110 protein-coding genes, 1 other RNA gene and 2 other annotated features (1 of these 113 running past the window's edge) are annotated in these 115,343 nt (G+C 33.4%); of the genes, 95 read left to right on the top strand and 16 right to left on the bottom strand.

The window, feature by feature from the left end; all coding sequences use genetic code 11:
- The 12 genes from ACODH8_RS04780 to ACODH8_RS04725 form a co-directional block, all read left to right on the top strand.
- A protein-coding gene (locus ACODH8_RS04780; protein WP_332464592.1) for a choloylglycine hydrolase family protein crosses the window boundary here: on the top strand, nt 1-286 show its 3' portion. The gene continues 701 nt to the left of window position 1, outside the view; the window shows 286 of its 987 coding nt (coding positions 702-987); the start codon falls outside the window, past its left edge; its stop codon occupies nt 284-286.
- A gap of 118 nt (nt 287-404) precedes the next feature.
- Nucleotides 405-2,354 (top strand): S9 family peptidase, encoded by a 1,950-nt coding sequence (locus ACODH8_RS04775; RefSeq protein WP_332525803.1) that lies wholly within the window; start codon nt 405-407, stop codon nt 2,352-2,354.
- Nucleotides 2,355-2,591: 237 nt separating this feature from the next.
- Complete coding sequence (locus tag ACODH8_RS04770) at nt 2,592-3,323, top strand: amino acid ABC transporter ATP-binding protein (RefSeq protein WP_332464594.1); 732 nt, start codon at nt 2,592-2,594, stop codon at nt 3,321-3,323.
- Nucleotides 3,324-3,344: 21 nt separating this feature from the next.
- Nucleotides 3,345-4,148, top strand: coding sequence for a transporter substrate-binding domain-containing protein (locus ACODH8_RS04765; RefSeq protein WP_332464595.1), 804 nt, complete (start codon nt 3,345-3,347; stop codon nt 4,146-4,148).
- A gap of 14 nt (nt 4,149-4,162) precedes the next feature.
- A complete protein-coding gene (locus ACODH8_RS04760) occupies nt 4,163-4,807 on the top strand; it encodes an amino acid ABC transporter permease (RefSeq protein WP_332464596.1) in 645 nt (214 codons plus the stop codon).
- A 17-nt stretch (nt 4,808-4,824) separates the two neighbouring features.
- Entirely contained in the window at nt 4,825-5,472 is a 648-nt protein-coding gene (locus tag ACODH8_RS04755) for an amino acid ABC transporter permease (RefSeq protein ID WP_332464597.1), read from the top strand.
- 235 nt (nt 5,473-5,707) lie between these two features.
- Nucleotides 5,708-6,439, top strand: a complete 732-nt coding sequence (locus tag ACODH8_RS04750; protein ID WP_332464598.1) for an amino acid ABC transporter ATP-binding protein — start codon at nt 5,708-5,710, stop codon at nt 6,437-6,439.
- Nucleotides 6,440-6,454: 15 nt separating this feature from the next.
- Nucleotides 6,455-7,261 (top strand): transporter substrate-binding domain-containing protein, encoded by an 807-nt coding sequence (locus ACODH8_RS04745; protein WP_332464599.1) that lies wholly within the window; start codon nt 6,455-6,457, stop codon nt 7,259-7,261.
- Nucleotides 7,262-7,275: 14 nt separating this feature from the next.
- Complete coding sequence (locus ACODH8_RS04740; protein ID WP_332464600.1) at nt 7,276-7,920, top strand: amino acid ABC transporter permease; 645 nt, start codon at nt 7,276-7,278, stop codon at nt 7,918-7,920.
- A 15-nt stretch (nt 7,921-7,935) separates the two neighbouring features.
- The gene (locus tag ACODH8_RS04735; protein ID WP_332464601.1) at nt 7,936-8,589 is read left to right on the top strand and encodes an amino acid ABC transporter permease; all 654 of its coding nucleotides are present in this window, start codon (nt 7,936-7,938) and stop codon (nt 8,587-8,589) included.
- A 95-nt stretch (nt 8,590-8,684) separates the two neighbouring features.
- Entirely contained in the window at nt 8,685-9,659 is a 975-nt protein-coding gene (locus tag ACODH8_RS04730) for a biotin--[acetyl-CoA-carboxylase] ligase (RefSeq protein ID WP_332464602.1), read from the top strand.
- 79 nt (nt 9,660-9,738) lie between these two features.
- The gene (locus ACODH8_RS04725; RefSeq protein ID WP_332464603.1) at nt 9,739-10,275 is read left to right on the top strand and encodes a biotin transporter BioY; all 537 of its coding nucleotides are present in this window, start codon (nt 9,739-9,741) and stop codon (nt 10,273-10,275) included.
- A 50-nt stretch (nt 10,276-10,325) separates the two neighbouring features.
- On the opposite strand, the gene ACODH8_RS04720 is transcribed toward ACODH8_RS04725, so the two are convergent.
- Nucleotides 10,326-10,982: a carbonic anhydrase family protein gene (locus ACODH8_RS04720; protein WP_332464604.1), complete on the bottom strand. Its 657-nt coding sequence runs from the start codon at nt 10,980-10,982 to the stop codon at nt 10,326-10,328.
- A 180-nt stretch (nt 10,983-11,162) separates the two neighbouring features.
- Nucleotides 11,163-11,404: a binding site (T-box leader), on the top strand.
- Between the two features lie 45 nt (nt 11,405-11,449).
- Nucleotides 11,450-11,690 (top strand) — a binding site (T-box leader).
- A gap of 59 nt (nt 11,691-11,749) precedes the next feature.
- Here ACODH8_RS04720 and ACODH8_RS04715 point away from each other — a divergent pair.
- From ACODH8_RS04715 to ACODH8_RS04700, 4 genes are all read left to right on the top strand, one after another.
- Nucleotides 11,750-12,823: a methionine ABC transporter ATP-binding protein gene (locus ACODH8_RS04715; protein ID WP_332464605.1), complete on the top strand. Its 1,074-nt coding sequence runs from the start codon at nt 11,750-11,752 to the stop codon at nt 12,821-12,823.
- On the top strand, nt 12,823-13,503 hold the full coding sequence (locus tag ACODH8_RS04710; protein WP_332464606.1) for a methionine ABC transporter permease: 681 nt from the start codon (nt 12,823-12,825) through the stop codon (nt 13,501-13,503). Before ACODH8_RS04715 ends, ACODH8_RS04710 begins: the two co-directional genes overlap by 1 nt.
- A gap of 15 nt (nt 13,504-13,518) precedes the next feature.
- Nucleotides 13,519-14,358, top strand: coding sequence for a MetQ/NlpA family ABC transporter substrate-binding protein (locus ACODH8_RS04705; protein WP_332464607.1), 840 nt, complete (start codon nt 13,519-13,521; stop codon nt 14,356-14,358).
- Between the two features lie 129 nt (nt 14,359-14,487).
- Nucleotides 14,488-15,114, top strand: a complete 627-nt coding sequence (locus ACODH8_RS04700) for an FtsX-like permease family protein (RefSeq protein WP_332464608.1) — start codon at nt 14,488-14,490, stop codon at nt 15,112-15,114.
- 40 nt (nt 15,115-15,154) lie between these two features.
- Here ACODH8_RS04700 and glmL read toward each other — a convergent pair whose 3' ends face one another.
- A complete protein-coding gene (gene glmL / locus ACODH8_RS04695; protein ID WP_332464609.1) occupies nt 15,155-16,546 on the bottom strand; it encodes a methylaspartate mutase accessory protein GlmL in 1,392 nt (463 codons plus the stop codon).
- Between the two features lie 667 nt (nt 16,547-17,213).
- Between glmL and ftcD the strand changes: the two genes are divergently transcribed.
- From ftcD to ACODH8_RS04645, 10 genes are all read left to right on the top strand, one after another.
- Nucleotides 17,214-18,113, top strand: coding sequence for a glutamate formimidoyltransferase (gene ftcD / locus ACODH8_RS04690; RefSeq protein WP_332464610.1), 900 nt, complete (start codon nt 17,214-17,216; stop codon nt 18,111-18,113).
- 15 nt (nt 18,114-18,128) lie between these two features.
- Nucleotides 18,129-18,755: a cyclodeaminase/cyclohydrolase family protein gene (locus ACODH8_RS04685; protein WP_332464611.1), complete on the top strand. Its 627-nt coding sequence runs from the start codon at nt 18,129-18,131 to the stop codon at nt 18,753-18,755.
- 44 nt (nt 18,756-18,799) lie between these two features.
- Entirely contained in the window at nt 18,800-20,476 is a 1,677-nt protein-coding gene (locus ACODH8_RS04680) for a formate--tetrahydrofolate ligase (protein ID WP_332464612.1), read from the top strand.
- Between the two features lie 3 nt (nt 20,477-20,479).
- Nucleotides 20,480-21,061, top strand: a complete 582-nt coding sequence (locus tag ACODH8_RS04675; RefSeq protein ID WP_332464613.1) for a HutD family protein — start codon at nt 20,480-20,482, stop codon at nt 21,059-21,061.
- Between the two features lie 202 nt (nt 21,062-21,263).
- The gene (locus ACODH8_RS04670; RefSeq protein WP_332464614.1) at nt 21,264-22,604 is read left to right on the top strand and encodes an APC family permease; all 1,341 of its coding nucleotides are present in this window, start codon (nt 21,264-21,266) and stop codon (nt 22,602-22,604) included.
- A 120-nt stretch (nt 22,605-22,724) separates the two neighbouring features.
- Entirely contained in the window at nt 22,725-24,278 is a 1,554-nt protein-coding gene (gene hutH, locus ACODH8_RS04665) for a histidine ammonia-lyase (RefSeq protein WP_332464615.1), read from the top strand.
- Nucleotides 24,279-24,377: 99 nt separating this feature from the next.
- On the top strand, nt 24,378-25,676 hold the full coding sequence (gene hisS / locus ACODH8_RS04660) for a histidine--tRNA ligase (protein ID WP_332464616.1): 1,299 nt from the start codon (nt 24,378-24,380) through the stop codon (nt 25,674-25,676).
- A gap of 35 nt (nt 25,677-25,711) precedes the next feature.
- Nucleotides 25,712-26,584 carry a YitT family protein gene (locus ACODH8_RS04655; protein WP_332464807.1) on the top strand — a complete coding sequence of 291 codons (873 nt, stop codon included), beginning with the start codon at nt 25,712-25,714 and terminating at the stop codon, nt 26,582-26,584.
- Nucleotides 26,585-26,683: 99 nt separating this feature from the next.
- Entirely contained in the window at nt 26,684-27,046 is a 363-nt protein-coding gene (locus ACODH8_RS04650) for a GNAT family N-acetyltransferase (protein ID WP_332464808.1), read from the top strand.
- A gap of 111 nt (nt 27,047-27,157) precedes the next feature.
- The gene (locus ACODH8_RS04645; RefSeq protein WP_332464617.1) at nt 27,158-28,045 is read left to right on the top strand and encodes a diacylglycerol/lipid kinase family protein; all 888 of its coding nucleotides are present in this window, start codon (nt 27,158-27,160) and stop codon (nt 28,043-28,045) included.
- Between the two features lie 27 nt (nt 28,046-28,072).
- Here the strand turns inward: ACODH8_RS04645 and hutI are convergent, their stop codons facing one another.
- Nucleotides 28,073-29,338 carry an imidazolonepropionase gene (gene hutI, locus ACODH8_RS04640; RefSeq protein ID WP_332464618.1) on the bottom strand — a complete coding sequence of 422 codons (1,266 nt, stop codon included), beginning with the start codon at nt 29,336-29,338 and terminating at the stop codon, nt 28,073-28,075.
- 275 nt (nt 29,339-29,613) lie between these two features.
- Between hutI and ACODH8_RS04635 the strand changes: the two genes are divergently transcribed.
- The 33 genes from ACODH8_RS04635 to ACODH8_RS04475 all read left to right on the top strand — a co-directional run bounded on the left by ACODH8_RS04635 (nt 29,614) and on the right by ACODH8_RS04475 (nt 62,003).
- Complete coding sequence (locus ACODH8_RS04635; RefSeq protein WP_332464619.1) at nt 29,614-31,638, top strand: urocanate hydratase; 2,025 nt, start codon at nt 29,614-29,616, stop codon at nt 31,636-31,638.
- A gap of 197 nt (nt 31,639-31,835) precedes the next feature.
- Nucleotides 31,836-34,868 (top strand): AAA family ATPase, encoded by a 3,033-nt coding sequence (locus tag ACODH8_RS04630; protein WP_332464620.1) that lies wholly within the window; start codon nt 31,836-31,838, stop codon nt 34,866-34,868.
- Between the two features lie 114 nt (nt 34,869-34,982).
- Nucleotides 34,983-35,957 (top strand): alpha/beta hydrolase, encoded by a 975-nt coding sequence (locus ACODH8_RS04625; RefSeq protein WP_332464621.1) that lies wholly within the window; start codon nt 34,983-34,985, stop codon nt 35,955-35,957.
- Entirely contained in the window at nt 35,957-36,319 is a 363-nt protein-coding gene (locus tag ACODH8_RS04620) for an EamA family transporter (RefSeq protein ID WP_332464622.1), read from the top strand. Before ACODH8_RS04625 ends, ACODH8_RS04620 begins: the two co-directional genes overlap by 1 nt.
- Nucleotides 36,312-36,659 (top strand): EamA family transporter, encoded by a 348-nt coding sequence (locus ACODH8_RS04615; protein WP_420517579.1) that lies wholly within the window; start codon nt 36,312-36,314, stop codon nt 36,657-36,659. The genes ACODH8_RS04620 and ACODH8_RS04615 overlap by 8 nt, the downstream gene beginning before the upstream one ends.
- Nucleotides 36,660-36,763: 104 nt before the next feature.
- Nucleotides 36,764-38,164, top strand: coding sequence for a gluconokinase (locus ACODH8_RS04610; RefSeq protein WP_332464624.1), 1,401 nt, complete (start codon nt 36,764-36,766; stop codon nt 38,162-38,164).
- 84 nt (nt 38,165-38,248) lie between these two features.
- Nucleotides 38,249-38,731, top strand: coding sequence for a 5-(carboxyamino)imidazole ribonucleotide mutase (gene purE / locus ACODH8_RS04605; RefSeq protein WP_332464625.1), 483 nt, complete (start codon nt 38,249-38,251; stop codon nt 38,729-38,731).
- Nucleotides 38,724-39,845 carry a 5-(carboxyamino)imidazole ribonucleotide synthase gene (gene purK, locus ACODH8_RS04600; protein ID WP_332464626.1) on the top strand — a complete coding sequence of 374 codons (1,122 nt, stop codon included), beginning with the start codon at nt 38,724-38,726 and terminating at the stop codon, nt 39,843-39,845. Before purE ends, purK begins: the two co-directional genes overlap by 8 nt.
- Before the next feature lie 13 nt (nt 39,846-39,858).
- Nucleotides 39,859-41,151 carry an adenylosuccinate lyase gene (gene purB, locus ACODH8_RS04595; RefSeq protein ID WP_332464627.1) on the top strand — a complete coding sequence of 431 codons (1,293 nt, stop codon included), beginning with the start codon at nt 39,859-39,861 and terminating at the stop codon, nt 41,149-41,151.
- Between the two features lie 35 nt (nt 41,152-41,186).
- Entirely contained in the window at nt 41,187-41,636 is a 450-nt protein-coding gene (locus ACODH8_RS04590; protein WP_332464628.1) for a YehR family protein, read from the top strand.
- An 81-nt stretch (nt 41,637-41,717) separates the two neighbouring features.
- The gene (locus tag ACODH8_RS04585; RefSeq protein WP_332464629.1) at nt 41,718-42,563 is read left to right on the top strand and encodes a PhzF family phenazine biosynthesis protein; all 846 of its coding nucleotides are present in this window, start codon (nt 41,718-41,720) and stop codon (nt 42,561-42,563) included.
- A 154-nt stretch (nt 42,564-42,717) separates the two neighbouring features.
- Nucleotides 42,718-44,877 carry an amidase family protein gene (locus ACODH8_RS04580; RefSeq protein ID WP_332464630.1) on the top strand — a complete coding sequence of 720 codons (2,160 nt, stop codon included), beginning with the start codon at nt 42,718-42,720 and terminating at the stop codon, nt 44,875-44,877.
- 216 nt (nt 44,878-45,093) lie between these two features.
- Entirely contained in the window at nt 45,094-45,807 is a 714-nt protein-coding gene (gene purC / locus ACODH8_RS04575) for a phosphoribosylaminoimidazolesuccinocarboxamide synthase (protein WP_332464631.1), read from the top strand.
- Nucleotides 45,808-45,809: 2 nt separating this feature from the next.
- A complete protein-coding gene (purS, locus tag ACODH8_RS04570) occupies nt 45,810-46,061 on the top strand; it encodes a phosphoribosylformylglycinamidine synthase subunit PurS (protein ID WP_332464632.1) in 252 nt (83 codons plus the stop codon).
- A 2-nt stretch (nt 46,062-46,063) separates the two neighbouring features.
- Nucleotides 46,064-46,744, top strand: coding sequence for a phosphoribosylformylglycinamidine synthase subunit PurQ (gene purQ / locus ACODH8_RS04565; protein ID WP_332464633.1), 681 nt, complete (start codon nt 46,064-46,066; stop codon nt 46,742-46,744).
- Nucleotides 46,744-48,966 (top strand): phosphoribosylformylglycinamidine synthase subunit PurL, encoded by a 2,223-nt coding sequence (gene purL, locus ACODH8_RS04560; RefSeq protein WP_332464634.1) that lies wholly within the window; start codon nt 46,744-46,746, stop codon nt 48,964-48,966. The genes purQ and purL overlap by 1 nt, the downstream gene beginning before the upstream one ends.
- Nucleotides 48,951-50,375, top strand: coding sequence for an amidophosphoribosyltransferase (gene purF, locus ACODH8_RS04555; protein WP_332464635.1), 1,425 nt, complete (start codon nt 48,951-48,953; stop codon nt 50,373-50,375). The genes purL and purF overlap by 16 nt, the downstream gene beginning before the upstream one ends.
- Before the next feature lie 2 nt (nt 50,376-50,377).
- A complete protein-coding gene (gene purM / locus ACODH8_RS04550) occupies nt 50,378-51,424 on the top strand; it encodes a phosphoribosylformylglycinamidine cyclo-ligase (protein WP_332464636.1) in 1,047 nt (348 codons plus the stop codon).
- On the top strand, nt 51,421-51,996 hold the full coding sequence (gene purN / locus ACODH8_RS04545) for a phosphoribosylglycinamide formyltransferase (protein ID WP_332464637.1): 576 nt from the start codon (nt 51,421-51,423) through the stop codon (nt 51,994-51,996). Before purM ends, purN begins: the two co-directional genes overlap by 4 nt.
- A complete protein-coding gene (purH, locus tag ACODH8_RS04540) occupies nt 51,993-53,534 on the top strand; it encodes a bifunctional phosphoribosylaminoimidazolecarboxamide formyltransferase/IMP cyclohydrolase (protein WP_332464638.1) in 1,542 nt (513 codons plus the stop codon). The genes purN and purH overlap by 4 nt, the downstream gene beginning before the upstream one ends.
- 12 nt (nt 53,535-53,546) lie before the next feature.
- On the top strand, nt 53,547-54,806 hold the full coding sequence (gene purD, locus ACODH8_RS04535; RefSeq protein ID WP_420517576.1) for a phosphoribosylamine--glycine ligase: 1,260 nt from the start codon (nt 53,547-53,549) through the stop codon (nt 54,804-54,806).
- A gap of 155 nt (nt 54,807-54,961) precedes the next feature.
- Entirely contained in the window at nt 54,962-55,525 is a 564-nt protein-coding gene (locus ACODH8_RS04530; protein ID WP_420517575.1) for a YqeG family HAD IIIA-type phosphatase, read from the top strand.
- Between the two features lie 10 nt (nt 55,526-55,535).
- Nucleotides 55,536-56,645, top strand: a complete 1,110-nt coding sequence (yqeH, locus tag ACODH8_RS04525) for a ribosome biogenesis GTPase YqeH (protein ID WP_332464809.1) — start codon at nt 55,536-55,538, stop codon at nt 56,643-56,645.
- A 24-nt stretch (nt 56,646-56,669) separates the two neighbouring features.
- Nucleotides 56,670-56,981 (top strand): ribosome assembly RNA-binding protein YhbY, encoded by a 312-nt coding sequence (gene yhbY, locus ACODH8_RS04520; RefSeq protein WP_332464641.1) that lies wholly within the window; start codon nt 56,670-56,672, stop codon nt 56,979-56,981.
- Between the two features lie 16 nt (nt 56,982-56,997).
- Nucleotides 56,998-57,648, top strand: coding sequence for a nicotinate-nucleotide adenylyltransferase (locus ACODH8_RS04515; protein ID WP_332464642.1), 651 nt, complete (start codon nt 56,998-57,000; stop codon nt 57,646-57,648).
- A complete protein-coding gene (gene yqeK, locus ACODH8_RS04510) occupies nt 57,638-58,225 on the top strand; it encodes a bis(5'-nucleosyl)-tetraphosphatase (symmetrical) YqeK (protein WP_420517585.1) in 588 nt (195 codons plus the stop codon). Before ACODH8_RS04515 ends, yqeK begins: the two co-directional genes overlap by 11 nt.
- A 6-nt stretch (nt 58,226-58,231) precedes the next feature.
- The gene (gene rsfS / locus ACODH8_RS04505; RefSeq protein ID WP_420505017.1) at nt 58,232-58,591 is read left to right on the top strand and encodes a ribosome silencing factor; all 360 of its coding nucleotides are present in this window, start codon (nt 58,232-58,234) and stop codon (nt 58,589-58,591) included.
- A 2-nt stretch (nt 58,592-58,593) separates the two neighbouring features.
- Complete coding sequence (locus tag ACODH8_RS04500; protein WP_420517573.1) at nt 58,594-59,328, top strand: class I SAM-dependent DNA methyltransferase; 735 nt, start codon at nt 58,594-58,596, stop codon at nt 59,326-59,328.
- A 55-nt stretch (nt 59,329-59,383) separates the two neighbouring features.
- Nucleotides 59,384-60,568: a nucleotidyltransferase gene (locus tag ACODH8_RS04495; RefSeq protein WP_420517571.1), complete on the top strand. Its 1,185-nt coding sequence runs from the start codon at nt 59,384-59,386 to the stop codon at nt 60,566-60,568.
- Nucleotides 60,565-60,894, top strand: coding sequence for a DsrE family protein (locus ACODH8_RS04490; protein WP_332464646.1), 330 nt, complete (start codon nt 60,565-60,567; stop codon nt 60,892-60,894). The genes ACODH8_RS04495 and ACODH8_RS04490 overlap by 4 nt, the downstream gene beginning before the upstream one ends.
- 106 nt (nt 60,895-61,000) lie before the next feature.
- Nucleotides 61,001-61,231, top strand: coding sequence for a DUF3955 domain-containing protein (locus tag ACODH8_RS04485; protein ID WP_332464647.1), 231 nt, complete (start codon nt 61,001-61,003; stop codon nt 61,229-61,231).
- A gap of 78 nt (nt 61,232-61,309) precedes the next feature.
- Entirely contained in the window at nt 61,310-61,774 is a 465-nt protein-coding gene (locus ACODH8_RS04480; RefSeq protein WP_420517569.1) for a DUF2975 domain-containing protein, read from the top strand.
- Nucleotides 61,775-61,787: 13 nt separating this feature from the next.
- Nucleotides 61,788-62,003 (top strand): helix-turn-helix transcriptional regulator, encoded by a 216-nt coding sequence (locus ACODH8_RS04475; RefSeq protein WP_332464649.1) that lies wholly within the window; start codon nt 61,788-61,790, stop codon nt 62,001-62,003.
- A gap of 18 nt (nt 62,004-62,021) precedes the next feature.
- Here ACODH8_RS04475 and fni read toward each other — a convergent pair whose 3' ends face one another.
- From fni to mvk, 4 genes are read right to left on the bottom strand one after another with little or no spacing between them, the layout of a single operon-like run.
- A complete protein-coding gene (fni, locus tag ACODH8_RS04470; protein ID WP_420517567.1) occupies nt 62,022-63,068 on the bottom strand; it encodes a type 2 isopentenyl-diphosphate Delta-isomerase in 1,047 nt (348 codons plus the stop codon).
- 2 nt (nt 63,069-63,070) lie between these two features.
- On the bottom strand, nt 63,071-64,177 hold the full coding sequence (locus ACODH8_RS04465; RefSeq protein WP_420517566.1) for a phosphomevalonate kinase: 1,107 nt from the start codon (nt 64,175-64,177) through the stop codon (nt 63,071-63,073).
- A 14-nt stretch (nt 64,178-64,191) separates the two neighbouring features.
- Nucleotides 64,192-65,190, bottom strand: coding sequence for a diphosphomevalonate decarboxylase (mvaD, locus tag ACODH8_RS04460; protein ID WP_420517564.1), 999 nt, complete (start codon nt 65,188-65,190; stop codon nt 64,192-64,194).
- 1 nt (nt 65,191) lies between these two features.
- Complete coding sequence (gene mvk, locus ACODH8_RS04455) at nt 65,192-66,136, bottom strand: mevalonate kinase (RefSeq protein ID WP_420517562.1); 945 nt, start codon at nt 66,134-66,136, stop codon at nt 65,192-65,194.
- A 308-nt stretch (nt 66,137-66,444) separates the two neighbouring features.
- Here mvk and ACODH8_RS04450 point away from each other — a divergent pair, with 308 nt between their 5' ends.
- On the top strand, nt 66,445-67,464 hold the full coding sequence (locus ACODH8_RS04450; RefSeq protein ID WP_332464654.1) for a branched-chain amino acid aminotransferase: 1,020 nt from the start codon (nt 66,445-66,447) through the stop codon (nt 67,462-67,464).
- A gap of 35 nt (nt 67,465-67,499) precedes the next feature.
- On the opposite strand, the gene ACODH8_RS04445 is transcribed toward ACODH8_RS04450, so the two are convergent.
- Nucleotides 67,500-68,243 (bottom strand): peptidylprolyl isomerase, encoded by a 744-nt coding sequence (locus tag ACODH8_RS04445; protein ID WP_332464655.1) that lies wholly within the window; start codon nt 68,241-68,243, stop codon nt 67,500-67,502.
- A 156-nt stretch (nt 68,244-68,399) separates the two neighbouring features.
- Between ACODH8_RS04445 and ACODH8_RS04440 the strand changes: the two genes are divergently transcribed.
- The 11 genes from ACODH8_RS04440 (at nt 68,400) to ACODH8_RS04390 (ending at nt 79,515) form a co-directional block, all read left to right on the top strand.
- A complete protein-coding gene (locus tag ACODH8_RS04440) occupies nt 68,400-69,491 on the top strand; it encodes a DUF871 domain-containing protein (RefSeq protein WP_332464656.1) in 1,092 nt (363 codons plus the stop codon).
- Between the two features lie 118 nt (nt 69,492-69,609).
- Nucleotides 69,610-70,584 (top strand): DUF4003 family protein, encoded by a 975-nt coding sequence (locus ACODH8_RS04435; RefSeq protein ID WP_332464657.1) that lies wholly within the window; start codon nt 69,610-69,612, stop codon nt 70,582-70,584.
- 103 nt (nt 70,585-70,687) lie between these two features.
- A complete protein-coding gene (gene obgE, locus ACODH8_RS04430) occupies nt 70,688-72,001 on the top strand; it encodes a GTPase ObgE (protein ID WP_332464658.1) in 1,314 nt (437 codons plus the stop codon).
- Between the two features lie 155 nt (nt 72,002-72,156).
- Nucleotides 72,157-72,942, top strand: coding sequence for a metal ABC transporter ATP-binding protein (locus tag ACODH8_RS04425; RefSeq protein WP_420504758.1), 786 nt, complete (start codon nt 72,157-72,159; stop codon nt 72,940-72,942).
- Nucleotides 72,942-73,799, top strand: a complete 858-nt coding sequence (locus tag ACODH8_RS04420; protein WP_332464659.1) for a metal ABC transporter permease — start codon at nt 72,942-72,944, stop codon at nt 73,797-73,799. The genes ACODH8_RS04425 and ACODH8_RS04420 overlap by 1 nt, the downstream gene beginning before the upstream one ends.
- Nucleotides 73,786-74,745, top strand: coding sequence for a metal ABC transporter substrate-binding protein (locus ACODH8_RS04415; protein WP_332464660.1), 960 nt, complete (start codon nt 73,786-73,788; stop codon nt 74,743-74,745). Before ACODH8_RS04420 ends, ACODH8_RS04415 begins: the two co-directional genes overlap by 14 nt.
- 694 nt (nt 74,746-75,439) lie before the next feature.
- Nucleotides 75,440-75,679 (top strand): hypothetical protein, encoded by a 240-nt coding sequence (locus tag ACODH8_RS04410; RefSeq protein ID WP_332464661.1) that lies wholly within the window; start codon nt 75,440-75,442, stop codon nt 75,677-75,679.
- A 406-nt stretch (nt 75,680-76,085) separates the two neighbouring features.
- On the top strand, nt 76,086-77,030 hold the full coding sequence (gene rnz / locus ACODH8_RS04405) for a ribonuclease Z (RefSeq protein WP_332464662.1): 945 nt from the start codon (nt 76,086-76,088) through the stop codon (nt 77,028-77,030).
- Entirely contained in the window at nt 77,030-77,833 is an 804-nt protein-coding gene (locus tag ACODH8_RS04400) for an SDR family oxidoreductase (protein ID WP_332464663.1), read from the top strand. Before rnz ends, ACODH8_RS04400 begins: the two co-directional genes overlap by 1 nt.
- Before the next feature lie 10 nt (nt 77,834-77,843).
- Entirely contained in the window at nt 77,844-78,263 is a 420-nt protein-coding gene (locus ACODH8_RS04395) for a LapA family protein (protein ID WP_332464664.1), read from the top strand.
- A 67-nt stretch (nt 78,264-78,330) separates the two neighbouring features.
- A complete protein-coding gene (locus ACODH8_RS04390; RefSeq protein WP_332464665.1) occupies nt 78,331-79,515 on the top strand; it encodes an FtsW/RodA/SpoVE family cell cycle protein in 1,185 nt (394 codons plus the stop codon).
- 37 nt (nt 79,516-79,552) lie between these two features.
- Here the strand turns inward: ACODH8_RS04390 and ACODH8_RS04385 are convergent, their stop codons facing one another.
- On the bottom strand, nt 79,553-80,206 hold the full coding sequence (locus tag ACODH8_RS04385; RefSeq protein ID WP_332464666.1) for a metal-dependent transcriptional regulator: 654 nt from the start codon (nt 80,204-80,206) through the stop codon (nt 79,553-79,555).
- 150 nt (nt 80,207-80,356) lie between these two features.
- Here ACODH8_RS04385 and ACODH8_RS04380 point away from each other — a divergent pair, with 150 nt between their 5' ends.
- From ACODH8_RS04380 to nifJ, 4 genes are all read left to right on the top strand, one after another.
- A complete protein-coding gene (locus ACODH8_RS04380; protein ID WP_332464667.1) occupies nt 80,357-80,710 on the top strand; it encodes an arsenate reductase family protein in 354 nt (117 codons plus the stop codon).
- Nucleotides 80,711-80,720: 10 nt separating this feature from the next.
- The gene (locus ACODH8_RS04375; RefSeq protein ID WP_332464668.1) at nt 80,721-81,005 is read left to right on the top strand and encodes a glycine cleavage system protein H; all 285 of its coding nucleotides are present in this window, start codon (nt 80,721-80,723) and stop codon (nt 81,003-81,005) included.
- Nucleotides 81,006-81,233: 228 nt separating this feature from the next.
- Nucleotides 81,234-81,680, top strand: a complete 447-nt coding sequence (locus ACODH8_RS04370; RefSeq protein ID WP_332464669.1) for a flavodoxin — start codon at nt 81,234-81,236, stop codon at nt 81,678-81,680.
- Between the two features lie 79 nt (nt 81,681-81,759).
- Complete coding sequence (gene nifJ / locus ACODH8_RS04365) at nt 81,760-85,293, top strand: pyruvate:ferredoxin (flavodoxin) oxidoreductase (RefSeq protein WP_332464670.1); 3,534 nt, start codon at nt 81,760-81,762, stop codon at nt 85,291-85,293.
- 55 nt (nt 85,294-85,348) lie between these two features.
- Here nifJ and ACODH8_RS04360 read toward each other — a convergent pair whose 3' ends face one another.
- Together ACODH8_RS04360 and ACODH8_RS04355 are read right to left on the bottom strand one after the other, a co-directional pair.
- Complete coding sequence (locus ACODH8_RS04360) at nt 85,349-86,551, bottom strand: GGDEF domain-containing protein (protein ID WP_332464671.1); 1,203 nt, start codon at nt 86,549-86,551, stop codon at nt 85,349-85,351.
- A gap of 3 nt (nt 86,552-86,554) precedes the next feature.
- Entirely contained in the window at nt 86,555-88,057 is a 1,503-nt protein-coding gene (locus ACODH8_RS04355) for a helix-turn-helix domain-containing protein (RefSeq protein WP_332464672.1), read from the bottom strand.
- Between the two features lie 273 nt (nt 88,058-88,330).
- Here ACODH8_RS04355 and ACODH8_RS04350 point away from each other — a divergent pair, with 273 nt between their 5' ends.
- On the top strand, nt 88,331-89,026 hold the full coding sequence (locus ACODH8_RS04350) for a zinc metallopeptidase (protein WP_332464812.1): 696 nt from the start codon (nt 88,331-88,333) through the stop codon (nt 89,024-89,026).
- On the opposite strand, the gene ACODH8_RS04345 is transcribed toward ACODH8_RS04350, so the two are convergent.
- A complete protein-coding gene (locus ACODH8_RS04345; protein ID WP_332464673.1) occupies nt 89,023-89,871 on the bottom strand; it encodes a helix-turn-helix domain-containing protein in 849 nt (282 codons plus the stop codon). The genes ACODH8_RS04350 and ACODH8_RS04345 overlap by 4 nt on opposite strands.
- A 114-nt stretch (nt 89,872-89,985) precedes the next feature.
- On the opposite strand from ACODH8_RS04345, the gene tadA reads away from it, so the two are divergent.
- Nucleotides 89,986-90,489: a tRNA adenosine(34) deaminase TadA gene (gene tadA / locus ACODH8_RS04340; RefSeq protein ID WP_332464674.1), complete on the top strand. Its 504-nt coding sequence runs from the start codon at nt 89,986-89,988 to the stop codon at nt 90,487-90,489.
- A gap of 40 nt (nt 90,490-90,529) precedes the next feature.
- An RNA gene (gene ffs, locus ACODH8_RS04335) (signal recognition particle sRNA small type) lies at nt 90,530-90,614 on the top strand.
- Nucleotides 90,615-90,720: 106 nt separating this feature from the next.
- On the opposite strand, the gene ACODH8_RS04330 is transcribed toward ffs, so the two are convergent.
- Nucleotides 90,721-91,365: a deoxynucleoside kinase gene (locus tag ACODH8_RS04330; protein WP_332464675.1), complete on the bottom strand. Its 645-nt coding sequence runs from the start codon at nt 91,363-91,365 to the stop codon at nt 90,721-90,723.
- 126 nt (nt 91,366-91,491) lie between these two features.
- Here ACODH8_RS04330 and ACODH8_RS04325 point away from each other — a divergent pair, with 126 nt between their 5' ends.
- Complete coding sequence (locus tag ACODH8_RS04325; RefSeq protein WP_332464676.1) at nt 91,492-92,013, top strand: cupin domain-containing protein; 522 nt, start codon at nt 91,492-91,494, stop codon at nt 92,011-92,013.
- A 65-nt stretch (nt 92,014-92,078) separates the two neighbouring features.
- Here ACODH8_RS04325 and ACODH8_RS04320 read toward each other — a convergent pair whose 3' ends face one another.
- Nucleotides 92,079-92,993 carry a DUF5692 family protein gene (locus tag ACODH8_RS04320; RefSeq protein WP_332464677.1) on the bottom strand — a complete coding sequence of 305 codons (915 nt, stop codon included), beginning with the start codon at nt 92,991-92,993 and terminating at the stop codon, nt 92,079-92,081.
- A 126-nt stretch (nt 92,994-93,119) separates the two neighbouring features.
- Nucleotides 93,120-93,665, bottom strand: a complete 546-nt coding sequence (locus ACODH8_RS04315) for a TetR/AcrR family transcriptional regulator C-terminal domain-containing protein (RefSeq protein ID WP_332464678.1) — start codon at nt 93,663-93,665, stop codon at nt 93,120-93,122.
- A gap of 83 nt (nt 93,666-93,748) precedes the next feature.
- Between ACODH8_RS04315 and ACODH8_RS04310 the strand changes: the two genes are divergently transcribed.
- From ACODH8_RS04310 to ACODH8_RS04260, 11 genes are all read left to right on the top strand, one after another.
- Nucleotides 93,749-94,777, top strand: coding sequence for a LacI family DNA-binding transcriptional regulator (locus tag ACODH8_RS04310; protein ID WP_332464679.1), 1,029 nt, complete (start codon nt 93,749-93,751; stop codon nt 94,775-94,777).
- 137 nt (nt 94,778-94,914) lie between these two features.
- Nucleotides 94,915-96,537, top strand: coding sequence for an alpha-glucosidase (locus ACODH8_RS04305; protein ID WP_332464680.1), 1,623 nt, complete (start codon nt 94,915-94,917; stop codon nt 96,535-96,537).
- A 189-nt stretch (nt 96,538-96,726) separates the two neighbouring features.
- Entirely contained in the window at nt 96,727-97,929 is a 1,203-nt protein-coding gene (locus ACODH8_RS04300) for an acyl-CoA dehydrogenase family protein (RefSeq protein WP_332464681.1), read from the top strand.
- A gap of 125 nt (nt 97,930-98,054) precedes the next feature.
- Nucleotides 98,055-98,957, top strand: a complete 903-nt coding sequence (locus tag ACODH8_RS04295; protein WP_332464813.1) for a LysR family transcriptional regulator — start codon at nt 98,055-98,057, stop codon at nt 98,955-98,957.
- A 208-nt stretch (nt 98,958-99,165) separates the two neighbouring features.
- A complete protein-coding gene (locus ACODH8_RS04290; protein WP_332464682.1) occupies nt 99,166-100,347 on the top strand; it encodes an acetyl-CoA C-acetyltransferase in 1,182 nt (393 codons plus the stop codon).
- A gap of 21 nt (nt 100,348-100,368) precedes the next feature.
- A complete protein-coding gene (locus ACODH8_RS04285) occupies nt 100,369-101,496 on the top strand; it encodes an acyl-CoA dehydrogenase family protein (RefSeq protein WP_332464683.1) in 1,128 nt (375 codons plus the stop codon).
- A 2-nt stretch (nt 101,497-101,498) separates the two neighbouring features.
- Entirely contained in the window at nt 101,499-102,356 is an 858-nt protein-coding gene (locus tag ACODH8_RS04280) for a 3-hydroxybutyryl-CoA dehydrogenase (protein WP_332464684.1), read from the top strand.
- Between the two features lie 24 nt (nt 102,357-102,380).
- Nucleotides 102,381-103,163: an enoyl-CoA hydratase-related protein gene (locus tag ACODH8_RS04275; RefSeq protein WP_332464685.1), complete on the top strand. Its 783-nt coding sequence runs from the start codon at nt 102,381-102,383 to the stop codon at nt 103,161-103,163.
- Nucleotides 103,164-103,218: 55 nt separating this feature from the next.
- Nucleotides 103,219-104,505 carry an acetyl-CoA hydrolase/transferase family protein gene (locus tag ACODH8_RS04270; protein ID WP_332464686.1) on the top strand — a complete coding sequence of 429 codons (1,287 nt, stop codon included), beginning with the start codon at nt 103,219-103,221 and terminating at the stop codon, nt 104,503-104,505.
- Nucleotides 104,506-104,526: 21 nt separating this feature from the next.
- Complete coding sequence (locus tag ACODH8_RS04265) at nt 104,527-105,396, top strand: YtnP family quorum-quenching lactonase (protein ID WP_332464687.1); 870 nt, start codon at nt 104,527-104,529, stop codon at nt 105,394-105,396.
- Nucleotides 105,397-105,409: 13 nt separating this feature from the next.
- On the top strand, nt 105,410-106,072 hold the full coding sequence (locus ACODH8_RS04260) for an MIP/aquaporin family protein (RefSeq protein WP_332464688.1): 663 nt from the start codon (nt 105,410-105,412) through the stop codon (nt 106,070-106,072).
- 17 nt (nt 106,073-106,089) lie between these two features.
- On the opposite strand, the gene ACODH8_RS04255 is transcribed toward ACODH8_RS04260, so the two are convergent.
- A complete protein-coding gene (locus tag ACODH8_RS04255; protein ID WP_332464689.1) occupies nt 106,090-106,698 on the bottom strand; it encodes a bifunctional hydroxymethylpyrimidine kinase/phosphomethylpyrimidine kinase in 609 nt (202 codons plus the stop codon).
- Between the two features lie 256 nt (nt 106,699-106,954).
- On the opposite strand from ACODH8_RS04255, the gene mgtA reads away from it, so the two are divergent.
- The 5 genes from mgtA (at nt 106,955) to lpdA (ending at nt 115,178) form a co-directional block, all read left to right on the top strand.
- Nucleotides 106,955-109,561, top strand: coding sequence for a magnesium-translocating P-type ATPase (gene mgtA, locus ACODH8_RS04250; protein ID WP_332464690.1), 2,607 nt, complete (start codon nt 106,955-106,957; stop codon nt 109,559-109,561).
- A gap of 472 nt (nt 109,562-110,033) precedes the next feature.
- On the top strand, nt 110,034-111,146 hold the full coding sequence (gene pdhA, locus ACODH8_RS04245) for a pyruvate dehydrogenase (acetyl-transferring) E1 component subunit alpha (RefSeq protein ID WP_332464691.1): 1,113 nt from the start codon (nt 110,034-110,036) through the stop codon (nt 111,144-111,146).
- A 3-nt stretch (nt 111,147-111,149) separates the two neighbouring features.
- Nucleotides 111,150-112,127 (top strand): alpha-ketoacid dehydrogenase subunit beta, encoded by a 978-nt coding sequence (locus ACODH8_RS04240; RefSeq protein WP_332464692.1) that lies wholly within the window; start codon nt 111,150-111,152, stop codon nt 112,125-112,127.
- Nucleotides 112,128-112,169: 42 nt separating this feature from the next.
- Nucleotides 112,170-113,759, top strand: a complete 1,590-nt coding sequence (locus ACODH8_RS04235) for a dihydrolipoyllysine-residue acetyltransferase (protein ID WP_332464693.1) — start codon at nt 112,170-112,172, stop codon at nt 113,757-113,759.
- 12 nt (nt 113,760-113,771) lie between these two features.
- On the top strand, nt 113,772-115,178 hold the full coding sequence (gene lpdA / locus ACODH8_RS04230) for a dihydrolipoyl dehydrogenase (protein WP_332464694.1): 1,407 nt from the start codon (nt 113,772-113,774) through the stop codon (nt 115,176-115,178).
- The last annotated feature ends 165 nt before the right edge of the window (nt 115,179-115,343 follow it).

The following is a 115,343-nucleotide window of genomic DNA, read 5'->3' as shown; positions in this document are numbered from 1 at the left end:
GAATCATTATTGTGAGAAAGTAAGTACACAAGAAGAAAGTATTAATGTGATATCAAGAATGCTATCAGCTGTTTATATTCCAAAAGGAGTTAAAATAAAAAGTAATGGCGCTATTGATTATACTCAATTTACAAGTTTTATGGATTTAGAACGAGGGTCTTATGTTATTAATTACTATGAAAATAATCGTTTTTTACAAATAGATTTAGACGAGTTGGCACATACAAATGAACCAAAAATATTTGAGATGATAAATGATATGATTATTGAAAAACCAATGATTTAGAAAAAGTATTAAATATTATACTGTTTTGATGACAGTTGATATTTAATACTTTTTTATAACAGACAATAGTCGCTTTTTTAGAGCATCTTCGATACAATGATAGATAACAAAAAATGAGGTGATTTATTTGGAAAAGATAACAAAGGAAAGTTTATTTGATTTAAAGAGTGTTGCTCAGCCTGTTCAATGTGACGAGGAAATTTTTTATATTGAAAATAGCATAAATAAAGAAGAAAATCGTTACGAATCTTATATTTATTCGTATCATTTAAAAACAGGTGAAAAGAAGAGATGGGGAAATGATAGTCATTCAGTAAGTGGACTAAGTATTTCACCTAATAAGAAGTATCTAAGTTTTTTAGCAGCTGATTCTAAAAAGAAACAACAAATTATGTTGATGCCAATTCAAGGTGGACGCGCCTTTAATCTAACGGATGAAAAAGAAGGGGTAACCTCTTTTATTTGGAATGAGACTGGAGCAAGTGTTTATTATCAAACAAGTCAGTTACCTGAGGAAGAAGAAAAATCTGATTTTCCTCAATCTAAATCATGGAGTAAATTAAGCTACAAACTTGACGGGGCAGGATTACTACCTGAAAACAAACAATATCAATTAAAAAAAATAGATGTTGCTTTTGAATCAAACAGTCATACTATACTAGAAAAAGACTACAGTTTTAGTTTAAAACATGTAGCTAAAGATGAATCATTTATGTTAATTGAAGAAGATTTAGATTCTGAAGATGAATGGAGATATGGCTCTACGGTTTATTATTATGATTTAAAAGATAAACATAGCTATTCTCTAACAAAAGAGATAGCTGAAGGAAGTTTTTCTTTTGGTGCTATCAAGAATGACAACTTATGTTTGTTAGTGGGAAATGATTTTACTCATGGTTTTGTCACTCAAGATAAAATTTATTTATATGATATTAAGAAAGCGACTTTAACATGTTTAACTGAAAATGAAGATTTACAGGTTGGCGATGCTTTAATAAGTGACTTTCAACAAAAAAATAAAGGTGTATCTATTGAGTGGCTTGATGATGAAAGTTTTATTTTTCCAGTAACAGAGCATGGGAAAATCGTTTTATATCAAGGAACTATTCAAGGTGAAGTCAAAGAGCTTTACAATGAAAGATTACATCTAACAGATGGTGTATTAATAGATGACGATTCGATGATTGTCACCTATTCTACATTAACTAATCCAAGTAGTTTAGGTCTTTTGAATTTAACAACTAAAAAGATAGAGGAATTATATAATCCTAATGGAACGGTACTCTCTAAAATTGAATTAAGTAAACCAGAAATGTTTTGGTTTAAAGGAGCTCGTGATTGGAATATACAAGGATGGTATATGCCACCAGTAGAATCAAAAGAAAATCATAAAGCTATTTTATATATTCATGGTGGGCCACAAGTAGCGTACGGAGAAAGTTTTTTCCATGAGATGCAAGTTTATACAGCAAATGGCTACGGTGTTATCTTACTAAACCCTCGTGGTGGACAAGGATATGGTCAAGAATTTGTAAAATCAATTTTAGGAGATTACGGGAATGAGGATTATGAAGATCTCATGTTAGGTCTCGATTACTGTCTAACAGAATATCCTGAAATTGATAAAAATCAAGTATACGTAGCAGGTGGTAGCTATGGTGGCTTCATGACGAATTGGATTGTTGGACATACTAATCGATTTAAAGCTGCAGTAACCCAACGTTCAATATCTAACTGGTTAAGCTTTTATGGAACAAGTGATATTGGTCCTTTCTTTGTTAAATACCAATTAGAAAGTGATTTGTCTGATGTTGAAAAATTATGGAAAATGTCTCCTTTATCTCACGTTCATAAGGCTAAAACACCTTTGTTAGTCCTTCACGGAGAAGAAGATTTAAGATGTCCTCAAGAACAAGGGGAACAAATGTATACAGCAATGAAGAAAAATGAGATTCCAACTAAAATGGTGGTTTATCCTGAATCAAGCCATGGACTTTCTAGACAAGGCTTACCTAATTTGAGAATGGATAGAATCCAACAAATTATTAATTGGTTTGAAGAATATTAATTTAAAAAAGAAGTTAGCGTTTAGCTAGCTTCTTTTTTTATGGTAGTAATTTAATATCAATCTATTAGTACGTTTTATAGTATTAAATGATACGTGTTATTGATTATATATGATGTGTCATATATAATTGATTTAATTTATTGATTGCATTATTTTTTTCGTTAAAAATGAAAAGGGTTTCTTTTAGTGGCATGAAGTAAATAAAATTGATTGTAGTTTAATGAAGGAGTAGACGTAATGATAAAGTTTAACAATGTAGATAAGTACTATGGCACGTTCCACGCGTTAAAAAAAATAAATCTAACAATTGAAAAAGGTGAAGTAGTGGTTGTAATTGGTCCATCTGGATCAGGAAAAAGTACGATGTTAAGATGTATTAATGCTATTGAGGAAATTACTACTGGTGATTTATTTGTTGGAGAAACAAATATTCATGATAAAGAAACTAATTTAACAGATGTTAGAAAAAATCTAGGAATGGTTTTTCAACATTTTAATTTGTATCCAAATATGACTGTATTAGAAAATGTGACGTTGGCGCCGCTTAAAGTATTAAAACAAGATAAAGAGACAGCCAATCAATATGCTGAAAAACTGTTAGATAGAGTAGGTATGATAAGTAAAAAAGATGAATATCCAGGACAACTTTCTGGAGGGCAACAACAACGAGTTGCGATTGCAAGAAGTTTAGCCATGAAACCAGATGTGATGTTATTTGATGAACCGACTTCAGCCCTTGATCCAGAGATGGTGGGCGAAGTGTTAGATGTTATGAAATATCTTGCTAAGGAATCGGGGATGACGATGGTAGTTGTTACCCATGAAATGGGATTTGCTAGGGAAGTAGCAGATCGAGTTATTTTTATGGCAGATGGTGAAATTCTTGAAGACCGAGAATCGGAAGCTTTCTTTGAAAATCCTCAAGATGAACGAGCTAAATTATTTTTAAGTAAAATTATTAATCAATAAAACTATGAGGAGAGCAAGTTGATGAAAGGAATCGCTAATAGAAAGTCATTGTTTATAGCAATATGTATCGGATTATTTATTTTGACAGGCTGTGGTACAAGTAAATTATCCAATCAAGACACACTTGAGCGTGTTGAAAAACAAGAAAAAATAGTCTGGGGAGTAAGATATGATACTAAGCTTTTCGGATTGATGGATATTGAAACTCGTGAAGTAGTTGGTTTTGATATTGATATAGCTGAAGCATTAACAAAAGAGATTTTAGGTGAAAATGGACAAGCTGAATTTGTCGAAGTTGTTCCCAAAACCAGGATACCACTATTAAAGAATGGGAATGTAGATGGTATTATCGCAACAATGACTATTACAGAAGAAAGAAAAGAACAAGTTGATTTCACGCAAACGTATTTTGATGCGGGTCAATCTTTACTAGTTAAAAAAGGTAGTGACATAACTGGTATAGAAGATTTAAACGGTAAAACAGTATTAGCTGTCAAAGGATCAACTTCAGCTATCAATATTCGAGAGCATGCGCCAAAGGCTAATATTTTGGAATTAGAAAACTATGCGGAAACTTTTACAGCATTAAAATCAGGTCAAGGAGATGCGATGACGACTGATAATAGTATTCTTTATGGTATTGCTTCAGAGAATCCAGATTATGAATTAGTTGGAGATAGGTTTACTGAAGAACCATATGGTATTGCAGTAGATAAAAATCAAGAGAGATTTTTAGTAGAATTAGACAAAGCATTAAATGAATTACGTAAAAATGGTACATACGATGAAATTTATGAAAAATGGTTTGGAAAAACCTCACTTTAGTTGGGAGAGAGAAAATGTTAAGTATTTGGCAAAGTTATCAATCAGATATTTTAATGGGGTTAAAAATAACCCTAATTGCTAGTATAACTGCTTTACTATTTAGTTTATTAATAGGAACTGTTATGGCTATTTTACAAGTATCTAAAACCAAGTGGATTAGTAGTATTGGCAATATTTATGTCAATTTATTTAGAAATTTACCACTTTTAATTGTTGTTATGTTCTTTTTTGTTGTGATGCCTTTGTACGGATTTCAATTAGACGGGATACAAGCTGGAACAATAGGTCTAACTTTGTACACATCAGCTTTTATTGCGGATACAGTTCGTGCGGGGATTCAAGGAATTCCAAAAGGTCAAATGGAGGCAGGTATTTCAACAGGATTAAGTTATCTTCAAGTGATGTGGCTAATTATTTTACCACAAGCCTTTAAAATAGTGATTCCTCCACTAGGGAATCAATTTATTAATTTAGTTAAAAATTCATCTGTTTTAGCTATGGTAACAGGAGCGGATTTAATGTATCAAGCGGATTTAATTTCAAGTTCCACATTTAATACGATTGGAACATACACCTTAATTGGTTTAATCTATTTACTTCTTACGTTACCTTTATCTTATTTGATGAAGTATTTAGAAAATAGGCTTATCAAAGCTTAGGAAAGGAGTTATTTTTAATGGCGCAAGCATTTACGTGGGCGAATTTAAGATTTATTTTTGATGGTTTGTTGGTCACTTTGGAAGTAGCAGTCGTTTCTATTATTTTAAGTTTTTTAATTGGAAGTATTCTTGGAACGATTCGTTATTTAAAAATACCCATTTTATCAATGGTTATCGGTCTGATTATTGATATAATCAGAAATTTACCTTTATTGTTAATCATTTTCTTTACCTATTTTGCTTTACCACAAATAGGCATTCAATTTAGTATTTTTTGGTCAGCAGTTGTAGCCTTAACATTCTTTGAATCAGCCCTTATTTCAGAAATTGTCAGGGGTGGTTTGTTAGCAGTTCCAAAGGGACAATTAGAAGCGGGAATATCAACAGGTCTAACAACAATTCAAACAGTCTATTATATTATTTTACCTCAGGGATTGAAGTTGATGGTACCTCCTTTAGTTAGTCAATTTGTTTCATTAATTAGGGATACCTCATTAGCCGTTATTATTTCGTTACCTGAGTTAACACATAATACTAAAATTATTTATGCACAACATCCTAATACAGTATTGCCGATGTTTTTCATTATGGCATTTTGTTATTTTATTATCTGTTATGGTTTATCACTTTATGCCAAACGTTTTGAATTAGCTTATGTGAGTTAAATTAAAGAACCTAGAAGAGATTCTGAATATCTCTTCTAGGTTCTTTTTTATTTTAATTAATATGATGAAAAAAGTAATCGTTTTTTCTGTGAATACAGTTAATATTTCATGAAAATTTCACTTATTCATGGCACTATTCTTTACAAAATGATAAAAAAACAGCTATAATATAAAAATTATGATAAGAAAATTATAATTTTAATCGTTTTATCATTTTTAGAAGGAGGAGAAATGTATGATTACATTTAAAAATGTGGATAAGTATTATGGCTCATTTCATGCCTTAAAGAATATTAATTTAACCATAAAAAAAGGAGAAGTAGTAGTTGCTATTGGCCCTTCAGGATCAGGAAAGAGTACTATGTTACGCTGTATAAATGCTTTAGAAGAGATAACAACGGGGGATTTATTTGTGGATGGAGTGAACATTCATGATAAAAACACTAATCTAAATGAGGTTAGAAAAAACTTAGGGATGGTATTCCAACATTTCAATCTGTATCCTAATATGACTGTTTTAGAGAATGTTATTTTAGCACCAGTAAAAGTTTTAAAAGAAGATAAGGAAAGTGCTGTAAAAAAAGCAGAACAACTACTAGATAAAGTTGGTATGCTGCATAAAAAAGATGAATACCCTTCTCAATTATCAGGCGGTCAACAACAACGAATAGCTATTGCTAGAAGTTTGGCTATGGAACCAGATGTAATGTTATTTGACGAACCAACTTCGGCTCTTGATCCAGAAATGGTTGGTGAAGTATTAGACGTTATGAAGTCATTAGCCAAAGAATCGGGTATGACCATGATTGTTGTGACTCATGAAATGGGATTTGCAAGAGAAGTAGCTGATCGAGTGGTATTTATGGCAGATGGTCAAATTTTAGAAGATCGTGAATCTGAAAGCTTTTTCGATAATCCCCAAGATGAAAGAGCGAAACAATTCTTGAGTAAAATTATTAATCAATAGAATGGGGAGATTAACATGAGAAACAAAATTTTCAAAAAAAGATACCTTGTTTTATTTTTATTAAGTATCCTTTTCTTAACAGGTTGTCAGTCAAATGACTTAGCTAGTCAAAATACGTTAGATAAAGTAAATACTGCCAATAAAATTGTTTGGGGAGTAAAATACGATACTAAGCTTTTTGGTTTAATGAATATTGAAAATCGAGAAGTTGAGGGGTTTGATATTGATATTGCTAAAGCTTTAACTAAAGAAATTTTAGGTGAGGACGGAAAAGCAGAATTTGTTGAAGTGACTTCAAAAACAAGGATACCTCTTTTAAAGAACGGTAATATTGATGCGATTATTGCAACCATGACCATTAGTGAAGAGAGAAAAAAACAAGTTGATTTTTCAGATGTTTATTTTGATGCGGGTCAATCCTTACTTGTAAATAAAAAAAGTGAAATCAAAAGTATTGAAGATCTAACTAATAAAACGACGGTTCTAGCTGTTAAAGGATCAACGTCAGCTGAAAATATCAGACAGCATGCTCCAGAAGCAAAAGTCTTAGAGCTAGAGAATTATGCAGAAGCTTTTACAGCCCTTCAATCAGGACAGGGGGATGCTATGACTACTGATAATAGTATCCTTTTAGGAATGGCTTCTGAAAATCCAAACTATGTGTTAGCAGGGGATAAGTTCACAGATGAACCTTATGGCATTGCTTTGAATAAAGAACAACAGGATTTTCAGCAGGCAATTAATGAAGGAATCAAAACTTTAAAATCTAAAGGAATTTATTCAGATATTTATAAAAAATGGTTTAATGAGGAACCAAAGTAGGGGAGGATTAGTAAATGATAAGTATTTGGGAGAACTATCATAGTGATATCTTATCAGGCTTACAAATCACTTTAATTGCCAGTTTTACAGCTTTAATTTTTAGTCTTTTAATTGGAACTTTTATGGCTATTTTTCAAGTATCAAAAACTAAGTGGTTAAAACGTTTAGGTAACATTTATGTTAATTTATTTAGAAATTTACCGTTGTTAATTGTTGTGATGTTTTTATTTGTTGTCATGCCGTTATATGGTATTAAAATGGGTGGACTGACAGCTGGGACTATTGGTTTAACATTGTATACATCTGCCTTTATTGCAGATACTGTTCGAGCAGGAATTGAGGGAATTCCTAAGGGACAGTTAGAAGCAGGATTAGCATCTGGTTTAACTTATTCACAAGTTATGAGATTAATCGTTTTACCACAAGCTTTTAAAATAGTGATTCCTCCTTTAGGGAATCAATTTATTAATCTAGTTAAAAATTCTTCTATTCTTGCGATGGTAACAGGAGCAGATTTAATGTATCAAGGAGATTTGGTTGCCAGTGCAACATTTAATACGATTGGGACTTATACATTGGTAGGGTTGATTTATTTGATGTTGACGTTACCTTTATCGTACTTGATGAAATATTTAGAAGTAAAACTAGCTAAGGCGTAGAAAGGAGTAGTTAAGATGGCAATTCAACAAGCTTTTACATTTAGCAACTTGCGATTTATCTTTGATGGTCTTTTAGTTACTCTTGAAGTAGCAGTTGTTTCTATTATATTAAGTTTTTTAATTGGAAGTATTTTAGGGGTGTTACGTTATTTAAAATTACCTATAATTTCTTTTGTTGTTGGTTTAGTGGTAGATATTATAAGAAATTTACCGTTATTATTAATTATTTTCTTTACCTATTTTGCTTTACCACAAATAGGTATTCAGTTTAATATTTTTTGGTCAGCGGTGATTGCTTTAACTATTTTTGAATCAGCTATGTTATCAGAAATTATTCGTGGTGGGTTATTAGCTGTACCAAAAGGACAATTGGAAGCTGGAATGTCGACTGGGCTAACGCGTGGTCAAACAATATTTTATATTGTGTTACCACAAGGATTAAAACTAATGGTACCACCTTTAGTGAGTCAATTTGTTTCATTAATTCGTGATACATCTTTAGCTGTTATTATTTCATTACCAGAACTGACACACAATACTAAAATTATTTATGCTCAATACCCAAGTACTGTATTGCCAATGTTTTTCATCATGGCATTTTGCTATTTTATTATATGTTATTCATTGTCTTATTTTGCTAAACGGTTTGAAGTAAATTATTCTAAATAATAAAATCAAAGAGACAGGAGATGATTTTTAATCATCTTCTTTTTTGTTCATGTTATAATAATGACAATTATTGAGGGTGAAATGAGGAATAATAAATGACAACGAAAGAAAAAGTGTTAGCTTTTTTAGAAGAAAATAGAGGGACTCACATTTCAGGAGCAAAAATAGCAGAAGTTTTAAATGTATCGAGAAATACAGTTTGGAAGAGTATTAAACAACTTGAAAAAGAAGGCTATGACATAGATGCTGTTACTAATAAAGGATATAGCTTAGCTCAAGACAGTAATCAGATGTCTGAAGTGGGAATCAGAAGTATTTTAAATAAGGGATTTCAAGAAGCTCCTATTTACTTTTATGACACCATTGATTCAACTAATAAAAAAGCCAAAGAGTTAGCTATTGAAGGAGCTAGTCATGGAACATTAGTAATAGCTAATGAGCAATCAGCAGGAAAAGGAAGATACGGGCGGAGCTTCGAGTCTCCAAAAGATTCAGGAATTTATATGAGTCTTATTTTGAGACCAGAGAAATTAAGTTATACTCATCCAACATTAATCACTTCATATGCTGCAGTAGTTGTGTCTGAAGTAGTGAAAGAATTAACCGGTAAGGTAATTGAAATCAAGTGGGTTAATGATCTGTTTTATCAAAATAAAAAAGTATGTGGTATTTTAACGGAAGCAGTAACGGATTTTGAAAGTGGCACAATGGAATGGATTGTTTTAGGTATAGGACTAAATCTTTTATCTGGTGTGTTCTCAGATGAAATTGCCATAAAGGCAGGCGGTATTTTTGAGGGAAATGATATAGAACTCAATAGAAATGAGCTAGTAGCTAATTTGTATCAGTCATTATTAACAGAGCATTTAGAAAAAGATGAGTTAGAGATGATGGCATTATACAAAGAAAAATCTTTAGTATTAAATAAAGAAGTCTTACTACAACAAGGAAATACTGAGTTTAGAGCCTTTATTAAAGATATAGATGCCACAGGACAATTGATTATTGAACGAACACCAGGAAAGGAAGAAATCTTTAATTCTGGTGAAATAAGAATAGTATTAAATTAATTGTCACCTTTATTTTAAAATAAGTTGACAATTAACTCTTTTCTTTTTATACTGTAAAAAGAGAAGGGGGTTTTTTTTAGTGAATCAATTAACAGTAAAACAAATAAGTAGAATTGGGCTGTTTACAGCTTTAACCATTATATTGTCGCAAATAAGTATTCCAATGCCTTATGGGGTGCCTATGACTTTACAAACCTTTATTATCCCGTTAGTAGCTGTATTATTAGGAAAAAAAGAAGGTACTTTTGTTGCTTTAATTTATATTTTATTAGGCCTAATAGGAATACCTGTATTTGCAGGATTTTCAGGTGGTGCTAGTATCTTTTTTGGACCAACTGGAGGCTTTATTTTATCATTTCCACTTATGGCTTATTTATCAGGAATTGGTAGTGAAAAAGAAAGTAAATCTCAAGTGTTACTATGGTTATTAATGGGAGCAGTTGTTAATTATGTGGTAGGAATGTTTTATTTTTCTTATGTGACATCTAGTTCTTTGATGGTGGCATTTACGGCTTGTGTGTTACCATTTATTCCAACAGCGCTAATAAAAATAGGTTTAATTTTTATCGTTTCAGAAAAATTAAAGCCAATGGTCTATAAAAAAATTCATGCTTAATAAAAAAGATGCTAACCATATGGTCAGCATCTTTTTATATACAAATGATTTTAATTAAATGTTTTTTTCAATACTTGTCTACCGTTTATTTCTTGAACTTCACGGTAGTTATCTTTATGAATTGTTCTAAGTCTGTTTAATTGTTTTTGAGATAAAGTCATTGGTTCAATTAACACATACCATTCAACATTTTCAGTTAAAGGTGGTGTTGTTAATGAGCCTAGATAGTGATAATAATCTAATTTTTTAGGAACTAAAGAAAGTAGATTAATTCTATTATCAAAATCAGTTAAATTCATATGATCGAGTAATTCATCAAGTGTTTTATTTTCAGCTCCAATTTCAAATAGAACAGCAATTACAGCTATTTTACCATTATCAGATTGATGGACAAGATGAAGTTCTAAAGGAAAACTTTTGCCGTCAATTGTATGTTCACCATGAGAGTGAAAATGAAATTGTTGAAAATCAAAGTTACGGCTATTAATCGATGCGACACCTTTTAAATAACCTTGGAGACAATAGCCAGTATTAACAACAGTATCAATTTTCTTACGGTAGCGTAGAATTAGTTCACCGTCATCATTCATAGGTTTAGTATCACTATTAACAATATTTATAGGAGATTGAAATTGATGACTTGGACAAGTCCATTCGTGTTTTTCATCATAATGCCAATCAACTGGATCAAATTTAATTTTTTTCAATTTTTACAACTCCTTATTGATGCATAAGTTGTTTTAAATTCTACTAAAAAATGAAAAAAGGCACAAATAAAAAGCCCTGTTGAGTAAAAATAGTCTAAAAAACAGATAATAAAAAAAATATATGATAAATTGGTTGACTTTTTAATTTTAATCGGTTAAATTATTAATCAATACAACAAGTTATATCCGTTGAAGAGAAAAGTAAAAATAAAAAGTAGCGTAGAGAGATTTCGGTTGGTGAAAGAAGTCGTACAATTTATTTTGAAAAATGGTCTTGGAGGATTATCGTCGATAGGTAGGCGATTAACGGTCAGCTTAACCGGTATCATAAGCACTGATAACTCTTAGATTATTAGGAGAGTCAGAAGAGGGAAACATTATGTTTCTAAACAAAGGTGGTACCACGATTATTCGTCCTTTATTAGTCCAAAGATTAGGCTAGTAAGAGGGCTTTTTTTATTATATTTTTTTATGCAATGATTAAGTAAGTAAAATCATGAATTCATTTAAAAGAGAGCTTCGGTAGGTGAAAAGAAGTAGTGAAGACAGATTTGAAAATGGCTTAAGAGCATTTTTTATTCGAGTTCAGCTGAATAAGAGTAAAACGGCAGCATCCGTTATCTTGCTAGAGTATGATAGTACTTGAAGAGTAGTTATATGTGAGTATAACTAAAACTGAGGTGGTAACGCGTTAAAAACGTCCTCAAAAGCATTGCTTAGCAGTGTTTTTGAGGGCGTTTTTTTTATTATTAAAGGAGTGAGGAAAAATGATTGAATTAGATAATATTAATGTGATTTTTAAACAAGGAAAAAAAGAAATAGTAGCAGTGGATAATGTCTCATTAACCATTAATCAAGGTGAGATTTATGGAATTGTTGGTTATTCTGGTGCTGGTAAGAGTACTTTAGTAAGAGTGATAAATTTACTTCAAGAGCCAACAAAAGGGACAGTCAAGATTAAAGAAACATCTCTAACAGAATTAAATCCAAAGCAACTAAGAGAAGAAAGAAAAAAAATAGGTATGATTTTTCAACATTTCAACTTGATGAATCAAAGAACCATTTATGATAATGTTGCTTTCTCATTAAAGTATAGTGGCTTAAGTAAAGAAGAGAAACATAAGAAAGTGATAGAGCTTCTTGAGTTAGTAGGTTTAAAAGATAAGGTAAAAGCTTATCCTAGTCAATTATCAGGAGGACAGAAACAAAGAGTAGCCATTGCAAGAGCCTTAGTAAATGACCCAGATATCTTATTGTGTGATGAAGCAACAAGTGCCTTGGATCCTAAAACAACAGGTCAAATTTTAGAGCTATTAAGAGAGTTAAATGAAAAACTTGGATTAACTATCGTCTTAATTACTCATGAAATGCAAGTTGTTAAAAACATATGTCATAGAGTAGCTGTGATGGAGAACGGACAAGTGATTGAAGAAAAGTCAACAGTAGCACTTTTTAGTCAGCCAGAAAAAACATTAACAAAAGATTTCATTCGAACAGCCACTCATATTGACAGAGCACTTGAAACGATATTATCTCATCCAATACTTTCTAATTTAGAAAAAAATGAAGAACTAATCGAATTTTCTTATCTAGGGAATCAAACAGCAGAACCAATCATTGCTGAACTATTCAGTAAATATCAAGTGAAAACGAATATCTTATATGGAAATGTCGAGATTATTCAAGATGTACCGATTGGACATTTAGTTGTGACCTTAAGTGGTATAAAAACACAACGAGAACAAGCTTTAAGCTATTTAAAAGCCAAAGATATTAAAGTAAATCGTATCAAAACGAGTCACTTAGAAGAAGTATCAACTAAGAAAGGAAGTGTTGGTTAATGAAAGATTTAGCTCAAAGTTGGTTACCAAATGCCTCACAAATTCCAGATGAGTTTTTAACAGCCTTGCTGCAAACTATTTACATGGTTATTTGGACAACACTTATAGCAGGAATACTGGGTATTTTGTTAGGATTAATATTAATTGTGATAGGGCCTAAAGGATTTAAAAGTAATCCAATTGTTTATGGCATATTAGATAAAGTAATTAATACCGTTCGTTCGATTCCTTTTATTATTTTGTTAACACTGTTGGGTGTTTTGACAAGATTTTTAGTAGGAACAACAATTGGTGAAAAAGCGGCTTTAGTTCCTTTAATTATTGGTGTAATACCTTTCTACGCTAGACAAATTGAAAATGCTTTACTAGAAGTAGATCCAGGAGTCATCGAAGCAGCAGAGTCAATGGGAACTTCTCCAATAGGCATTTTATTTAGAGTTTACTTAGTAGAAGGCTTACCAGGAATTGTTCGAGTATCAGCTGTTACGGTGATAAATATCATTGGATTTACTGCTATGGCAGGAGCAGTTGGTGCTGGTGGATTAGGAAATTTAGCCGTAACAAGAGGTTATAATCGTTTCCAAACAGACGTCACAGTGGTTGCAACTTTATTAATTTTAGCCCTTGTCTTCTTTAGTCAGTGGGTTAGTAATCTTATTATCAAAAAAATTAGTCATTAAAAAGGAGAAATTATCATGAAAAAAATTATTAAATACAGCGTTTTATTATTAGCTTTAACAGGAATTGTTGCAGGATGTTCTAAGGGCGAAGCAAAGGATAAAGCAGCGGAAAATAAAACAGTTAAACTAGGTGTTATTGGAGATGACACAGATGTGTGGGATGATGTTCAAAGTCGTCTGAAAAAAGAAGGCATAAAATTAGAATATGTGAAGTTTAGTGATTATAATCAACCAAACAGTGCTTTAGCAGATGGTTCAATTGATTTAAATGCCTTTCAACATCAGTTTTTCTTAGATAATTACAACGAAGAGCATGGCACTGATTTAGTTTCGATAGGAAATACAGTTAATGCACCAATGGCAATTTTCTCAGAAAAACTGAAAGATGTAAAAGACATTAAAAAGGGTGGCGAAGTTGCTATTCCAAATGATGTGACAAATGGCGGACGTGCGTTGTTATTGTTACAAACAGCTGGTTTAATTAAGATTGATGAAAAAGCTGGATTAACGCCAACAGTTTCTGATATTACAGAGAATGCAAAAGAGTTAAAAATAACTGAATTAGATGCTTCTCAAACAGCAAGGGCTTTACAAGATGTTGATTTATCAGTTATTAACAGTGGAGTAGCAGTAGATGCTGGTTTTGATCCGAAGAAAGATTCTATCTTCCAAGAGCCAGTGGATGAAAATTCAAAACCATATGTGAATATTATTGTTTCGAGAAAAGAAGACGAGAACAATGAAGTTTATCAAAAAGTAGTAGATGCTTATCAAACGGATGAAACGAAAAAAGTAATTGATGAGACATCCAAAAATACTAGTTTCCCAGCATGGGATACATTCGGTCGAAAATAAGAAAAACAATGAATTAAGACTTAGTCTTGATTCATTGTTTTTTATTTGTGACTAAATACAGCTTGTATACACAAAAAACAAACAAGTGTTATAATATTGATAAGCGAAGTTTTATGAGGAAGTGAAGGAATGACAAAATCATATTATCTAATACAAGATAGTTTCCGACAATTGATCCGAACAAAAGGCATATTTTTAACCTTTATTTTATCTAGTTTAGTGTCAATCATTGGCTTTTTTTGCTATTTTTTATTCTTATTTTTTAACCACATTCACTTAGGTATGGTAGCTGATTTAGAAAAAGAGACAGATTTTATCGCTGTTCAAATGGGAATGGCACCTGTCATGGCTATGTTAGTCTTTAAAATAGGTGCGTTGATACTCTCGCTACTTATATTTCTATTACTTATTCTATATATAAAAAAAAGCTTCAAGCAGTTTTTATTTTCTCAACAAGAGCAAGTCAAAATCAGACATTTATTAGGAGAATCTACTCGGTATTTAAATGGATTAAGCATCATTCAAATGGAACTCTTTTTATTTTTAACTTTATTTATTGGTTGTGGCCTAAGTAACCAAATTTTTAAATATTCTGTGATAGAAACACTTAAAATAGGAGTGGATTCAGAAAATATTAATAGTTTTCAAATAGATTTTATTTCGTTAGCCACAGTTTTCATAGTATTGTTATGTTTCTTATTCCTATCGAGTTATCATTCACTAAATAAGAGTTATGAAAGAATATTAATTGAATAAAAAAACGAGGATATCTTTTCATAAGAATCCTCGTTTTTCATTAATTTAGTGGAATTAAGTATTTTTTTAACATTCTTAATGCTGTATCAGGGAAAATATCAGCTAATAATCCCATAGCTGATAAAATATAAGTCTTATCTAAATAAAAAGTTGGACTTATTGGTTTTAGGAAAGCATCATTTGTTGTTCTAAGACAAGATTCAAGCATTCTAGTAGGGTTCGTACTATTAATTAAGATACCTCCTGTGGCAACAACATGTTTGAACTGCCCTAAATCTTTACCTGATTGGTAATACAAAACACGAGTTGGTGTAGGTTCTCGTCTATAACTGCCAGCATGTCTGTTAAACGAGGTTTCAATGGCCAATTTTCCCATGACTTCATCAAATAAAATATCCTCATCATTTATTGCCACCATATCTGGGTGGTTCATACGGAATGTGCATTTTTGGGCGACATCCCCAATAGTTAATTCAGGAACAAAGTTTAAAAAACGTTCTGGTGAAACAGCCTCTAGTAAACTAAGAGCTGAGTAACGCATCCCTAAGTCTCCTTCAACCGTTCGTTTTAAAAATGGTTCTTGTAGACCCTCAGTTCGAATCGTAGAATCTATTGGTTTCCCTTCACCCACAGAATGCAAATCAGTTGTGGCACCTCCAATATCCACCACAATTAAATCATCAATACCTTTATTTTTGTCTGTACCTGTAGCTAGAAGATTAGCTGCTTGTAAAACGGCTGTAGGAGTGGGCATAAGAATATCACCAATCTCTTTTTCTACATGGGACATACCTTTAGCTTCAACAATTTTCTCCATAAAAATGCGTCTTAATATCTCCCTAGTTGGAATAGGATTAAGGACATTAATTTGTGGCATGACGTTTTCTGTTAAATAATAAGGAAGTGAACTTTGTTTCAGTATTCCTTCAACTTCATCATAAGCCTCCTCATTTCCAGCCACAACGATAGGAATTGGCATCTCAAGAGTAGCTAGTTGAGAGATATCATTTATCAAACCAATTTTATTTCCACCATTGGTTCCTCCACTAACTAAAATAATATCAGGATTTAATTGTTTAATTTCTTCTATATCATTGTCTTTTAAACCGTAGCTAAAAACTTTTAGGATTCTAGTACCAGCTCCAAGAGCAACTCTTTTAGCTGCTTCAGCGGTTAAAGTTTTTGAAAGGCCTACTGCCACCATCTTAAAGCCGCCTTTTGCTGAAGAGCAAGCGAGTTGGTAATCCCAGGTGACAGATTCTTTTTTTAAGCTTTGTAGTAAGTCTTGTTGAGCCTGATGGAAACCTTCCATCATATTAGTTGTCACAGTTGTTTTACTTTTTGATGTACCTAAAACAATTTCTGAATCTAAATCAACAGCTGTTAATTTAGTGTAAGTACTACCAAAATCAATGAGTAAACACGTTTTCATATAGAACACTCCTTTTATATATTAAATAACTGAAAATTAAGAAAATCATAAGTGTAAAGGACTAAGTGAAAAAATTAATTAATTTAATTGTTGTTATTTTATTTTTTATTTATCTTATTTCTTCCGTCAAAAACTCGTCTAAAAGTTTAGAATAGTGTCTAAATATATAAAATAGATGATTTTTATTAATATTATTTTTTTAGTGGACTAGAAGGATATTTCGTATTATTAGATATCTTGGATATAGATTTCTATAATTGCTTAATAAGAAAAGGCAATAATATAGTAGGTAACTTACTGTATTATATATAAGTAAAAGAACCAAGAGTCAAAAAAGGGTCAAAAAGTTTTATTCAAAAGTTATCTTTTTTTTATTAGTAAAAAAACAACCTAAAAAAGCGTTTACAATTAAATTTAATTGATAAAAAATCTAGAGTCAAAACCTTGTAATTTAAGGGTTTTGAGTGGTTGACACCTATTAGAGTGGGTGTTATTCTTTGGGTGTCAATGAAAGCGTTATATTTTTTAGGTAGGTTCAACGATAACAGAAACAAGGGGGTACATGAAGAAATAAATTTATTTATTTTATTCAAGTATAAGGTATAGTTAAATTAGTAAATAAAAAACTATTTACTATTGAACGTAAAATAGAAAGGATGTTGTCTCAATGGCAAAAATTATTGAATGTGTTCCAAATTTTAGTGAAGGTCAAAATGAAGCAGTTATTAATGGATTAGTTTCAGTTGCTAAAAGCGTAGGAGGCGTAACACTTTTAGATCATTCTTCAGATGCAAGTCACAACCGTAGTGTATTTACTTTAGTAGGAGATGAAGAAGGAATCCAAGAAGTTGCTTTCCAATTAGTGAAATACGCAAGTGAAAATATTGATATGACAAAACATCACGGAGAACATCCTAGAATGGGTGCAACTGACGTTGTTCCATTTATTCCTATAAAAGACTCATCAGTTGAAGAGTGTGTAGAGATTTCTAAAAATGTTGCTAAACGAATCAACGATGAATTAAATATACCAATCTTCTTATATGAAGATTCAGCATCAGTACCAGGCCGTAAAAACTTAGCAAGAGTTCGTAAAGGACAATTTGAAGGTATGCCTGAAAAATTACAAGAAGAAGAATGGGCACCAGATTATGGTGAAAGAAAAATTCACCCAACTGCTGGAATTACTGCTGTTGGAGCAAGAATGCCACTAGTTGCTTTTAACGTAAACTTAGATACAGATGATATTACAATTGCGAATAAAATCGCTAAAATTATCCGCGCTTCAGGTGGTGGATTTAAATATGCTAAAGGTATTGGCGTTATGTTAGAAGATAGAAACATCGCTCAAGTATCAATGAATATGGTTAACTTTGAAGGAACACCTTTATATCGTACATTTGAAACAATTCGTTTTGAAGCAAAACGCTATGGTGTCAATATTATCGGTAGTGAAATCATTGGTTTAACACCAGCTAAAGCTTTAATTGATTGTGCTGAGTACTACTTACAAGTAGAAGATTTTGACTACGGTAAACAAGTATTAGAAAACCATTTATTAGGATAAGGAGAGAATAAACTTATGCAATTAGTAGATTTAACTGTAAAAGACTTTGTAGAAGTATTAGGATCAGATGCTCCAGCTCCAGGTGGTGGTTCAGCGGCAGCTTTAGCAGCATCAATGGGAATTTCATTAACTAAAATGGTTTGTGAATTAACAATTGGTAAAAAGAAATATGCTGAATTTGAAGATGAAATCAAATTAGTTTTTGATGAATCAAAAGCATTACAAAAACATTTATTAGAAGCAATTGACAAAGATACAGAAGCATTTAATGCTGTCTCAGCAGTCTTTGATATGCCAAAAGAAACAGATGATGAAAAAGCAGCAAGAAGAGTTGCAATGCAAACAGCTTTACAAGGAGCTGCAGAGTCACCATTTTATATGATGAAATTAATGGTTAATGCTTTAGAAATTACGAAAAAAGCAATTGGTAAATCAAATACCAATGCAGCAAGTGATTTAGGCGTTGCAGCATTAAACTTAAAAGCTGGTCTTCAAGGAGCTTGGTTGAATGTTTTAATTAATTTATCAAGTATTAAAGATGCAGAATTTGTTGCTCAACACCGTGAAGAAGGAGAAAAACTTCTTGCAATGGGAAGTGAGCTTGCAGACGAGATTTATGTAGAGATTTTGAAAGTGGTTTAATAAAAAAGATTTTTTTCTAAAACAGAAAGGATGAACGTTTACCTATGTCACATTTATCAGATATCGAAATTGCTAATCAAGTTGAAATGAAACCTATTAAAGAAGTGGTGAAACCTTTAGGAATTGAGGAAGACCAACTGACTTTATATGGAAATTATAAAGCTAAATTAAGTGCTCATGAATTAGAAGCATTAAAAGATAAAGAAGATGGTAAGTTAATTCTTGTAACTGCCATTACACCAACTCCAGCAGGAGAAGGGAAAACAACAACTTCAGTAGGACTTGCTGATGGATTCAGTAAGTTAGGCAAGAAAGCAATGATTGCTTTAAGAGAACCTTCTTTAGGACCAGTATTTGGTGTTAAAGGTGGAGCCGCTGGTGGAGGACACGCACAAGTAGTTCCAATGGAAGATATTAACTTACATTTTACAGGTGACTTCCATGCGATTGGAGCAGCTAACAACTTACTTGCAGCGTTAATTGACAACCATATCCATCACGGTAATGCTTTAGGAATTGATAGCCGTAACATTACATGGAAACGTGTAGTGGATATGAATGACCGTCAATTACGTCATATTGTAAATGGTCTTCAAGGTCGCGTAAACGGTGTACCTCGTGAAGATGGTTATGATATTACTGTAGCATCTGAAATTATGGCTGTTCTTTGTTTAGCTAATGATCCAGATGATTTAAAAGTAAAATTAAAACGTATGATTATTGGTTACACATTTGATGGTCAACCAGTAACTGCTGGAGATTTAAAAGCAGAAGGAGCTTTAGCTGCTTTACTAAAAGACGCGATTCATCCAAACTTAGTTCAAACATTAGAGCATACACCAGCTATTATTCATGGTGGCCCATTTGCGAATATTGCTCATGGATGTAACAGTGTTATTGCAACAAAACTTGCTTTAAAATATGCAGATTATGCCATTACTGAAGCTGGATTTGGAGCAGACTTAGGTGCTGAGAAATTTATTGATATTAAATGTCGCTTAGGTAACTTAAAACCTGATGCAGTTGTATTAGTAGCAACAATCCGTGCGTTAAAAATGCATGGTGGCGTTCCTAAAAAAGAATTAGAACCAGAAAACGTTGAAGCTGTTATTGCTGGACTAACTAACTTAGATAAACATATTCAAAATATTCAAGATGTTTATGGTATGCCAGTTGTTGTAGCAATTAACAAATTCCCATTAGATACTGATGCAGAACTTGTAGCAGTTGAAGAAGCGTGTAAAGAACGTGGCGTAGATGTTGTTCTTTCTGACGTTTGGGCAAATGGTGGAGCAGGTGGAACTGATTTAGCTGAAAAAGTAATGGAATTAGCTGAACGTCCAAATGACTTTAAATTTGTTTATGATTTAGAAGATAGCATTGAAGAAAAATTAAACAAAATCGTTCAAAAAGTTTATGGTGGTAAAGGAGTAGAAATCGTTCCTGCTGCTCGTAAACAATTACAAAAATTAGAAGAATTAGGCTTTGGTAATATGCCAATCTGTATGGCTAAAACACAATACTCATTCTCTGATGATCAAACATTAGTTGGAGCACCAAAAGACTTTACTGTTACAATTCGTAACTTAAAAGTTTCTGCTGGAGCTGGATTTATTGTTGCTTTAACAGGGGCTGTTATGACAATGCCAGGTTTACCAAAATCTCCTGCATCTGAAAGAATTGATATTGATTCTGAAGGAAACATCACAGGATTATTCTAAAAAATGAAAATTACAATAATCTCACAAATAGATTATAAAACCTCAAACTGGAGTGGAGGAGAAACAACAGAAGTGTTTCTCTTCCCACCAAATGGGGATTATGCTTTAAAGAAGTTTGACTACCGAATCTCAACAGCTGTAGTTAATCTTTCTGAAAGTGATTTTACTCCTTTACCAGGATTCAATCGCTTGATTATGTCTTTGGATAACCCATTAGAATTACATCATGACAATGGTGAGAGTGTTAGTGAAGTAAGATTAAAACCTTTTGAAGTTCATTCATTTAGTGGCAGTGACAAAACTAAAAGTTTTGGTAAATGCCAAGATTTTAATCTAATCTATTCTGACAAGTTACAAGGAGAAATGAGTATAAAAAATAATAGAACGCACGCTAACATAAATGCTGGAGTGACGTATATTTATTATGCGCTAAAACAGGTGGTTGTTGAATTGTTAGGTCAATCATATCAACTGAATAAAGGCGAAAGCTTAATCGTATCAGAAATTGAAAAAAAAGAATCTATTTTGATAGATTCTGATTATGAAGGTGTAGAGCCTTCAGTCATCGAAGTAAGTGTTCATTGACAAATGATGGAGTAGGAGAAAATCAAAATTTGCCAACATATTCGTGACTAAACTTGAAATAGACCGCAAGCGAACCGTCCGTTTCGTCAGAAAACTGATTTGGATAGGAAGTCTTTTTGATAATCTCTTCTTTATAAAAAGGAAAATTGATGCATAAAAGAACCAAAGTTACGTGATCTGACAGATCAGAAAGGGGATTTACATGAGTTCAACACAAGAAAATGTAAATGTTACTAACCAGGAAGCGGAAAATGCAAAGTTTAGTTTGGGTGGAGCAACGTTATATGGTATTAATGCTGTTGTAGGATCGGGAATCTTTTTACTTCCAGCTACAATTTATAAGGATTTAGGACCTGCTTCTCTTTTAGCGATGGTATTTGATGCGGTATTAGTTTTATTACTTGCTGTTTGTTTTGCAGAGGTGTCATGTTATTTTGATAAAAATGGTGGGGCTTTCCAGTATTCTAAATCAGCATTTGGTGATTTTGTAGGATTTATTGTTGGGTTATTAGGATGGTTTGTAACCATTATTGCTTGGTCAGCTATGGCTGCAGGTTTTGCTAAACTTTTGATTATGGCGTTCCCAAGTTTAGAAGGTATGAATACATTTATTAGTATTGCTCTTGTAACGTTATTATCTATTATTAATAGTACAGGGTTAAAATCATCTAAAATCTTTACAATTACTGTAACAATTGCTAAGTTAATTCCAATATTTGCCTTTGTATGTGTGTCAATATTCTTTATCAAAGGTGGATTTGATAATGGTAACTTCACTCCATTCTTACAATTAAAAGAAGGTATGTCTTTACCTAAAGCTTTAGGTTCAACATCAATGACAATCTTCTATGCATTTATTGGTTTTGAAGCTTTACCTGTTGTAGCTGGTGAAATTCGTGATGCTAAGAAAAATATGCCTCGTGCGATTTTAGGATCAATTAGTGTAGTATCAATTCTTTACTTCATGATTATTGCAGGTACAATTGCTATGTTAGGAGTAGGTATTTTAGAAAGTGGCGCACCAGTACAAGATGCCTTTGGACAAATGGTTGGGCCTTGGGGTAAATGGATTATCTCAGTGGGAGCTTTAATCTCAATTTTAGGACTTAATGTGGGTGACTCTATGATGATTCCTCGTTACGGAGCTTCAATTGCAGATGAAGGATTATTACCAAAATTTGTTTCTAAGAAAAATTCTAAAGATGCACCATATGTTGCGATTATCATTTCATGTGTTTTAACAAGTTTATTATTACTTTCAGGAAGTTTTGAACAATTAGCAGAACTAAGTGTTGTGTTCCGTTTCATTCAATATATTCCAACAGCTTTAGCTGTTATCTTCTTACGTAAGAAAAATCCAGATGCTAAAACAGCATTTAGATTACCATTTGGCCCAGTTATTCCAGCTCTTGCAATTATTGTTAGTGTTTGGATGTTAGCAATGGGAGCAGACGCTAAGAGTTTAATCGCTGGTGGTGTAGGTATTCTTGTCGCAGCTATTTTCTACTTTGTTTTAAATGGAAGTAATAGAAAAATAAGTTAATCAATAAAATTTGACATTTTTTAGATAACTTTGGTTATAATATAACACATAAGAAGCAATAAATTAAAAGTAATCAGATGGCTCTAGAGATACTAGAACCCCATAGGAGGAAAATTAATAATGACTGAAACAATTATTTTAAACGGTAAAGATTTAACTTTAGAACAAGTAGTAGAAGTATCACGCTTTGGAACAAAAGTTGAATTATCTAAAGAAGCAATTGAAGCGGTTAATGCTTCACGTAAAATTATTGATGACATTGTTGAAAGTAAACGTACAGTTTACGGTGTTAACACTGGATTTGGTTCTTTAGTAAAAGTAAGTATTCCACAAGAAGAAACACGTCAATTACAAGAAAACTTAATTCGTACTCACTCAAGTGGTTTTGGAGATCCGTTAAAAGAAGATGAAGTTCGTGCGATTATGTTAATTCGTGTTAACTCATTACTTAAAGGCTATTCAGGTATTCGTTTGAGTACAATTGAATCATTAATGGGTATGTTAAATAACGGTGTTGTTCCTCATATTCCAGAAAAAGGATCATTGGGAGCATCAGGAGACTTAGCACCATTATCTCATATGGTATTACCAATGCTAGGATTAGGTCGTGCTTACTTTAATGGCGAATTAATGACTGGTAAAGAAGCAATGGAAAAAGCTGGGCAACCAATTATCCACTTAGAAGCAAAAGAAGGATTAGCTTTAATTAACGGTACAACTGTATTAACAGCTATTGGTGCTTTAGCAACATATGATTCAATCGAGCTATTAAAACTTGCTGATATTGCAGGAGCTTTATCATTAGAAGTACATAATGGTATTGTTAATGCCTTTGACGAAGAATTACATATTATCCGTCCTCACAGTGGACAACTTGCAACAGCTAAAAATGTGAGAACATTAATCGAAGGAAGTACATTAACAACACAAGCAAATGCAGAACGCGTTCAAGATGCTTATTCATTACGTTGTATGCCTCAAATTCATGGTGCAAGTAAAGATGCAATTGCTTACGTGAAAGAAAAAGTTGAAATTGAAATTAACTCAGTAACAGATAACCCAATTATCACTCGTAGTGGAGCTGTTATCTCAGGTGGTAACTTCCACGGTGAACCAATGGCACAACCATTTGATTACTTAGGAATCGGTGCAGCTGAAATTGGAAATGTTTCAGAACGTCGTGTAGAACGTTTAGTAAACACTAATTTAAGTGGTTTACCATCATTCTTAGTTAAACATCCAGGAGTTAACTCTGGTTTCATGATTACTCAATACGCAGCAGCTTCATTAGCATCAGAAAATAAAATTTTAGCTCATCCAGCTAGTGTGGACTCAATTACATCTTGTGAAAACCAAGAAGATTTTGTAAGTATGGGAACTACAGCAGCTCGTACAGCTAGAGATATTTTAATTAACTCTCGCCGTATTGTGGCAACAGAAATGATGGCAGCTTGTCAAGCTATTGATTTTGTTTCAGATCGTGGAGTAATGGGTAAAGGAACGCAAGTGGCTTATGATACATTTAGAAAATATGTTAACTTTATTGATTACGATAAAGACATTGAAATCTATGATGAATTAGAAAAAGCAACTGAAGTTATTACAAGTGGTGTTTTACTTAAAGCAGTAGAAGAAGTAGTAGATTTAGAAATTGAATTTGATTTTTCTAAATAAATAGAAGAATAATAGATAAAAAAGGGAGTTGCTCTTGTATGGACTCTCTTTTTTTTGTACTATTGATATAATGAAAAAGTAGAGGAAGTGGTTTATAAAATGGGCTATCAAAAACCAAAAGGCACCATGGATATATTACCTGGTGAAGTAGAAAAATGGCAATACGTTGAAAGTGTTGCAAGAAATGTATTTAAAAAATATGACTTACACGAAGTTAGAACACCAATGTTTGAACATTTAGAAGTGATTATTCGCGGTGTGGGTGACACAACTGACATCGTAACAAAAGAAATGTATGATTTTGAAGATAAAGGTGGACGTCATATTACGTTACGCCCTGAAGGAACAGCTCCTTTAGTTAGATCATATGTTGAAAACAAACTATTTGGACCAGAACATCAAAATCCATTTAAAGTATTTTACATTGGCCCAATGTTCCGTTATGAACGTCCTCAAGCAGGTCGTTTACGTCAATTCCACCAAATCGGTGTTGAAATTCTTGGTAGCAGTAATCCAGCAGTTGACGTTGAAGGAATTTTGTCAGCTTTAGACTTTTATAAAGAACTAGGTGTAGAGCACACAAAACTAGTGATTAACTCTTTAGGAACAAGAGAATGTCGTATGAAGTACCGTCAAGCTTTAATTGATTATTTAGAACCTAAATTTGATGAGTTAAGTAAAGATTCACAACGTCGTTTACATGATAATCCATTACGTGTTTTAGATAGTAAAGATGAAAAAGACAAAGTAATTGTGGAAAATGCACCTTCAATTTTAGATTATTTAGATGAGTATTCTACTAATTTCTTTAATGAAGTAAAAGTTTTATTAGATGGATTAGGTGTTGCATACGAAATTGATCACCGTATGGTACGTGGTTTGGATTACTATAACCACACAGTATTTGAGATTATGAGTAATGCACCAGGGTTTAATGGGTCAATTACAACTATTTGTGCAGGTGGACGTTATGATGGACTTGTGAAAGAGTTTAATGGACCAGAAACACATGATGCTGCATTTGGTTACGCATTAGGTTTAGAGCGTGCCATTATTACAATGGAAGCAGAAGGTGTTGAAATTCCAACTGCAACTGATGTAGATGTCTATGTTGTTGGTTTAGGGGAAGGCACTAATATGGAAAGCTTGAAATTAGTTCAGGCTGCTAGAAATGCAGGATTTGTTAGTGAGCGTGATTATTTAAACCGTAAAGCAAAAGCTCAGTTTAAATCAGCTAATAAAATGAATGCTAAAGTGGTACTAACAATTGGTGAAGATGAAATTTCTAATAATATTGTTCGTGTCAAAGACATGGACAAGGGTGAAGAGGTAGAAATTTCATTAACAGAAATCTATACTGATTTTAGTCAAATAGTTGGAAATATTATCAAAGGCTAAACAAATAAAAAGGAGTTTTTATCGTGCATCCGCAACTGAAAGAACAAGAAGGTACTTTTGCAGAATACACACATAAACTAACAGTAGTCTTCTTATATGCTTTACTGTATGCTGTTGCTTTGAATTTCTTTTGGCGGCCAGCTAATATTTATACGGGTGGTATTACAGGTTTTTCTCAAATTGTAACGACATTGTTTGAAAAAACAATAGGAATTGAACCGTCTATTTCAGTGATTTATTATTTACTGAACATCCCTTTTCTAGTGTATGGTTGGTTTAAAATGAACAAAAAGCTTGTTGTGTTTACCTTAATAAGTGTTACATTTGCTACAGCTGCTATAGAGTTAGTTCCTCGCGTGGTATTAACAGAAGACCCAATCATATGTGCTCTCTTTGGAGGAGCCATAGGAGGAAGTGCTTTAGGGTTAGCTTTAAAAAATGGCATAGCAACAGGTGGATTGGATATTGGTATTATTGCCATTCGTAGAAAAACTGGAAAAAGTATAGGCTCAATCTCAGTGATTATTAACACACTAATTGTGATTGCAGCTGGCTTTCTTTTTGGATTTCCTTACGCTTTTTATAGTGTGATTTCTATTTTTGTTAGTGGTAAAGTAACAGATTTTGTTTATACAAAGCAGCAAAAAATGCAAGTCTTAATTATCACTAGAAATCCAGATAAAGTAATAAAAGCATTGAAAAAGCGTTTGTTAAGAGGGATTACAGTGTTAAATGATGAAGCAGAAGGCGCGTATGATCATGCAAAAAAATCTGTCTTATTAACAGTTATCACTAGATATGAAATGCAGTTATTAGAAGAAGCTATTGAGGAAGCTGATCCATCTAGTTTTGTCAGTATTTCTGAAAATGTTCATACCATTGGTAAGTTTGATGACTTTGGCTTGTAGTCGAAAATTAAGGAGCTTATAATGCCAAAAATTAAAAAATATTTATTTCATGATTTAACAAAACGTGAATTGGAAGAATTAGTATTACTTTACAACTGAATTAGACAAGAGACATCCACATGGCTTGATAAAGAGGAAGTAACGATAGAATCTTTTAGTGATCAAGTCGAGGTTGAAACAATTTATATAGCATATAAAGACGAAAATATGATCGGATTTTTAACTTTTTATGTACCTGATAATTTTATTCATTTGTTTTTTGTTGATGCCACAATACAAGGTAGTGGTATTGGGAGTAAGTTACTGACAGAAATTTTTTCTGATTTTGATGGTGAAGAAATCAGTTTAAAATGTTTAATTCACAATCAATCAGCTATTTCTTTTTATGAACATAAAGGTTTTAACATCATTGAAACACATAATTTAGGCAAAAATGAAGGATACCATTTAATGAAAAAATAAGATTGGCATAAGCCAATCTTATTTTTTTATATTAGTAATAGAGAGATACAGCAAGATTCTCATATTTTTGTTACACTTAATTTAAAAGAGAGTTAGAAATGAGGTCTACTTATGAAGTACTATGGTGTATTTTTTAATCCAAATGCAGGAAATGGAAAATCAGAAGAGACAGCTAACCAATTAAAAGAAGAATTAATAAAGCGTCAGATTGAAGTTGAATTTTTAACAGCTCCTAGTGAAGAGCAAGGAATTGAGCGAATCATATCATCCATTGATAGATTAGATGCTTTAGTTGCTATTGGCGGCGACGGGACTTTAAATTGTGTAGGAACAGCTTTTATTAGAAAAGGAAAAAGTATTCCTTTTGGAGTTATACCTGGTGGAACCATTAATAATTTTGCTAAAAGATGGGATATTCCTCTTAACATAGAAGAAGCTATTGAAGTTATATCAGTTGGTGAGACAAGAAAAGTTAGTATTGGTAAATGTGATAACCGTGCAATTATAAGCTCATTTACCTTTGGACGATTAGCTGATATATCGAATGATGTTAGACAAAGTGAAAAACAAAAATATGGTTTAGTTGTTTATCCTTATCAAGCTTTAAAACATATTGGTAAAAATAAGTCTTATTTGATTCGTTACAAAACTGATAGAGAAGTAAAAGAATTAAAAACATGGATAACCTTAGTGACAACAACATCTTATGTTGGAGGTCTCCCTTATACAATTCATGATGCCAATGCTTTTCATGTGAGTATTTTAAATAATATGTCTATATCTAAAATGATGACTTATTTAAGATATGCTTTTACGGGAGAATTAAAGAAGGGAAAAGCTGTAACATATATAGAAACAGAAAAACTAGAAATTATTAATATGGATCGAGAATTAGACATTCAATCAAGAATAGATGGGGACAAAGGACCGAGTCTACCTCTAACTTTAGAGTGGAAAAAAGATTTTTTAGACTTAATGATACCAGTAAAAAAAGGCTAATCCAATAAAGGATTAGCCTTTTTTTAGTTAGATGAGTTGTTGTTTTTTGACAACTACCTCACCTTTTTTATAGACATCTTCAACTAAGTTTGTAGCAAAGAAATAAAGTGGATAATCTACATTTGGAGCATCCCATATAGCTATATCAGCTTGTTTGCCTTCTTTAAAACTACCGATTGTATCTCCTAATCCAACTGAATAGGCTGCGTTAATTGTTACAGCATTAAAGACTTGGATAGGTGTTAATTTCATTTTAAAACAACCTAATTGCATAATGAATTGTAGATTTGATGTTGGACAACTACCAGGGTTGTTGTCAGTAGATAACGTAATAGCCATGCCAGCTTCTAGCATTTTTTTAGCTGGAGCGTAAGTATCTGCCATTAAACTAAAAGTTGTTCCTGGTAATAAATTACCAATCACGTTGTTTTCACTCATTTTTTTAATGCCTTCGTCTGTGGCAGCCATTAAATGCTCTGCACTAACTGAATGTAATTCAGCAGCCACATCGACTCCACCAATTGAATCAATCTCATCAGCATGAATTCGTAATTTGAATCCCATTTCTTTAGCTGCTGATAAAAGTCTATGTGATTGTTTAGCAGTAAATACGCCTGTCTCACAGAAGATATCACAAAACTCAGCTAAATTTTCTTCTTTTACTCTTGGTAGCATTTCAGCGATGATTAACTCGATGAAAGCATCTCCATCGCCGTTAAATTCAGGTGGAATAGCATGAGCAGCCATAAAGGTTGAAACTAAATCAACTGAATGAGTATTGTTTAATTTTTTGACAACTTCTAATTGACGTTTTTCAGTTTCCCAATCTAATCCGTAACCACTTTTAGCTTCAACAGTTGTAACACCATGTGCTAACATTTGATTTAACAAACGTTTAGATTTGTCATAAAGAGTGTCAAAAGAAGACTCACGAGTAGAGCGAACTGTACTTAAAATACCGCCGCCTTCTTTTAAAATATCTAAATAGCTAACACCGTTTAATTTTTTAGCAAATTCATTTTCACGACTTCCACCGTATACTAAGTGCGTATGGCAATCGATTAAGCCAGGGGAAGCTAATTTTCCAGTATAATCAATTAGTTTAGTGTGCTCACCAATAAGTTCTTTATCAGGCTCACCTTGACCGATTTTGGTAATAAGACCATCTTTAATGGCGATAAACCCGTGTTCAATAATAGTTGCTTCGTTCATTTCAGAACCTTTTAAAGCACGCCCTAAATCGTTAGGACAAAAGATTTGACTGAAGTTAATTAAAATTTTATCTGAGACCATGTTTCTTTTCCTCCTTTGATTGACACTATCAGTATAACAATATTTATTCGTAATTACTTTACTCTTTGCCCATCTAATTATAGTCAAATTTAAGAAAACGTTTTTTTGACGTTTTTATTTTAAAAAAAAATAACATTTAACTTGCAGATAGACTCTAAATTGACTAAAGTAATTTATAGTGAGTGCATAACCTAAAGGAACGATAACTTCTAAGGAAGAATCGTAATGTATCATATTTTGTTGACTTTTTTGAAAACTATTAAGGAGGAAGTAAAATGATCAGTAACCAAACTATTAGTGAGGCAATGACAATTAAACTACCAGAAGTCTTACCAGATATGCCTGTATTCCAAGAGGGAATTAGACGGGCTCCAGATAGAGGATTTAGACTATCAGAATCACAAACAAAATTGGCTTTAAAAAATGCTTTAAGATATGTACCAGAAAAATTCCATGACCAAGTTATTCCAGAATTTTTAGAAGAATTAAGAACTCGTGGACGTATTTACGGTTATCGTTGGTATCCAAAAACTCGTGTTTATGGAAAACCAATTGATGAGTATAAAGGTAAATGTGTTGCAGCTAAAGCAATGCAAGTAATGATTGATAATAACTTAGACTTTGATATTGCTTTATATCCATATGAATTAGTAACTTACGGAGAAACAGGTCAAGTTTGTTCTAACTGGATGCAATATCAATTAATTATGCGCTATTTAGAAGAGATGACTGATGAGCAAACATTAGTTGTTGAATCAGGACATCCATTAGGCTTATTTGCTTCTAAAAAAGATGCACCTCGCGTTATCATTACAAACGGTTTATTAATTGGTGAGTATGACAATATTCATGATTGGGAAATCGGAGAACAAATGGGTGTTACTAACTACGGTCAAATGACTGCTGGTGGTTGGATGTATATTGGACCTCAAGGGATTGTTCATGGAACATTTAATACATTATTAAATGCGGGACGTCTAAAATTAGGTATTGCAGATGATGGAGATTTAAGAGGTAAATTATTCATTACATCAGGACTTGGTGGAATGAGTGGTGCTCAAGGTAAAGCTGGTGAGATTGCAAAAGCTGTGGCAATTGTAGCTGAAGTGGACCGTTCTCGTATTGATACTCGTTTAGAACAAGGATGGATTTCTCACGTAACTGAAACACCAGAAGCAACAATGACATTGGCTAAAGAATATATGGACAAAGAAGAAACAACGTCTATTGCTTACCATGGTAATATTGTAGATTTACTTGAATACATTAATGAAAATGACATTCATGTCCATTTATTATCTGACCAAACATCTTGTCATAATGTCTACGAAGGTGGCTACTGTCCAGCAGGTATTTCATTTGAAGAGAGAACTCGTTTACTAGGTGAAGACCAAGAAACATTCCACAAGTTAATCGACGAAACTCTTAGACGCCACTTTGAAGTAATCAAAGCTTTAACAGCTAAAGGAACTTACTTCTTTGACTATGGTAACTCATTTATGAAAGCAATTTACGACACTGGTATTAAAGAGATTTCTAAAAACGGTGTAGATGATAAAGATGGATTTATTTGGCCATCATATGTAGAAGATATCATGGGACCTATGTTATTTGACTATGGTTATGGACCATTCCGTTGGGCATGTTTAAGTCGTAAACATGAAGATTTAATGGCAACTGACAAAGCGGCAATGGAAGTAATTGACCCAACACGTCGTTACCAAGACCGCGATAACTATAACTGGATTCGTGATGCAGAAGAAAACAAATTAGTTGTTGGTACTGAAGCACGTATTCTTTATCAAGATGCTATGGGTCGAGTGAACATTGCTCTTAAATTTAACGAAATGGTAAGAAACGGTGAAATTGGACCTGTTATGATTGGTCGTGACCATCATGACGTATCAGGAACTGACTCTCCATTCCGTGAAACTTCAAACATCAAAGATGGAAGTAATATTACTGCTGACATGGCTACACAATGTTATGCTGGTAACGCTGCTCGTGGTATGAGTTTAGTAGCTCTTCATAATGGTGGTGGTGTTGGTATTGGTAAATCTATCAATGGTGGATTTGGTTTAGTTCTTGATGGAAGTGAAATTACAGACGAAATCATTAAATCAGCTATCTCATGGGATACTATGGGTGGAGTTGCTCGTCGTAGTTGGGCTCGTAACGAGAACGCTATTACAACTTCAATTGAGTATAATGAAATGCGTAAAGGTAGTGACCATATCACAATTCCATACATCGCTGATGAAACCAAAGTTGATGAAGCAGTAAGTAGTTTGTTTAAATAAAAAATGATCTGAACTTCCTATCCAAATCATTTATATTTTTGTTAACTTAGGAGGTAAAGCAAAAGCTTTGCTTCCTAAGTTTTTATCTGTTTATCAAGGGTTATTAGAACGATTGTTTATTTTTACACAATTATTAGTTATAATTATGTAAAGGCTTTATTTTTTTAGATTTAAAGAGAAATAAGGAGGGATTATAGGTGTCTGATGTAATAGAATGTCGCTTGTTTGGAAATCCTGAGATTAGACTAAACGGTGAGTTAGTTTTGTTTTCATTCTCAAAAATTGACGCACTTATTTATTATTTACTAGTTACTAAATCTGCAAGTCGTGATGAGGCAGCAGGTTTATTTTGGCCAGATAAGAATGAGCAGAATGCGAAAAAAAATTTAAGAAATGCCATTTATCAATGTAATAAATTATTAGGTCTTGAATTAATTAAATCACCTAATAAAGCCTTACTTGTTTTAAATGATGAGATTAACATAACAGTAGATGTAGAACAATTTATGGGAAATCCGAAAGAGCACTTACCACTATATAAAGATTCTTTTTTAAAAGGCTTTTTTTTAAAAGACTGTGAGAGCTTTGAATTTTGGATTATTAAAATGCGGAGTTTTTACGAGAAGATTTTTTTACAAGAGTGTTTTAAGAAAATTGAATCTGATATCGAAGAAGGGCATTTTGATAATGTGGAAAAGAATATCCAACGACTGATTAATATTGATGAATTTGACGAGTCGAACTATCAACTATTAATGCGTTTTTATCAAATGAACCACCGAGATGAAAAAGTTGTTGAAACCTATTATGACCTATCTAATCTTTTAAAAATGGAGCTTGGAATAACGCCAAACAGACAAAGTAAAGATATTTATGAAGTTTCTTTAGAAAGATTAAATGAGGAACAGAATAAGGGGCGTCAACGATTCAATTCCTTTTATTTTGGTCGATATGAAGAGTTAAAACAAATTGAAAGTAGTATCAACAATTTCAAAAATAATTTAGAATTTCAATCTATATTAATAAGTGGTGAAGCTGGAATTGGGAAAAGTGCTTTAGCCAATGTTGTTCTAGATAATATATCGGATCAATTTACCTTAATTGAAACCCAGTGTTATCAGGTAGAAGAAAAGTATGATTTTAGACCATGGAAAAAAGTGATTTCAGATTTATCTTATCTGATTAAAAATGAAGAACTAATAGATATTTCTACTTGGAAAGAAGTAATGACCTTATTTTTCCCGAATCTAGAAGATCATTTACACAAAGGAAAAAGCTTTGATTTAGCAGAAAATATTCCTTTAAGCCGATTATCAGAAATTATTAGTGAATCATTAAACTTGTTAAGCAATTCTAAGAAATTAATTTTAGTTTTTGAGGATATTCAGTGGATGGATCAGCTAAGTTTAGATTTGTTGTCTAGTGTCATGTTAAATGTGACATCTAATTGCATGTTCTTATTAACAAGTAGAAATGAGAAGAAGCGTACTTTGGATCAATTTACAAATAGTTTAAACCAGTGTCAATTACTGACAAATATTCATTTAAAGCCATTTACATTAAATGAAACACAAGGGTTTATTGATAAAAAAATGCCAAATCATTCTATTACAAATCAAGGAATAAACAATGTTTTCCAACATACAGAAGGTAATTTATTTTTCTTACAAGAATACATATCTCTCTTACAAAGTAATGCTAATTTAAATACCATGACAGTCAAAATGAAAGACGCTCTAAAGAATCGTTTTTTATATTTAACAGAAGCAGAGCAAGATGTGGTTAATCTGGTTTCTTATTTTTATGATTATGCCCTAAATAATGATTTAGTAGCTATCTTAAACATAGATGAAATAGAGTTAGTTGATATCTTAGAGTCTTTAGTAGGAAAAAATATTCTTAAAGAAATCACTATTGAAGGGGAACTTGGATCGACGTTTACTCATGTTAAGTTAAGAGAATTCATTTACATGAATCAATCAACTGGAAAAAAACGATTAAATCATAATCGTATTGCTGATTATTTAGAAGAAAATATTGATAGTTATCCACTTGATTATTTATTGTATGATAATATTTCATATCATTATAAAAAAGGACGTCAGGAATTAAAATCTTTAACGTATAAGTTACTCTACTTAGAAAAACATCTCGGGTTTTACCATGAGCTTTATCCTGTAGAAGTAAGAAGAGAAGTACCAAGGGAAGAAAGTTTAGCTTTTAATCAGGAAAATGTTTTAAGAGATTTTCAAGTGATTGGTGAAGATTTTAATCAACTAGAAGATAAATATCAGGGAGATGAATCTTATCAAGATTTGTATTGTCAGTATTTGTATCTTGAGGGTCGTTTCTTGATAAAATATGGAAACTACGAAAAAGGCGTACGTAATATTGAAAAAGTGATTAGCTTAGCAAAAGAGAATGAGCAAAGCCTTTATTTGTTATCAGGCTATAAACAAATGATTTATTACTACATTCAAATTGATGAGCCTAAGAAAATGAGTGAATACATTGAATTAGCCTTAGACTTATCTATTAAAGAGAATAATCATCAATCAATAGGAATTCTTTTAAGGTTAAAAGGCCTTTATGCAATGATGAGTGGTGATAACGTGTTAGCTGAAAAATTACTAAAAGAGTCAATTAATACCTTTATGCTAACAGATGCAATAGCTAAAAAATACGCCATTAATATTGCAGCGGCTAATAATTATTTAGGGGAAATTAAATTTAACGACTCGCATTTCGAAGAAGCTTTTTTATATTTTAAAGAAGCAGTTGATTTATGTTCTCATAAAAAATCACTTTCTAGTTTATCAGTTTTCTATACGAATGCAGGAGCGGCCCTTTATGCTCAAGGAGAATTTGACTTAGCAGAGGAATACTTATTGAATTCTTTAGCTATCTACAAAGAATTAAATACTTACTGGAAACGCCCTCGTTTAGATGCTTATTTAGCTTTAGTTTATATTGAAAAAAATGATATTAATAAAGTAAAACATTTCTTAGATAAGGGACAAGAGTTTACCGAAAGTATGAAAAATGAAAGAGATATCGGGATTGTTGCTTTCTCTAAAGCATTAACAATGGAAAAAATGGGGGAGAATATCAAAGGAACCGAATTCTGGAAAGGGACAATTGACTTGTCTTTAAACGAATACAAGAATATAGCCAAAGGTCATTTGAACCAGTATCAAGATGCTTATGAGCTACAATTATTAGAAAAATAAAGTTGAAAAAGAGATTACTTAATTAGAAAGTAATCTCTTTTTTTAATATAATTCAGCTAACTTTTAAGAATAATGGTACACTTTAACTATAAAATAAATGAAAGGATTGATTATGTGTTATATATTATTTTAGCCATTATTTTAGTTATTCTAATCGCTCTATGTGCTTATGCAGGTAGCTTCTTTATTAATGCTGCCTTGTTTAAAAATTCAACGTGGTATGTCAATAAAGGACATAAAATGTTAAATCCTGATAATTTCAATAAAGAGCGCACTATTTATACTGATATTGAGGACAAACAAAATGAAGTAGGACATCAGTTTTGGGATAATGAACTGACTTCAGAAATCACAGCGGAGTTTAAAAATGAAACTGTGATTGCTAGAGAGTTCATGAAACATCCAGAGTCTAATAAATGGATTTTAGCTGTTCATGGCTATCGCTCTTCAGGCAAGCGTGATATGAATTTTCCAACCTTGAAATTTTCAGAAGCTGGTTTTAATGTGCTAGTTCCTGATTTAAGAGCTCACGGTAAAAGTACTGGGGAAGAAATTGGCATGGGATGGTTGGAAAAAGAGGATGTAAAATTCTGGATTGACCAACTACTGTCTAAACATCCAAATGCTGAAATTATTCTGTTTGGTGGTTCTATGGGAGCGGCAACTATTATGATGGCTAGTGGAGATAAATTACCTTCACAAGTGAAGTTATTGATAGCAGATTGTGGGTATTCATCAGTCTATGGAGAATTTTCAGATATGCTGAAATCAGCCCTAAAATTACCACCAACGCCAATTTTATTTTTTGCTGATTTATTCTGTAAAAAAAGAATGGGATTTTCGTTAAAGGACGCATCATGTGTGAATCAGTTAGCTAAAAATGAACGACCTATATTATTTATTCATGGAACAAAAGATAAGTTTGTTCCCTATGAAGCTATGGCGGTGAATCTTGCAGCAACTAAAGGTGTTTCTGATAGTTTATTAATCGAAAATGCGCCCCATCTATCTTCTTGGATTTATGAGGAAGATAATTATTTTAATAAAGTCTTCGATTTTATTGATACTCATTTAGAGGAGGGAAATTAATGGAAACGAAAAAAAATATGAAGCTTGCTATGACACTTATTATAGCAGCTGCAACAATGAGTAGTTTAGGCCAGCTAGCTTGGAAAATTGGAGCAGATGCTACAAGTAATAGTATGGCTTATTTCCTTTATTTCTTAGGATTTATTGGAGCAGGTCTAGGGATGGTTATTTTAATGATTGCTTTTAGATACGGTGAAGTATCTATTTTACAACCAATGATGAGTATTGGCTTTGCTTTATCCATATTCTTTGGAGCTATCTTCTTAAATGAACCTATTACAGTAACAAAAGTTTTAGGAACCTTATTTATTATTGCTGGTTCTGCTTTATTAGGTTATGAAGGAGGTAAAGATAATGTCTGATTTAGTGATTATTGTTATTACCTTACTTGTAACTACACTATCTGGTAGTTTTGGTGCCTTAGGTTTAAAACAAGGGATGAACGAGTTAACAGAGTTGACGGTCGTTAAAGCGATAACTAATAAATGGCTTTTATTAGGAAGTTTTTTATATATTGTTAGTGCTGTTACTAATATTGTTTTATTTAAATATCTAGATTATTCAATTGCCTTTCCAATGACGTCCTTAACTTATGTTTGGACAGTATTTATTTCATATTTTACATTCAAAGAAAAAATTACACCGTTAAAAATTGTATCAATTGTTTTAATCATGATAGGTGTTGTTATTATTAGTCGATAGTTATTCTATAAAGAGTTTGCTAAATTTTCAGCAAACTCTTTTTTGTATGCTCAGGGGTTAGAGAAATGCTAAAATAAGGTACTAACTTAAAAAGGATGAAATGTATGTATCAATTAGCAATTGATGTTGGAACAACACAAATCAAGTTTGATTTGTTTTATCATAGTGATTTAATTAAAAGTAAAAAAATACCGGTGATAACTTATTACGAGAACGATGGGAAAGTTTATCAACATCCAAATGAGATTATTGAAAAGGTACAAGAAGGGATTCTCTTTTTTACAAGTTCACAAGAAAAGATAGAAAGTATTTTACTAAGTACTGCTATGCACAGTGTGATGCCAGTCTTTGACAATCAAGACTCTGAAGAGATGTATATTTGGTTAGATCAAAGAGCTAGTAAATGGGTGAAAAAATTTAAAAAAGACACAGAAAAAGCACGTGAATTTTATTTGAAAACAGGCACACCAATTCATGAAATGTCTCCTTTTGCTAAAATTGCTTCTTTTAAAAAAGAAGTTTGGTTTTCAAGTGTTTCTAAATGGTTTGGTATTAAAGAGTGGTTAATGATGTACCTAACGAAAAAAGAAGTTGTTGACTATTCTGTGGCTTCAGCAACCGGTCTGTTTAATAGTGAATCTAAGTCATGGGATGAGGAGATCCTTTCTTATTTATCGTTATCAACCAATCAATTAGCTAAATTAGTCGATACGGATTGGAGTACACCGATTGATAATAAAGTAGCTGAAAAGTTAGGGTTATCAACAAATACTCAAGTGTTCATTGGAGCAAGTGATGGATGTTTAGCTAGTTTAGCTAGTTATGTGGCAAATGGAACGACAAATAGTTTGACCATTGGAACGAGTGGTGCTGTTCGAAAATTATCGAAAAATCGTCAACTTGATGATAAGGGACAAAGTTTTTGTTATTACGTTAACAAAGAATATTGGGTAATTGGTGGTGCAACTAATAATGGTGGCAAGGTATTAGAATGGGCAAGTGAGATGTTTTATGAAAAGAGTTCAATTTATGACCAACTAGACCACATTTTAGAAAAATCTCCAATTGGAAGTCGTGGCGTACTTTTTTTACCTTATATTTCAGGAGAAAGAGCTCCTTTATGGACAAGTGAAGTGACTGGTGAATTTTTAGGTTTAAGGCTTGGTCATACAAAAGAAGATATGTTAAGAAGTGTGATAGAAGGTATCCTGTTAAATGCAAAATGGATTTCTAACATTATTGAGTTAGACGACAGAAGTGTTTCATTAAGTGGTGGCTTTTTTAGTAATCAGTCTTTAGTAGAGTTAACAGCAGATGTTATTGGCAGAAAATGTTTTATCTCACCTTACGCAGAACCTTCATTTGGATTGATTGCTTTAATAAGCAAAGGTACCACACTACGAAATACAGAAATTCAACCAGTTTTCTATAATCAAGAAAATAAAGAAAGATATGAATCTTATTATCAAAAGTTCATTTCTGAAGTTAAAAACGAACGTTTATAATTATTAAGAGTTTAAAATTCGTTTTATTGTTGACCCCATATTTTTTACTTGTTAGAATAAAGAAAAAGAGAGGGGCTTAATGTAATGGACGTGTCTGTAATTATGGGAAGTATTTCTGATTGGAAAACAATGAAAGAAGCATGTATTATTTTAGATGAATTTAATATTTCATATGAAAAAAAAATAGTATCGGCACATCGAACACCTGAGTTAATGTTCGCTTTTTCTGAAGAAGCAAGAGAAAGAGGCATTAAAGTTATTATTGCAGGAGCAGGTGGGGCTGCTCACTTACCAGGTATGGTTGCTTCAAAGACGACTTTACCAGTGATAGGTGTTCCAGTACAATCAAAAGCTTTAAATGGGATGGATTCATTATTATCGATTGTTCAAATGCCAGGTGGCATTCCAGTCGCAACAACAGCGATTGGAACAGCAGGCGCTAAAAATGCAGGATTGTTAGCAGCCCAAATTTTATCAATTGCTGATAAAAGGCTTGAAAGCGAGCTAATGGACTACCGTGAAAAAATGAAACAAAGCGTGTTAGAAAGTGAGGCCAACTTTGATTAATCTAATTAAACCAGGAGAAACTATTGGCATTGTTGGTGGTGGACAGCTTGGTCAAATGATGGCTTTAAGTGCAAAAGAAATGGGCTTCAAAGTTGGCGTTTTGGATCCTGTTAGTGATTGTCCAGCAGCTCAAGTAGCTGATTGGTCGATAGTAGCTGATTACGAAGATACATCAGCTTTAAAAGAACTAAATAAATGTGTGTCCGTTGTGACATACGAATTTGAAAATATTAATGCTGAAGCTTTGAAAAATAGTGTCCCATTACATAAGCTACCACAAGGAATCAAGTTATTAGAAATTAGTCAGCACCGAAAACATGAAAAAGAATTTCTAAGTGAAATAGGAGTTCCTATAGCTCCCTTTTTTATCGTTACTAATACAGATGAGTTGTTAGAAGGATTAAATCAATTATCTTATCCGGCTGTGTTAAAAACGTGTCAAGGTGGCTACGACGGAAAAGGCCAAATTGTATTAAAATCTGAAGAAGATGTCACAGAAGCCATATCCTTATTGACGAACCAAGTTTGCGTGTTAGAGTCATGGATATCTTTTGATATGGAGATTTCTGTGATTGTCTCAGGTAATGCACAAGGTGATTATCAAGTTTTTCCAATTCCTGAAAATATCCACAAAAATAATGTTTTATTTCAATCTATTGCTCCAAGTCGGAAAAATAAAGAAATAAATGGAGAAGCAGAAAAATTAGCTTTAAAAATTGCCAAAGAATTGAGTATTCAAGGTGTTGTGACAATTGAGATGTTTGTGACTAAAGAAGGTGAGATATTAGTCAATGAAATCGCTCCAAGACCTCATAACTCTGGTCACTTTTCTATTGAAGCATGTAATATAAGCCAATTTGATGCCCATATAAGAGGAATTTGTAACTGGGGATTACCAAAAATCTATCTACAACAGCCCGTAATTATGTTAAATTTATTAGGTGAAGAAATGCTGAGGTCCCAAGATTATCTACAAGAAAAATCTGATTGGGCATTTCATTATTATGGTAAGAGTGAAGTTAAAGAGGGACGTAAAATGGGTCACATTACGATATTAACAAGTGATATTGATAAAACTTTACAAGAAGTAGAAGCAACTAAAATTTGGGAATAGAGAGGGATTTACAATGTTAGAACGTTATACACGAGAAGAAATGGGCAGTATTTGGACGGATCAAAATCGTTATCAAGCATGGTTGGAAGTTGAAATTTTAGCTGACGAGGCTTGGGCTGAGTTAGGTGAAATTCCTAAAGAAGATGCGGCTAAAATTCGCGCTAATGCTAGTTTTGATATTGAAAGAATCTTAGAAATTGAAGCAGAAACAAGACATGATGTAGTAGCTTTTACAAGAGCCGTTTCAGAAAGTTTAGGAGACGAACGTAAATGGGTTCATTATGGCTTAACAAGTACTGATGTTGTTGATACAGCTTATGGTTATTTATTAAAACAAGCCAATGATATTTTAAGAAAAGACTTGAACAACTTTAAAGATATTTTAGCTGAAAAAGCCAAAGAACATAAAAATACAGTAATGATGGGAAGAACACACGGAGTACACGCAGAACCTACAACATTTGGTTTAAAATTAGCATTATGGTACTCAGAGATGTTAAGAAATATTGAGCGTTTTGAACACGCAGCTCGCGGTGTTGAAGCTGGTAAAGTTAGTGGAGCAGTTGGTACTTTTGCTAACACACCACCATTTGTTGAAGCTTTTGTTTGTGAAAAATTAGGGATTCGTGCCCAAGATATATCAACACAAGTTTTACCTCGTGATTTACATGCTGAATACTTATCTTCTATTGCTTTAATTGCAACAAGTATTGAAAAATTTGCAACAGAAATTAGAGGTTTACAGAAGTCTGAAACACGTGAAGTAGAAGAATTTTTTGCAAAAGGTCAAAAAGGTTCATCAGCAATGCCACATAAGCGAAATCCAATAGGTTCAGAAAATATGGCAGGATTAGCTCGTGTGATTCGTGGACATATGTTAACAGCATACGAAAATGTTCCTTTATGGCATGAACGTGATATCTCACATTCATCAGCTGAAAGAATTATTATTCCAGATGCAACGATTCTTTTAAACTATATGTTAAATCGTTTTGGAAATATTGTTAAAAATCTAACAGTTTTTCCTGAAAACATGAAACGTAATATGGATGCGACATTTGGTTTAATCTATAGTCAACGCGTTTTATTAAAACTAATTGATAAAGGGATGTCTCGTGAGGAAGCTTATGATTTGGTTCAACCTAAAACAGCTTATTCATGGGATAATCAAGTACAATTTAGACCACTTCTTGAAGAAGATGAAAAAATTACATCAGTATTAACACCAGAAGATATTGCTGATGCATTTGATTACAACTACCATATTAAGCAAGTTGATACAATTTTTGAGCGAGTTGGGTTATAATCAACTTTGTGAAAAAAGATATGGGGAGATTTGACATGAAAAAGTTATGGAAATTAATGTTATTAGTTGGTTTTATCGTTACATTAGGAGCTTGTAGTAAGGAAGAAACAACGACTTTTGAATTGGAGATTCAAAAGGGGATTACTGCAGAGTTAACTTATTATCATAAAGGTGATAAAGTATTTAAACAAACGGCTCATAATGAAGTTGATTTTAAAACAGTCGGTATTGAAGACAAGAAGATGGCTGAAGAAATGTATAGTCCTATTGCAAAAGAATATGAGGGTATTAAAGGGATTGAACATAGTCTTAAATTTACTGACAAAAATATGACTGAAATATTAACGATTGATTACGAAAAACTAGATTTTGATGCTGCTAAAAATGTTCCAGGTATTATGCTTGAAGGCAACGGAAAAAATGGAGTTAGTCTGAAAGCTAGTAAAGAATTATTAGAGTCTCAAGGTTTTAAAGAGAAAAAATAAAAGAATAAAGAAAGCAATCATTTTTTGACTGATTAGAGTTAGAAATTAGTTGCTTTCTTTTTTTATAAAGGAAGTGTCTTAATGATAGTGAAAGTTCATGTAGCAAGTGCTTTTAGTAAAAATAATGCAGGTGGTAATAAGGCAGGAGTTGTTTTTATGACAGAGCCTTTAACAAATAAAAATAAAAAAGAAATTGCTAAAGAGTTGGGTTACGCTGAGACTGCTTTTGTTACGTCTTCAGAAATAGCTGATTATAAAATTGAATACTTTACACCGAAAGAAGAAGTTGATTTGTGTGGACATGCCACAATTGCCACTTTTTCAGTCCTTATGCATTTAGGGCAATTAGCAAAAGAAGAGTATACGATTGAAACTAAAAGTGGTGTGTTAAATATTGAGATTAACGATGAGATGATTTTTATGGAGCAAACAGCACCGACTTTTTATGAGGTGTTATCTAAGGAAGAGTTAACGGAATGTTTTGAGATAGACACTATTAAAGATGACTATCCAATTCAAATTGTTTCAACAGGATTAAAAGACATTTTGATTCCTATTAAATCAGAACAACGCCTAAATGAATTAGAACCTGATTTTGATAAGATTAAAGAATTAAGTGCTGAGTATCAAGTTATAGGAACTCATTTATATGCAATTGAAGATGAACGTATCATTTGTCGTAATTTTGCTCCCCTTTATGATATTAACGAAGAAGCAGCAACAGGGACTTCAAATGGAGCGTTAGCTTGTTACTTATTTGAAAAGCATTCGATTCATAAAGAATTGTATGTTTTTGAGCAAGGAGCATCTTTAAATTCTCTTTCTGAAATACTCGTTAAGTTAAAACAGAATGAGCAACAAAAAATATCTCATGTTTATGTAGGTGGTAAAGGGTATTACTGTGAGGAAAAAAACTTAGATTTGTAAAAAATCAGAATTAGAAAACAATATTGTATTCAAAGGATGCTGCTATATCAATATTTTTAAATAAATTACTAAATTCTATAAGCTCATAAATTCAGTAAAATAACACTTTTTATTCTTTTTCGTTACACTATAAAAGATTGAAAGGAGTAGTGTCATGAAAAAGTTTAGAATGAAAAAAATTGTGTTATCTGTGGCTTTATTTGGTTTATTCTTAGTACCAGGAATCAGCTTTGGAGAAGAGTTATCCTTTAATTATTCAGAATTATCAGCTAAAGAATTAGCAGATAAAGTCAGAAATAAAGAGGTTACTAGTGAAGAACTTGTTAAAGAAGCTTTAAAAGAAGTGAAAACAAAAAATGGGCCATTAAACGCTGTGATTGGTTTAAGAGAAGAAGAGGCTTTGTTAGAAGCGTCTCAAATAGAAGATACCGGACAACCATTTTTAGGAGTACCAATTTTAGTAAAAGGTCTTGGTCATACAGTGAAGGGCATGCCCAATTCAAATGGGTTTCCTTTTGCTAAAGACCAATTAGCAGGGTCTAATGGTAGTTTTGTTAAAGCTCTTCAATCAGCAGGTTTTATTGTTATTGGTCAAACTAATTTTCCTGAAATGGGTTGGCGTAATATTACAGATTCTGCTCTTTACGGACCCACAGGAAGTCCGTGGAATCCAGGGTATCAAGCAGGTGGTTCATCTGGTGGAGCAGGAGCAAGTGTGGCTTCAGGAATGAATCCGATTGCTTCTGGAAGTGATGCGGGAGGCTCTATTAGAATACCGGCTTCATGGAATGGTGTTGTGGGATTAAAGCCATCTAGAGGAGTGTTAAAAGCCAACAGTACCTCAGCAAAAGGACAAGTTGTTCATTTTGCTAATACTAAAACAATTGAAGATACGTCTCTTTTATTTGAGGCTTTAAGAAATGAGAAAGTTGGGATGGGAAATAAGTCTCTATCAAAGAATATGAAAATAGCTTATTCTACGAAATCTCCAGTTGGAACACCAGTAACAGCAGATGCTGAAGCTGCTGTACAAGAAGCAGTAACTTTTTTAAAGGAACAAGGATTTCAAGTAGAAGAAGCAGAACCTGAAATCGATGGTATTAAGTTAATGGAAAATTATTACACCATTGCTGCAGGTTCAGCTGGAGTAGCTGAATACTTAGGTAATCAAATCTTAAAAAGACCAATTACCATTGATGATGTAGATATTCTGACTTGGGCGCTGTATCAAACAGGAAAAGTAACTTCTAAAGATGAAGTAGATGAAGCTTGGGCGTTTAGTCAAAAAGCAGCAGAACAAATGGCTGCTTTCCATGAGACGTATCCCATTTATTTAACACCAACAACAGCTTCAACTGCTCCTAAAGTAGGAGACCCGTTAATTACACCAGAGAATTTAGAAAAAATGAAAAAAATCGATACATTTGAAGCACTAGATAGAAAAAAATTAATTTATGATCAGTGGTTAGACGCGTTGACATATACCCCTTACACTCAATTAGCCAATCTAACAGGAGAACCGGCTTTAAGTTTACCTACGTATACGTCACAACAAGGATTACCATTAGGGATTCAATTAAATGCTTCATTTGGTGAGGATCGCTTATTATTACAAATGGGAGTACTGTTTGAAGAAAATAATCAATTTGAATTATTAAAAGGCATCTCCAAAGGCGATTCAGAGAAACCAACTGAAAGTAGTGAACCAGAAGAATCAAGCGAATCAACAAGCAGCAGTGACTCAGAAATATCAAGTGAATCATCAAGTAGTAGTGACTCAGAAACATCAAGTGAATCATCAAGTAGTAGTGAACCAGAAGAATCAAGCGAATCGACAAGTAGTAGTGACTCAGAAACATCAAGTGAGTCAACAAGCAGTAGTGACACAGAAGTATCAAGTGAATCAACAAGTAGTAGTGAACCAGAATCATCAAGTGAGTCAACAAGCAGTAGTGATTCAGAAACATCAAGTGAGTCAACAAGTAATAGTGATTCGGAAACATCAAGTGAATCAACAAGCAGTAGTGAACCAGCAGCATCAAGTGACTCAACAAGTAATAGTGACTCAGAAACATTAAAAGATTCATCAAGCTCAAGTGATAAGGCAACGACTATGAATTCAGAGGATAAAAATAAAGGGTCAAAAAATAACGGAAATACCTCTAATTCAAGCAATAGTCCTAAAAAATATGAACCAGTTACTAACTACTTACCTAAAACGGGAGAAAGTTATTCTGTCAAAATTGTTTTATTAGGTGCAGGTATTCTTATTATATGGATTTTTATCATAAAAGTTAGAAAAAGAACTTCGTAAGAAGTTCTTTTTTTGTTCGTATTATTATGGCATTTACATGTCACTTTATGTGTAGTATGTAATTTAAAAGTTAAACACGAACTATAAATGATAAAGTTGTTATAAAAGTTAATAAAAAATTGACTATCAACATTATCGTTGTTAAACTGAAAATGAACTAACGAACATATTTTTGTTTTTAACTAAAAAAGATCACTAATAGGAGATGAAAAAAGAATGAGTTCAACTGTTTTATATCAAGGTAAAGCTAAAAACGTACATTCTACAGAAAAAGTTAATGAACTAAGATTAGAATACCTAGATCAAGCAACAGCTTTAAATGGCAAGAAAAAAGATGAGGTAATAGGAAAAGGTTGTTTAAACAACCAGATTACATCTTATATTTTTTCTTATTTATCAAAAAGAGGTGTAGCTCATCACTGGCTAAAACAATTGTCTAAAAATGAGCAACTAGTTAAAAAAGTAGAGATAATTCCATTAGAAGTCGTTCTTAGAAATATAGCAACAGGTAGTTTTGTTAAACGTTTAGGTGTAGAAGAAGGAAAGATTCTTCCTTTTCCTATTATTGAATTTTATTACAAAGACGATGCTTTAGATGATCCTTTTATCAATGAAGCCCATATCAAATTTTTAAAGATAGCTTCTGAAGAAGAAGTTGCTTTTTTGAAAGAAGAAGCCTTAAAAATCAACACTTTATTACAAGAATTATTTACCGAGATAGGCATTACATTAGTTGATTTCAAATTAGAGTTCGGAAAAGATGAAACAGGTCATATTATTTTATCAGATGAGATTACACCAGACACATGTCGTTTATGGGACAAAGAAACAGGTGAGTCATTGGATAAAGATATTTACCGTAAAGATTTAGGTGAAATTGTTCCTGTTTATGAAGAAATATTAAAAAGATTACAAGAAAGAGGAGAGTAAAAATGTTTAAAGTCAGAGTATATGTTGGTTATAAGGAATCAGTATTAGATCCACAGGCAGAAGTGATTCAAGGTGCTATCAATCGTTTAGGTCATGGTATTGTGTCAGATGTTAAAATCGGCAAGTTCTTTGATTTTAATGTAGAAGCGACTCAAGAAGAAGAAGCGATTAAAATAGCTGAAAAAATAGCAGACCAATTATTAGCTAATGTGAACATGGAAAGTTTTCAGGTTGAAGTAATGGAGGCTAACTAAAAATGAAATTTGGTGTGATTGTTTTTCCTGGTTCAAACTGTGATATAGATTTATATACAGCTATAAAAGATGTGATTCAAGAAGAGGTCGACTATATTCCTCATACAGCTAATGATTTATCGGAATATGATGCTATTTTAATTCCTGGTGGATTTTCTTATGGAGATTATTTAAGATGTGGAGCGATTGCTCGTTTTTCAACAGTCATGGAAGCTGTTATTGATTTTGCAAATGAAGGAAAACCTGTTTTTGGAACATGTAATGGATTCCAAATTTTAACAGAAGCTGGTCTACTTCCAGGTGTCTTATTAAAAAATGATTCATTGAAATTTGTTTGTAAAACACAAGAAGTGAAGGTTGCAAGTAATCAAAGTTTATTCACATCTCTTTATGAAGAGAATGAAGTATTAAAATTACCAATAGCGCACGGTGAAGGTAATTATTATTGTGATGAGGAAACGTTAAAAGAATTAAAAGCGAATAATCAAATTGTTTTTACTTATGAGTCAACTAATCCTAATGGTAGCTTAGAAAATATTGCTGGCATTACTAATAAACAGGGAAATATTTTAGGTATGATGCCACATCCAGAACGCGCGATGGAAGACTTATTAGGTAGTGATTCAGGGAAAAAATTATTTGAATCAGTGGTTGCTTATTTAAGAAAGGTAAGGAAAGACTAATGACATTCATTCATGAGATAACACCAGAAGAAGTTAAAGAGAAACGTATTTATGCTGAATGGGGATTAACAGATGAGGAGTATCGCTTAATTAGTGAGGATATTCTAGGTCGCTTACCTAACTACACAGAAACTGGTTTATTTTCTGTTATGTGGAGTGAGCACTGCTCTTATAAAAATAGTAAATCGGTTTTAAGAAAATTCCCTACAAGTGGCGCGCAAGTATTACAAGGGCCTGGAGAAGGTGCTGGGATTGTTGATATTGGAGATAATTTAGCCGTTGTATTTAAAGCAGAAAGCCACAATCATCCTTCAGCTGTTGAACCTTATGAAGGAGCAGCTACTGGTGTCGGTGGAATTATTCGAGACATTTTCAGTATGGGTGCTCGTCCAATTGCTATGTTAAACTCTCTTCGTTTTGGGGAACTAACAACTGATCGAACTAAGTTTTTATTAGAGCAAGTTGTTGCTGGTATTGGTGGATACGGTAACTGTATTGGTATTCCTACTGTTGGTGGTGAAATTGGTTTTGACCCTTGTTATGAAGGGAATCCTTTAGTAAATGCTATGTGTGTTGGTTTAATTGAACATAAAGATATTCAAAAAGGCCAAGCAAAAGGTGTGGGTAATACCATTATGTATGTGGGCGCTAAAACAGGTCGTGATGGTATCCACGGAGCTACATTCGCTTCAGAGGAATTCACTGAGGGCGAGGAACAACAACGTTCAGCCGTTCAAGTAGGAGATCCTTTCATGGAGAAGTTATTAATGGAGGCTTGTCTTGATTTAATTTTAAATCATTCCGACATTTTAGTTGGAATTCAAGATATGGGAGCAGCTGGTTTAGTGTCTTCAAGTTCAGAAATGGCTTCAAAAGCAGGTTCTGGTTTAGAGCTTTACTTAGATGATGTTCCCCAAAGAGAAACAAATATGACTCCATATGAGATGATGTTGTCTGAATCTCAAGAAAGAATGTTGTTATGTATCAAAAAAGGTTCTGAAGAGCAAGTCGTTGAATTGTTCAAATCATACGGGTTAGAAGCAGTAAATATCGGTATTGTAACAGACGATAAGCATTACCGATTATTCCATAAAGGGATTCAAGTAGCTGATTTACCTGTTGATGCTTTAGCAGAGGATGCTCCAGAATACCAAAAAGAAATGGCTGAACCAGCTCGTATTGCTGCGTTTAAACAGTTAGAAAATTTTGTACCAACTGTAGAGGATGCTTCAGAGACGCTAGTTAAATTATTACAACAACCTCAAATCGCTTCTAAGAAAACCATCTTTGAAACCTATGATTCTCAAGTTAGAACGAATACAGTAGTTGGTCCAGGAAGTGATGCGGCAGTTTTAAGAGTCCGTGGAACGAATAAAGGATTAGCGATGACAACTGACTGTAATAGTCGTTATTTATACTTGAATCCTGAAATTGGTGGCAAAATGGCAGTTGCTGAAGCTGCGAGAAATATCGTTGCAAGTGGTGGTAAACCGTTAGCCTTAACAGATTGTTTAAACTATGGTTCACCTGATAAACCTGAAGGATTCTGGGAATTAAGTACGTCTGCAGATGGTATTGCTGCAGCTTGTAAAGTATTAGATACGCCAGTTATCTCAGGTAATGTTTCTTTATACAATGAAACGAATGGCCAATCTGTTTACCCAACACCAGTTATTGGGATGGTTGGTTTAGTAGACGATATTACTCATGTGACAACTCAAGACTTTAAAGAAGCTGACCAATTAGTTTATGTCTTAGGTGATACACGAGAAGATTTTAATGGATCAGAAATCCAAAAAATGTTGACTGGTAAAATTGAAGGTGTGTTAAACGATTTTGATTTAGCAGTCGAAAAAGATAACCAACAAGTATTACTAGAGAGTATTCAGAAAGAGTTAGTAGCAAGTGCTCATGACTGCTCAGAAGGTGGACTAGGCGTTGCATTAATCGAATCTTGTTTTAAAAATAAGCTAGGGTTTAAGGGTGCGTTTTTACAGGAAGCAAATTATTTATTTGCAGAAACGCCTTCTCGTTTTGTTGTTTCAATCAATAAAGCAAACCAAGCTGAATTTGAAGAGTTGATGGGAGAAAGAGTTGCTTTACTTGGTGAAACATCAAGTGAAACAACATTTGAATTAGCATGTAAAGACCAAACAATCCAAGTTGACGTATTAAATGCCAAACAATTATGGGAGGAAGCTATTCCATGTCTTATGAAGTAAGAGGATTAAATGAAGAATGTGGTATTTTCGGAATTTGGGGACATCAAGAAGCAGCCAAAGTAACTTACTTTGGCTTGCATTCTTTACAGCATCGAGGTCAAGAAGGAGCAGGAATTGTATCTAACGATAATGGTGAATTAAAAGGCTATCGTGATTTAGGTTTATTAGCTGAAGTTTTTGACAAACCTGAATACTTAGAAGAATTAACTGGAGAAGCAGCAATCGGACACGTTAGATATGGGACATCTGGATCAGGTGGTATTAATAATATCCAACCTTTCTTGTTTAAATTTTATGATGGCAATTTTGCTTTAGCTCATAATGGTAACTTAGTGAATGCTCAAAGTTTAAGGCGTGAAGTAGAAGAAACGGGTGGGATTTTCCATTCAAATTCAGACACTGAGATATTAATGCACTTGATTAGAAAGAGTGAAGCACCGACCTTTAAAGAACGACTAAAGGAAGCGTTAAACCAAGTAAAAGGTGGTTTTGCGTATCTTTTACTAACGGAAGACGCGATGTATGCTACTTTAGATCCTAATGCTTTTCGCCCTCTTGCAATTGGTCAAATGAAAAGTGGTTCTTATGTTGTTGCTAGCGAAACATGCGCACTAGATGCGATAGGTGCTGAGTTCGTTAGAGATGTTGAACCTGGTGAGTTGATTACTATTTCTGATAAAGGAATGGAGATTGATACCTATACAACAGAAACCCAATATGCTATTTGTGCCATGGAATACATTTATTTTGCTAGACCTGATTCTAATATTAAAGGAGTGAATGTTCACTCTGCTAGAAAAAGCATGGGAAAAAACTTAGCTAAAGAATGTCCAGTTGAAGCTGATATGGTGATTGGTGTTCCTAATTCGTCTCTTTCAGCAGCAAGCGGTTATGCTGAAGTGAGCGGTATCCCCTATGAAATGGGGTTAATTAAAAATCAGTATGTCGGTCGTACATTTATTCAGCCTACTCAAGAATTACGAGAAGAAGGCGTTCGTATGAAGCTTTCTGCCGTTCGAGGTGTTGTTGAAGGTCAAAAAATTATTTTAGTGGATGATAGTATTGTACGAGGAACAACGATTAGACGAATTGTGAAGTTGTTAAAAAAAGCCGGAGCTAAAGAAGTTCACGTTAGAATATCGGCTCCCCCATTAAAATACCCTTGTTTTTACGGCATTGATATTGAATCTAAGAAAGAGTTGATTGCAGCTAATATGACTGTTCCTGAAATGAAGGAAGATATTGGGGCTGATTCTTTAGAGTTTTTAAGTGAAGAAGGATTAATTGACGCAGTGGGATTAAAGTTAGATGCGCCTTATACAGGTCTTTGTATGGCGTACTTTAATGGCGATTACCCAACTAAATTATACGATTATGAACCAAATTTATTAGTTGAGCAAGGAGTGTAATCATGGAAAATGCATACAAACAAGCTGGAGTGGACGTTGAGGCAGGATACGAAGTAGTAGAACGCATTAAAAAACACGCTAAACGAACAGAACGTATGGGAGTTATGGGTGCTTTAGGTGGTTTTGGAGGTTGTTTTGATTTAAGCGGATTTGATATTAAAGAACCTGTTTTAGTATCAGGAACTGATGGTGTGGGGACTAAATTACTTCTAGCCATTGAAGCAGATAAACATGATACCATTGGAATCGATTGTGTGGCAATGTGTGTGAATGATATATTAGCGCAAGGCGCAACGCCGTTATACTTTTTAGATTATTTAGCAACTGGAAAAAATAAACCAGAACAAATCGAGCAAATTGTTAAAGGTGTGGCAGAAGGTTGTGTTCAAGGTAATATGGCTTTAATCGGCGGGGAAACAGCTGAAATGCCAGGTATGTATGCTGAAAATGATTATGATTTAGCAGGTTTTTCAGTTGGAATAGCTGAGAAAAAAGAGTTATTGACTCCAGAAAAAGTAAAAGCTGGTGATATTTTAATTGGTTTACCTTCAAGTGGTATCCATTCGAATGGCTTTTCTTTAGTCAGAAAAATCTTTTTTAAAGATAATGATTTTTCTCTTGAAACGATTTTTGAAGAATTAGATGGAAAAAGATTGGGAGATGTACTCCTGGAACCAACACGTATCTATGTATCAAGCATGGAACCATTAATTCAAAAAGGATTAGTCAATGGTATCTCTCACGTAACAGGTGGTGGATTTGTTGAGAATTTACCTCGTATGTTAACGGATGAGTTAGCTGTTGAAGTTAAGCTAGGTTCATGGGAAATCCCTTCAATTTTTTCGTTAATGGAAAAGTTAGGAAAATTATCTCATATGGAAATGTATGAGGTATTCAATATGGGAATAGGTATGGTAATGGCTGTATCACCAACTAAAGTAGACCAAGTAAAAGAGATATTAACGGCTAATAATGAAGTTTATTACGAAATTGGTCACGTTTCTGTGAAGCAGGAAGAAGAGATTAGTTTTACACAGGTATCAAAATGAGAGTAGCTATTTTTGCCTCAGGAAGTGGCTCTAATTTCCAAGCTTTATGCGACAGCTTTAAAAATAAGGAAATACCAGGAGAATTAGTTTGTTTATTTTGTGATCAACCTAATGCCTTTGTGATTAAACGGGCGGAGGTAGAAAGTGTTCCTTACTTTGTTTTACCTAAAAAGAAAACAGAAAGTAAGTCAGATTATGAACAACAAATTATTCACTTATTAAGAGAAGCACGAATAGATTTAATTGTCCTAGCTGGGTACATGAAGATTTTAGGGGCGGATTTATTAGAAGCATTTCCTAATCGGATTATTAATCTTCACCCGTCACTATTACCGAAGTTTCCAGGAGCACACGGTATAGAAGACGCATTTCATTCGGAAGATACTGAAACAGGCATTACGATCCATCTAGTGGACCAAGGTGTGGACACGGGACCGATTATTTTTCAAAAAAAATTATCTAAGCTTTCAGGAGAAACTTTAGATGAATTAACGAATAGAATACATAAGTTAGAGCATGAGTTTTACCCTAAAACAATTGCCGATTTTATAAGGGAGAATGTAGTAGAATGACAACAAAACGAGCACTGATTAGCGTATCTGATAAAACAGGCGTTGTAGAATTTTCAAAAGAGTTAGCTTCTTTAGGATATGAGATTATTTCAACAGGAGGAACACAAAAAGCTTTAGACGAAGCAGGTGTTGCCACATTAAATATTGAGGATGTCACTCATTTTCCAGAAATGTTAGATGGCCGTGTTAAAACCCTTCATCCAATGATTCATGGTGGATTACTTGGTAAAAGACAAGTCAAAGAACATGTTGAAACTATGGAAAAACATCACATTAAGCCCATTGATTTAGTATGTGTGAATTTATATCCTTTTAAAGAGACTTTAGAAAAAGAGGGAGTTTCAGAAGAAGAAATTATTGAAAACATTGATATTGGTGGACCAAGTATGTTGAGAAGTGCTAGTAAGAACTTTGAAAGTGTGACTGTAGTTGTCGAAGCTAGTGATTATACAAAAATTTTAGATGAGATAAAAGAATCTGGTAATACCTCTTTAGATACTAGAAAATCATTAGCAGCAAAAGCTTTTAGACATACAGCAAGTTATGATACGTTGATTGCAGATTATTTAACAACGTCGATTGGTTTAGAGACACCAGAAAACTTAAGTTTAACATTTGAATTAAAACAAACGCTTCGTTACGGAGAAAATAGTCATCAACAGGCAAGTTTTTATACAGATAAACAAGCTAAACCTTATGCTATTTCATCAGCTAAACAGCTCCATGGGAAAGAATTATCTTTTAATAACATTAAAGACGCAGATGCTTGTTTAAGAATTATTCAAGAATTTGAAGAACCAGCAGCAGTAGCAGTCAAGCATATGAACCCTTGTGGTATTGGACTAGGCAAAACGATTTTTGAAGCCTTCACTAATGCTTATGATAGTGATCCAGTTTCTATTTTTGGTGGTATTATCGCTCTTAATCGAGAAGTTGATTTAGAGACAGCTGAAAAATTAAGTGATATTTTCTTAGAAATTATTATTGCGCCAAGTTTTTCTGATGAAGCATTTAATCTATTATCACAAAAGAAAAATATTCGTTTATTAACGTTAAATATGACAGATATGTCAGTACTACCCAAAAAAGAATATACCTCTGTTTTAGGTGGTCTATTAGTCCAAGATTACGACAATTTAAAAGAACCAGTTGAAGCCTTTGAAGTGGTGACAAAAAGACAACCAACTCAGGAAGAATGGGATGCATTAGTATTTGCTTATAAAGCAGTGAAGCATGTTAAAAGTAATGCGATTGTTGTGACGAATAATCATCAAACATTGGGTGTTGGAGCAGGTCAAATGAACCGTGTTGGATCAGTCCAAATTGCTATTGATCAAGCCAAAGAAAGATTAGACGGAGCAGTTCTTGGTAGTGATGCATTCTTCCCAATGTCAGATAGCGTTGAAGTTATTGGTGAAGCAGGGATTAAAGCGATTATCCAACCTGGTGGTAGTATTAAAGACCAAGAATCAATTGATATGGCAGATAAGTACGGGATTGCAATGGTATTTACTAAAGTTAGACATTTTAAACACTAAAAGGAGTTTATCATGAAGCGAAAAATCTTAGTTATTGGTAGTGGTGGAAGAGAACATGCCTTATGTAAAAAGCTATTGGAAAGTCCTAAAGTAGAAGAGGTATTTTGCGCTAAAGGAAATGCGGGAATGACTCTTGATGGCATACAAGTGGTGGCAATTGATGAGGATAATCATGAAGAACTAATAGCATTTGCTAAAAAAGAAGCTATCTCATGGGTTTTAGTTGGTCCAGAAGTTCCATTGATGAACGGGATTGTAGATGATTTTGAAGCAGCAGGTATTAAAGCCTTTGGGCCTAAAAAATCAGCAGCTATGATTGAAGGCTCTAAAGAATTTGCAAAAGAATTAATGAGTGAGTTTCAGATTCCAACTGCTAAGTATCAAAGTTTTTCAGATAGTCAGTTAGCTTTTGCCTATGTTGAAAAGCAACATTTACCAATCGTGATTAAAGCCGATGGCCTAGCAGCAGGTAAAGGTGTTGTTATTGCTGAAACTTTATCAGAAGCAAAAGAAGCCCTAAAAGAGATGTTAGATGATAATTTATTTCAAAATGAAACACCTAAAGTGGTTATTGAGGAGTTTTTAGTGGGACGAGAATTTTCTTTGCTTTCTTTTGTAGGTCAATCAGGCATCTATCCAATGGTGGCTGCTAAAGATCACAAAGCAATCTTTGATGGGGATAAAGGTCCTAACACAGGTGGTATGGGAGCCTATAGTCCAGTCGATTATGTGACTGAAGAAGTTGAGTCTATTGTTTTTGAGGACATTATTAAGCCTACTGTTGCAGGAATGGCTGCTAAGGGAACGCCTTTTACAGGGATTTTATATACAGGCTTAATTTTAACGGATGAAGGTCCGAAGGTAATTGAATACAATGCTCGATTCGGAGACCCTGAGACTCAAGTGCTGTTAGAACGTCTTGATTCAGATTTCTCAGAAGTGATTGAAAGTTTATTAATGAATGATACTCCTGAGATTAAATGGAAACAAGATGGAGTAACTTTAGGTGTAGTTGTCGCAGCTAAAGGTTATCCAAGCGAGTATGAAAAGAATGTTTTAATTCCTGAGTTAACAACAGATGATGAGACGAAAGTATTTTACTCTGGCGTTACTAAAAAGGAAGACGAACTAATTTCTTCAGGAGGTCGTGTTTTCTTAGTGGCTCAAAGTGCAACGACTAAAGAAGATGCTCATGAAAATGTGTATTCTTGGTTAGAAAATCAAGGTTTAGAAAATTTTTATTACCGAAAAGATATTGGTAAAACAGTATAAAGGAAAGAGAGGATGACTTTTAGGGTTATCTTCTCTTTTACTTTTAGTTTTTTGTTAAAGTGAAAGGACTTGTAACTCACCTATATTTTTACATCTTTTTTGATGAATTATTAATAAAAATAGCGTATAATAGGGAAAAGTATGGGAGACGAAGGATGTCTCCTATTTTTTATGAAAGGAAGTCCAGTATGTTTTTAAAATATAAACCAACATGGATGATTGAAGCTATTTATGACATTACTCCTGAGCAGTTAAAAGCTCATGGTATAGAAGCAGTATTGACAGATTTAGATAATACCTTAATCGCTTGGAATAATCCTGACGGCACACCGGAGTTACTTGCTTGGATTGAAACCATGAAAGAAGCTAATATTCCAGTGATTGTTGTTTCAAACAATAAAGCCTCTCGCATTGATAGAGCTGTTAAACATCTAGGTCTTGAATATGTTTCTCGTGCAATGAAACCATTCCAAAAAGGCTTTAATGAAGTTGAACGTAAGTACAATTTCCCTAAAGAAAAATTAATTATGGTTGGCGATCAATTAATGACTGACATTAAGGGTGCTAATAATGCAGGGATTAGAAATGTTTTAGTAAAACCAATTGTTGAGACGGATGCTTGGAATACAAAATTTAATCGTGCTAGAGAAAAAAGAATAAAAAAACATTTATACAAAAATCATCCTGATATGAAATGGAGGAAATCACTTAATGACTGAGTTAAATGAAATGAATGAAGAAATTCGCTGTATTGGTTGTGGATCGGTGATTCAAACAACTGATAAAGAAGCAATGGGTTACACGCCAAATTCAGCTTTAGAAAAAGGTCTAGAAAGTGGAGATGTTTATTGTCAACGCTGTTTTAGATTAAGACATTACAACGATATTCAAGATGTAGCCATGACAGATAAAGAGTTCTTAGCTCTATTAAATAGCATTGGTGACACAGATGCTTTAATCGTTAACGTAGTTGATATCTTTGACTTTAACGGCAGCTTAATCCCAGGGTTACACCGATTTGTAGGAGATAATCCAGTTCTTTTAGTTGGTAACAAAGTAGATATTTTACCAAAATCACTTAAGAAGCCAAAAATGATTCAGTGGATGAAAGAAAGAGCTCATGAAGTAGGTCTTAGACCAGTTGATGTGACTTTAACAAGTGCTAAAAGTAAAAATGATATTGAATCTTTACTTGATTTAATTGAAGAGTACCGTGAGGGTCGCGATGTTTATGTAGTAGGTGTGACTAATGTTGGAAAATCAACTTTAATTAACGCTATTATTAATAATGCTGCTGGGGTAAAAGATTTAATTACAACGTCTCAATTCCCAGGAACAACATTAGATAAAATTGAAATTCCTTTAGATGACGGACAATTTTTAATTGATACACCAGGAATTATCCATCGTCATCAAATGGCTCATTATTTAGGTAAAAAAGATTTAATGTTAGTATCGCCTAAAAAAGAAATCAAACCTAAAGTCTACCAATTAAATGAAGGACAAACACTTTTCTTAGGTGGATTAGCTCGTTTTGATTTTATTCGTGGATCTAAACAAGGATTTATTTCATATGTGTCAAATGATTTAATGATTCATAGAACTAAGCTTGAAACAGCAACAGAATTTTACGCAAAACACGCTGGTGGACTATTACAACCACCACGTGAAAATGAATTAGATGAATTTCCAGAGTTAGTTCGTTTTGAGTTCTCTGTTAAAGAAAAAACAGATTTAGTATTTGCTGGTCTTGGTTGGATTACGATTCCAGAAGCTGCGGTTGTAGCTGGCTGGGCACCAAAAGGCGTAGATGTAATTATGAGAAAGTCACTTATTTAAAGTAGATAAAGAAGAGGGAAAAACATGACATTAAGAGGAAAACAAAAAAGCTTTTTAAGAAGCGAAGCACATCATTTATCTCCAGTTGTACAAATTGGAAAAAATGGTATTAGTGAAACATTATTAGATCAAGTAGATGATTTACTTGAAAGAAGAGAGTTAATAAAAGTCACTTTATTACAAAATACAGATGAAGAAGCTAGTGAAGTAGCAGAAGTATTTGAAACAACACTACATTGCCATGTGGTTCAAATTATTGGTCGTATTTTAGTTGTATACCGTTCATCATCAAAAGAAAAATATCAAAACATTTCAAATAAAGTTCGTTCAATGTAAGAAGAGAAGGTGCCTTATGAAAAATAAAATCAGTCTACTAGAGGAAATAGAAACAAGTCTTTTGGAAAAGCAATCAAACAGAAGACGAGTGGGTATTTTAGGTGGGGGATTTAATCCTATTCATATGGGACATTTAATTATTGCCGAGCAAGTGAGGGCTCAGTTAGATTTAGATGAATTTTATCTGATGCCTTCGTTTATTTCACCTCATGTGGATAAAAAAGAAACGATAGATTCAACCCATCGTGTGGAAATGTTAAAATTAGCAACTGCTGATAACCCTCATTTAAGTATTGAGTTATCAGAAATAGTGAGAGAAGGTAAAAGTTACACCATTGACACAATGAAGAGATTAATAGAGCTTCATCCAGAAACGGATTATTATTTTATCATTGGTGGAGATATGGTTGAGTATCTACCAAAATGGTATAAAATCAATGAATTAATGGAAATGGTTCAATTTGTGGGTGTTAATCGACCAGGTTCAGCCAAAGAATCACCTTATCCACTTATTTGGGTAGACGTTCCATTAATGGAAATCAGCTCTAGTATGATTCGAAAAAAAATAAAAGCGAATTGTTCTGTTAAATACTTTTTACCTGAAAATGTGTTAGAATATATTCATAAAAAAGGATTGTATCGAGATGACAATACCCGTGAGTTATAGTAAAAAATTTATTAATTACTCAAGAGAAGAACTCATCAATAAAGTTTCTTCAAAAATGAGTCAGAAACGATTTCAACATGTGTTACGAGTGGAAGCAAAAGCTTGTTATTTAGCTGATTTATATCATGTAGATAAAGAGCAAGCTAGTATTGCTGCCTTAACTCATGACTACGCTAAAGAACGATCTGATGAAGAAATGATTTCTTTGATTCATCAGGAGAATTTTGATGAAGAGTTACTTGAGTATGGTAATGCCATTTGGCATGGGATAGTAGGCGCTTTTTTAGTTAATAAAGAGCTAGAAGTAGCCGATATATCTATTTTAGAAGCTATTGAACTACATACAACAGGAGCTAAGAACATGAGTGAATTAGCTAAAGTGATTTATGTAGCGGATTATATTGAAGATGGTCGAGACTTTCCTGTGGTTAATGAAGCTCGCAAGATAGCAGATCACAATTTGGAAGAAGCCGTCGCTTTTGAAACGAAACAAACTTTATTATATTTAATAAACAAAGGTTTTAAAGTATACCCAAAAACAATTGAAACATACAATGCTTGGGTTGCTAACAATTAGGAGGTAATTATTATTAACAGTCAAGAATTATTAGAGTTAGTTGTTAAAGCAGCTGATTCAAAACGCGCAGAGGATATCGTCGCTTTAGACGTAACAAATGTCTCACTTTTAGCAGATTATTTTGTTATTTGTCACGGGAATAGTGATAAACAAGTATCAGCTATTGCTAATGAAGTAGTAGAAGAATCACATAAAAACAATGTGGAAGTTAAACGTATTGAAGGTAAAGAATCAGCACGTTGGATTTTAATTGATCTAGGTGATGTGATTGTTCACGTCTTCCATGGTGAAGAAAGAGAATTCTATAATTTAGAAAAATTATGGTCTGATGCACCACTTGTAAACATTACAAGCATGGTTGATTAATCATGGCAACTTATGAAACATTTGCTAAAATTTATGACGAGGTAATGGATGAGAATCTATATCTTGATTGGTTAGAATTTACTTGTCGTCATTTAAAAAAGAATCAGCAAGAGTTACTAGAATTAGCTTGTGGAACTGGAATTTTATCGGTTGAGCTAGCTAATTTAGGTTTTAATGTAACAGGTTTAGATTTATCAGAAGATATGATTAAGTTAGCTAATAAACGAACTTCATCAGATGATCAAGGGTTACAATTTGTGACAGGAGATATGTTAAATTTAACTGAAAAAAATAAATATGATGCTGTGACTTGTTATTCTGACTCGATTTGTTACATGAGTGATGAGAAGCAAGTGGGACAAGTATTTAAAGGTGTTTACGAGTCATTAAAAGAATCAGGAACATTTATTTTTGATGTTCATTCAACGTACCAAATGGAAGTTGGTTTTTCTGAATACAGTTACCACTATCAAACGGATGAATTTGCCTTTTTATGGGAAAGCTATCCTGGAGAAGAAGATTTTAGTATTGAACATTTTTTAACATTTTTTGTAGCTGATAAAACAGGAAAATTTGAGCGTTTTGATGAGTTACATGAAGAAAGAACTTATTCGATTGACATATATAAGTCTTTATTAGATAAAGCTGGTTTTAGTTCAGTAAAAGTATTTGCTGATTTTGAAGATGCTGAGCCTAATGAAGAGTCAAATCGTTGGTTTTTTGTTTGCCAAAAATAATAATGAAAGCTAGCTAGCAAATATTGCTTAGTTAGCTTTTTTAGGAGGTGAAGGGATGAAAAGTTGTGGGGTTATTGTGGAATACAATCCATTTCATAATGGTCATAAATATCATTTAGAAGAAGCACGTAGGATAACAGGAGCAGACGTTATAGTAGCGGTGATGAGTGGTAATTTTTTACAACGAGGAGAACCAGCAATTATTGATAAATGGGAAAGGGCGCAAGCAGCTTTAACTAATGGAGCTGATTTAGTAGTGGAGTTGCCTGTAGCATATGCCGTTCAATCAGCAGATTATTTTACTCGTGGTGGTGTGAAGATGCTACAAGAGTTAGGCGTTGATGCCTTGTGTTTTGGAACGGATATCCAGGAAGAAGTTGACTATGAAGCCTTTGGTAAATTTAATCAAGAACATAGAGAGTTGATTGATAGAACTTATCACGAGCTAAAAAATAATGGTCAAAGTTATCCGCAGCAAATGACAGAAGTTTATCGCAAACTGCTACCTAATTGGACACTCGATTTTTCTTCACCTAACCATATTTTAGGAATGGGTTATGCCAAAGAAAATGCTAAGTATGATAAGCCAATGAAAATCTATCCCATTAAAAGAATGGGTAATCAGTATCATGATGAGAAGATTGCAGCAGATAGCTTTGCTAGTGCGACAGCTATTCGAAAAGAAACTCTGTCAGGAAGATTAGAAACACTTAATCAAGTGATACCTAAAGAAACCTTTGATAAGTTAGATTCTGAAGAACTAATCTCTTGGGAACAAGCATGGCCACTCCTTCGTTATCAACTGATAACAACACCTATCGAAGAACTAAAGCAAATCTATCAAATGGTAGAAGGTTTAGAATATAGACTAAAAGAAGTAGTATCGAAAGTTGATACATTTGGAGAATTTGTGGAAGGAGTTAAAAGTAAAAGATATACTTGGACAAGAATTCAAAGACTATGTGTTTATGTATTGCTACAAATAAAACAAGAAGAAGTAGAAAAGGTTTGGGCAAATTCTTTTTTACGAATTTTAGGATTTAATGAATGTGGTCGTTTATTTTTAAAACAACAAAAAAAAGAAACAACTATTCCACTCATTACGAATATTAATAAAAAGAATGAAACCTTGTTATCTTTAGATATTAAAGCAGGTCAAGTATATCAACTACTAACGTCAACCAATAAACATCAAGATTATTTTAAATCCCCACTATATATAAAGGAGAGAACACAATGAAAGTAATTTTACATATTAACGAATTAGAGAAATGGCCAACTATTTTAAGTAATGCTACTAATCTACTAAATGATGGTAAAAACGCGATCACTGAAATTGAACTATTAGCTAATGGGAATGCCGTAAAAGGCTACCAGGAGATTAAATTTGGTATTTCAATGCATGAGTTAGTTGAAAAAGGTGTTAAATTAAGCTGTTGTAAACATGCTATGGAAAAGTTTGAAATCGTAGAAAAAGAATTGCCACCTTTTGTTCATGTTGTGCCTTCTGGAGTTCTTAGACTAGTGGAAGTCCAACAAGAAGGATATGCTTATATCAAAGTTTAAATTTTCTTTAAATCAACATATTTTTATCGTAAAACGATAAAAATATGTTGATTTGCGTTATTAGTGATGCTATATTAAATTCATCAAAAGAAAAGAGGAATTTAATATGACACAAACAAAAAATAAATCAATTTTAATGAGTTTAAGTATGGTTTTACTATTATTAGGGCTAGCTTGTTTTATCGTGAAAGGTTTTACACCAGAGTATGTAGATGCTCAAGGTCTACTTCATGAACCATACTTTTTCTTAATCCCAATTGGTTTTGGTAATATTTTTTTAGGATTAATATTAGGAACAATAGGCTTTATCAAAAGAATGGCTATGGTAAGAAGATAAGAAAAGTGAGGTTGACTCGAAGGAGTGAACCTCGTTTTTTTATGGTATAATCAAGTATCATTTTAAAGGAGTTTTATTATGTCAGTAAAAAAAATGAATTTTTTATTTAAATTAATTATCCTGTTATTAGGGATTAGTGGCTTTAGTTTGTTATTAATATTAGGCCCTAAAATTGGCTCATTCTTAAATGATGGACAAAATGGTAATATCATTCAACTATTATTATGGATAACGGCAGTACCAGTGTTGTTTATTTTATTTAGTTTATGGCGTATCAGTTCAGATTTATTGAATGAGACGATCTTTTCAATAAAAAATAGCCAACGTTTGATAAAAATAGCTTATTCTGGTGTAGTAGAAAGTATTATTTACGGAGTAGCTTTAATGATTGGGCTTTTTAACTATCAAGGGAATTATCCTTACTTTTTTATCTGCGTTATTTTTTTCTTTTTAGGTTTAATTATTGCAGTGATTGCTTCTTTATTAGCCTATATTTTTAGACTAGCAGGGCAGTTAAAAAATGAAAATGATTTAACCATATAAAGGGGTGGGATGAATGCCGATTAGAGTCAATTTAGATGTGATGTTAGCTAAGAGAAAAATGTCTGTCACCGAATTGTCAGAGCATGTAGGAATAACGATGGCAAATCTCTCTATCTTAAAAAATGAAAAAGCCAAAGCGATTAAATTTTCAACACTTGAAAAGATTTGTGAGGCATTAGATTGTCAGCCAGGCGATATTTTAGAGTATGAAAAAGAGGTTAACCAGTAAATTAGGTTAACCTCTTTTTTATTGATGCTTAAAATTGATATGTCTTTCACAGCACCAATGCTTTAATTCAGGTGACAGAACAATTGAAGCTTTTTCAACATCTGTTATCTTTTTAGCTCCAACTAAAGTCATCAAAGCTGTTAGCTCACTTTTCCATTGATTAACAGTATGAATCGTTTGCTCATTCCCAGTGGTTAACACTCGGTGTAAAAATTCACCTGATAAGCCAATCGCTTTAGCACCTAATCCAAATGCTGCTAACATATGAAGAGGGTTTTTAATGCCACCTGAAGCGATAAAATCTGCTTGTTTCCGGTAGAAGTGAGCTTCTAATAAAGACTCAGCTGTTGTTTGTCCCCAGTTTAGTAAGTAATCATATTCTTTTTCTTCCCGGCGTTCATTTTCAATATGAATAAAATTAGTCCCACCACGGCCACTAACATCAATAATGGTGACACCAATATCAATTAGTTGTTGGATGGTTTCTTTAGACATACCAAAACCGACTTCTTTTACGATGACAGGGACATCAATATGCTTAACAATTTCTTCAATATTATTTAGCCAACCAGTAAAATCTCTATCACCTTCAGGCATAACAACTTCCTGAGGTGTATTTAAATGAATTTGTATGGCATCGGCTTCTAACATATCGACTGCCTTTTTAGCATTTTCTAATGAATGGTGAGCCCCTAAGTTAGACATAATTAGGCCATTAGGATTTTCTTTTCTAACAATTTTAAAACTTTCTGAAAGAGAAGGGTCTTTAATGGCAGCGCTGACTGATCCGACTGCCATTGCTAAACCTGTTTCTTTAGCAATAATGCTTAAATTTTTGTTAATGACATGAGCTTTATCACTACCACCAGTCATAGCGTTTATGAAGAAAGGATAGTCTAATGAAAGACTACCCAAATTAGTATTTAAGTTAACATCAGTTGTTTTCATTTCAGAAAAAGATTGATGAACAAATCGAACTTGCTCCAATCCATTTGTAGACTGAGGTTTATATTGCATTTCAGCATAATGAATATGCTGATCCTTACGATTCCAGTTATCGGTCATGTTTAATCCTCCCAAATAATTGGTTCATAATTAGTTTGTGTTTCTTTATAGACTTGTAGTGGTAAATCAATAATTCCTTTTTCACGCCAAGAAGTAATCATTGGTAAAATCTCATCTTGTTGATTAAAAAGAACAATTCCACAATCACCACCGCCAGCACCAGAAGACTTAGCTGCTCCGTTAAATTCTTCTGCAATTGCACACAAATCTTTTAATGAGTCAGTTTCAATATTAACACGACTTTTTTTGGCTAAAGATTGCAGGAGATGACGATTGATTCTGATTCCCTGTTGAATTTTTTCAATGTTATTTTCGTGGAAGGCTTCAATAATCCACATCACACATTTATAACTATCCTCTAAAAATTGTTTAAAGAAACCGTTCATTTCATTTTGTTCATCATTTAACTGATCCACAAGGGATGTGGTCGAAGCAGGAGAGCCAGTCCAACCAATCAATAAACGTAGATCAGCAGGGGCTTTTAAAGGCTCGATTCTTAATTTTGGCCACTCTTTATTGACTAAATTAGAGACAGCTTCTTTGTTATTAAGTTGATCAATCACCCATTCTTTTTCAAAACAAGAATAAGCAATCCATCCACCATAAGAACTGGCTGCTAAATCACCTAATGAGCCGTTACTATTTAAAGACAAATGGGTAATTGCTGCTAATTTATAAAGTAATTCTGAGGTGTAGTTAATCTCATAGAGAGAAAGAATCGCTTTAATCGTTGCAATTGTAACAGCACCACTTGAGCCAAGTCCGTATTTACGACCATCTTTATTATCAAGTTCACTTTCAATAGTTAAATCAAAATATTTTAAATCATAGTTTAACTCTTGTAAGTATTGTTCAACAAGAGTCACAGATTTAGTGATGTATGAGAAAGGATTTTCACGTTCATCCATATAAAATTTGCCGTTTTTTCTAGTCCATGGAATAGAAATACCATTAGAGTAACTAGAACAGATACTTCCTTGTTTATCGGCTTCTTTTAAAGTAACAGTAATAAATTGATCCAGAGCAACAATTAAAGCAGGATGTCCAGGTTCTAAGACAGCATACTCACCTGCGATATATAGTTTTCCTGGAGCACTAGCTTTTATCAACAATAATCTCTCCTTTAGTAATTCCACTGGGAATCACTTAATACTTTAATACCTGCCCCAACTTTTGTGGGGATAATTTGTTCAGGTTTAAATTGATTTAGTAATTTTTCTTCTATTTGTTTCATGTCTGATTGACGACATAATACTTTCACGTTTGGTCCAGCGTCCATTGTAACATAGCATGGAATCCCTGTCTCACGTATCTCTTTAACAGCTTGAATGGCTTTAACACTATCTGGTTCCCAATAAGAAATTGGTGGAAAAGCACCTAACATAGTAGCGTGCATTTTCATTCCATTAGATTCTGTGAGTTCTCCTAATGTGATAAAGTCTTTTTCTTTTATGGCATCTTTCATTTTTGTAAGGTCAGATGTAGCAGTTTCGACCCATGAAGAATAAAAGGGGGATGTTTCAATAGTTTGTTTCATGCCAACACGGCTGGATAATTTTTTTTGTCCTGTATTAACAGCAATAACAATCATTCCTATATCCCAAGTCGCATCATCTACTGGGATAGCATAACTTGATTCAGAGATATCATCTTCTCCCATATGCCATTCGACTAAACCACCATAAATACTTCGAGTGGCACTGCCACTACCTTGTCTAGCAAAAGTAGAGAGCGTTTTTAAATCTAAATTTAAGCCAGTAGCTTCATTCATCGCTCCAGCAAGAGCTGAAAAAGCTGATGCTGATGAAGCAAGTCCTGCAGCTGTAGGAACATGATTATAACTCTTAACAAGACACTTTGTCTCAATGTTTGCTGCTGTTCTAAATAAATTTAAGAAATTCGTAATCTTTAAAGTTTCTTTGTCACCTTGTAAGACATCATCTAGGTAAAAAATATCTGATGATAAAGTGTCATCTAGGGTTACTGATGTATCCGTATAAAAAGCATCTAAAGTTAGTGAGAGACTGCTATTCATTGGTAAAAAAAGGTCTTCATTTCTTTTTCCCCAGTATTTGATTAAGGCAATATTGGTATGCGCTCGGCATCTTCCAATAGGCTTCATATTAATTACCTCGCATTTCGTATATCCATGTTTTTTTAGCGCCAGCATCTAAAAGAGCTTGGCTGATTGTACTAGCAATCTCCGGGGTCTCAGCTAAGGCAATCATACAACCACCACGGCCACCACCAGTTAATTTAGCTCCTAGAGCATGATTTGTTAAAGCTGTTTGAACTAAGTTATTAAGTTCAGGACTAGAGACATCAAGTTCTGATAAAAGTTGATGAACTGCTGTCATGTTTTTACCTAATTCAATCCCTTTATTGTTTTCTAAATAGAAACGGCCTGTTTTAGCAAGTTCTCCTAGTTGGCTGATTTTCTTTTTGACTATCTCACCATTTTTTTGAGTTAATTGAAAAGCGATGCTTTCAACAGCTTCTTTTGTTTGACCTGTCACTCCAGTGTCACCAACTACTAAATAACTATCTAAGTTCATATCAAGTAGTTGAAAATCTTGTCCTTTAATAAAATAACAAGGTTTAGGACTACTTGTCATTAAGGCATCAAGACCACTTGGGTTACCGTGAGCAATCTTTTCAGAAATGTCCACAATTTTAAGCAACTCAGCTTTATCTAAAGGTTGATCAAAATAATTAAAAAGAGCACGAGTTGTCGCAACTGAAACAGCTGCACTAGAGCCCATTCCACGCTCAGCTGGAATGTGACTATCTATTTCAATATGTAAGGGTGTGTTTAGTTGATTTAATTTAGTTAAACAAACTCTAATCGTTTCTTTTAAGCTTTCAAGTAATTCAGGCATATCATCAAGTAAGCCATGATAAAAATCACAATCAATTCGTGTGTTGTGATTAGATTCAGTTACAGTTGTTGTAACTTTGGCTGCAGGAAAAGGGATTGCGATTGAGGGTTCACCATAAACGACGGAATGTTCTCCAAGTAAGATGATTTTCCCGTGTGATTCGCCTATTCCTTTTTTTGGAAGATTCATTTTAAACCTCCTGATAAGTGGTATCTATTTATATTTTTGACTTCTAACTGATTAATTTTAACATAAGTTAATGAATTACAACATAGTATTAAAGCAGAAGTAATCCAAGTGTAATTTAGCTAAAAAATTTGATAAAACAACACTTAGTATAATAACTAAAAATAGCGTAAGATAATAGTAAATATCAGGATTATTTAAGAAATCTTATAGTGTTTTGATGTTTTCATTATGATGATTAAAAATAAATGAGAATATCAAGAAAAGTTGTGATAGAATAATGAAAAGAATAATAAAAGGTGGTTGACGAAATGGTAGACATAAAGTGGGATGAGTTAGGTTTTTCTTATATAAAAACACCCTATAGATATCTTTCTTATTGGAAAGATGGGCAGTGGGATGAAGGTGTAATGACAGAGGATAATCAATTGCATATTAGCGAAGGCTCTGCTGCTCTTCATTATGGACAACAATGTTTTGAAGGATTAAAAGCGTATCGTTGTAAAGATGGCTCGATTAATTTATTTCGGGTGGATCAAAATGCTAAAAGAATCAATACAAGTACAGCTCGTTTAATGATGCCTGAAATTCCAGAAGATAAATTTATTGAAGCAGTTAAACAAGTTGTTTTAGCAAACCATGAGTATGTGCCGCCATATGGTTCAGGTGGGACACTTTATTTAAGACCACTAGTAATTGGAGTAGGAGATGCTATTGGTGTGGCGCCAGCGTCTGAATATATTTTCACAGTATTTTGTATGCCAGTAGGACCTTATTTTAAAGGTGGTATGAAACCAACTAACTTCGTTGTGAGTGATTATGACCGTGCGGCACCAGCTGGAACAGGAGCTGTTAAAGTAGGAGGTAATTACGCCTCTAGCTTATTACCTGGCTCAAAAGCGAAAGAACGTTCTTTTTCTGATTGTATCTATTTAGACCCACAAACTCATACTAAAATTGAAGAAGTAGGTTCTGCTAATTTCTTTGGTATTACAAAAGATAATCAGTTTATCACACCTATTTCTCCATCAATTTTACCAAGTATTACTAAATACTCTTTATTGTACTTAGCTAAAGAAAGATTAGGCTTAGAAGCAATTGAAGGAGACGTTCGTTTAGATGAGCTGGACAAGTTTAGTGAAGCTGGAGCATGTGGAACAGCCGCTGTGATTTCGCCAATTGGTGGCATTCAAAATGGTGAGGACTTCCATGTCTTTTATTCTGAAACAGAAGTAGGTCCTGTGACGAAAAAACTTTATGAAGAACTAACAGGAATTCAGTTTGGTGACGTTGAAGCACCAGAAAATTGGATAATTAATTTGAGTATATAAAAAATAGGCTGCCCATAAAAGGGTCAGCCTGTTTTTTATTTTTTAGCTTCTTGTAAAATGTTAATTTTTTCAATTTTAATGTCTTTTTTAGGTTTATCGCCTTCTACTGTTTCAGCTTTAGCGATTTTGTCAACAACATCCATACCTTCAATGACTTGTCCAAAGACAGTGTGCTTACCATCTAAGTGAGGTGTTCCACCAGCAGCGTAAGCGTCAATGATTTTTTTAGGGACATCTTCAGCTAATAAGCCATCTGACATATCATCTTCGTTTTGTACGATAAAGAACTGACTACCATTTGTGCCAGGTCCAGCATTAGCCATAGATAAAGCACCACGGATATTATAAAGTTGGTTTGAGATTTCATCTTCAAAAGAATCGCCCCAAATACTTTCGCCACCCATTCCAGTGCCATCTGGGTCGCCACCTTGAATCATAAAGTTACTAATAACACGGTGGAAGATAACGCCATCATAATAACCGTCTTTAGCGTGAGTTAAGAAGTTTTCAACTGTTTTTGGCGCTTGTTCTGGGAAAAGCTTGATTTTAATAGAACCTTCAGTTGTTACCATTTCTACAAGGGCTTCATTTTCAGCTACTTCAGGGTTTAATTGAGGTAACTCAAGTGAGTTAATATCAACTTTAGTTTCTGAAGAACTTTGTTCAGTTTTAGTTGATTCTTTTGTTTTTGAACCTGTACTAGAGTTACCACAAGCTCCTAATAAAAAGAGTGACATTAAAAGTGAAGCAGATGCAAATAATAATTTTGTTTGTTTCATTTGTTTTGTCCTTTCCGTTATGGGGATTGAATTTCCATTTAATAGTAACAAAAATAACATCAACTGCCAACTATGTTTATCATGGAATGGTCTATACAATTACACTCTATAATGTTATAATGATTGCGTATTCTAAAATTTTAGGAGGTTTCATTGATGGGAAAATTAGGTGTTTCAATTTATCCAGAGCGTTCTACATTTGAAAAGGATAAAGAGTATTTAGATTTAGCGCATAAGTATGGTTTTAAACGTGTGTTTACTAGCTTACTGCAAATTGACGATGACAAAGATAAAGTCATTGCAGAGTTTAAAAAAGTAGTTGATTATGCGAATGAATTGGGATTTGAAGTAATGGTGGATATTAACCCAGCTTTATTTGACCAGTTAGAAATTTCTTATGATGACTTATCATTTTTCCATGAATTAGGAGCAGATGGTATTCGTTTAGATATTGGTTTTACTGGTGCTGAAGAAGCTAAAATGACAAGAAACCCATATGGCATTAAAGTGGAAATCAACATGAGTGGTGGTACTAAATATGTTGATAACATTATGAGTTATTCACCGAATACTAATAATTTATTAGGTTCTCATAACTTTTATCCACACCGTTATTCAGCTTTAGGTTACGAGCATTTTGTTGAGTGTTCTAATCAGTTTAGACAATATAACATCAATACAATGGCTTTTGTTAATTCACATGATGCCACTTTTGGTCCTTGGCCAACACAAGATGGTTTATGTACGTTAGAGGAGCATAGAGATTTAGAAATTGCGACTCAAGTAAAACATTTCGTTTTAACTGGATTAATTGATGATATTACAATTGGAAATGCCTACGCTTCAGAAGCAGAGTTAAAAGCAATGTCAGAAAGCTTCTTTGCTGATAATCCTAAAATTAAAGTAGATGTACTTGATACGATTACTGATGATGAACGTGTTGTTTTATTTGAAAACTTACACCGTTACCGTGGTGACCGTTCTATCTATATGCTACGCTCAACAATGACTCGTATTAAATATAAAGATTTACCTTTCCCAGCGACTAACACACCAGATATGGTTAAAGGTGATGTATTAGTTGATAACGTTGGCTATGGTCAATATAAAGGTGAAATGCAAATCGCCCTAAAAGAAATGAAAAATGATGGCCGAGTAAACGTTGTGGCACGTATTGCTGAAGATGAGATGTTCTTATTGGATTTCTTAAAACCGTGGTCAAATTTTGAATTAATTGAAAATAAATAATTATGGTAAGAGAGTTTGGCATAAGGCGATTAACTTATGTTAAGCTCTCTTTTTTGTTTATCTTTTGCCAAAATTAAGCTATTATGGACTTGGTAGATAGATGAAAGGAAGCATATTAATGGATCAAAAAGAGATCGTTGATCTTTTAGAAAAAAATTATAAATTAATCAGTATGTCAAATGCTAAATGGTTAGATAAACGAGTTAAGTATTTATTAGCTCGTATATTTACTGGTTCAGGTCAATTGTTGCAGGTAGAAGATTTTGATTGGTTAGATACTGCTCTTTTACATAAGTCGGGAATATTTTCGAGTTTAACAAGAATAACAAGACACACAATGACTGGTTTAATGTTAGCGAATCAAAAAAATTCAGTAGAAGGCATTGAAGAACTCTTTTTTAATAAAAAAATATTAAAAGACAACGGATTTAAGTCATCAAGTTCAACTTATTTTGCAGCGTATCAATTGTTTCTTTCAGATAGTCATAGACGGGAAGACATTGCTAAACGAGCACAAGGTATTTATCAAGGGATTAAAAGTAGTCATCCAATCATAACAACAACAACAGACTACAGCTCGATGATATCACTGGCTCAATCAGCTCAATTAGATGAATTGACTGAGTTAGAAATTTGCCAACTAGTTGATTATTATTTTGAGTGCTTACAAGAGTTGGGATTAAAGAATAAAAATAGTTGTTTAGTTTCAGCAACACTGATTACGTTGATGACAGGTAAAATAGAACAAGAATTTTTGACTAAGTTATCAGAAGTGATGCTGTATTTAGAAGGAAATAACTTAAAAGTAAAAACAGTTCATTTTGTTCCGTTGATTTCATTGACTTATTTATTGAAAGAAACAGAAGAATCTAATTTAGATGAACTACTTTTATTTATTCAGCAAATAACGAAACAGATTTCTTTACTATTTGAATCAGATTATAAGGAAGCTTTAGCGATTAGTTTATATGTTGAAAATAAATCCAAACGTTTAACGACGGGAAATTTATCCGCGTTATCGGTTTCTCTAAACCAAATAATTGTTCAAGAGCATGCCATGCTTGCCACAAATGCAGTTGTATTATTAAGTTAATAGTTATTAAAAATTTCTATATTATATAGAAAGAAATTGGACAAACGAGTGGCTAACAGATACAATAATGAAGAGATTTTTTAGAAAATGAGGAGGACAAGAAATGTCCATGTTTTTAGATCAGGTAACAATCAATGTTAAAGCTGGAAAAGGCGGAGACGGAATGGTTGCCTTTAGACGTGAAAAATATGTTCCAGATGGTGGTCCAGCTGGTGGAGATGGTGGAAAAGGTGGAAGTGTTATTCTTAGAGTTGATGAAGGTTTAAGAACCTTGATGGACTTTAGATTTAACCGTCACTTTAAAGCAACTCCAGGTGAAAATGGAATGAGTAAAAGTATGCACGGCCGTGGTGCTGAGGATTTGATTGTAAAAGTCCCAGCAGGAACGACTGTCCGCGACAAAGAATCAGGAGCTTTATTAGGTGATTTATTAACTCATGGTCAAGAGTTAGAAGTTGCAAAAGGTGGTCGTGGTGGCCGTGGAAATAACCGTTTTGCAACACCAAGAAACCCAGCGCCAGAAGTAGCTGAAAATGGTGAACCAGGAATAGAAAGAGAAATTGAGTTAGAACTTAAAGTTTTAGCTGATGTTGGATTAGTAGGTTTCCCTTCAGTAGGAAAATCAACGATTCTTTCTATTGTATCAAAGGCTCGTCCAAAAATTGGCGCTTATCACTTTACTACTTTAGTTCCTAACTTAGGAATGGTAGCAACTGGAGATGGTCGTAGTTTTGTTATGGCTGATTTACCAGGATTAATTGAGGGAGCATCAGAAGGTGTTGGGTTAGGAACACAGTTCTTACGTCACATTGAGCGAACTCGTGTTATCTTACATGTTATTGATATGAGTGGTATGGAAGGTAGAGATCCTTTTGAAGATTATTTATTAATCAATAAAGAACTAGAATCTCATAATATGAGACTTTTAGAAAGACCACAAATTATTGTGGCTAATAAAATGGATATGCCAGATGCAGAAGAAAATTTAGTTGAGTTTAGAAAACAAATCGAAGCTTTAAAAGAAGATGAGTACAGTGATGGTATTCAAATCTTCCCGATTTCCGGTGTATCACGTTTTGGTATTGAACCATTACTAAATGCGACAGCCGATTTAGTAGATGTAACACCAGAATTCCCAATGTATCAAGATGAAGAGATTGAAGAAGTTGTTCAATATCAATTCGTCGCTGATGAACCAGACTTTAGAGTTACTCGTGATGATGATGCCACTTGGGTACTTTACGGAGCTAAGTTAGAAAAATTATTCATTATGACTAATTTTGACCGTGAAGAAAGTGTCATGAAATTTGCTCGTCAATTAAGAGGTATGGGTGTGGATGAAACACTTCGAGAAATGGGAGCAAAAGACGGAGACTTAGTAAGAATTAAAGAATTTGTCTTTGAATTTGTAGATTAATAGATTGAAAAAGTTGTTTGAGATAACTCTCAAACAACTTTTTTTACTTTTCCCTTGTGATAATTATTATCATTTGTTATACTCTAGTTAAGAAGTTTAGGGTTACCTAAAAATATAATTAATTTAACCAAAAGGGAAGGAGCGTTATCAATATGATGAATGCTGCGACAGCATCAATAGTGATGCACGATGATTTAACTAAAAAGCCTGTTAATGTTTCTAACATGACAGTGGCTTATCAACATAAAAAAGCAATAGAAAATGTGAGTGTTTCAATTCAACCTGGGAAAATAACAGGAATAATTGGACCAAATGGAGCTGGAAAATCTACTTTTCTAAAAGCTGTAATAGGTTTAATTAAAACAGAAACTGGAAAAGTTAGTGTTGGAGACCAAAGCTTAGATACAATTAGAAAAAGAATAGCTTATGTAGAACAACGAAGTGCCATTGATTTAACATTTCCAATTAAAGTAGATGAAACAGTGCTACTAGGAACATTTCCGAAGTTAGGATTATTTAGACGACCAAAAAAAGCTCAAAAAGAAAAAGTGTTGGAGTGTCTAAAACAAGTGAAAATGGAAGATTTTGCTAAACGTCAAATTGGCAATCTATCTGGAGGACAACTTCAACGTGTCTTTATTGCTAGAGCGCTAGCGCAAGAAGCTGATATCATTTTCTTAGATGAACCTTTTGTAGGAATCGATATGGTGAGTGAGAAGTTAATCGTTGATTTGTTGAAGAAATTAAGAGACGAAGGTAAAACGATTGTTATTGTGCATCATGATTTACATAAAACAAGAGAGTACTTTGATAATTTGATTATCTTAAACAAAACATTAATTGCTGAAGGCAGTGTCAACCAAACCTTTACGACAGAAAATATTCAAGCTGCATATGGGGAATCTATGGGCGAGATTATTATTAAAGGAGTGAATGACTAATGATTCAAAATTTTATTAGTGGATTAATGGAGTATCAGTTTTTACAAAATGCTTTAATAACTTCAATTATTGTGGGGATTGTTTCAGGAATAATCGGAAGTTTTATTATTTTACGTGGTATGTCATTAATGGGAGATGCCATTTCTCATGCTGTTCTTCCAGGGGTTGCTATCAGTTATATGATGGGAATGAATTTTATGATTGGTGCATCTATTTTTGGGATGGCTGCAGCTGGGTTAATAGGATTTGTTACTCAAAAAAGTAAAATAAAAAATGATACATCAATTGGGATTGTTTTTAGCTCGTTCTTTGCATTAGGAATTATTCTAGTTTCTTTTGCAGAAAGTTCAACTGACTTAAATCATATTCTTTTTGGTAATGTTTTAGCCGTTAGACCAAGTGATATGTATACGACATTAGGTGTGGCTATTGCTGTTATTATTTTTGTAGCCTTGTTTTATAAAGAATTATTAGTAAGTTCTTTTGACCCAGTAATGGCTCAAGCATATGGCTTAAAGGTTCAAGTGATTCATTACGCTTTAATGTTTTTCTTAACTTTAGTAGCTGTCTCTTCACTTCAAACAGTAGGAACAGTTTTAGTTATTGCGATGTTAATTACACCAGCTGCCACAGCATATTTATTAACAGATAAATTATCTGTCATGATTGTCGTAGCTAGTCTTTTAGGAGCAATTAGTGCGGTAGTGGGCTTATTCTTTAGTTACTCATATAATTTAGCTTCTGGAGCAACAATCGTTTTAACATCAGCAGTATTCTTTATTTTTGCTTTCATTTTTTCACCAAAACAAGGAATCGTATTTAAAAAGAAAGAGGTATTAGTCGTTGAAGAAAATTAAATTATTAGCAGTCGGATTAGTAGCAACTTTAGGAGTGATAGCTTTAACAGCATGTAGCTCAGCTGAATCTAAAAAAGAATCAGCAAATAAGAATCAAAATGAAGAACAATTATTAAAAGTAGTAACTACCAATTCAATCTTAGAAAATATGGTTGAGGAAGTAGGTAAAGATAAGGTGAGCGTTCATAGTATTGTACCTCGTGGAAAAGATCCTCATGAACATGAGCCATTACCAGAAGATATTGCAAAAGCAACAGATGCAGATGTAATTTTCTTTAATGGATTAAACCTTGAAACTGGTGGAGATGGTTGGTTTGTAAAATTAATGACAACTTCTAAAAAAGAAGAAGGTAAAAATTACTTTGTTGTTAGTGAAGGTGTAGAACCAATGTATCTAACTGGTGAAGGACAAGAATCTGAACAAGATCCTCATGCTTGGTTGTCTTTAGCTAATGGTGTTAAGTATGTAGAGAACATCACTAAAATATTAGTTGAAAAAGACCCTGAGAACAAAGATTTTTATGAAGAAAACTCAAAAGCTTATATTGCTGAATTAACAGAATTACATGAATCAAGTATTGATAAATTCAATGACGTACCAAAAGAGAAAAAATTATTAGTAACCAGTGAAGGTGCTTTTAAATACTTCTCAAAAGCTTACGGATTAGAGGCTGCTTATATTTGGGAAATCAACACTCATGACCAAGGAACGCCTGAACAAATGAAAAGCGTCTTATCAAAAATTAAAGAAACAAAAGTTCCATCATTATTTGTTGAACAAAGTGTAGATGCTCGTAGTATGGAAGCTGTATCTAGAGAATGTAAATTACCAATCTATGAAACCATTTTTACTGATTCATTAGCTAAAAAAGGTGAAACTGGAGATACATATTTATCAATGATGGAATGGAATTTAGATAAAATCCATGAAGGTTTAATGAAATAAGATAGACAACAAAAAAGTTCTAATAATCTTAGAGCGACCTCAAAAGATTAGATTAAAAATCTTTTGAGGTCGCTATTGTTAGGATAAAAAACAGTTCTTTTTTACAGAAGATAGCTTTAATATTTCTAGATTTTTAATTATGATATTTTTAATCAAGTAACTAGAGTTAGAGATACTGAAGAAATTTACATTAGTAACTGGAGAAAGTTATAAATAAAAAATTTTTTAGCGTTTTTCATTTAAAAATGATTTAATTAAAACGATGCACATTTATGATGAAAAAAAATTACAATGTTCATGTAGAAAGAGGCTCTAATAATCTTGAAGTAAGGTGAGATTTTAAAAGTTATACCAATATCTATAGCCTTTAGAATCGACTTTAGTGCTCTAAATATTTTATAAGTCTATTAGGTACATTTTTCCTTAAAAATCGAAAGAGTTAACAATGGTTACTCTACATATTAAAGGTTAGAAATGAAAAATAATACGAACCAATTCTCTTAAAAGTAAACCTACAAAGACCCCAGTAATTCCGATTATCCAATTCTTCTTATTTTTCATAAATCTCACTCCTTATTTTTTCTTAATTATACCATGATAATATTTTAGTGATTTACATAATGTGGCATTATACCAAGTTAAAAATTAAGTGATATAATGTATTCAACAATTAAGTTTAGAGGAGGAATATATTATGATTTCAAAGAATAAAAGACTAGTAACTGGTACAATTTCAGAGATTTATACTAACGTTCCTGAAACAAAACAGAGTTTAAACAACGCTAAAACAGCTACTGTTAAGTATGAAGTAGATAATAAAATCTATTTTTCTGAAAATCGAATTAATGTATCAATGAATAGTAAAATCGGAGATAGCATTGAAATCTATTACGAAGTAACCAAACCATCAAAAATTCATAAAAAAATTCTATAATTAGTTATTTAACACGTCAGTTAACATAATCTGATGTTATACCTAACAGTACCCACACCAAGGGTTTAAAGGTCTATTTTGTGATTTGAAATAGATATAGGTGTATTTAACATTAAATTTAAGAGAGCAGATAAGCCTATAACGTTCATTTTATAGTGACAAATGAATGTTAATATTTTAAATCTAATCAAGAATGATGATGAATTTGAAAAAAGAAAAATTAGGATATGTATAAATAAAAATGAACAAAAAGTTGAGAATGAATATTTCTCAACTTTTTTTCTATTTTATTTTTATTAATGCTAAAAGCTTGATACAATAGGGAAGAATATTAATAGTTATTTAAGAGAAAATTCGTCAATGATTAATATCATGAAAGTAAAATATAAAGAAAAGTAGGAACAATATGGAACTTCAATTTTTAGGAACAGGTGCAGGAGTACCTTCAAAACAAAGAAACGTCACAAGTATTGCGTTAAAGTTATTAGATGAAAGAAATGAAGTTTGGTTGTTTGATTGTGGTGAAGGAACCCAACAACAAATTTTGGAAACAACAATCAGACCTAGAAAAATAGAAAAAATATTTATTACACATTTACATGGTGATCATATCTTTGGTTTACCGGGATTAATTAGTAGCCGTGCTTTTCAAGGCGGGGAGACACCGCTAGAGATTTATGGACCAAAAGGAATCAAAAGCTTTATTTTAACAAGTTTAAAAGTATCTGATTCTCATTTGAAATACCCTTTGGTGATTAAAGAAATAGAAGAAAGTGGTTTATTGTTTGAAGATAAAGGTTTTAAAGTTTACTGTGAAGAATTAGACCACCGTATTAAATGTTTTGGTTACCGGATGGAGGAACCTGATTTTCAAGGTGAGTTACAAGTTGAGAAGTTAAAAGAATTAAATATTCCAGCAGGACCAATTTATAAAAAAATAAAAAATGGTGAGATTGTCACTTTAACAGATGGTCGTGTGATTGATGGCAAAGATTTTATTGGTGAATCACGAGATGGAAGAATTGTTACTATTTTAGGTGATACCAGATTCCATCAAAATAGTATTAAATTAAGTATGAATGCTGATGTGGTAGTCCATGAAAGTACTTTTAGTGCTGAAGAGGCGAAGATGGCCAAAAACTATTACCACAGTACTTCTGCTCAAGCTGCTACAGTAGCTAAAAAAGCAAATGCGAAACAGTTACTAATGACTCATATTAGTGCGAGATATTTAGGAAAAGCAGTCTATGATTTAGAAAGAGAAGCTCAAAATATCTTTTTAAACACAAAAGTGGTTAAAGATTTTGACATTATTGAGATACCTTTAAAAAGAGCAGGAGAGGAAGAATAGTGAAAAAACTATTTACTGATTTAAGAGGTAAAACGGTCTTAATTACCGGTGCTTCAAGTGGATTAGGACAAGAAATTGCTTATGAAGCATCCAAAAAAAGAGCACGTGTTATATTATGTGCTCGACGAGAAGACGACTTGATAAACACGTTAGCTACATGCGAGAGCTACTCTAAACAAAAAGGAGCTTATTATCCTTTAGATATTTCAGATTACGACCAGGTGGAAGACGTGAGTGAAAAAATTCTAACAGAGTTTAGAGAGATTGATGTCTTAGTTAACTGCGCTGGTTTTGGTATGTTTCAGTTATTCTTAGATAGTTCATTTGAAGAAACAGAAAAAATGTTTTCTGTTAATGTGTTAGGACTGATTTATTTAACTCAAAAAATAGGACTACAAATGGCTAAACAACATCATGGTCATATTGTTAATATTGCCTCTCAAGCTGGAAAAATGGCAACCCCTAAATCAAGTATTTATGCAGCTACTAAATTTGCTGTGATTGGTTTTTCGAATGCCCTTCGCTTAGAGATGAAACCTTTAGGTGTATCTGTTACTACTGTTAATCCAGGACCTATTAAAACGCCTTTCTTTGACATTGCTGATCCTAGTGGAAGTTATGTCGAATCGATTGGTTCTTTAGCAATAGAACCTCAGAAGTTAGCAAAAAAAATCGTTAAGTCTTTTGGAACGTATAAAAGAGAAATCAATAGTCCAATGCTAATGGAAGTGGCTAATAAAGGTTATCAGTTATTTCCTCATCTAGGAGATTACTTAGCAACTAACGTATTTGATAAAAAATAGGAGTGATACTATGAAAAATACAACTAGAATGTTTATCGTTTTAATTTTATCTTTTATTGTTGTTTTATTTTCAGTGATTAATGCTCAACCAATTGAAGTTAATTTTATTTTTACACAAGTCTCATTACCTTTAGCAGTCGTGTTAATAGGGGCTATTTTAGTAGGAGCTTTAATTGTTTTTATTGTGATGGCCAGTAATATTTGGCAAAAGAAAAAACAAATAAAAGAGTTGAACCAAAAATTATACAATCAACAACAAGAAGATGATTCAATAAATTCATCTGAAGTGGCTCAATTAAAAGAAGAGCTACGAGAAAAGAATCTAGAATTATCTGACTTAAAACATCGTTTAGTGAATGATATGATGTCTGATGATACCTTACAAGTTTCTAATTGGTCAGATTATTTAGAAGAAGAGAATCAAAAGTAGAGAATTATTGAAATAATAGTATAATGTAAGTTATATTAATAAAAACACATGAGAAAAGAGAGGAAACATGGAAAGAATTAAAAAGCAACAAATGAAACAAATTGACTATGGTATTTTACTTCCTGTCTTTTTATTGTCAGTTATTGGCATGATGTCCTTATATGTAGCACTTGATAAAGATGTTAGTACGAAAGTCATGATATCTCAATTAGTGCAGCAAGGTTTATGGTATATCTTAGGTGGCGTGGCAATTTTTGTGGTTATGCAGTTTAAACCTAAATTGTTATGGAAATTAACACCCTTTGGTTATTTGTTAGGTTTAGGTGTTATGACAGCATTGCTCTTTTATTATGATGCAACTCTTGCAGCAAGAACGGGATCCAAAAACTGGTTTAGATTTGGGAGTTTGACCTTTCAACCAGCTGAGCTGATGAAGATAGCTTATATCTTAATACTAGCTTTTGTTGTAACTAAACATAATCTCAAAAATAAAAATAGAACCTTACAAACAGATGGCATATTAATTTTGAAAATGTTCTTAGTGACATTACCGGTAGGCGTTTTGTTAAAATTACAAAATGACTTTGGAACAATGTTAGTATTTATTGCTATTTTAGGCGGCGTTTTTATTATGTCAGGTATTTCGTGGAAAATTATTTTACCCACTGTGGCTGCAGCTTTAGTTTTGGCAGCAGGAGTTATTTTCCTAGTGACAACAGATGGAGGACGTGAGTTTCTTTCAAAAGTAGGTGTGGAAAGTTATCAATTTGCTCGTATTGATTCATGGTTAGATCCGTTCCATGATGCTACAGGAAATTCTTATCAGCAAGCTCAAGCATTAAAAGCTATAGGCTCTGGTGGTGTTGCCGGTAAAGGATTTAATGTGTCAGATGTTTATGTACCTGTTAGAGAATCGGATATGATTTTTTCAGTTATAGCTGAAAATTTTGGTTTTATTGGTAGTACGTTTGTCATTTTCCTTTATTTTATTTTGATTTACCGTATGATTCGTGTTTGTTTTGATACAAATAATGAATTCTTATCATACATTGCAACAGGAGTGATTATGATGATTTTGTTCCATGTATTTGAAAATATTGGAGCGAATATTGGTTTATTACCATTAACTGGGATTCCGCTACCTTTTATTAGTCAGGGTGGTTCAGCTTTAATGGGGAACATGATAGGTGTTGGTTTGGTTATGTCTATGAGATACCAATATCAACCAGAAGGAATGGAAGAGTACTATTAAAAAAAGTCGGTAAGAGATTAATCTCTTATCGACTTTTTTAGTATGAAAAAATAATTTGTGCTTGTTTAAAGCTAATATGATGAGTGTCAGTTTTATCATTTATAGTGAAAAGAATTAACTCATTGAATTCATCTACTTCTGTAATATTGATCGTATCCCCAATCGTTAATCCGATAGAGCTCATGTAATTTAGAATGCTAGTATCATCCATAACACGACGGATAACAACTTCTTCATCTTTATTAAAAGAAGTAATAGGTTTAATAGCTTTTTCAATAAAACTTTCTTCAGTTGGAATGATTCCTCCGTGAGGACAAGTTTCAGGGCTACCTAGAAATTCAAACAACCTAGAGAAAAAAACTGGGTCTTTCACGTGTTCTAATTCTTCTGATAGATTGTGTAAGTCATGAAGTGAATAGCCAAGCTTATCAAAAAGAAAAGTCTCAACGATACGATGATTTCGAATAATCCCAACGGTTTTTGTAAGGCCTTCTTCAGTAAGTTTAACGCCAGTATAAGGTTTGTAGTTAATTAAGCCATCATTTTGTAACTTCTCAACCATCTCAGTTACTGAAGCAGGAGAAACACCTAAGCTATTTGCTAATGTTTTATTGGAAACAAATTCATGGATTCCATTATTTTCATAGACGGCCTTTAAATAGTCTTCTTTGTTGCTTGATGATTTTTTCATTGATTTCCTCCTACTAATTATCAAGGAAAAAAATTCCTCTTAACCTATCTAGTTTACCACATTTTTTCTAATTTATAAAAAAATATGACGACTGACTTTTTAAAGGTATGTTATACTAGAAAAAGCATAAATGAAAGCGAGGGAAAACAAATGACAACTTTTTATTGGTACCCAAAATGTTCAACCTGTAAAAAAGCAAAGATTTGGTTGGATGAAAATAACATCGATTATAAGATGATTGATATGATTGAAGAACCACCTTCTAAAGACTTATTAATTCATTGGATGGAAAATAATGATTATCCAATTCGTCGTTTCTTTAATACAAGTGGTATTCGTTACCGCGAACAAGGATTAAAAAATCTTGTTGGCGATTTCTCCCAAGAAGAAGCTAGTGAACGATTAACTGTTGATGGTATGTTAATTAAACGTCCTATCATGGTTGTTGGAGATAAAGTGTTATTAGGTTTTAAAGAAGCAGAATATGAAGGACTTTTGTTATAGGAGGTAAGTAATGTCTGAAGAGAATTTATGGGTTAAAGAAGAAAATGGTGAAATCATCGTAGGACTAACTGAGGTAGCCCAAGATGATTTAGGAAGTATTAGTTTTGCTATGCTACCTAAAGTAGGGACTGTTGTAGCTAAAGGTGATAGCGTTGTAGAATTGGAAGCTGAAAAAGCAGTTGTTGAATATGAAACACCAGTTGCCGGGACAATCATAGCTATCAATGAAGATGGTCAAAAAGATACAAGCATTTTAGATGCACCAGGTGCTTGGTTATTTAAAGTTAAAGCATAATAAATAGAAATCAAAGAGGTTACCTAGATGGTAGCCTCTTTTTTGGATTTAAGAGGTAAAATAATGCCCTATTAACTATTACTACGAATAAATATTAATTAAATAACTTTAATAATTTTTTCACATTTTTATTAAAGTAGTTCAACTTATCACAGTTTTATGTTAGAATTTACTTATAATAATTTGTGAAAAAAATATAAAAGATGACAATAGATTAGGAGATTTAATATGGCATTGGCAAAAATCGTTTATGCAAGTATGACTGGTAATACAGAAGAAATATCTGAAATCATTGAAGAAAAATTAGAAGACGAGGGATTTGACGTAGAACGTGAAGAATGTTCAGATGTCGATTCAGATTTTTTTGAAGATGCAGATGTTTGTATTGTAGCAACTTACACATATGGAGATGGAGAATTACCTTTTGAGTTTGAAGATTTCTTTACAGATTTAAAGGATGAAGACTTATCTGATAAAAAATTTGGCGTAGTCGGCTCAGGTGATAAAGAATACGGGGAGTACTACTGTCAATCAGCTAGAGATTTCATTGAGCAATTTAAGTTAACTGGTGCAACAGAAGGAGCTAACTTGGTTTGTATTGAAAATAATGCAGAAGATGAAGATATTGATTTATTACAAACTTTTGTTGAAGAGTTAAAAGCAAGCGTAGAATAAGAGTGTTTCTCAAAAAAACAATCGATTGCTTTCGGTTGTTTTTTATTTAGTCAAAATAAAAAAGATATGAGGAATAAATATGAGTAAACAATATGTCACAATGGACGGAAATACTGCTGCAGCCTATATATCATATGCCTTCAGTGAAGTAACAGCTGTATTTCCTATTACCCCCAGTTCAACAATGGCTGAAGTGGTTGAAGAATGGTCAAGTAAAAATAGAAAAAACATGTTTGGAGAGCCCTTAAAAGTTATTAACATGCAATCAGAAGCAGGGGCTGCTGGAGCAGTTCATGGTTCCCTTAAATCAGGCGCTTTGACGACGACTTATACAGCGTCGCAAGGATTGCTATTAATGATTCCAAATATGTATAAAATAGCTGGTGAATTATTACCTACTGTTTTTCATGTGGCTTCAAGAGCTGTTACAACAAATGCCTTAAGTATTTTTGGTGATCACGGAGACGTCATGGCAGCCAGACAAACAGGATTTTGTATGCTGGCTGAAAGTTCAGTTCAAGAGGTTATGGATTTATCAGCAGTCGCTCATTTAGCAAGTTTAAAAGCAAGTTTACCTTTTATGAACTTTTTTGATGGCTTTAGAACGAGTCATGAACTACAAAAGATTGAAGTTATCCCCTATGAAACATTGGGAAAATTAGTTCCTCATGAAGAGTTAGAAGCCTTTAGAAAAAGAAGTATGAATCCAAATCGACCAACTGTTTCAGGAACAGCTCAAAATCCAGATATTCATTTCCAACAAAGGGAAACGATCAATAGCTATTATGATAAAGTACCAGAGATAGTTAAGCATTATATGGATGAAATAAATGACATTCGTGGAACAGAGTATGATTTAACTAATTATTACGGGGCAAGTGACGCAACAGAAGTCATTATTTCAATGGGATCGGTTTCACCTACTATCAAACAAACAGTAGATTACTTAAATAAACAAGGACGTAAAGTTGGGCATATTAATATTCATTTGTATCGCCCGTTTCCAGTGAAAAATTTATTGGAGAAACTACCAACAACTGTTGAAAAAATTGCCGTTCTTGATAGAACAAAAGAACCAGGAGCCAATGGTGAACCTTTATTATTAGACGTTCAAAGTGCCCTTTATAGCCATCCAAATCGTCCAATCGTGATTGGTGGTCGTTACGGTTTAGGCTCTAAAGATGTTCCACCTAACCAAATAAAAGCTATTTTTGATCATTTACAGTTACCTATATCAGAATTAAAAGAAAGATTTACTGTGGGAATTGTTGATGATGTGACTCATTTATCTTTACCTGTAGGAGAAGTTCTTGATTTAACAGATTCAGATACTTTTCAAGCTAAATTCTGGGGATTTGGTTCTGATGGAACGGTAGGTGCTAATAAACAAGCCATCAAGATTATTGGGAATCATACAGATATGTATGCGCAGGCTTATTTTTCATATGATTCTAAAAAATCAGGTGGCTTAACTAATTCTCATTTACGATTTGGAAACCATCCGATTACGTCGACTTACCTAATTGAAGAAGCAGACTTTATTGGTTGTCATAATGCCTCTTATATTCATCAATATGATTTATTAAAAGGAATCAAAGAAGAAGGTATCTTTTTATTAAACACATCTTGGAATGAAGAAAGAGTTCTAAGATTACTTCCTAAACATTTGAAAAAAGAAATTGCTGAAAAGAAAATTAATTTTTACATAGTTAATGCAATGGATATCGCTCAAAAGGTTGGCTTAGGGCGACGAATTAATACGGTCATGTCAACGGCCTTTTTTGAACTAACTAAGTTACTAGATAGAGAAACTTTTGTGACGTATCTAAAAGAAGAAGTTTTAGAAGCTTACGGTAAAAAATCATCAGAGATTGTTAAAAGAAATCATCAAGCAATTGATGCTACTTTTGATCAATTAACGAAAATAAACGTGCCCGAATCATGGCTTGATATTGATATTAAACCAAAAGAAATAGACGCTTCAAAACCTAAATATGTTAGAGAAATATTAGAGCCTATCAATCGTCAAGAAGGAGATAGCTTAACAGTTAAAGATTTAGTTGAGAATCAAATGACTGATGGAACAGTACCTCTAGGCACGACAGCTTATGAAAAACGTGGAATTGCCCTTGAAGTACCAGAGTGGCAAATGGATGCGTGTACCATGTGTAATGAATGTGCCTTTGTTTGTCCTCATGCCGCAATTCGTCCTTTCTTAGCTAGTGAAGAAGAGATGGGAGAAGCACCAGAAGGTTTTATTGTAAGAGAGATGAAAGGTGCAGATGGATTGATGTACCGCATTCAGGTTTCTTTAGAGGATTGTACAGGCTGTGGGTTATGTGTGGATGTTTGTCCGGCGAAAGAAAAAGCATTGATTATGAAGCCATATGAAGAGCAAAAAGAAGAAGCACTTAATTGGGCCTTTGCTATGACTTTAAAACAAAAAGCTAATCCAATTAAGAAAAAAGAAAGTATTAAAGGTTCTCAATTTGAAAAACCATTACTAGAATTCTCAGGTGCTTGTTCAGGTTGCGGGGAAACACCTTATATTAAATTATTAACACAATTGTACGGAGACAGAATGTTAATTGCTAATGCGACAGGTTGTGCCTCTATCTGGGGAGCTTCATCTCCTTCAACGCCTTATACAACGAATGAAGAAGGACAGGGACCTGCTTGGAGTAATTCTTTATTTGAAGATAATGCCGAATTTGGTTTTGGTATGTATTTAGCTAATAAAACCAAACGAGAGCATTTAGGCCATTTATTAGAGGAAGCAATAGATAAAGGGATTGGCAGTGATATCTTACAAGAGATGATGGTTAACTGGCTTGAAACGAAAGAACAAGGTGAAGGTTCAAGACAAAGATCAACTAAATTAATCAGTCAATTACAAGATGAAAAAGAAACTAGTCCGTTATTTGAAGCTATCTTAAAAGAAAAAGACCTACTAGTTAAGCCAAGTCAATGGATTATTGGTGGAGATGGTTGGGCTTACGACATTGGTTTTGGCGGAATAGACCATGTCTTGTCAAGTGGAGAGGATGTTAACATCTTCGTTATGGATAATGAAGTTTACTCTAATACTGGTGGCCAAACGTCAAAAGCAACTCCAAGTGCCGCCATAGCTAAATTCTCTTCAAATGGTAAGAGAACAGCTAAAAAGGATTTAGGATTAATTGCTATGACATATGGTAATGTTTATGTGGCTCAGGTTGCTTTAAATGCGAATCCAATGCAAACCATTAAAGCTTTAGATGAAGCAGAAAAATTCCCTGGACCGTCATTAATTATTGGGTATGTGCCATGTATTAATCATGGTATTAAGGGTGGAATGAGTCAAGCTGTACAAGTAACGAAAGAAGCTGTAGAGTCAGGTTATTGGCCATTGTATCGTTATGACCCAAGATTGATTGAAAAAAACAAAGAACCGCTTAGAATGGATTACAAAAAATCTGATTTCGATCGTTTACCAGAATTTTTCAAAAATCAAACACGTTTTTCAGCATTAGAAAACATCATGGAAGCTGAACAGGCAAGTGGTTTACTTGAAAAATCAGCGGATGAAGCAATCGAAAAAGCGCAGATGTATAAACAGTTATCAGGTAAATAAAACATCGTTAATCTTACTCCTTAGTTTTCTCAATACGAGAACTAGGGAGTAATGACTAACGATGTTTTTTTATCATTTGAATGTGAACATTTTTTTGAACCACTTGATTTTTTCCGCTTGCCTTTGCTTCGTAAAGTGCTTGGTCAGCTAACTGGAAAAGGTCTTGGACATTTTCCGTGTGATACGGTTTACTACTTAAAGATGAAGGTGTGAAATCAATTAATCCAACAGATAAGCTTAAGTAAGATATTAATTTTTCAGGCACATCTAAAGCTTCTAAATCAGTAAACAGTTGTTTGAAAAATTTGGTGGAGTCATAAACTTCATGTTTAAATACAATGGCAAACTCATCTCCGCCAATTCGACACACCCTGATTCGTGATTCAGGATCTAACTCTCCTCTTAATTGGAGAGCCGTTTGTTTTAAGATTTCATCTCCAACTAAATGGCCAAAGGTATCATTAATTAGTTTAAAATTATCTAAATCAATAATCGCAAGAGAAAAAGCACGACCATCATAGATAGCCTCATTGTAAGCTAAATCCAAGAAAAAATAAAAAGATTCTTTGTTGTAAAGACCAGTTAAACTATCAAAAACAGAAGACGTTCGGTAAACGTGAATCCCTTCTGAGATAATGATGGCTCTATGAATTAACCAACCTGTAAATAGGAAAAATAGTGAGAAAATGGAGAAATTGGTTAAAACTTCAAGTAATATATTAAAATTGAAATGAGGATAAAAAACGATAAAAACAAAAATACTTCTAATCATTAAAGTTAAGGTTAGACACAGGATGATGGCTTTTTTAGGATTAATTTTATTTTTATTAATGACAATACTAACAATTAAGATAAAAAAAGTAATCAATATGTTATGAATAAACTCCGAAGAAGTCGCATCAACAAAGGTATATTGAATGCATTTAGCCGTTACTAAGGTAATCGCTGTGAATGTTCCAATTAGTGGCGAACCATAAAAAACAGAAAAATAAACAGGTAAGTACCTAACATCTACAGGACGATGCTCAGCAACTGGAATACCATGATTAGAAATAACAAAAGCCATGATACCAACAAATATACCAGAAATTATTTGTGCTGGTTTTGACATAACTAAATTGTTAGAAATAATAAAAAAATCAGTATCAAGGTCATCATTTTTTAAAGAAGCTTTTAGTGAATAAAAATAAAGACCAAGAATCACTGAAATAATAATCGCCAAATTAATAATAAATGCATCTATTGTTGGGAATATCATGTGTTATTCCATAACTCGTAAATCTTCAAGAGATTTAGGATCAATTTTATTTAGGCTATTAATTGCTTTTCTTAAAATCCCCCAATCACCACTAGAAGGAATATCATCAATAACAACTAATTTATTTTCTGGTAAGCAATCTGAATTGAAATTTGTAACCAGTAAATCATATTCATTTATATTTGCAGGTTTTTCTTCGTCTAATAAAACAATCGAACCTTGATAATGTTCAATTGTTGCTTTTGAACCAAAATTACTGCGAATCATTTTAGCTAAGAACTCAGCATGTTCTCTACCAATATCACTTAATACAAAGATTTGAGCCTTCTCTTTTTTTTCTTTTAAGATGGAAGGTAGGTCACTCCATTTAATCATTAACCAATAAAGAATCACGTTATGATAAGTACTTTCCCAAGGGAAACCAGTTCTTTTTTCCATTAATTTTAATGAATGTTCAATGACTTCATTTAGAACAGGATAGTCTTTTTTGATAGCTGTTCCGTTATAAAAATAACTATCATAAATGATATGATTTCTAAAAGGATAGATTCGGTGATATAAATAGAGTTGTTTCATTGTTCCCTCAATTTTGTGTGAAATATCATTACTTAAAGTAATATCAAAGAAATCTCTTAGTGTTTTAATAAATTGATGAATTTCTTTTGTGACTAAAAGTTGTTCATCTTTAGAAGCCCAATTACTTTGATGTAGAAAGATTGTATAAATTAAATCGTTAATCATTTTATCGTTAACAGTCATTTTGTATTGAATGGCGATTTTTTCAAGGTCATTTTTTTGTTTAGTTAAATTCTCGCGGATTCGTTCTAGTTGTTCATTTTGTAAGTCATTCTCGACGTAAAAGCCTTGACTTTGTCTAATCATACTGACGTTAAAAATATAATTCATGTGGATGAGCTGGTTATCGTCTAGCTCAAAATCAAAGTTTTTAGCTAATTGTCTTACAAAAAAAACAGAATCCTTCTTATTGACTGGAAAAGGCCATTCAGTAGCGTTGTAAGCTTCTCTAAAAAAGCTCGTGTAGAAGCAGCGGACAAAAAATTCATTCGTCCCTATAATACGACATGGTTTTTTCTCTAAAATAAGTCCGTATTTACTTAATGATTCTGACATGGCATTTGTAATGCGATACAGAGATGATTCACTAATAAATAGTTGCTCGCCCCACTTTTCAATGCTTAAAGTGGTATCAAAAAACATAGATTCGAGTAAACGAAATGCTTCTGATGTTTTTAAAACATAACGATAGACGATTTCTACATGGCTACTAGGCTGTGTTCTTAACCTGACGCCATTTTTTTTAGATGTCTCAATTAATAAATGGGGGTACCAATTATCTTTAAGGTAGCTAACATCGTTATTTATGGTTCTTAAAGATGCGTTATTTTCTTGAGCTAAATCATTAGAGCTAATCCAATCAGCTTTTTCATTTAAATGCTCTAAGATTTTTAGGCGTCTTTGAGTGGGTGTATCAAGTAATTCTCTCAAACTATAAACCTCCTTTTTTTCATATAAATGGTAACTATTCGGCACATATAAAAACACTGACCGATAATGTTCAAATATCCTCACTTATTAAGATACATCATTTAGTCTAATAAATCTACCGAATAAAACAACAACTTTTGTTTTAATGTGAAAATAAAACAATAAAGATGCGTTACTTGAAAATTCATAAAAGATTCAAAATAAAAAAGGCAAATCTTCCTAATATTTTGTTACACTAAAGACAAATGATTATAAGGAGGAATAGATATGTTTATGCCATACATGTTTTTTGATAAAACATATATACTAGTGATTATTGGTATTATTATATCAGGCTGGGCATCTAGCTATATTAATAGTACCTATAGAAAATACGAAAAAGTGAGAAATGAGAAGGGGTTAAGCGCTTCTGATGTAGCTAGATTAATTTTAAAAGATGCTGATATTCGTGATGTTGGTGTCACGCAGATTTCAGGAGATTTAACAGATAATTATAACAGCCATACTAAGATGGTTAGTTTATCTGAAAGAGTGTCAGAATCTAGGTCTGTGTCTGCCATTGGAGTAGCAGCTCATGAATGTGGTCATGCGATCCAAGATAAAGAAGGGTATGCTCCTTTAAAATTAAGAGCTGGGTTAGTACCTGTTGTTAATTTTGGAGCAAAACTATCCATTCCATTAATTCTAATTGGTGCTATCTTTTTTAGTGGTTCACCATTACTTGTTAATATTGGGATTTGGTGTTTTGGATTAACGTTTTTATTCCAAGTAGTGACCTTACCAGTTGAATTTAATGCTTCTAGAAGAGCACTAGCTGTTTTACAAGAAAACCAAGCGCTAAATGATGAAGAGTTAGTGATGGCAAGAAAAGTACTAACAGCAGCAGCTTTAACTTACGTAGCTGCCGCGATAGCTTCTTTACTACAATTAGTTCGTTTAGTTATTTTATTTGGAAATCGAAGAGATTAATGAATGAGTAAATAACAAAGAGTTAATTCTTTCATGTTTTTGAGAGATAAACCAAAACGTTCATAGAATTTATCCAAGCGATATTGCAAGGTATTTCGATGAATGTAAAGTTCTTTTGATGTTGAGGTTAAGTTTCCCTGTTTTAGCCAAAGGGTTTTAATGATTTGCTTAATCTCCTCATCTAAGTTTAAAGATTCTTTTAGAGACTGCATAACAGGGCTGGCGATAATTTTGTCTTTTGTTAGATAGTCTAAAGCAATATCTTGAAAGGAGAATACTTTTCTTTTTTCTTGATAATAGCTAATAAAAAGAGAAGATTCTTCTTCGAAAAAGGCTGTAAAATTATGAGATGATTCATTAAAAGAACCAATATAAGCATTTGCTTGAATTAGAAAATCGTTTTCGAGAGTTAGAAGCATTCCTTCTAGCTCTTCTTTTTGCGAAATAATAGCTGTTTTTTCTTCAATGACTAATGCTGTTAGTTCATCAATAAAAAAATAGTCTTCCACATGATTAAATAATTTAGATAAATGGGTCAACCACTCTTTAGAGTGTATTGACTTTTTTTTAAGTTTTAACTGAATCACACGATACGACCGATCTGATGAGGGTAATGGTTTATTTTGAAATAAATAATGGTACCAAAGGTGATGATCTAAAAAATGTTTATCATCAGAATCAGGATACAATGTTTTTAATAATTCTATTTCGGAGTTACCAAGCTCTTCTAAAGGAATACAGAACCATTCAGTTTCTAAGGGTAAGTTTAGATAAGAATCATCTGAAATAGGATTGTTTTGAAAATTTCCTTTAGGATATATTGTAAGGAGTTGTTGTTTATTCATAAAATTAGTCCTCTCTAGTATAAAGGTACCTTTATTTTATCATAAGTCTGCCGATATGGAATGACTTATGATAAGATATAAAGAAAAGATGAGAAGAAGAATAAGAGGAAATAAATGAAAAAAGAAAGAACTATTTTAACACAGGAAGAAAAAGAATTTTTTATGAAGGAAGCCTTACTAGAAGCTAAAAAAGCGCAAATTATGGGAGAAGTCCCTATTGGAGCAATTATCGTTTTAAATGGTGAAATAATTGGAAGAGGGCATAACGTTCGGGAATATTCTCAAGATGCCACAACACATGCTGAAATGATTGCGATTCGAGAGGCTAATAGAAAAGTAGATAGTTGGCGCCTTGAAGAAGCCCAGCTATTCGTCACCTTAGAACCTTGTCCAATGTGCTGTGGTGGCATTATGTTATCAAGAGTAGCTGAAGTCTATTACGGAGCTATGGATCCTAAGGGTGGAACAGCAGGTAGTTTAATGAATTTACTACAGGATAATCGCTTTAATCATGTATGTGAGTTGGAAACAGGTATCTTAGAAGAAGAGTGCTCAAGTATTTTAACGGAGTTCTTTAGGGAAATTAGAAGAAAACAAAAACAAGCAAAAAAAGGCTAGCATTTTGTTATTGAATGAAGTATAATAAATATTGCCGCAAGGCTAGGACAATGACGGGCGCACGAAGCGTGTCAGATCTGGAAGGAAGCAGCACTAAGAGCGTGCCGTCATGTGTCTGAATTGATAATGAGTTATTAAAAGGCCTAGAGCCTTATTTTTTTGTCTAAAAATAGAATAAAACATCTAGCATGGAAATGTTTGAAGCATTCTAAGCTAGATGTTTTTTTATACCTAATTTCTGATTTTTGTTAATTCTTTAACAACTTCTGCTACAACTAATTTAGCTGCATTCGGGTCCTCAATAAAATCAAATTTATCTCCATCGATTTGCATTTTAGGACTTTCACTATAATCTTCGTACCATTTTTCATAACGTTGGTTTAATTCTTTGTAATAATCGTACAAAGTTGGGTCGTAACTTAATTGTTCAAAAGGACGATTTCTTTTTTCAATTCTTTTTAGCATTGTTTCAAAAGAAACCTTAATATGAACTAATAAATCAGGATGCTTTTTATTTGCTGCAAAAGGCAATTCTTCCATCATATTAGCTAATAATTCATCATAAACCGCTACTTCCTGTTTAGTAGCTCGTCCTAAATCAGCATTTAAATGAAAAAGTAGTGAATCTTCGTAAATCGAACGATCTAATACGTTGTCATCATGAACTAAAGCTTCCTTGATACTCTTAAATCGTTTGTTTAAAAAATATATTTGTGACAGAAAAGCATACTTTTCTGGGTCCTCATAAAATAAAGGTAATATCTCATTATTATCCACGCTTTCATAAAATACATCGCTGCCTAATTCTTCAGCAATCATCTTTGAAAGACTTGTTTTTCCTGCACCTATTGTGCCAGCTAATACAATCACGCTCATATCCTCCTTAGACTCCTTAACTATATATAGTGTTAAAATAATTCTTAAGTTATAATAATACACAATATGTAGTTATTCAAGTGTGAAAACAAAAGTTGTTATAAAAAATAAATTTTAGTATAATGAATGCAGTTATTTAAGGAGGTAGACGAGTTGAAAACAAAAGAACAATGGATTAATGAACTGAATTTAGAAGCTCATCCAGAAGGTGGCTTTTATTTAAGAACAGAAGAATCAAAAGAGACAATGACTAGGAACAATAAAACAAGAAAATTATATACAAGCATTTATTTTGTTTTAACAGAAGAAAGTCCATCTCATTTTCATCAGTTAACAGCAGATGAAATTTGGTATTATCATGATGGTGAGCCTTTAACGGTTCATTGTATTTATGAAGATGGTTCTTATGAAGCCGTGAAGATTGGAAAAAACACAGAACAAGGAGAAAGATTACATTTTAATGTACCTGCAGGAACTATTTTTGGTTCAACTGTAGATAATGATTACTCTTTAGTAAGCTGTGTGGTAGTACCTGGATTTGAATTTACAGACTTTAAATTATTTTCTCAAGGAGAACTATTAAAAGATTTCCCTCAACACGAAGATATTATCAAAAGACTTGCTTTTGAATCGATTGATACGATTTAGCTATTCCATTTTGGAATAACAGAAAAGGACCAGAGCATGATACTATCACGTTCTGATCCTTTTCTTTAATTGTTTTGTTTAACTTCTTCAAATGATTTAAGACCAGCATAAACCTCGTCTTTAAGAACATTTTTCTTCTGCGTTTTAATACGGTAAATATGGTAAATGAAGACTGCTACGTTAATAGCTAAAGCTAAGAAGCTTAATGTGAATAAAGCTGTACTACTGTGAGAGCTTTGAACAGCAAATTTAGATTCACCAACGAAGGCTGGGAATGTCATTGTAAACATCATCCAGAAAGCTAAAGTTTGCGCTCTATGTTGTAACCAAGCTCCTTTTTTAATAAAGAAGGCAGGGATTGTACAAGACATTAATAAACCAAGACCTGCATAGAATGAATGGTCAGATACACAGTTGTATACGTAAGCAAAATTCCAAACGTCATAAGCGATAATCCAGAACCACATTTGGTCAGCCCAGACCATATCTTTTTGTTTGTCTTTACTAATTTGGATTCCCATCCAACCAGAAATAGTTAAGATATTTAGAATACCGGCAACACCGTTCATAATGTTCCAAACGCCACCGTTCATATACACGCCATCAACCATGCCATGTAATGAATAAACTTGGAAATCACGAATAACAGCTTCTAAAATATTAAGAGCTAAAATGAAGGCTGGAAAAGCCATCATCCATTTTTTATCTTGAGCTCCTTTGATAAATCTTAAAGCTAAGAAACCTAAACATCCAGCAAGAGCTGAATAAACTTTCACCCAGTGGAACCATGTTCCTGTACTACTTCCAGCACCTGCTGTTGTAGGCCAGATGAAGATTGTTAAAAATACTGGTAAAACTGTAAATAAAATAAGTGCAACCCATTTGTTTGCGCGAGCTAGTTCATTCATTAACATTAAACCACCTACAACAACAAACCACATGACTACGGAATACCAAGGCATGCTTTCAAAGAAAAACATAATAAAACCTCCTATAAATTGTATGAATGTTACTTCTTTATCATACGAATTTTATAGAAAAAGCATATGAACAAAAATGAAAAAATGCCCAAAAATTGGACAAAAATTAACTTTTGTCCAAAGGTTTTAGTGGTTTTTAATGATTAATTCAATAGTTCCTTTAGTGACACTTTCAATTCTATCGATTAATTCCGTTTTTGGTTCCTCTAATCTAGTGGTTAACCAATGAATGACTTGGGCTACAATTGCTCGACCATAAAAATCAGCGATTTCATTTTTTAGAGTCGTATCAAGAACTGTTTCATCATAAGATTGATCCATTATCGAGATAAGCATATGATAGGTAATGTTGTATAAAAAAATCTCTAATCGGTCTCGGTTAAGAGAATGAAAGGTATTAAGACAGAACTTGCGATTTTCTTCTGTATAGTTTAAAACACTTAGTAAGCCGTCTCGCCAAGTATTTAAGTCTTCATATGACTCTAATCCTTTAACAATTTCATTATCAAACGTCCATTCTAAAAGTTCATTTATATCAGAAAAATGATAATAAAAGGTATTTCTAGAAACACCTGCTTCATTTGTTACGTCATTTATGGTGATTTTTTCAAATGGAATAGTGGTCATTAATTCTTTTAAGGCTTGAGAGAGTGCTTTTTTAGTTAAATTCATCATTTAGCCTCCTATTATTAGTCATCCTCTATTATAATATAAAAGAAGAAGAAACAAAGTAAAATAAAAGAAAGGAGAAAAGTATGGCAACCATTAAAGATATCGCAAAATATACAGGGGTAAGTCCAACTACCGTATCAAATGTGATTCATGGACGAGATGAGAAGGTTTCTCCTGAGACAAAGGACAAAGTAAATAAGGCATTAAAAGAATTAAATTATACAGCTAACATGGGAGGCAGATTATTAGCCAAACATGGGTCTAAAATAATAGGAATGATTATTCAAGATACAGAAGCTGAACAAGAAGAATTTTATGATAATCCTTATTACGGAGAACTAGTCCAAGCAGTTGAATCTCAAGTTAAAAAGCACGGCTACTTTATGATGTTTCATCGTGTGGCTGATTTTGAAGAAGGGGCGAGACTCGCTCAAATGTGGCATTTAGAAAGTCTGATTGTATCAGGAGCTTCTAGTTCTGATGTTTCTAAGTGGGAAGAAAGTGTCAATGTTCCCATTGTTTTTGTTGATAATTACGGATCAGAAAAAGAGCTACCTAAACTAAATGTAGGAATTGAAGACACTAAGGGAGCTTATGAGCTGACGGAATATTTACTGAATAAAAATCATCAAACTATCTTGTTTTTAGCCAAGGGTGAGAATAGTAAAAGTTGGGTAGGTGCTGATTATCAAAGAGCTCAAGGGGTAAAACAAGCTATGGCAAATAGAGGCTTAACACCTGTGTTTCTCGGGATGCCGACAACTTATAAAAACTATCAACCATTTGTTTATCAAGAATTAATACCGAAATTGGCTGATGTAACAGCCATTTTTTGTGCGTCAGATTTACTTGCAGTTCAGATCATATCTGAACTCTATCAAAAGGGAATCAAAGTGCCAGAAGACATCTCAATTGTTAGTTTTGATGGAACACTCCTAACAAAATACGCAACACCTAAAATTACAAGTATGTCACAAGATATCACATTAAAAGCTAAAGCGGTTGTTGAATTAGCCGTAGAAGGTATTTTAGAAGGCCCTCAATTAATCAAAAAAGTAGTATTAGAAACAAAGTTAACTGAAGGTGAGTCAGTTAAACTTATTAATGATTAGAAAAGTTGACGATTAATAGATGAAATGTTATATTCTAGGTAAGTGTTGCGACACACTAGACGTAACATTTTTTATTTTTAACTATAAGTGTTACGTAACACCTTAATAAATAATATCATTATTCTGGAGGAGATTTTATGACAACCAAACAAAACAAATGGTGGCAATCTGCAGTTTTATATCAGATTTATCCAAGAAGTTTTCAAGATACAACTGGAAATGGTGTAGGTGATTTAAGAGGTATTATTAATCGATTAGATTATTTGGAAAAATTAGGGATAACAGCTATTTGGTTAAGTCCAGTTTATAAATCTCCAAATGATGATAATGGATATGATATTAGCGATTATGAAGATATTATGGATGAGTTTGGTACCATGGCTGATATGGACGAATTGATTGCAGAAGCTAAAAAAAGAGACATTCGAATCATTATGGACTTAGTGGTGAATCATACCTCTGATGAGCATGCGTGGTTTATTGAAGCAAAAAAAGGCAAAGATAATCCGTTCCGTGATTTCTATGTTTGGCGCGATCCAGTTAATGGAGAAGCACCTAATGACTTAGAATCAACTTTTAGTGGTAGTGCTTGGGAATATGATGAAACAAGTGGTCAATATTACCTTCACTTATTTAGTAAAAAACAACCTGATTTAAATTGGGAAAACGAAACCGTTCGTCAAAAAGTAAATGATATGATGAATTTTTGGCTTGAAAAAGGTGTGGGTGGGTTCCGCATGGATGTGATTGATTTAATTGGTAAAATCCCAGATGAAAAAATTACAGGTAATGGACCGAAATTACATGAATACTTAAAAGAAATGAATCAAGCAACGTTTGGTAATTATGACGTGATGACAGTTGGAGAAACATGGGGAGCGACTCCTGAAATAGCTAAGATGTATTCTAACCCAGAAAGAGAAGAATTATCTATGGTTTTCCAATTTGAACATGTGGGATTAGATGAACAACCAGGGAAACAAAAATGGGATCTACGCCCCTTAGTGATGTCAGAATTAAAACAAGTTCTTTCTAAATGGCAAACTTCACTTGGGGATGAAGGGTGGAATAGTCTATTTTGGAATAACCATGATTTACCAAGAATAGTATCTCGCTGGGGAAATGATCAAGAGTACCGCGTGGAAAGTGCTAAAGCATTTGCGATTCTTTTGCATTTAATGAAAGGAACACCCTATATCTATCAAGGTGAAGAAATTGGAATGACAAATTGCCCAATAACTTCTATTGAGGAAGTAGAAGACATTGAAAGTGTTAATATGTATAATGACCGTTTGAGTAAAGGTTATTCTAAAGAAGAAATTATTCATTCGATTAACACTAAAGGGCGAGATAATGCAAGAACTCCAATGCAGTGGGATTGCAGTAATCAAAGTGGTTTTACAAAAGGTGAGCCGTGGCTACATGTTAACCCAAATTATCAAGAGATTAATGTTGAAGCCGCATTAGAAGACAAAGAATCTATTTTTTACACGTATCAAAAACTGATTCAGTTAAGAAAAGATAACCCATTAGTTGTATGGGGAGACTTTGAATTACAAGAAACAGCCGAAGAAGTGTTCTCTTATGTAAGAGAGTTTGAAGGAGAAAGATGGTTAGTAGTTGTTAACTTGTCTAATAATGAACAGCCATTTACTTCTCAAGAGGTAATGAAAGAAGTATTAGTTCAGAATATGCCTGTTGCAGATAGTTTAATAGATATTAAATTAAAACCATGGCAATCTTTTGCTGTTAAAGTATAAAAACAAGAGCTTTTAGTTAAAAAAACTAAAAGCTTTTTTTGTTTGTATAAAAAATCGTTGATATGTAAGGGTTTTCTTACCCTATTAAAAAAACTAATAGATTTAATAATTTTTGTTAAGTTGAGTTACCCATAAAAGTGTCTTATGATTTGTTTGTAAACAAAAAACGTTTTGAGGAGAGATTTAGAAATGGAAAGAACACAAGAATTAAAAGACTTTTACCCATTAGACTTATTTGCTTATTCAAATGAATTAACTACAGGTGAATTAACTATCTTAAAACAATTAAGAGAAGTGTTAGAAACAAAAGTAAAACCAGTTGTTAATGAACATTGGGTAAAAGGTGAATTTCCTTTTGAAGCTTTTAAAGAAGTAGCTAAAATTGGTATTATGGATAGCCCATTATTATTTGAAGGCCGCGAAGGTGCTCAAAAACCATCTGAATTATACAATGCTTTCCTTTATTTAGAATTAGCTAAATTAGATGCATCAATCGCAACTTTCTACACTGTTCACGGTGGATTATGTTACAACACAATCTTAATCGGTGGTAGTGAAGCACAAATTGCTAAATACGCTCCAAAAATTGCTTCATTTGAATGGCAAGGTTGTTTCGGTTTAACTGAGCCTGATCATGGATCAGATATTGCTGGTGGATTATCAACAACAGCTGAGAAAAAAGGCGACAAATGGATTATCAACGGAGAAAAACGTTGGATCGGTGGAGCTGACACTGCTGATGTTTTACCAATCTTTGCTCGTGATACAGCTGATGGAAAAATTAAATGTTTCATCGTTAAAGGTGGATCAGAAGGTCTTCATGTAGACGTTATCCAAGAGAAAATGTCATTACGTGCAATCAACAATGGTCACATTACTTTAACAAATGTTGAAGTTCTTGACGAAGATCGCTTAGAAAATGTTAACGGATTTAAAGATGTTGCAAGAATCTTACGTTCTACAAGAGCTGACATCGCTCATTTAGCTATGGGGATGACTTATGGTTCATTAGAAGCTGCTGTTAAATATGTAACAAACCGTGACCAATTCGGTAAAAAATTAGCTTCATTCCAATTAGTTCAAGAAAAATTATCTCGTATGGAAGCTAACGTTGTTGCAACATTATCTTACTCTGTACAATTAGCTAAATTACAAGAACAAGGAAGTTTCCAAGAAGAAAACTCTGCTTTAGCTAAAATGCATAATGCAATGAAAATGCGTGAAACAGTAGCATTAGGCCGTGAAGTTTGTGGTGGTAACGGAATTACATTAGGTACTGATGTAGGTCGTTTCTTCGCAGACGGAGAAGCAATTTACTCTTATGAAGGAACTCATGAAATCAACGCTTTAATCGTTGGACGCTACTTAACTGGTGTAGGTGCCTTTGTATAAAATGAATTAATTTTGATAAGAGCTTACTTTTTGAAGTAAGCTCTTATTTTGTTTTTTTAGTATTTTATCCTAAGGTTATGATATGATAATAGAAAATATGAAAAGAAAAGGAAATGAGTAAAACAATGGATATTCAGCAATTATATTATTTTATGAATATTGTAGAATGTGGTTGTAACTTGTCTTTAGCAGCAAAAAAGATTCACATTACTCAATCGGCTCTTAGTCAATTAATTATTAACTTTGAAACGAATGAGGAATTAACTCTTTTTTACCGTAAGAACGGGCGTTTAGACAGCTTAACCTCTAGTGGTGAAAAGCTTTATGCTTATGCTCAAGAGCTTACAAAATTACATGAACAAATGAATGAAATGGTTAGAAAAGAAGCAGCCAAACAAAAAGGAACGATTCGAATTGGTTTGCCGTCATTAATTTTAAGAATCTTTTTCTCGTCATTCTTCCCTAAATTTATGATGGATAATCCCAATATTCAAATTGAAATTGTGGAAGGCGGTAGTAATTACCTTAGAAAAATGCTTTTTCAAAATGACTTAGATATGGCAATTCTAATAGAACCAACTAGTTTAGATGCTAAAAGTTTTGAGGAGCATGTGATTCAAATTGATGAAATGACAGCTTTTGTTTATCATGACCATCCACTAAGTAAAGTGAAACAGCTTGATTGGACAACGCTTGAACCTTATCCGTTAGCAACGTTTAACGAAAGTTATACAACGAATGAATTAGTCAAAAATAAGTTAAAAGATTTGGATAGTAAAGCCAAGATTAAATTCCAATCTTCTTCTTGGGATTATCTTGTGGAAGCGACACAAGAATCTAAAATTGTCACTATTCTACCATCACCAATTGAGAGAACTATGGATAAATCTTTATTTGTAGAAATCCCATTCAAAGACCCTATTCCATTTAATGTATTATTATGTCGACCAATCAAATCGAAATACAGCGATATTGAGAGTTTAGTTTATGAGTCTATCTTAAGCTATTTCTACCAACCAATTATCTAGAGAGAACCTGTATAAGGAACTCTCTTTTTTGTCTGTATGGGCTGTTTTTACATTTGAAAGGGCTTAACGCCTTGTTAAAACAACGTTTTATAACCTATTAATTTAGCTAATAGGTTAAATTACTATTACTTGTTAGATTTTTTCTTAGATTGGAGTAGAATGGGTACTGTAAAGAAAAGCGCTTTATAATTAATAGGAGGTTTTGTAAGTGAGAGAAGTAGTAATCGTATCTGCTAGAAGAAGTCCAATCGGAAGTTTTGGTGGCAGTTTAAAGAGTGTATCAGCCGTTGATTTAGGAGCTACAGTGGTGAGTGAATCACTTAAAGCTATTAACTTAGATCCAAAATTAGTGGACGAAGTTATTATGGGAAATGTTTTATCTGCAGGTTTAGGACAAAACGTTTCTAGACAAATTTCAATCAATGCTGGTATTCCAAAAGAGTCTTCAGCATTTACAATTAATAAAGTGTGTGGTTCAGGATTAAAATCAGTTATCTTGGCAGCACAATCAATTATGCTTGGTGACAACGACATCGTTGTAGCTGGTGGATCTGAGAGTATGAGTCAATCAGCATATGTATTACCTGATTACCGCTTTGGTGGGAAAATGGGTAACGGAACAATTGTTGATACAATGATGAAAGATGGTCTGACAGACGCATTTGACGATATCGCAATGGGAATTACAGCTGAGAACATTGCTGATTTATACAACTTCTCAAGAGAAGAACAAGACGCTTTTGCTGCAGGAAGCCAACAAAAAGCAGAAGCAGCTATTAAAGCTGGTAAATTCAAAGATGAAATCATTCCAATTGAAATTCCACAAAGAAGAGGCGAGCCAGTTGTATTTGATACGGATGAATTTCCTCGTTTTGGTTCAACAACAGATTCATTAGGAAAATTACGTCCAGCATTCAAAAAAGATGGTTCTGTTACTGCAGGTAACGCTTCAGGAATCAATGATGGTGCAGCTGTCTTAATCATGATGACAAGAGAAAAAGCAGAAGAATTAGGCTTAGATATTTTAGGAAGTATCTCTTCATATGCAACTGGTGGAGTAGATCCAAAAATTATGGGAACAGGTCCAATTCCTTCAACTAAAAAAGCTCTTAAAAAAGCAAATATTGAAGCAAAAGACTTAGATCTAATTGAAGCTAATGAAGCCTTTGCTGCCCAAGCAATGAGTGTTATGAAAGATTTAGAATTAAATCCAGAAATCACGAATGTTAACGGTGGAGCAATCGCTTTAGGACATCCTATTGGAGCAAGTGGAGCTCGTGTCTTAGTAACGTTAATTAACGAAATGCAAAAAAGAGATGCTAAAAATGGTTTAGCTACGTTATGTATTGGTGGCGGACAAGGTATTTCTGTTATAATTAAACGTGACTAGAAAAGGACAGGTGGTATAAACATGAATGAATCTATTGAGTTAATTGAATGGATCTCTAATTATTCAGATACAGAACTAAGATCAGCGGCAGCCTATTTTGATCGAATGGAAACATTTCCAGAAGATCATGTGAGAACATTATTTGATTTAGAACTTTTTCAAAGACTCTATTCACCTAATGAAGACTTACCGTACAAAGATTATTTAAGTATTATTAGAAAAATTAGTAAGAATTTCCCAGCGTTAGGAAGCATTCTTTTAACTCAAGAGAGTCATTCCATATGGCCACTAACAACCTTTGGTACGGAGAAACAAAAGGCAAAGTATTTGCCCAAATTACTCACTGGTGAGATATATGGTTCATTTGCATTAAATGAACCAATCACTGGTAGTGAAATTGATGAAATGGACACATTAACAACTGAAACCGAAACTGGATGGCTTATGAATGGGAAAAAAGAATATATTTCCAATTCTCCCATTGCTTCAGTTTTTTTAGTTGCCTCAAAAGTAGTTAAATTAAACGGTGATGAAGGTATTGGGATTTTTGTTATTGACCGTGAGACTGAAGGGTTAACAGTAGGTTCTTTAGAAAAGAAAATGGGAATCAAATCTTTACCAGTTGCTGGTATCGAACTAGATAAAGTTGTCTTGGCAAAAGAGTCACTACTTGGTAACGTTCAAAATGGAGTGGAACAAATATCTTCTATTCTAAACAGAAATCGTTTGTCAGTTGCAGCTCAATCTTTAGGGATTGCAGGCGGCGCACTTGAAAGAGGTCTCCAATATGTTTCCTATGACCGAAACTTAGGGAAGCGCTTAATTGATATGCAGTCAACTCAGTTTAAATTAGCTGAAATAGAAACTAATATATACGCATCACGAGCTTTATTGCTTTCGGTGATTGAAGATAATAAATACAACAACTCAAGATTTGTTGCTATGGCAAAATTAGCAGCATCTGACTTGGCAATTGAAACTGCAGAGAGCGTGATTCAAATGACAGGTGGTTACGGTTATATGCGTAATAATGATATTGAGCGCTTCGTTAGAGACGCTAAAATCACAGCTATTTATGGAAGTTCTTCAAATCGTTTGAAACGTGTTATCGCAGAGCCTTGGGTTAATACGATAAAAAAGGAAGATTAATAATGACAATTAAAAACGTAATGATCGTTGGATCTGGACAAATGGGTGGCGGAATTGTACAAGTTCTTGCGACTGCAGGATATACAGTTTATATGAATGACATCAAACAAGAATTTGTAGATAATGGTTTAGAAAAAATCAAAAAATTCTTAGCAAAAGATGTGTCACGCAATACAAAAACAGAAGAAGAAGTAGAAGCAATTGTGTCACGCATTATCCCTTCAACAAGTTATGAAGATGCGGCAAATGTTGACTTAGTTATTGAAGCAGCGACAGAAAATAAAGAAATCAAATTATCTATTTTTAGAGAATTAGATCGTATCGCTCCTGAACATACTATTTTAGCAACAAACACATCTTCATTATCAATTACAGAAATTGCAACAGCAACAAAACGCCCTGATCGAGTGGTTGGAATGCATTTCTTTAACCCAGTTCCATTAATGAAATTAGTAGAAATTAATCATGGTTTAGCAACATCTAAAGAAACAGCACAAGCAATCGTAGAAGTATCTGAAAGTATCCGTAAAGTATCAATTGATATTAAAGATTCACCAGGATTTGCTGTTAACCGTATTTTAATCCCAATGATTAATGAAGCTATTTTTGTATTAGATGAAGGTGTAGCAACAGCTGAAGAAATTGATGAATCAATGATGTTAGGTGCTAACCACCCAATGGGACCATTAGCATTAGCTGATTATATTGGACTAGATACAGTATTAGCAATCATGAATGTTTTATATGATGGGTTTAAAGATCCTAAATACCGTCCAGCATTATTACTTAAAAAATATGTTGAAGCAGGTTGGTTAGGCAACAAAACTGGTCGTGGTTTCTACGAACATAACAAAAAATAATCGAATACCATTGGAGGAATAGACATGTCTTATGAATTTTTAAGCTTAACTGTTCAAGATGGTATTGGAACGATTACCATTGAACGCCCTAAAATGCTAAATGCTTTAAGTTCAGAAGTTTTAGCTGAACTTGGTTTATTAGTAGATGAAGTAGCTAAAAACAATGAAATTGATGTTGTTTTAGTAACGGGAGCTGGAGAAAAAGCGTTTGTAGCAGGTGCTGATATTTCAGAAATGAAGGATAAAAATACGTTAGAAGGCAAAGTGTTTTCAACAGCAGGAAATGATGTGTTTGCAAAATTAGCTAAATTACCTCAACCAACAATTGCTTGTATTAACGGTTTTGCTTTAGGTGGTGGTTGTGAATTAGCTTTAGCTTGTGATATTCGTTTAGCAGCAGAAAATGCTAAGTTTGGTCAGCCAGAAGTAGGTCTTGGGATTATTCCAGGATTTGGTGGGACACAACGTTTACCTAGGTTAGTTGGAGCAGGTGTTGCTAAAGAATTAATCTTTACAGGTAAAGTAATTGGTGTTGAAGAAGCACACCGCATTGGATTAGTGAATCATGTATACGAGCAAGCTAATCTGTTAGAAGAAGGTTTAAAACTAGCTAAGAGTATTCAAAAAAATGCTTTTTTAGCTGTTTCTAGTAGTAAATCTGTTATTGATAGTGGTTTAGATATGTCACTAGATAATGGGTTGAAATTTGAAGCTGAAGTCTTTGGAGCGATGTTCTCAACAGCAGATCAAAAAGAAGGTATGGATGCTTTCGTTAATAAGCGTAAACCTAACTTCACAAAAAACTAAAAATTCTGAAAAGTCAGATTATTCAAATAATAAAATAGAGAAGAGGCGTTATAAAATGAGTATTCAAAAAATGTATCAAGAAAAATTAATGTCAGCAAATGAAGCAGTTAAAGTGATCCAACCAGGAGATGGAATTATTTTTCCGATTATGCCAGGGGAACCTGAAGCTTTATTAGATGGGATTCGTGTTTTAGACACACTTGAAGATAATCGTTTATATCGTATGTTACCAAGCTTTCCAATTGTTGATGCTCCTAAAGATAAGTTAAAACAAATTTCAATTTTCTTATCAGGTATGGATCGTAAACAAATGAATGCAGGCTTAGTTGATTTATTACCAAACAACTTCTCAGATATTCCAAGTATCTTAAAACAAAGAGAAGAAGGTCGTTATGTTATCATGGCTACTGTATCTCCAATGGACGAAGATGGTAACTTTTCATTAGGAACATCACCTTCTTACGTTGCGTCATTAATTAAAGATGCTAAAGCAATCGTTTTAGAAGTAAATGAAAACATGCCAAGAACATTTGGTAAAAACAATAACATCCATATTAGCCAAGTAGCTGCATTGATTGAAAATAATGTTGATTTACCAGAATTAGGTAACCCGACTTTAAATGACAATGACTTAGCCATTGGTAAAGAAATCGCTGCTAAAGTTAAAGACGGTGATACATTACAAATTGGATTTGGTGCAATGCCAAATGCTGTAATGGAATACTTAGTTGATAAAAAAGATTTAGGTTTACATACTGAAATGTTACCTGAGCGTTTAGTTGATTTAACGGAAAAAAATGTTATTACAAACAGCAAAAAAGAAATTGATACAGGTAAATCTGTAGCAACATTTGCCATTGGTAGCAAGCGTTTATATGAATTCATGAACAATAACAAAGATATTTTAATGGAGCCTTGTGACTACACAAATAACTTTGAAGTTGTTAACAAACTAGATAATTTAGTAGCAATTAACTCAACAGTTGAAGTTGACTTCTTTGGTCAATGTAACTCAGAATCAGTTAAAGGAATGTACTATTCTTCAACTGGTGGACAAGCTGACTTTATGAAAGGTGTTCGTCTAACAAAAGGCGGAACTGGAATTATCTGTCTGTACTCAACTGCTAAAAAAGGAACTGTTTCAACTATTGTTCCAACTTTATTCGAAGGAGCACCTGTATCGACATCGAAAAATGATATTGATACAATTGTAACTGAATATGGTTCAGCTGTTCTTAAAGGAGCAACTATTTCTGAACGTGTTGAACGATTAATTGCTATTGCTCATCCTGATTTCAAAGATGATTTATTAGCAGCAGCAAAAGAGAAAAACTATCTGTAATTAGCTTGAGGAGGAGTTTCAATGGACACGTTTCAATTTAAAGAGATGACACTAACTTGGCTTGAAGGTGGCACAACCCGTTTAGACGGGGGTGCCATGTTTGGAGTCGTACCAAAACCTGTGTGGCAAAGAAAATACCCATTCAATGAAAAGAACCAAATTGAATTACCAACAGATCCTATTTTAATTCAGTATCAAGGGAAGAATTTACTTATTGATACAGGCGTTGGGAATAACAAGTTTTCTGAGAAAGAAAAACAAATATTTGGTGTGGATAGAGAGTCTGAGATTGATGCAAGTTTAGCTGAATTGAACTTAACAACATCAGATATCGATTATGTGTTAATGACACATATGCACTTTGACCATGCAACAGGTCTAACTATTCCAAATGAGTCTGGTGAGTTTGAATCAGTCTTTAAAAATGCTCAAATTTATGTACAAGAAATCGAATGGGATGAAACTAAAAATCCAAACATGCGATCAAAAAGTACTTATTGGGTAAGAAACTGGGAAGCTATTGAAAGTCAAGTGAAAACTTTTACTGATCAAGTTGAAATAATGCCATCGATTAAGATGATGCATACTGGTGGACATAGTCAAGGCCACTCTGTTATTCTGTTAGAGCAAGAGGGGGATGTAATGATTCACATGGCAGATCTTATGCCCACTCATGCTCATCAAAACCCGTTATGGGTCCTTGCTTATGATGACTACCCAATGACGTCAATCTTTAAAAAGGATGAATTGTTGAAGAATGGTTATGCAAACAATTATCACTTTTTCTTCTATCATGATGCCTTTTATCGAGTGATTCAGTGGGATAAAGAAGGAAAAGAAAAAGTTAATGTTCTCAAGCGAGGAAGAGAACCCTATATTAGCTTGAAATAATTGGAGGATTTACATGTTAAAAAAAGGTTTAGCCGAAGTATTAGGAACATTTTTCTTAGTATTTATTGGTACAGGTACAGCAGTTTTAGTTGGTGACACAGTAGGTGTGTTAGGAATTGGTTTAGCGTTTGGTCTATCTATTATGGTGGCAGCTAATACAGTAGGTAATATTTCAGGAGCTCATTTAAACCCAGCAGTTAGTTTAGCTATGTTTATTAACAAAAGAATGTCTCTAAACGAAATGTTAACTTATTTTGCAGCACAATTAGTAGGAGCAATTTTAGGTTCTTCATTATTAAGAATGCTATTATCTATGACAGATCGTGGAACTGACAACTTAGCTCAAACAACTTATTCAGAAATCAGCACAGCTGGTGCATTTATTACTGAGGCATTATTAACATTTATTTTAGTATTTGTTGTTTTATCTGTAACAAGTAAAAAAGGCGAAACTAGTTACAATGGTTTAGCAATTGGTTTAACATTAACAATGTTACATTTTATTGGTGTACCTTTAACTGGTATGTCAGTTAACCCTGTTCGTAGTATTTCTCCAGCTATCTTTGTTGGTGGGGACGCTATGAGTCAATTATGGTTATATATTTTAGCACCACTTGTAGGTGGAATTATCGCAGCGTTTGTTGCTAAATTCTTACTTAATACAGAAGAAAATTAGTAAAAAGAGATGAACTTTTAAAGTTCATCTCTTTTTTTGTTTGTTTCAGTTAGTAAGGAACTTAAAGAGCTATCTTTAGCACATTCAGCTGTTAAAAAGTTACTTAAAGAAGTTTGAGTATGATGAAGTTCATATAAATCGCTACCGTCATAAAGATAAGATTTGTCTGAATCGTACTTATCTGGAATAGCTAAGAACTGATTTGGTTGTTTGCAATAATCGTTAAAGTATTGGTGAATATCTTTTATTTTATGATTGTCAGCTGTTAGAGCAATTATTTTAGCTAAATCACTGAATGAGTTTTCATCTTCACTCCTATTATTCAGTTCAAAAATAATAGGAGTTTCCTTATAGATAGGAAGAAAGAACTCTTTAATCGAGTAGTCTAATGGAACTGAATGATTTATTTTAATAGCGTCCATCGAGCTAATAGATAAAATTGATTCCAGTTGTTCTAACAAAATAGCCGGTGAAACGCTTTGATATTTTTTGTCTGAAGTTATAAAAAAAGCTGAGATAGCTGAAAAGCCAAAACAATCAAGTGATTGAAATTCACGTAAATCTGCTTGAACACCTGTTTTAGCTAAAGGATCTGAATGATTGATTGATAGTATTTTTTTGACCATGTTTTCCTCCGAAAGCTGAGATGCTTCTATTATACTATAGAAGAAAAAGTTATTTCTAATAAAAGCAGAGTATTAGGAACAATTTTAGGAAAGTTAGAGATAAGTTTGATTTTAAAGATTAAAAAAGTTACAGTGGAATAGAGGAAGAGTTTGTCTTATTTTATTAGTGAAGGAGCTGTTATTTTAAGTATTTTATTGATATTGAATAATTATATTTCTTATCATTGATTTTTAGAAAAAATATGGGGGGATATGAATGAAAAAGGATGTATCAAATTTAAGTAAAGACCAAGAATTAAGAAAATATTCAAAACTTTCTGAAAGAGAATTAATGATGGAGTTTAGAACATCTGAAAATGGTTTATCTCTTGAAGACGCTGAACAACGTTTAGAAGAGTTTGGGGAAAATAAAGTTGATATTCAAAAACCTGATGCTTGGTATGTCGTGTTAGTTAAATCATTTATGGATCCGTTCATTTACGTGTTAGCAGGTTTGTTATTTGTATCTGCTGTGACAAAGGATTACGAAGCTGTAGTTGTTATGGGGATTATGATTGTTGTGAGTGCCGTTATTAGATTTATTCAAGATTTCAAAGCGCAACAAGAATCCTTAGCACTACAGAATTTGGTTAAACATACTTGCGCAGTCAAAAGAGAGGGAGAAACAAAAGAGAGACCTATGGAAGACGTTGTCCCAGGGGATATTGTTTATTTATCAGCAGGAGATATGATTCCAGCTGACAGTGTCTTGATTTGGACGAAAGACCTTTTTGTGAATCAGTCTTCTCTAACGGGAGAATCAATGCCTGTTGAAAAATATGAAGCAAGTAAACAAGAAAATCTATCAACAACAGATTCTTCTGCCATTGATTTATCGAACTTAATTTTTATGGGAACTGACGTCTTGAGTGGCCAAGGAGAAGCGATTATCTTAAAAACAGGACAACAAACTTTTTTTGGAGATATTGCTAAACAAGCCAGTGGTAAACGCGAATTGACTAACTTTGACCGTGATTTGAATCATATTAGTAAATTACTATTGCGCATGGTAATGGTTCTCTTTCCTGTCGTCTTTTTAATCAATGGGATCATGAAAGGTGATTGGACCCAAGCTTTCTTCTTTGCTATTGCAGTAGCAGTAGGACTAACTCCTGAAATGCTTCCGATGATTGTGACAAGTAACTTAGCTAAAGGATCTCAAACGTTAGCTAAAAAGAAAGTAATTGTTAAAGAATTAAATGCGATACAGAATCTTGGAGCAATGAACGTATTATGTACAGATAAAACAGGAACCATTACTGAGGACAGAGTGGTTTTAGTTGAACACGTTAGTCCTTTAGGTGATGACGATCCTAGAGTTCTTGATTTAGCCTTTTTAAATTCTAATTATCAAACTGGTTGGAAAAATTTAATGGATCATGCCATTATTAATTATTATGAAACCCATCCAGAAAAAGTAACTCATGATAATATTGAAAAAATTGATGAGATTCCTTTTGATTTTTCAAGAAGACGTTTAACCATTGCATTAAAACGAGACGGACATCACTTGATGATAACTAAGGGAGCTGTTGAAGAAATGGCAGCGGTTTGTTCTCATGTAGAAATTGATGGTGAGATATTAACGTTAACAGATGAGTTGTTAGCGCAAATGAATGATGTTAACCGTAAAATGAATGAACAGGGAATGCGTGTAATTACAGTTGCTTACAAACGAGATGTTCATGATGATGCGACTTATGAAGTAGCTGATGAAAAGGATATGATTTTAGCTGGATTCGTTGGTTTCTTAGACCCAGCTAAACAATCTGCTGTAACAGCAATATCTTCTCTTCATCATCACGGTGTCACTGTAAAAGTGTTAACAGGTGATAATGAAATTGTTTCAAGAAAAGTATGTGGAGATGTAGGGATTGAAGTTGATAAAGCCTATATTGGAACTGATTTAGATAAAATGAGTGATGAAGAATTTGATAGAGCTGTTAATGAAACGAATTTGTTTGCTAAATTAAATCCAATGCAAAAAGCAAGAATCATTCAAACTCTACAAAAACAAGGTAATACAGTTGGTTTTATGGGAGACGGTATTAATGATGCTCCTGCCTTAAGAACAGCAGACGTAGGAATCTCTGTTGATACAGCCGCCGATATTACAAAAGAAGCGAGTTCGATTATTTTATTAGAAAAAAGTTTAACAGTATTAGAAGATGGTGTAATAGAAGGAAGAAAAGTTTTCAAAAATATGATGAAATATATTCTTATTACTATTAGCTCTAACTTTGGTAACGTCTTCTCAGTGTTAGTAGCGAGTGCCTTTTTACCTTTCTTACCGATGTTATCCTTACAGCTATTAGTACAGAATCTAGTTTATGATATTTCTCAACTAGCAATGCCTTGGGATAATGTGGATGAGAGTCAGATAATGAAACCAGTGAAATTTGATAATAAAAATCTATTTAGATTTACCATCTTCATTGGACCTATCAGTAGTATCTTTGATATTGTCACCTTTGGAGTGATGTGGTACATCATCGGAGCTAATACAGTTGCTGAACAGAGTTTATTCCAGACAGGATGGTTTTTAGTCGGATTAATCAGTCAAACTCTTGTTGTTTATATGGTAAGAACAGAAAAAATACCGTTCATCCAAAGTCGAGCAAGTGCTCCAATGGTGATTATGAGCCTATTAGCTGTACTTACAGGTATTGTGATTGTGTTAGTAGAGCCGTTGAGAGATGCTTTTGACTTCACAGCACTTCCAAGTAACTACTGGGGATGGCTAATTGGCATTGTTTTTGTGTATATGCTATTAGTACAGCTTATTAAAAATAAATATATTAAGAAATACAATGAGTGGATATAATACAAGTTATTTTTTTCACTATCTTAAAGTTAACTAGGCTTAAAATATACACTTATTAACTAAAGGAACTATCTTTTTTATGAAGATAGTTCCTTTTTTTTTTAACTTTACCTTATTTAAAACAGTCCTATGAGTCAGTGGAACAATAAAAAACGTTGATTAATACAGTCTTATCAAGTTTTCAGAAAGTTGATGTATAACAGAGTTTATTTGTATCTAAAACAGAATGATACAGAATGTATCAGTTTTGGATAAATATAAATAAATATGGTTTGTTATAAAGTGAATTCAATCACTAATTGTCATAACAAGGATAACAACCTGTTTTTATCAATAAAAAAGTGAGTGTATTACTTGCAATCGTGAAATCCTCATGGTAACTTATAGGTGTTGAGACAAAAGAAAATGATACAGATTTTCTTTCTGTTTGAGAACAAAATGAAATTGTAATAAGAGAGGATTGTGCAACAGCATGGCTAAGAAAAAAGTAAACCCACTTGATTTTGCAGCATTTCTGGAAAGTATCGATGAGAACTTCCAAACAGTTCAAGTATTAGACGTGAACGGAAAAGTAGTAAACGAAGATTTATTACCTGATTTATCAGATGATGAGTTAGTAGAATTAATGACTAGAATGGTATGGTCTCGTGTACTTGATCAACGTTCAACAGCATTAAACCGTCAAGGACGTTTAGGTTTCTACGCACCAACAGCTGGTCAAGAAGCAAGTCAATTAGCAAGTCATTTTGCAATGGAAAAAGAAGATGTGTTATTACCAGGTTACCGTGATGTACCTCAATTAATTCAACACGGATTACCATTAAAAGAAGCGTTCCTATGGTCTAAAGGTCATGCAGCAGGAAACGAATACCCAGCAGATTTAAAAGCTATCCCACCACAAATTATTATTGGTGCACAATACGTGCAAGCAGCTGGTGTTGCTTTAGGTCTTAAAAAACGTAACAAACCAAATGTAGCATTTACATATACAGGTGATGGTGGTTCATCACAAGGTGACTTCTATGAAGGAATCAACTTTGCAGGAGCAATGAAAGCAAACGCAGTATTCTTTATCCAAAATAACGGATATGCGATTTCTACTCCTCGTGAATTACAATCAGCAGCTACTACATTGGCTCAAAAAGGTGTGGCAGCAGGTATTCCAAGTATTCAAGTTGACGGAATGGACGCATTAGCAGTTTATAAAGTAACAAAAGCAGCTCGTGATTGGGCAATTGCTGGAAACGGTCCTGTTTTAATTGAAACATTAACTTACCGTTATGGTCCACATACATTATCAGGTGATGATCCAACAAGATACCGTTCTCAAGAAACAGAAGACGAGTGGGCAGGAAAAGATCCATTAAATCGTTTCCGTATCTACTTAACTGAAAAAGGTTTATGGTCAGAAGAAAAAGAAGAAGCAGTTATTGAACAAACAAAAGAAGAAATTAAAGAAGCTATCAAAGCTACAGATGCTACACCAAAACAAAAAGTATCAGATTTCTTGAAAAACATGTTTGAAGTAGCACCACAAAGTATTCAAGAACAAATTGATATCTACGAAGCAAAGGAGTCGAAATAAATCATGGCACAAAAAACAATGATTCAAGCAATTACAGATGCTCTAGCTTTAGAACTTGAAGCAAACAAAGATGTATTAGTATTCGGTGAAGACGTAGGTAACAACGGTGGAGTTTTCCGTGCTACTGAAGGTTTACAAGCAAAATTTGGCGCTGATCGTGTATTCGATGCTCCATTAGCGGAATCAGCAATCGGTGGTTTAGCATTTGGTTTAGCATTAGAAGATTTCCGTCCAGTTGCAGAAATCCAATTCTTCGGATTTGTATTTGAAGTTATGGATGAAATTGTTGCTCAAATGGCTCGTACTCGTTACCGTATGAGTGGAACAAGAACTATGCCTATTACAATTCGTGCCCCATTTGGTGGTGGTGTACATACACCAGAATTACACGCTGACAACTTAGAAGGTTTAATTGCACAATCTCCTGGTGTACGTGTGGTAATTCCAAGTAACCCTTATGATGCAAAAGGATTATTAATTTCAGCTATCCGTGACAACGACCCAGTTGTTTTCTTAGAGCACATGAAATTATATCGTTCATTCCGTGAGGAAGTTCCAGATGAGTCTTATACTGTACCTTTAGATAAAGCTGCAGTAACTAAAGAAGGAACAGATGTATCAATCATTACTTACGGTGCTATGGTTCGTGAAGCAATCAAAGCAGCAGAAAAATTAGAAGCTGATGGTATTTCAGTTGAAATTATCGACTTACGTACTGTTGCTCCTTTAGATATCGAAACAATTATTGCATCTGTTGAAAAAACAGGACGCGTTGTAGTTGTTCAAGAAGCTCAAAAACAAGCTGGTGTTGCGGCACAAGTTGTTTCAGAAATCTCAGAAAGAGCTGTTCTTTCATTAGAAGCTCCTGTTGGACGCGTGTCAGCTCCAGATACTATCTATCCATTCGGTATGGCAGAAAACGCTTGGTTACCAAATGCATCTGACATCGAAGCAAAAGTAAGAGAAATTCACGCATTTTAATTAATAGCTCGAGACTAGATAAATAGAAGGAGAGAATAGTAGATGGCTTTTAAATTTAAATTACCAGATATTGGTGAAGGTATTGCAGAAGGCGAAATCGTAAAATGGTTCGTTAAAGAAGGCGATACAATTAACGAAGATGATACAATGTTAGAAGTACAAAATGATAAATCAGTAGAAGAAATTCCTTCTCCTGTAACAGGTAAAGTTCTTAAGGTAGTAGTACCAGAAGGAACAGTAGCAAACGTTGGTGACGTTTTAGTAGAAATCGACGCACCTGGTCATGAAGATGCAGAAGAAGAAGCTCCAGTAGTAGAAGCAGCACCTGCAGCCGCAGCGCCTGCTCCAGGAACTGGTGGAGTTTTCCAATTCAAATTACCAGATATCGGTGAAGGTATTGCGGAAGGCGAAATCGTAAAATGGTTCGTTAAAGCAGGCGATACAATCAACGAAGATGATACAATGTTAGAAGTACAAAACGACAAATCAGTAGAAGAAATTCCTTCTCCTGTAACTGGTACAGTTGTAAGTATCGTCGTTGCAGAAGGAACAGTAGCAAACGTAGGTGATGTTTTAGTAGAAATCGACGCACCTGGTCACAATGATGCAGCGCCAGTAGCTCAAGCATCTGCACCAGTAGCAGCGGCAGCTCCTGCAGCAGCACCAGCTTCAACAGAGCCAACTGGTAAACCAGGAACTCGCGTTTTAGCTATGCCTTCAGTACGTCAATATGCACGTGAAAAAGGTGTTGATATTACTTTAGTAACTCCAACTGGTAAAGGTGGACGTGTTGTTAAATCTGATATTGATAACTTTGGTGGCGCGCCAGTAGCAGCTACAGCTCCTGCAGCAGTAGAAGCTCAAGCATCTGCTCCAGCTGAAAAAGCAGCCGCTCCAAAAGCAGCACAACCATTTGTTGGAACAGCTGAGTTAGAAACTCGCGAAAAAATGACTCCTACACGTAAAGCAATTGCTAAAGCAATGGTAAATAGTAAACATACTGCTCCTCATGTAACATTACATGACGAAGTAGAAGTTTCTAAAATGTGGGATCACCGTAAGAAATTTAAAGATATTGCAGCAGCAAGAAATACTAAATTAACATTCTTACCATACGTAGTTAAAGCTTTAACAGCTACAATGAAAGAATTCCCAATTATGAACGCATCAATTGATGATACAACTGATGAAGTTGTTTACAAAAACTACTTCAACATCGGTATCGCAACTGATACAGATCATGGTTTATATGTACCAAACGTTAAAGATTCAAATACTAAGAGCATGTTTGATATCGCTGATGAGATCAACGAAAAAGCAGCTCTTGCAATCGAAGGTAAATTAACTGCAGCTGATATGCGTGGTGGTACTGTGACAATCAGTAACATCGGTTCTGTTGGTGGTGGTTGGTTCACACCAGTAATTAACTACCCTGAAGTAGCAATTTTAGGTGTAGGTACAATTACTCAACAACCAGTTGTTAATTCAGATGGTGAATTAGCTGTTGGCCGTATGATGAAATTATCATTAAGTTTTGATCACCGTATTGTCGATGGAGCAACTGCTCAAAAAGCTATGAATAACATTAAACGTTTATTAGCTGATCCAGAATTATTATTAATGGAAGGATAAGGTGAATCAAACATGGTAGTAGGAGATTTCGCAGTAGAATTAGATACAGTTGTCATTGGAGCTGGACCTGGTGGTTATGTAGCAGCAATTCGTGCTGCTCAATTAGGTCAAAAAGTTGCTATCATTGAACGTGAATACATTGGCGGCGTTTGTTTAAACGTCGGCTGTATTCCATCAAAAGCACTTATCAATGCAGGACATAGATATCATGAAGCTATGACAGGAGATATTTTCGGTATTTCAGCTGAAAATGTAACACTTGATTTTGCTAAAACACAAGAGTGGAAAGACAACGGTGTTGTTAACAAATTAACTTCAGGTATCAGAATGTTACTTAAAAAGAACAAAGTTGAAATTATTGAAGGAGAAGCATTTTTCGTAGACGCTAACACATTACGTGTTATCACTGAAGAAAGTGCACAAACTTACTCATTCAACAATGCAATCGTTGCTACAGGATCTCGTCCAATTGAAATTGGTGGATTCAAATTTGGTAACCGTGTCATTGATTCAACAGGCGGCTTAAACTTAAAAGAAGTTCCTAAAAAACTTGTCATCGTTGGTGGTGGAGTTATTGGTGCTGAATTAGGTGGAGCATATGCTAACTTAGGTTCAGAAGTAACAATCTTAGAAGGTTCTCCTCAAATCTTACCAACTTTTGAAAAAGATATGGTGAAATTAGTTGAGAAAGACTTCAAAGCTAAAGGTATTACTGTTGTAACTAAAGCAATGGCTAAAGAAGCTGTTGACAATGGTGACAGCGTAACAGTTAAATACGAAGCAAACGGTAAAGAAGAAGCAATCGAAGCTGATTACGTAATGGTAACAGTTGGTCGTCGTCCAAACACTGATGACTTAGGTTTAGAAATTGCTGGAGTTGAAATGACTGAACGTGGTTTAGTTAAAGTAGATAACCAAGGCCGCACTAATGTTTCAAGTATTTGGGCAATTGGTGATATCGTACCTGGTGCTGCATTAGCTCATAAAGCAAGTTACGAAGCTAAAATTGCTGCTGAAGCTATTTCAGGTAAAGCAGTTGCTATTGATTACATTGGTATGCCTGCAGTGGCATTTACTGATCCAGAATTAGCAACAGTTGGTTATACTGAAAAAGAAGCTAAAGAAGCTGGATTAGATGTTAAAGCATACAAATTCTCATTAGCAGGAAATGGCCGCGCTATTTCATTAAACAAAATGGACGGATTCGTTCGTTTAGTAACAACTAAAGAAGATAACGTTTTAGTTGGAGCTCAAGTTGCTGGTGTGAGTGCAAGTGATATTATTGCTGAATTAGGTTTAGCAATTGAAGCTGGTATGAATGCTGAAGACATCGCATTAACAATTCATTCACATCCATCATTATCAGAAGTAACAATGGATGCTGCTGAATTAGCGTTAGGTTTACCAATTCATATGTAATAAATCAAAACGACATTCTTATGAATGTCGTTTTTTTTGGCTCTTTGTCAACTAGTGTTGGTGAGAGTAAATAGTAAGAATGAGGATCTAGAAAACAAAAGTTTTCTAGATCTTTTTTGGTGTTTTAAAAGCATTTCCTTTGAGACAAATAGTGATACGTAGTTT

It is taken from the genome of Vagococcus fluvialis (assembly GCF_048815235.1).
In the GTDB taxonomy this organism is placed as follows: Bacteria; Bacillota; Bacilli; order Lactobacillales; family Vagococcaceae; genus Vagococcus.
Note: the sequence above shows the minus strand (reverse complement) of the source record. Positions and strands in the feature narration are given on the sequence as shown.

Excerpts from the sequence above, each read along its gene's own strand:
- ACODH8_RS04385 (WP_332464666.1), bottom strand. The coding sequence starts at position 80,206 with ATGAAAAAATCATCAAGCAACAAAGAAGACTATTTAAAGGCCGTCTAT.
- ACODH8_RS04320 (WP_332464677.1), bottom strand. The coding sequence starts at position 92,993 with ATGTTTTTCTTTGAAAGCATGCCTTGGTATTCCGTAGTCATGTGGTTT.
- mvaD (WP_420517564.1), bottom strand. The coding sequence starts at position 65,190 with ATGAAGCCTATTGGAAGATGCCGAGCGCATACCAATATTGCCTTAATC.
- obgE (WP_332464658.1), top strand. The coding sequence starts at position 70,688 with ATGTCCATGTTTTTAGATCAGGTAACAATCAATGTTAAAGCTGGAAAA.
- ACODH8_RS04645 (WP_332464617.1), top strand. The coding sequence starts at position 27,158 with ATGAAGTACTATGGTGTATTTTTTAATCCAAATGCAGGAAATGGAAAA.
- ACODH8_RS04715 (WP_332464605.1), top strand. The coding sequence starts at position 11,750 with ATGATTGAATTAGATAATATTAATGTGATTTTTAAACAAGGAAAAAAA.
- ACODH8_RS04755 (WP_332464597.1), top strand. The coding sequence starts at position 4,825 with ATGGCGCAAGCATTTACGTGGGCGAATTTAAGATTTATTTTTGATGGT.
- ACODH8_RS04315 (WP_332464678.1), bottom strand. The coding sequence starts at position 93,665 with ATGAATTTAACTAAAAAAGCACTCTCTCAAGCCTTAAAAGAATTAATG.
- ACODH8_RS04620 (WP_332464622.1), top strand. The coding sequence starts at position 35,957 with ATGGAAACGAAAAAAAATATGAAGCTTGCTATGACACTTATTATAGCA.
- ACODH8_RS04730 (WP_332464602.1), top strand. The coding sequence starts at position 8,685 with ATGACAACGAAAGAAAAAGTGTTAGCTTTTTTAGAAGAAAATAGAGGG.
- ACODH8_RS04390 (WP_332464665.1), top strand. The coding sequence starts at position 78,331 with ATGGAAAGAATTAAAAAGCAACAAATGAAACAAATTGACTATGGTATT.
- ACODH8_RS04530 (WP_420517575.1), top strand. The coding sequence starts at position 54,962 with ATGTCTCCTATTTTTTATGAAAGGAAGTCCAGTATGTTTTTAAAATAT.
- tadA (WP_332464674.1), top strand. The coding sequence starts at position 89,986 with ATGAAAAAAGAAAGAACTATTTTAACACAGGAAGAAAAAGAATTTTTT.
- ACODH8_RS04360 (WP_332464671.1), bottom strand. The coding sequence starts at position 86,551 with ATGATATTCCCAACAATAGATGCATTTATTATTAATTTGGCGATTATT.
- ACODH8_RS04265 (WP_332464687.1), top strand. The coding sequence starts at position 104,527 with ATGGACACGTTTCAATTTAAAGAGATGACACTAACTTGGCTTGAAGGT.
- ACODH8_RS04305 (WP_332464680.1), top strand. The coding sequence starts at position 94,915 with ATGACAACCAAACAAAACAAATGGTGGCAATCTGCAGTTTTATATCAG.
- ACODH8_RS04350 (WP_332464812.1), top strand. The coding sequence starts at position 88,331 with ATGCCATACATGTTTTTTGATAAAACATATATACTAGTGATTATTGGT.
- ACODH8_RS04325 (WP_332464676.1), top strand. The coding sequence starts at position 91,492 with ATGCAGTTATTTAAGGAGGTAGACGAGTTGAAAACAAAAGAACAATGG.
- ACODH8_RS04760 (WP_332464596.1), top strand. The coding sequence starts at position 4,163 with ATGTTAAGTATTTGGCAAAGTTATCAATCAGATATTTTAATGGGGTTA.
- fni (WP_420517567.1), bottom strand. The coding sequence starts at position 63,068 with ATGACCGATAACTGGAATCGTAAGGATCAGCATATTCATTATGCTGAA.
- ACODH8_RS04435 (WP_332464657.1), top strand. The coding sequence starts at position 69,610 with ATGGATCAAAAAGAGATCGTTGATCTTTTAGAAAAAAATTATAAATTA.
- purE (WP_332464625.1), top strand. The coding sequence starts at position 38,249 with ATGGACGTGTCTGTAATTATGGGAAGTATTTCTGATTGGAAAACAATG.
- ACODH8_RS04260 (WP_332464688.1), top strand. The coding sequence starts at position 105,410 with ATGTTAAAAAAAGGTTTAGCCGAAGTATTAGGAACATTTTTCTTAGTA.
- ACODH8_RS04380 (WP_332464667.1), top strand. The coding sequence starts at position 80,357 with ATGACAACTTTTTATTGGTACCCAAAATGTTCAACCTGTAAAAAAGCA.
- purD (WP_420517576.1), top strand. The coding sequence starts at position 53,547 with ATGAAGCGAAAAATCTTAGTTATTGGTAGTGGTGGAAGAGAACATGCC.
- ACODH8_RS04685 (WP_332464611.1), top strand. The coding sequence starts at position 18,129 with ATGCAATTAGTAGATTTAACTGTAAAAGACTTTGTAGAAGTATTAGGA.
- ACODH8_RS04735 (WP_332464601.1), top strand. The coding sequence starts at position 7,936 with ATGGCAATTCAACAAGCTTTTACATTTAGCAACTTGCGATTTATCTTT.
- ACODH8_RS04445 (WP_332464655.1), bottom strand. The coding sequence starts at position 68,243 with ATGAAACAAACAAAATTATTATTTGCATCTGCTTCACTTTTAATGTCA.
- ACODH8_RS04500 (WP_420517573.1), top strand. The coding sequence starts at position 58,594 with ATGGCAACTTATGAAACATTTGCTAAAATTTATGACGAGGTAATGGAT.
- yhbY (WP_332464641.1), top strand. The coding sequence starts at position 56,670 with ATGACATTAAGAGGAAAACAAAAAAGCTTTTTAAGAAGCGAAGCACAT.
- purB (WP_332464627.1), top strand. The coding sequence starts at position 39,859 with ATGTTAGAACGTTATACACGAGAAGAAATGGGCAGTATTTGGACGGAT.
- ACODH8_RS04410 (WP_332464661.1), top strand. The coding sequence starts at position 75,440 with ATGATTTCAAAGAATAAAAGACTAGTAACTGGTACAATTTCAGAGATT.
- ACODH8_RS04255 (WP_332464689.1), bottom strand. The coding sequence starts at position 106,698 with ATGGTCAAAAAAATACTATCAATCAATCATTCAGATCCTTTAGCTAAA.
- purN (WP_332464637.1), top strand. The coding sequence starts at position 51,421 with ATGAGAGTAGCTATTTTTGCCTCAGGAAGTGGCTCTAATTTCCAAGCT.
- ACODH8_RS04515 (WP_332464642.1), top strand. The coding sequence starts at position 56,998 with ATGAAAAATAAAATCAGTCTACTAGAGGAAATAGAAACAAGTCTTTTG.
- hisS (WP_332464616.1), top strand. The coding sequence starts at position 24,378 with ATGGGCTATCAAAAACCAAAAGGCACCATGGATATATTACCTGGTGAA.
- ACODH8_RS04585 (WP_332464629.1), top strand. The coding sequence starts at position 41,718 with ATGATAGTGAAAGTTCATGTAGCAAGTGCTTTTAGTAAAAATAATGCA.
- ACODH8_RS04310 (WP_332464679.1), top strand. The coding sequence starts at position 93,749 with ATGGCAACCATTAAAGATATCGCAAAATATACAGGGGTAAGTCCAACT.
- ACODH8_RS04375 (WP_332464668.1), top strand. The coding sequence starts at position 80,721 with ATGTCTGAAGAGAATTTATGGGTTAAAGAAGAAAATGGTGAAATCATC.
- ACODH8_RS04680 (WP_332464612.1), top strand. The coding sequence starts at position 18,800 with ATGTCACATTTATCAGATATCGAAATTGCTAATCAAGTTGAAATGAAA.
- glmL (WP_332464609.1), bottom strand. The coding sequence starts at position 16,546 with ATGAAAACGTGTTTACTCATTGATTTTGGTAGTACTTACACTAAATTA.
- purL (WP_332464634.1), top strand. The coding sequence starts at position 46,744 with ATGACATTCATTCATGAGATAACACCAGAAGAAGTTAAAGAGAAACGT.
- purQ (WP_332464633.1), top strand. The coding sequence starts at position 46,064 with ATGAAATTTGGTGTGATTGTTTTTCCTGGTTCAAACTGTGATATAGAT.
- ACODH8_RS04670 (WP_332464614.1), top strand. The coding sequence starts at position 21,264 with ATGAGTTCAACACAAGAAAATGTAAATGTTACTAACCAGGAAGCGGAA.
- ACODH8_RS04440 (WP_332464656.1), top strand. The coding sequence starts at position 68,400 with ATGGGAAAATTAGGTGTTTCAATTTATCCAGAGCGTTCTACATTTGAA.
- ACODH8_RS04450 (WP_332464654.1), top strand. The coding sequence starts at position 66,445 with ATGGTAGACATAAAGTGGGATGAGTTAGGTTTTTCTTATATAAAAACA.
- purM (WP_332464636.1), top strand. The coding sequence starts at position 50,378 with ATGGAAAATGCATACAAACAAGCTGGAGTGGACGTTGAGGCAGGATAC.
- ACODH8_RS04345 (WP_332464673.1), bottom strand. The coding sequence starts at position 89,871 with ATGAATAAACAACAACTCCTTACAATATATCCTAAAGGAAATTTTCAA.
- ACODH8_RS04770 (WP_332464594.1), top strand. The coding sequence starts at position 2,592 with ATGATAAAGTTTAACAATGTAGATAAGTACTATGGCACGTTCCACGCG.
- ACODH8_RS04295 (WP_332464813.1), top strand. The coding sequence starts at position 98,055 with ATGGATATTCAGCAATTATATTATTTTATGAATATTGTAGAATGTGGT.
- ACODH8_RS04615 (WP_420517579.1), top strand. The coding sequence starts at position 36,312 with ATGTCTGATTTAGTGATTATTGTTATTACCTTACTTGTAACTACACTA.
- pdhA (WP_332464691.1), top strand. The coding sequence starts at position 110,034 with ATGGCTAAGAAAAAAGTAAACCCACTTGATTTTGCAGCATTTCTGGAA.
- purH (WP_332464638.1), top strand. The coding sequence starts at position 51,993 with ATGACAACAAAACGAGCACTGATTAGCGTATCTGATAAAACAGGCGTT.
- mvk (WP_420517562.1), bottom strand. The coding sequence starts at position 66,136 with ATGAATCTTCCAAAAAAAGGAATAGGCGAATCACACGGGAAAATCATC.
- ACODH8_RS04235 (WP_332464693.1), top strand. The coding sequence starts at position 112,170 with ATGGCTTTTAAATTTAAATTACCAGATATTGGTGAAGGTATTGCAGAA.
- ACODH8_RS04705 (WP_332464607.1), top strand. The coding sequence starts at position 13,519 with ATGAAAAAAATTATTAAATACAGCGTTTTATTATTAGCTTTAACAGGA.
- ACODH8_RS04610 (WP_332464624.1), top strand. The coding sequence starts at position 36,764 with ATGTATCAATTAGCAATTGATGTTGGAACAACACAAATCAAGTTTGAT.
- ACODH8_RS04280 (WP_332464684.1), top strand. The coding sequence starts at position 101,499 with ATGACAATTAAAAACGTAATGATCGTTGGATCTGGACAAATGGGTGGC.
- ACODH8_RS04710 (WP_332464606.1), top strand. The coding sequence starts at position 12,823 with ATGAAAGATTTAGCTCAAAGTTGGTTACCAAATGCCTCACAAATTCCA.
- ACODH8_RS04635 (WP_332464619.1), top strand. The coding sequence starts at position 29,614 with ATGATCAGTAACCAAACTATTAGTGAGGCAATGACAATTAAACTACCA.
- lpdA (WP_332464694.1), top strand. The coding sequence starts at position 113,772 with ATGGTAGTAGGAGATTTCGCAGTAGAATTAGATACAGTTGTCATTGGA.
- nifJ (WP_332464670.1), top strand. The coding sequence starts at position 81,760 with ATGAGTAAACAATATGTCACAATGGACGGAAATACTGCTGCAGCCTAT.
- ACODH8_RS04590 (WP_332464628.1), top strand. The coding sequence starts at position 41,187 with ATGAAAAAGTTATGGAAATTAATGTTATTAGTTGGTTTTATCGTTACA.
- purS (WP_332464632.1), top strand. The coding sequence starts at position 45,810 with ATGTTTAAAGTCAGAGTATATGTTGGTTATAAGGAATCAGTATTAGAT.
- ACODH8_RS04285 (WP_332464683.1), top strand. The coding sequence starts at position 100,369 with ATGAATGAATCTATTGAGTTAATTGAATGGATCTCTAATTATTCAGAT.
- ACODH8_RS04275 (WP_332464685.1), top strand. The coding sequence starts at position 102,381 with ATGTCTTATGAATTTTTAAGCTTAACTGTTCAAGATGGTATTGGAACG.
- rnz (WP_332464662.1), top strand. The coding sequence starts at position 76,086 with ATGGAACTTCAATTTTTAGGAACAGGTGCAGGAGTACCTTCAAAACAA.
- ACODH8_RS04485 (WP_332464647.1), top strand. The coding sequence starts at position 61,001 with ATGACACAAACAAAAAATAAATCAATTTTAATGAGTTTAAGTATGGTT.
- ACODH8_RS04425 (WP_420504758.1), top strand. The coding sequence starts at position 72,157 with ATGAATGCTGCGACAGCATCAATAGTGATGCACGATGATTTAACTAAA.
- yqeH (WP_332464809.1), top strand. The coding sequence starts at position 55,536 with ATGAATGAAGAAATTCGCTGTATTGGTTGTGGATCGGTGATTCAAACA.
- ACODH8_RS04475 (WP_332464649.1), top strand. The coding sequence starts at position 61,788 with ATGCCGATTAGAGTCAATTTAGATGTGATGTTAGCTAAGAGAAAAATG.
- ACODH8_RS04675 (WP_332464613.1), top strand. The coding sequence starts at position 20,480 with ATGAAAATTACAATAATCTCACAAATAGATTATAAAACCTCAAACTGG.
- ACODH8_RS04580 (WP_332464630.1), top strand. The coding sequence starts at position 42,718 with ATGAAAAAGTTTAGAATGAAAAAAATTGTGTTATCTGTGGCTTTATTT.
- ACODH8_RS04330 (WP_332464675.1), bottom strand. The coding sequence starts at position 91,365 with ATGAGCGTGATTGTATTAGCTGGCACAATAGGTGCAGGAAAAACAAGT.
- purC (WP_332464631.1), top strand. The coding sequence starts at position 45,094 with ATGAGTTCAACTGTTTTATATCAAGGTAAAGCTAAAAACGTACATTCT.
- ACODH8_RS04240 (WP_332464692.1), top strand. The coding sequence starts at position 111,150 with ATGGCACAAAAAACAATGATTCAAGCAATTACAGATGCTCTAGCTTTA.
- purF (WP_332464635.1), top strand. The coding sequence starts at position 48,951 with ATGTCTTATGAAGTAAGAGGATTAAATGAAGAATGTGGTATTTTCGGA.
- ACODH8_RS04370 (WP_332464669.1), top strand. The coding sequence starts at position 81,234 with ATGGCATTGGCAAAAATCGTTTATGCAAGTATGACTGGTAATACAGAA.
- ACODH8_RS04490 (WP_332464646.1), top strand. The coding sequence starts at position 60,565 with ATGAAAGTAATTTTACATATTAACGAATTAGAGAAATGGCCAACTATT.
- ACODH8_RS04480 (WP_420517569.1), top strand. The coding sequence starts at position 61,310 with ATGTCAGTAAAAAAAATGAATTTTTTATTTAAATTAATTATCCTGTTA.
- mgtA (WP_332464690.1), top strand. The coding sequence starts at position 106,955 with ATGAAAAAGGATGTATCAAATTTAAGTAAAGACCAAGAATTAAGAAAA.
- hutI (WP_332464618.1), bottom strand. The coding sequence starts at position 29,338 with ATGGTCTCAGATAAAATTTTAATTAACTTCAGTCAAATCTTTTGTCCT.
- ACODH8_RS04700 (WP_332464608.1), top strand. The coding sequence starts at position 14,488 with ATGACAAAATCATATTATCTAATACAAGATAGTTTCCGACAATTGATC.
- ACODH8_RS04420 (WP_332464659.1), top strand. The coding sequence starts at position 72,942 with ATGATTCAAAATTTTATTAGTGGATTAATGGAGTATCAGTTTTTACAA.
- ACODH8_RS04750 (WP_332464598.1), top strand. The coding sequence starts at position 5,708 with ATGATTACATTTAAAAATGTGGATAAGTATTATGGCTCATTTCATGCC.
- ACODH8_RS04300 (WP_332464681.1), top strand. The coding sequence starts at position 96,727 with ATGGAAAGAACACAAGAATTAAAAGACTTTTACCCATTAGACTTATTT.
- ftcD (WP_332464610.1), top strand. The coding sequence starts at position 17,214 with ATGGCAAAAATTATTGAATGTGTTCCAAATTTTAGTGAAGGTCAAAAT.
- ACODH8_RS04745 (WP_332464599.1), top strand. The coding sequence starts at position 6,455 with ATGAGAAACAAAATTTTCAAAAAAAGATACCTTGTTTTATTTTTATTA.
- ACODH8_RS04740 (WP_332464600.1), top strand. The coding sequence starts at position 7,276 with ATGATAAGTATTTGGGAGAACTATCATAGTGATATCTTATCAGGCTTA.
- ACODH8_RS04270 (WP_332464686.1), top strand. The coding sequence starts at position 103,219 with ATGAGTATTCAAAAAATGTATCAAGAAAAATTAATGTCAGCAAATGAA.
- ACODH8_RS04765 (WP_332464595.1), top strand. The coding sequence starts at position 3,345 with ATGAAAGGAATCGCTAATAGAAAGTCATTGTTTATAGCAATATGTATC.
- ACODH8_RS04495 (WP_420517571.1), top strand. The coding sequence starts at position 59,384 with ATGAAAAGTTGTGGGGTTATTGTGGAATACAATCCATTTCATAATGGT.
- hutH (WP_332464615.1), top strand. The coding sequence starts at position 22,725 with ATGACTGAAACAATTATTTTAAACGGTAAAGATTTAACTTTAGAACAA.
- ACODH8_RS04395 (WP_332464664.1), top strand. The coding sequence starts at position 77,844 with ATGAAAAATACAACTAGAATGTTTATCGTTTTAATTTTATCTTTTATT.